Origin of the sequence: Bradyrhizobium sp. 63_E2_N1_3 (assembly GCF_052076005.1) — a bacterium.
GTDB lineage: Bacteria > Pseudomonadota > Alphaproteobacteria > Rhizobiales > Xanthobacteraceae > Bradyrhizobium > Bradyrhizobium barranii.
This window is the reverse complement of record NZ_CP197235.1, coordinates 6219376-6334718: the sequence shown is the minus strand read 5'-3', so window position 1 is coordinate 6334718 and position 115343 is coordinate 6219376. Positions and strand designations below refer to the sequence as shown.

General features: G+C 63.9%; 99 protein-coding genes (2 of these 99 only partly in view). 34 read left to right on the top strand and 65 right to left on the bottom strand.

Annotation, left to right across the window (positions count from 1 at the left end):
• A protein-coding gene (locus AB7531_RS30375; RefSeq protein WP_441280213.1) for a maleylacetate reductase crosses the window boundary here: on the bottom strand, window positions 1–213 show its beginning. It extends 867 nt beyond the left edge of the window; 213 of the gene's 1080 nt are visible here — the first part of the coding sequence; the start codon lies at window positions 211–213; its stop codon lies beyond the left edge, outside the window.
• Window positions 210–533 carry a Dabb family protein gene (locus tag AB7531_RS30370; protein WP_441280212.1) on the bottom strand — a complete coding sequence of 108 codons (324 nt, stop codon included), beginning with the start codon at window positions 531–533 and terminating at the stop codon, window positions 210–212. The genes AB7531_RS30375 and AB7531_RS30370 overlap by 4 nt, the downstream gene beginning before the upstream one ends.
• Window positions 534–641: 108 nt before the next feature.
• Here AB7531_RS30370 and AB7531_RS30365 point away from each other — a divergent pair, with 108 nt between their 5' ends.
• The 5 genes from AB7531_RS30365 to AB7531_RS30345 all read left to right on the top strand — a co-directional run bounded on the left by AB7531_RS30365 (window position 642) and on the right by AB7531_RS30345 (window position 6755).
• Window positions 642–1565 (top strand): LysR family transcriptional regulator, encoded by a 924-nt coding sequence (locus AB7531_RS30365; RefSeq protein ID WP_028147172.1) that lies wholly within the window; start codon window positions 642–644, stop codon window positions 1563–1565.
• Window positions 1566–1578: 13 nt separating this feature from the next.
• A complete protein-coding gene (gene xylB / locus AB7531_RS30360) occupies window positions 1579–3024 on the top strand; it encodes a xylulokinase (RefSeq protein WP_063984389.1) in 1446 nt (481 codons plus the stop codon).
• 130 nt (window positions 3025–3154) lie between these two features.
• Window positions 3155–4678 carry a sugar ABC transporter ATP-binding protein gene (locus tag AB7531_RS30355; protein ID WP_063984388.1) on the top strand — a complete coding sequence of 508 codons (1524 nt, stop codon included), beginning with the start codon at window positions 3155–3157 and terminating at the stop codon, window positions 4676–4678.
• A gap of 13 nt (window positions 4679–4691) precedes the next feature.
• Window positions 4692–5705: an ABC transporter permease subunit gene (locus AB7531_RS30350; RefSeq protein WP_371498212.1), complete on the top strand. Its 1014-nt coding sequence runs from the start codon at window positions 4692–4694 to the stop codon at window positions 5703–5705.
• Between the two features lie 102 nt (window positions 5706–5807).
• Complete coding sequence (locus AB7531_RS30345; protein WP_063984386.1) at window positions 5808–6755, top strand: ABC transporter substrate-binding protein; 948 nt, start codon at window positions 5808–5810, stop codon at window positions 6753–6755.
• 79 nt (window positions 6756–6834) lie between these two features.
• On the opposite strand, the gene AB7531_RS30340 is transcribed toward AB7531_RS30345, so the two are convergent.
• The 3 genes from AB7531_RS30340 to AB7531_RS30330 all read right to left on the bottom strand — a co-directional run bounded on the left by AB7531_RS30340 (window position 6835) and on the right by AB7531_RS30330 (window position 11151).
• Window positions 6835–8370, bottom strand: a complete 1536-nt coding sequence (locus tag AB7531_RS30340) for a glucosamine inositolphosphorylceramide transferase family protein (protein ID WP_063984385.1) — start codon at window positions 8368–8370, stop codon at window positions 6835–6837.
• Window positions 8371–8399: 29 nt separating this feature from the next.
• A complete protein-coding gene (locus AB7531_RS30335; protein WP_063984384.1) occupies window positions 8400–9575 on the bottom strand; it encodes a glycosyltransferase family 4 protein in 1176 nt (391 codons plus the stop codon).
• Window positions 9576–9804: 229 nt separating this feature from the next.
• The gene (locus tag AB7531_RS30330) at window positions 9805–11151 is read right to left on the bottom strand and encodes a lipopolysaccharide biosynthesis protein (protein ID WP_063984383.1); all 1347 of its coding nucleotides are present in this window, start codon (window positions 11149–11151) and stop codon (window positions 9805–9807) included.
• 472 nt (window positions 11152–11623) lie between these two features.
• Here AB7531_RS30330 and AB7531_RS30325 point away from each other — a divergent pair, with 472 nt between their 5' ends.
• A complete protein-coding gene (locus tag AB7531_RS30325) occupies window positions 11624–12847 on the top strand; it encodes an FAD-dependent oxidoreductase (RefSeq protein ID WP_063984382.1) in 1224 nt (407 codons plus the stop codon).
• Between the two features lie 28 nt (window positions 12848–12875).
• Here AB7531_RS30325 and AB7531_RS30320 read toward each other — a convergent pair whose 3' ends face one another.
• The gene (locus AB7531_RS30320; RefSeq protein WP_063984381.1) at window positions 12876–14012 is read right to left on the bottom strand and encodes a GNAT family N-acetyltransferase; all 1137 of its coding nucleotides are present in this window, start codon (window positions 14010–14012) and stop codon (window positions 12876–12878) included.
• Between the two features lie 229 nt (window positions 14013–14241).
• Here AB7531_RS30320 and AB7531_RS30315 point away from each other — a divergent pair, with 229 nt between their 5' ends.
• Together AB7531_RS30315 and AB7531_RS30310 are read left to right on the top strand one after the other, a co-directional pair.
• Window positions 14242–15528 carry an O-antigen ligase family protein gene (locus AB7531_RS30315; RefSeq protein WP_063984380.1) on the top strand — a complete coding sequence of 429 codons (1287 nt, stop codon included), beginning with the start codon at window positions 14242–14244 and terminating at the stop codon, window positions 15526–15528.
• 21 nt (window positions 15529–15549) lie between these two features.
• The gene (locus AB7531_RS30310; protein WP_063984379.1) at window positions 15550–16575 is read left to right on the top strand and encodes a glycoside hydrolase family 5 protein; all 1026 of its coding nucleotides are present in this window, start codon (window positions 15550–15552) and stop codon (window positions 16573–16575) included.
• Window positions 16576–16628: 53 nt separating this feature from the next.
• Here AB7531_RS30310 and AB7531_RS30305 read toward each other — a convergent pair whose 3' ends face one another.
• The 5 genes from AB7531_RS30305 to AB7531_RS30285 are packed head-to-tail and all read right to left on the bottom strand — an operon-like array spanning window position 16629 to window position 22702.
• The gene (locus tag AB7531_RS30305) at window positions 16629–17993 is read right to left on the bottom strand and encodes a four-carbon acid sugar kinase family protein (protein ID WP_245328459.1); all 1365 of its coding nucleotides are present in this window, start codon (window positions 17991–17993) and stop codon (window positions 16629–16631) included.
• Window positions 17990–19198, bottom strand: coding sequence for a ribulose-bisphosphate carboxylase large subunit family protein (locus tag AB7531_RS30300; RefSeq protein WP_063984377.1), 1209 nt, complete (start codon window positions 19196–19198; stop codon window positions 17990–17992). The genes AB7531_RS30305 and AB7531_RS30300 overlap by 4 nt, the downstream gene beginning before the upstream one ends.
• A 12-nt stretch (window positions 19199–19210) precedes the next feature.
• Window positions 19211–19750 (bottom strand): VOC family protein, encoded by a 540-nt coding sequence (locus tag AB7531_RS30295; protein WP_014496479.1) that lies wholly within the window; start codon window positions 19748–19750, stop codon window positions 19211–19213.
• Window positions 19751–19769: 19 nt separating this feature from the next.
• Complete coding sequence (locus AB7531_RS30290) at window positions 19770–21680, bottom strand: TRAP transporter large permease (protein WP_187387761.1); 1911 nt, start codon at window positions 21678–21680, stop codon at window positions 19770–19772.
• Between the two features lie 5 nt (window positions 21681–21685).
• Complete coding sequence (locus AB7531_RS30285) at window positions 21686–22702, bottom strand: TRAP transporter substrate-binding protein (protein WP_063986530.1); 1017 nt, start codon at window positions 22700–22702, stop codon at window positions 21686–21688.
• Between the two features lie 136 nt (window positions 22703–22838).
• On the opposite strand from AB7531_RS30285, the gene AB7531_RS30280 reads away from it, so the two are divergent.
• Complete coding sequence (locus AB7531_RS30280) at window positions 22839–23894, top strand: LacI family DNA-binding transcriptional regulator (RefSeq protein WP_063984376.1); 1056 nt, start codon at window positions 22839–22841, stop codon at window positions 23892–23894.
• Between the two features lie 309 nt (window positions 23895–24203).
• Here AB7531_RS30280 and AB7531_RS30275 read toward each other — a convergent pair whose 3' ends face one another.
• Complete coding sequence (locus AB7531_RS30275) at window positions 24204–24935, bottom strand: DUF3750 domain-containing protein (RefSeq protein ID WP_063984375.1); 732 nt, start codon at window positions 24933–24935, stop codon at window positions 24204–24206.
• Window positions 24936–25056: 121 nt separating this feature from the next.
• On the opposite strand from AB7531_RS30275, the gene AB7531_RS30270 reads away from it, so the two are divergent.
• Together AB7531_RS30270 and AB7531_RS30265 are read left to right on the top strand one after the other, a co-directional pair.
• Window positions 25057–25317: a hypothetical protein gene (locus AB7531_RS30270; protein ID WP_063986529.1), complete on the top strand. Its 261-nt coding sequence runs from the start codon at window positions 25057–25059 to the stop codon at window positions 25315–25317.
• A gap of 372 nt (window positions 25318–25689) precedes the next feature.
• Window positions 25690–28794, top strand: a complete 3105-nt coding sequence (locus tag AB7531_RS30265) for a DEAD/DEAH box helicase (RefSeq protein ID WP_063984373.1) — start codon at window positions 25690–25692, stop codon at window positions 28792–28794.
• A gap of 7 nt (window positions 28795–28801) precedes the next feature.
• Here AB7531_RS30265 and AB7531_RS30260 read toward each other — a convergent pair whose 3' ends face one another.
• The 12 genes from AB7531_RS30260 to AB7531_RS30205 form a co-directional block, all read right to left on the bottom strand.
• The gene (locus AB7531_RS30260; RefSeq protein WP_063984372.1) at window positions 28802–29776 is read right to left on the bottom strand and encodes a tripartite tricarboxylate transporter substrate-binding protein; all 975 of its coding nucleotides are present in this window, start codon (window positions 29774–29776) and stop codon (window positions 28802–28804) included.
• 26 nt (window positions 29777–29802) lie between these two features.
• Window positions 29803–30516 (bottom strand): GntR family transcriptional regulator, encoded by a 714-nt coding sequence (locus AB7531_RS30255; RefSeq protein WP_063984371.1) that lies wholly within the window; start codon window positions 30514–30516, stop codon window positions 29803–29805.
• Window positions 30517–30539: 23 nt separating this feature from the next.
• Complete coding sequence (locus AB7531_RS30250) at window positions 30540–31280, bottom strand: SDR family oxidoreductase (protein ID WP_231144499.1); 741 nt, start codon at window positions 31278–31280, stop codon at window positions 30540–30542.
• Window positions 31281–31299: 19 nt separating this feature from the next.
• Window positions 31300–32070, bottom strand: a complete 771-nt coding sequence (locus tag AB7531_RS30245) for an SDR family oxidoreductase (RefSeq protein WP_063984370.1) — start codon at window positions 32068–32070, stop codon at window positions 31300–31302.
• 15 nt (window positions 32071–32085) lie between these two features.
• Window positions 32086–32466, bottom strand: a complete 381-nt coding sequence (locus tag AB7531_RS30240; protein ID WP_014496467.1) for a carboxymuconolactone decarboxylase family protein — start codon at window positions 32464–32466, stop codon at window positions 32086–32088.
• Between the two features lie 40 nt (window positions 32467–32506).
• Window positions 32507–33742, bottom strand: a complete 1236-nt coding sequence (locus AB7531_RS30235) for an ABC transporter substrate-binding protein (protein ID WP_063984369.1) — start codon at window positions 33740–33742, stop codon at window positions 32507–32509.
• Window positions 33743–33775: 33 nt separating this feature from the next.
• On the bottom strand, window positions 33776–35026 hold the full coding sequence (locus AB7531_RS30230) for an ABC transporter substrate-binding protein (RefSeq protein WP_063984368.1): 1251 nt from the start codon (window positions 35024–35026) through the stop codon (window positions 33776–33778).
• Between the two features lie 33 nt (window positions 35027–35059).
• Complete coding sequence (locus AB7531_RS30225; RefSeq protein ID WP_063984367.1) at window positions 35060–35767, bottom strand: ABC transporter ATP-binding protein; 708 nt, start codon at window positions 35765–35767, stop codon at window positions 35060–35062.
• Entirely contained in the window at window positions 35754–37526 is a 1773-nt protein-coding gene (locus AB7531_RS30220) for a branched-chain amino acid ABC transporter ATP-binding protein/permease (protein ID WP_187387760.1), read from the bottom strand. The genes AB7531_RS30225 and AB7531_RS30220 overlap by 14 nt, the downstream gene beginning before the upstream one ends.
• 2 nt (window positions 37527–37528) lie before the next feature.
• Window positions 37529–38464: a branched-chain amino acid ABC transporter permease gene (locus tag AB7531_RS30215; RefSeq protein WP_063984365.1), complete on the bottom strand. Its 936-nt coding sequence runs from the start codon at window positions 38462–38464 to the stop codon at window positions 37529–37531.
• A 61-nt stretch (window positions 38465–38525) separates the two neighbouring features.
• Window positions 38526–39971 carry an MmgE/PrpD family protein gene (locus AB7531_RS30210; RefSeq protein ID WP_063984364.1) on the bottom strand — a complete coding sequence of 482 codons (1446 nt, stop codon included), beginning with the start codon at window positions 39969–39971 and terminating at the stop codon, window positions 38526–38528.
• 30 nt (window positions 39972–40001) lie between these two features.
• Entirely contained in the window at window positions 40002–40895 is an 894-nt protein-coding gene (locus AB7531_RS30205; RefSeq protein ID WP_063984363.1) for an NAD(P)-dependent oxidoreductase, read from the bottom strand.
• A gap of 250 nt (window positions 40896–41145) precedes the next feature.
• Between AB7531_RS30205 and AB7531_RS30200 the strand changes: the two genes are divergently transcribed.
• The 11 genes from AB7531_RS30200 (at window position 41146) to AB7531_RS30150 (ending at window position 50558) form a co-directional block, all read left to right on the top strand.
• Window positions 41146–42498 carry an MmgE/PrpD family protein gene (locus AB7531_RS30200; protein ID WP_441280211.1) on the top strand — a complete coding sequence of 451 codons (1353 nt, stop codon included), beginning with the start codon at window positions 41146–41148 and terminating at the stop codon, window positions 42496–42498.
• A gap of 28 nt (window positions 42499–42526) precedes the next feature.
• A complete protein-coding gene (locus AB7531_RS30195) occupies window positions 42527–42913 on the top strand; it encodes a carboxymuconolactone decarboxylase family protein (RefSeq protein ID WP_027575101.1) in 387 nt (128 codons plus the stop codon).
• A 21-nt stretch (window positions 42914–42934) separates the two neighbouring features.
• Entirely contained in the window at window positions 42935–43768 is an 834-nt protein-coding gene (locus AB7531_RS30190; protein WP_063984361.1) for an N-acyl homoserine lactonase family protein, read from the top strand.
• Window positions 43769–43858: 90 nt separating this feature from the next.
• The gene (locus tag AB7531_RS30185) at window positions 43859–44566 is read left to right on the top strand and encodes a GntR family transcriptional regulator (RefSeq protein ID WP_231144502.1); all 708 of its coding nucleotides are present in this window, start codon (window positions 43859–43861) and stop codon (window positions 44564–44566) included.
• Between the two features lie 52 nt (window positions 44567–44618).
• Complete coding sequence (locus tag AB7531_RS30180; protein WP_063984359.1) at window positions 44619–45575, top strand: ABC transporter substrate-binding protein; 957 nt, start codon at window positions 44619–44621, stop codon at window positions 45573–45575.
• Between the two features lie 5 nt (window positions 45576–45580).
• Window positions 45581–46336 (top strand): ABC transporter permease, encoded by a 756-nt coding sequence (locus AB7531_RS30175; protein ID WP_063984358.1) that lies wholly within the window; start codon window positions 45581–45583, stop codon window positions 46334–46336.
• A complete protein-coding gene (locus tag AB7531_RS30170) occupies window positions 46315–47121 on the top strand; it encodes an ABC transporter ATP-binding protein (RefSeq protein ID WP_041956016.1) in 807 nt (268 codons plus the stop codon). Before AB7531_RS30175 ends, AB7531_RS30170 begins: the two co-directional genes overlap by 22 nt.
• A 19-nt stretch (window positions 47122–47140) precedes the next feature.
• Complete coding sequence (locus AB7531_RS30165; RefSeq protein ID WP_028155758.1) at window positions 47141–47938, top strand: ABC transporter permease; 798 nt, start codon at window positions 47141–47143, stop codon at window positions 47936–47938.
• A 9-nt stretch (window positions 47939–47947) separates the two neighbouring features.
• A complete protein-coding gene (locus AB7531_RS30160; RefSeq protein WP_063984356.1) occupies window positions 47948–48610 on the top strand; it encodes a polysaccharide deacetylase family protein in 663 nt (220 codons plus the stop codon).
• Window positions 48610–49479 carry a fumarylacetoacetate hydrolase family protein gene (locus AB7531_RS30155; RefSeq protein ID WP_063984355.1) on the top strand — a complete coding sequence of 290 codons (870 nt, stop codon included), beginning with the start codon at window positions 48610–48612 and terminating at the stop codon, window positions 49477–49479. Before AB7531_RS30160 ends, AB7531_RS30155 begins: the two co-directional genes overlap by 1 nt.
• A gap of 35 nt (window positions 49480–49514) precedes the next feature.
• Entirely contained in the window at window positions 49515–50558 is a 1044-nt protein-coding gene (locus tag AB7531_RS30150; RefSeq protein WP_199877108.1) for a 5-methyltetrahydropteroyltriglutamate--homocysteine methyltransferase, read from the top strand.
• A gap of 91 nt (window positions 50559–50649) precedes the next feature.
• On the opposite strand, the gene AB7531_RS30145 is transcribed toward AB7531_RS30150, so the two are convergent.
• Window positions 50650–51657, bottom strand: coding sequence for an alpha/beta fold hydrolase (locus tag AB7531_RS30145; protein ID WP_441280210.1), 1008 nt, complete (start codon window positions 51655–51657; stop codon window positions 50650–50652).
• A gap of 377 nt (window positions 51658–52034) precedes the next feature.
• Between AB7531_RS30145 and AB7531_RS30140 the strand changes: the two genes are divergently transcribed.
• Window positions 52035–52820 carry an alpha/beta hydrolase gene (locus tag AB7531_RS30140; protein ID WP_063986526.1) on the top strand — a complete coding sequence of 262 codons (786 nt, stop codon included), beginning with the start codon at window positions 52035–52037 and terminating at the stop codon, window positions 52818–52820.
• Between the two features lie 165 nt (window positions 52821–52985).
• Here the strand turns inward: AB7531_RS30140 and AB7531_RS30135 are convergent, their stop codons facing one another.
• Entirely contained in the window at window positions 52986–53744 is a 759-nt protein-coding gene (locus AB7531_RS30135; RefSeq protein ID WP_063984354.1) for an SDR family NAD(P)-dependent oxidoreductase, read from the bottom strand.
• A 167-nt stretch (window positions 53745–53911) separates the two neighbouring features.
• On the opposite strand from AB7531_RS30135, the gene AB7531_RS30130 reads away from it, so the two are divergent.
• Genes AB7531_RS30130 through AB7531_RS30105 form a run of 6 tightly spaced genes read left to right on the top strand, consistent with a single transcriptional unit; the run spans window position 53912 to window position 59777 of the window.
• Window positions 53912–55171: an extracellular solute-binding protein gene (locus AB7531_RS30130; protein WP_063984353.1), complete on the top strand. Its 1260-nt coding sequence runs from the start codon at window positions 53912–53914 to the stop codon at window positions 55169–55171.
• Between the two features lie 2 nt (window positions 55172–55173).
• Window positions 55174–56115 carry a carbohydrate ABC transporter permease gene (locus tag AB7531_RS30125; protein ID WP_063984352.1) on the top strand — a complete coding sequence of 314 codons (942 nt, stop codon included), beginning with the start codon at window positions 55174–55176 and terminating at the stop codon, window positions 56113–56115.
• Window positions 56108–56956 (top strand): carbohydrate ABC transporter permease, encoded by an 849-nt coding sequence (locus AB7531_RS30120; protein WP_063984351.1) that lies wholly within the window; start codon window positions 56108–56110, stop codon window positions 56954–56956. Before AB7531_RS30125 ends, AB7531_RS30120 begins: the two co-directional genes overlap by 8 nt.
• 22 nt (window positions 56957–56978) lie before the next feature.
• The gene (locus tag AB7531_RS30115) at window positions 56979–58076 is read left to right on the top strand and encodes a Gfo/Idh/MocA family protein (RefSeq protein WP_063984350.1); all 1098 of its coding nucleotides are present in this window, start codon (window positions 56979–56981) and stop codon (window positions 58074–58076) included.
• Between the two features lie 10 nt (window positions 58077–58086).
• Complete coding sequence (locus AB7531_RS30110; protein WP_014496439.1) at window positions 58087–58731, top strand: ThuA domain-containing protein; 645 nt, start codon at window positions 58087–58089, stop codon at window positions 58729–58731.
• Window positions 58728–59777 carry a LacI family DNA-binding transcriptional regulator gene (locus AB7531_RS30105; RefSeq protein ID WP_063986525.1) on the top strand — a complete coding sequence of 350 codons (1050 nt, stop codon included), beginning with the start codon at window positions 58728–58730 and terminating at the stop codon, window positions 59775–59777. Before AB7531_RS30110 ends, AB7531_RS30105 begins: the two co-directional genes overlap by 4 nt.
• A gap of 71 nt (window positions 59778–59848) precedes the next feature.
• Here the strand turns inward: AB7531_RS30105 and AB7531_RS30100 are convergent, their stop codons facing one another.
• From AB7531_RS30100 to AB7531_RS30005, 20 genes are all read right to left on the bottom strand, one after another.
• Window positions 59849–60475, bottom strand: a complete 627-nt coding sequence (locus AB7531_RS30100) for an FMN-dependent NADH-azoreductase (protein ID WP_063986524.1) — start codon at window positions 60473–60475, stop codon at window positions 59849–59851.
• Between the two features lie 3 nt (window positions 60476–60478).
• Entirely contained in the window at window positions 60479–62053 is a 1575-nt protein-coding gene (locus AB7531_RS30095) for an isochorismatase family protein (protein ID WP_063984349.1), read from the bottom strand.
• A gap of 22 nt (window positions 62054–62075) precedes the next feature.
• A complete protein-coding gene (locus tag AB7531_RS30090) occupies window positions 62076–62924 on the bottom strand; it encodes an N-acyl homoserine lactonase family protein (RefSeq protein WP_028147221.1) in 849 nt (282 codons plus the stop codon).
• Window positions 62925–62954: 30 nt separating this feature from the next.
• Window positions 62955–63839: an amidohydrolase family protein gene (locus AB7531_RS30085; protein ID WP_063984348.1), complete on the bottom strand. Its 885-nt coding sequence runs from the start codon at window positions 63837–63839 to the stop codon at window positions 62955–62957.
• On the bottom strand, window positions 63836–64957 hold the full coding sequence (locus tag AB7531_RS30080; protein ID WP_231144503.1) for a vWA domain-containing protein: 1122 nt from the start codon (window positions 64955–64957) through the stop codon (window positions 63836–63838). Before AB7531_RS30080 ends, AB7531_RS30085 begins: the two co-directional genes overlap by 4 nt.
• Entirely contained in the window at window positions 64954–65835 is an 882-nt protein-coding gene (locus tag AB7531_RS30075) for an AAA family ATPase (protein WP_063984347.1), read from the bottom strand. Before AB7531_RS30075 ends, AB7531_RS30080 begins: the two co-directional genes overlap by 4 nt.
• Before the next feature lie 8 nt (window positions 65836–65843).
• Window positions 65844–66866: a xanthine dehydrogenase family protein molybdopterin-binding subunit gene (locus AB7531_RS30070; protein WP_014496431.1), complete on the bottom strand. Its 1023-nt coding sequence runs from the start codon at window positions 66864–66866 to the stop codon at window positions 65844–65846.
• Window positions 66866–68458 (bottom strand): xanthine dehydrogenase family protein molybdopterin-binding subunit, encoded by a 1593-nt coding sequence (locus AB7531_RS30065; RefSeq protein WP_063984346.1) that lies wholly within the window; start codon window positions 68456–68458, stop codon window positions 66866–66868. The genes AB7531_RS30070 and AB7531_RS30065 overlap by 1 nt, the downstream gene beginning before the upstream one ends.
• 11 nt (window positions 68459–68469) lie before the next feature.
• The gene (locus AB7531_RS30060) at window positions 68470–68946 is read right to left on the bottom strand and encodes a (2Fe-2S)-binding protein (protein ID WP_038941740.1); all 477 of its coding nucleotides are present in this window, start codon (window positions 68944–68946) and stop codon (window positions 68470–68472) included.
• Window positions 68947–68952: 6 nt separating this feature from the next.
• The gene (locus tag AB7531_RS30055) at window positions 68953–69771 is read right to left on the bottom strand and encodes an FAD binding domain-containing protein (RefSeq protein WP_063984345.1); all 819 of its coding nucleotides are present in this window, start codon (window positions 69769–69771) and stop codon (window positions 68953–68955) included.
• A 2-nt stretch (window positions 69772–69773) separates the two neighbouring features.
• Window positions 69774–70217, bottom strand: a complete 444-nt coding sequence (locus AB7531_RS30050) for an SRPBCC family protein (protein ID WP_063986523.1) — start codon at window positions 70215–70217, stop codon at window positions 69774–69776.
• A gap of 5 nt (window positions 70218–70222) precedes the next feature.
• The gene (locus AB7531_RS30045) at window positions 70223–70660 is read right to left on the bottom strand and encodes an SRPBCC family protein (RefSeq protein WP_014496426.1); all 438 of its coding nucleotides are present in this window, start codon (window positions 70658–70660) and stop codon (window positions 70223–70225) included.
• 9 nt (window positions 70661–70669) lie between these two features.
• Complete coding sequence (locus AB7531_RS30040) at window positions 70670–73582, bottom strand: flotillin family protein (RefSeq protein ID WP_063984344.1); 2913 nt, start codon at window positions 73580–73582, stop codon at window positions 70670–70672.
• Between the two features lie 25 nt (window positions 73583–73607).
• The gene (locus AB7531_RS30035) at window positions 73608–74441 is read right to left on the bottom strand and encodes a phosphoenolpyruvate hydrolase family protein (RefSeq protein ID WP_063984343.1); all 834 of its coding nucleotides are present in this window, start codon (window positions 74439–74441) and stop codon (window positions 73608–73610) included.
• A 3-nt stretch (window positions 74442–74444) separates the two neighbouring features.
• The gene (locus AB7531_RS30030) at window positions 74445–76661 is read right to left on the bottom strand and encodes an ABC transporter permease (protein WP_063984342.1); all 2217 of its coding nucleotides are present in this window, start codon (window positions 76659–76661) and stop codon (window positions 74445–74447) included.
• Window positions 76654–77436: an ABC transporter ATP-binding protein gene (locus AB7531_RS30025; RefSeq protein ID WP_028147232.1), complete on the bottom strand. Its 783-nt coding sequence runs from the start codon at window positions 77434–77436 to the stop codon at window positions 76654–76656. Before AB7531_RS30025 ends, AB7531_RS30030 begins: the two co-directional genes overlap by 8 nt.
• Window positions 77429–78538, bottom strand: coding sequence for a branched-chain amino acid ABC transporter permease (locus tag AB7531_RS30020; protein WP_063984341.1), 1110 nt, complete (start codon window positions 78536–78538; stop codon window positions 77429–77431). Before AB7531_RS30020 ends, AB7531_RS30025 begins: the two co-directional genes overlap by 8 nt.
• Window position 78539: 1 nt before the next feature.
• Window positions 78540–79550 (bottom strand): branched-chain amino acid ABC transporter permease, encoded by a 1011-nt coding sequence (locus tag AB7531_RS30015; RefSeq protein WP_063984340.1) that lies wholly within the window; start codon window positions 79548–79550, stop codon window positions 78540–78542.
• A 239-nt stretch (window positions 79551–79789) separates the two neighbouring features.
• Window positions 79790–80617, bottom strand: coding sequence for a helix-turn-helix domain-containing protein (locus AB7531_RS30010; protein ID WP_014496419.1), 828 nt, complete (start codon window positions 80615–80617; stop codon window positions 79790–79792).
• Window positions 80618–80753: 136 nt separating this feature from the next.
• Window positions 80754–82004, bottom strand: coding sequence for an ABC transporter substrate-binding protein (locus AB7531_RS30005; protein ID WP_063984339.1), 1251 nt, complete (start codon window positions 82002–82004; stop codon window positions 80754–80756).
• A gap of 448 nt (window positions 82005–82452) precedes the next feature.
• On the opposite strand from AB7531_RS30005, the gene AB7531_RS30000 reads away from it, so the two are divergent.
• Window positions 82453–84723 (top strand): MHYT domain-containing protein, encoded by a 2271-nt coding sequence (locus tag AB7531_RS30000; RefSeq protein WP_063984338.1) that lies wholly within the window; start codon window positions 82453–82455, stop codon window positions 84721–84723.
• Window positions 84724–84928: 205 nt separating this feature from the next.
• On the opposite strand, the gene AB7531_RS29995 is transcribed toward AB7531_RS30000, so the two are convergent.
• Window positions 84929–85480: a hypothetical protein gene (locus AB7531_RS29995; protein ID WP_063984337.1), complete on the bottom strand. Its 552-nt coding sequence runs from the start codon at window positions 85478–85480 to the stop codon at window positions 84929–84931.
• A 1031-nt stretch (window positions 85481–86511) separates the two neighbouring features.
• On the opposite strand from AB7531_RS29995, the gene AB7531_RS29990 reads away from it, so the two are divergent.
• The 3 genes from AB7531_RS29990 (at window position 86512) to AB7531_RS29980 (ending at window position 91508) form a co-directional block, all read left to right on the top strand.
• Entirely contained in the window at window positions 86512–87921 is a 1410-nt protein-coding gene (locus AB7531_RS29990) for a calcium-binding protein (RefSeq protein WP_187387759.1), read from the top strand.
• A gap of 207 nt (window positions 87922–88128) precedes the next feature.
• The gene (locus tag AB7531_RS29985; protein WP_063984335.1) at window positions 88129–89970 is read left to right on the top strand and encodes a type I secretion system permease/ATPase; all 1842 of its coding nucleotides are present in this window, start codon (window positions 88129–88131) and stop codon (window positions 89968–89970) included.
• Between the two features lie 134 nt (window positions 89971–90104).
• On the top strand, window positions 90105–91508 hold the full coding sequence (locus AB7531_RS29980) for an HlyD family type I secretion periplasmic adaptor subunit (RefSeq protein ID WP_231144505.1): 1404 nt from the start codon (window positions 90105–90107) through the stop codon (window positions 91506–91508).
• A gap of 102 nt (window positions 91509–91610) precedes the next feature.
• Here the strand turns inward: AB7531_RS29980 and AB7531_RS29975 are convergent, their stop codons facing one another.
• The 4 genes from AB7531_RS29975 to AB7531_RS29960 all read right to left on the bottom strand — a co-directional run bounded on the left by AB7531_RS29975 (window position 91611) and on the right by AB7531_RS29960 (window position 96337).
• Window positions 91611–92297, bottom strand: coding sequence for a N5-glutamine methyltransferase family protein (locus tag AB7531_RS29975; protein WP_063984334.1), 687 nt, complete (start codon window positions 92295–92297; stop codon window positions 91611–91613).
• 61 nt (window positions 92298–92358) lie between these two features.
• Window positions 92359–92856, bottom strand: coding sequence for a hypothetical protein (locus AB7531_RS29970; protein ID WP_187387758.1), 498 nt, complete (start codon window positions 92854–92856; stop codon window positions 92359–92361).
• Between the two features lie 119 nt (window positions 92857–92975).
• Window positions 92976–93998 carry a TAXI family TRAP transporter solute-binding subunit gene (locus tag AB7531_RS29965; protein ID WP_063984332.1) on the bottom strand — a complete coding sequence of 341 codons (1023 nt, stop codon included), beginning with the start codon at window positions 93996–93998 and terminating at the stop codon, window positions 92976–92978.
• Between the two features lie 47 nt (window positions 93999–94045).
• The gene (locus tag AB7531_RS29960; RefSeq protein WP_441280209.1) at window positions 94046–96337 is read right to left on the bottom strand and encodes a hypothetical protein; all 2292 of its coding nucleotides are present in this window, start codon (window positions 96335–96337) and stop codon (window positions 94046–94048) included.
• Between the two features lie 213 nt (window positions 96338–96550).
• Between AB7531_RS29960 and AB7531_RS29955 the strand changes: the two genes are divergently transcribed.
• On the top strand, window positions 96551–97087 hold the full coding sequence (locus tag AB7531_RS29955; protein WP_063984330.1) for a DsrE family protein: 537 nt from the start codon (window positions 96551–96553) through the stop codon (window positions 97085–97087).
• A 128-nt stretch (window positions 97088–97215) separates the two neighbouring features.
• Here AB7531_RS29955 and AB7531_RS29950 read toward each other — a convergent pair whose 3' ends face one another.
• The 14 genes from AB7531_RS29950 to asnB (AB7531_RS29885) form a co-directional block, all read right to left on the bottom strand.
• Window positions 97216–99948: a non-ribosomal peptide synthetase gene (locus tag AB7531_RS29950; RefSeq protein WP_063984329.1), complete on the bottom strand. Its 2733-nt coding sequence runs from the start codon at window positions 99946–99948 to the stop codon at window positions 97216–97218.
• A 137-nt stretch (window positions 99949–100085) separates the two neighbouring features.
• A complete protein-coding gene (locus AB7531_RS29945) occupies window positions 100086–101975 on the bottom strand; it encodes a hypothetical protein (RefSeq protein ID WP_063984328.1) in 1890 nt (629 codons plus the stop codon).
• Window positions 101976–101985: 10 nt separating this feature from the next.
• Window positions 101986–103974 carry an asparagine synthase (glutamine-hydrolyzing) gene (gene asnB, locus AB7531_RS29940; protein ID WP_063984327.1) on the bottom strand — a complete coding sequence of 663 codons (1989 nt, stop codon included), beginning with the start codon at window positions 103972–103974 and terminating at the stop codon, window positions 101986–101988.
• 3 nt (window positions 103975–103977) lie between these two features.
• The gene (locus AB7531_RS29935; RefSeq protein ID WP_063984326.1) at window positions 103978–105234 is read right to left on the bottom strand and encodes an O-antigen ligase family protein; all 1257 of its coding nucleotides are present in this window, start codon (window positions 105232–105234) and stop codon (window positions 103978–103980) included.
• Window positions 105231–106418: a glycosyltransferase gene (locus tag AB7531_RS29930; protein WP_063984325.1), complete on the bottom strand. Its 1188-nt coding sequence runs from the start codon at window positions 106416–106418 to the stop codon at window positions 105231–105233. The genes AB7531_RS29935 and AB7531_RS29930 overlap by 4 nt, the downstream gene beginning before the upstream one ends.
• 275 nt (window positions 106419–106693) lie before the next feature.
• Entirely contained in the window at window positions 106694–107356 is a 663-nt protein-coding gene (locus AB7531_RS29925) for a helix-turn-helix transcriptional regulator (protein WP_144030703.1), read from the bottom strand.
• A 288-nt stretch (window positions 107357–107644) separates the two neighbouring features.
• Window positions 107645–108916, bottom strand: coding sequence for a polysaccharide biosynthesis/export family protein (locus tag AB7531_RS29920; RefSeq protein ID WP_063984324.1), 1272 nt, complete (start codon window positions 108914–108916; stop codon window positions 107645–107647).
• 65 nt (window positions 108917–108981) lie between these two features.
• Window positions 108982–110022, bottom strand: coding sequence for an NAD-dependent epimerase/dehydratase family protein (locus AB7531_RS29915; protein WP_063984323.1), 1041 nt, complete (start codon window positions 110020–110022; stop codon window positions 108982–108984).
• A gap of 12 nt (window positions 110023–110034) precedes the next feature.
• Window positions 110035–110772, bottom strand: coding sequence for a sugar transferase (locus AB7531_RS29910; RefSeq protein WP_063984322.1), 738 nt, complete (start codon window positions 110770–110772; stop codon window positions 110035–110037).
• On the bottom strand, window positions 110769–111935 hold the full coding sequence (locus tag AB7531_RS29905; RefSeq protein WP_354130107.1) for a DegT/DnrJ/EryC1/StrS family aminotransferase: 1167 nt from the start codon (window positions 111933–111935) through the stop codon (window positions 110769–110771). The genes AB7531_RS29910 and AB7531_RS29905 overlap by 4 nt, the downstream gene beginning before the upstream one ends.
• Before the next feature lie 18 nt (window positions 111936–111953).
• Entirely contained in the window at window positions 111954–112670 is a 717-nt protein-coding gene (locus tag AB7531_RS29900; RefSeq protein ID WP_063986521.1) for a nucleotidyltransferase family protein, read from the bottom strand.
• Window positions 112671–113011: 341 nt separating this feature from the next.
• On the bottom strand, window positions 113012–113290 hold the full coding sequence (locus AB7531_RS29895; RefSeq protein WP_014496395.1) for an acyl carrier protein: 279 nt from the start codon (window positions 113288–113290) through the stop codon (window positions 113012–113014).
• A 48-nt stretch (window positions 113291–113338) separates the two neighbouring features.
• A complete protein-coding gene (locus AB7531_RS29890) occupies window positions 113339–114901 on the bottom strand; it encodes a class I adenylate-forming enzyme family protein (RefSeq protein WP_063984320.1) in 1563 nt (520 codons plus the stop codon).
• Window positions 114898–115343 carry the final stretch of an asparagine synthase (glutamine-hydrolyzing) gene (asnB, locus tag AB7531_RS29885; RefSeq protein WP_063984319.1) on the bottom strand. 1582 nt of this gene lie beyond the right edge of the window, so 446 of the gene's 2028 nt are visible here — the last part of the coding sequence; the start codon falls outside the window, past its right edge — the gene reads right to left on this strand; its stop codon occupies window positions 114898–114900. The genes AB7531_RS29890 and asnB (AB7531_RS29885) overlap by 4 nt, the downstream gene beginning before the upstream one ends.

The window sequence follows — 115343 nt, the reverse complement described above, 5'->3', positions numbered from 1 at the left end:
CGGCGTATGCATGGTCGCGCCGGGAAAGATGCCGGCAAAAAGCGAACCGAGTGCGGCCCCCAAGCTCTTGCCTTGCGCCTCCTGCTGCGGCGTCGTCAGCACCAGCGCGCGCTTGCCGCCGAGCCGCTCGACCTCGGCTTTGGCCGAGGCCAGCGTTCCGCTGCCGAACACGACGCGGCAGGGCAGATTTTCAAAGGTGAACGAACCGATCATGCGCCGGTCTCTTTGATGGGATAATCGACCTGGAAGCGCCCGATCCGCAAGTCGCCCAGCGCCTCGCGGACGCGCAAATGTTCCGGATGGGTGGCATAGGCGGCGAGTGCGGCATGGTCGGCGAATTCGGAGAAGAGAACGACGTCGCAGGCGTAATCGACCTCACTGACGTCAACGCCGACCTCGATATGGGTGAGGCCCTCAATCCGGCCCCGCAGTCCCTCGAACAGGGTCTTGACCTTGGAACGGGCCGCGGAGCGCTCCGCGGGCGTCTCCCCGCGCAGCCGCCACATCACGATGTGCCTGATCGGGCCCGACATTTCCCTGTTTCCTCGCCTGCTATCTTGCTTGTGTTCTGGCCATTTTGACTTGCGGGATACGGAAATAAAGGTCAATATTTGTAAGTCTCTTTTTCTAAAAGTGGAAAAATGGATCGTCTGCTGCAGTTGGAGGTGTTCTCCAAGACGGCCGAGCTTGGCAGCCTGTCAAAGGCCGCCGAGGCCTTGCGCATGTCGAATGCGGCGGCGAGCCGCCATCTCAGCGCGCTCGAGGAGCGCCTCGCGGTCAGGCTGATCGAGCGCAACACACGCAGGCTGTGGTTGACGGAGGCGGGGCAGGAGCTGCTGGAGCGCTCCAGCCGGGTGCTGAGCGAGCTGGCGGAGGCCGAGGACATCGTCAGCGATCGCGCGCTGTCGCCGCAGGGTACGCTGCGGGTCACGAGCTCGCTGTCCTTTGCGGTGATCTATCTGGCGCCGATGTTGCCGGCCTTCCGCGCGCGCTATCCGAAGCTCAACATGCAGATCACGACCGCCAACCGCTATCCCGATTTCATCGAGGCCGGCATCGACGTGGCGATCCGGACGCGCGAGCAGGAGCCGGATTCGAACATCATCGTCCGCCGCATCGGCCAGATGCGGCGCGTGCTTGCCGCCGCGCCTTCCTATCTCGCAAGCGCCGGCGAGCCGGAGCAGCCCGCCGATCTCGCGCGCCACAACATGCTGGTCTACAATCTCGCGAACGATCCCTATTCGCTGCGCCTGCGCAAAAGCCATGGCGCGCAGACCGTCCGCATCACGCCGACGCTCGACAGCAATGACGGCCAGGTCATTCGCGGCGCGGCGCTGGCAGGGCTCGGCATCCTCATCCAGCCGCTCTACATCGTCCAGAGCGACATCGCGGCGGGCCGTCTCGTCCCGGTCCTGGTGGATTGGGAGCTGCCACTGCTCACCATGAACATCGCATACCAGAATCGCGCCGGGCTGCCCGCCAAGATCAGGGCCTTTTCCGACTTCCTCGTCACCCACATCCGCGAGCATTCGGAGCCGGGCATCTGGATGGACGCGACCAAGTGAGCGGGTAGCAGCCATGTATCTCGGCATCGATCTCGGCACCTCGGCGGTCAAGACCGTTCTCGTCGACGGTGCCCAGCGCGTGATTGCAAGCGAGAGCCGGCCGTTGACGACCGCCTCGCCGCTATCAGGCTATTTCGAGCAGGACCCCGCGCAGTGGATCGATGCAACCTTCGCCACGCTCGATGCCTTGAAGGCGACGCATGCCGGCGAGCTGGCGGCTGTCGAAGGCATCGGACTGTCAGGCCAGATGCATGGCGCCACGCTGCTCGACGCGAGCTCGAGACCGTTGCGGCCCTGCATCCTCTGGAACGACGGACGCTCCGCCGCCGAGTGTCGTGTCCTGGAACGACGCTGGCCCGCCTTGCGCGCGATCTCGGGCAACAAGGCGATGCCGGGATTCACCGCGCCGAAGCTGCTCTGGATCGCGACGCATGAGCCTGACATCTTTGCGGCGACAAAACTCGTGCTGCTGCCAAAGGCCTATCTGCGCCTGGTGCTGAGCGGCGAGGCCATCGAGGACGTCTCGGATGCATCGGGATCACTGTGGCTCGACGCCGCGCGCCGGGACTGGTCGGACGCAGCACTGGCAGCGACCGGCCTGTCGCGCGATCACATGCCGCGACTGGTCGAGGGATGCGCGCCAGCGACCACGCTGCGCGGCGAGCTGGCACGGCGCTGGGGCATGACCGGACAGCCGGTGATCGCGGGCGGTGCCGGCGACAATCCGGCAGGCGCCGTCGGCATCGGCGCGATCCGGCCGGGAACCGCGTTCGTGTCGCTGGGAACCTCGGGTGCCTTGTTGGCACCGACCAGCAGAATCGCCGCCAACCCGGACCGCGCGGTGCACACGTTCTGCCACGCCATCCCCGACATGTGGATTCAGGCCGGCGCGATCCTCTCGGCCGCCTCCTGCCTGGCCTGGATCGCGCGCCTGTTCGGCGCCACCGAGGCCGAGTTGCTGGCGCCGCTTGGATCGCGCCCGCAGGCGCCGTCGCCCGTGAGCTTCCTGCCGTATCTGGCGGGTGAGCGGACACCGCACGACGACCCCGCCGTGCGCGGCATGCTGGATGGTTTGAGCCACGGCACCGATCGCGGGTCGATCGTGCAGGCGGTGCTCGAGGGTGTTGCCTTCGCGCTTGCCGATTGCCGCGACGCGCTCGCGGACGCCGGCATTGCGATGACGGAAGCCGACGCCATTGGCGGTGGTTCACGGTCCGGGTTCTGGCTCTCGGTGCTGGCAAACGTGCTGAATGTTCCGGTCCATCGTTTTGCCGGAGGCGAGACCGGCGCGGCGTTCGGTGCGGCGAGATTGGGGCGGCTTGCTGTCACCGGTGAGGCGATCGCCGCCGTATGCACACGGCCGCGGCGCATCGAGACGTTCGAACCCGACGCAAGACTGGTCGATGCCTATGCCGAGCGGCTTCCCGCGTGGCGTGCACTGTATCGGCCGCGCCACTAGCATCGCCTCGACGTTGCATTCCCGTGTGTTCGGTATTGCTCTGTGCCGCGGCCTTTTGTTTAATGCGTGAACCGCGCTGACAAAATCATTGAGACGCGGGTAGGAAACGCATTGTGCGTCGGGAGGCACGATGAACGATCCGATCCTCGAGATGCGTGGGGTCTCAAAATCCTTCTTTGGCATCAAGGCGCTGCGTTCCGTCGATCTCACCGTCTATGCCGGCGAAATTCATGCCCTGATGGGTGAGAACGGCGCCGGAAAGTCGACGCTGATGAAGATCTTGTCCGGCGCCTACAGGCCCGATCCCGGCGGCGATATCCGGATCGAAGGAAGCCCGGTACGGATCGAAGGTCCGCTCGGCGGCCGCGCGGCGGGCATCTCCATCATCTACCAGGAGCTGTCGTTGGCTCCCAATCTCAGTGTCGCCGAGAATATCTATCTCGGCCGGGAGCTGTCGCGAGCAGGCTTGCTGGCACGCGGCGCCATGCGCGAGGGCGTCGGCCCCATCCTGAAACGGCTGGGCGCGGACTTCCTGCCGTCGACGCTGGTGGCGCACCTCTCCATGGGCCAGCGGCAACTGGTCGAGATCGCGCGTGCGCTGCACGTCAGGTCAAAAATCCTGATCATGGATGAGCCGACCACCGCGCTGTCGGCCGGCGAGAGCGCGCGGCTGTTCGCGCTGATCCGCCAGCTTCGCGCCGAGGGGCTTGCCATCATCTACATCTCGCATCGCATGGACGAGGTCTACGCGCTCGGCGACCGCGTCACTGTGCTGCGCGACGGCCGGCTGGTCGGGGCGCTCGACAAGCAGGACATCCGCGCCGACACCATCGTTCGGCTGATGGTCGGGCGCGACGTCTCCTCGTTCTACAAGAAGGATCATGATCCGGAGGCGGGGCGGGGGCATCCCGTGCTCGCGGCGATCGACATGGCCGATGGCCGGCGCGTCAAGGGGTGCTCGCTGACCGTGCATGCGGGCGAGGTGGTCGGCCTCGCCGGCCTGATCGGCGCGGGTCGCACCGAGCTTGCGCATCTCATCATTGGTGCGGCGCCCAGGACCTCCGGCCGTGTCGAGCTGGAGGGACGCCCGGTCGACATCCGCACGCCGGGTGAGGCGCTCGACATCGGCGTCGCCTATCTGACCGAGGACCGCAAGGCGCTCGGCCTGTTCCTGGACATGTCATGCCTGGACAACATCAACCTCGCGGTGCTCGGCCGGGATGCCCGGATCGGTTACATCCTCGACCGCGACAAGGGCCGTGATCGCGCCAACAGGGCGTTCGCCGCGCTCGGCATTCGCGCCGCCGATATCAACGTCACCGTCGGCGCGCTGTCCGGCGGCAACCAGCAGAAGGTGCTGCTGTCGCGCCTGCTTGCGACCACGCCAAAGGTCCTGATCCTCGATGAGCCGACGCGCGGCGTGGATGTCGGCGCCAAGTCCGAGATCTATTCGATCATCGACAATCTTGCCAAATCCGGCACCGCGATCCTCGTCATCTCGTCCGATCTGCCCGAGATCATCGGCATCTGCGACCGCGTCGTCGTCATGCGGGCGGGGCATATCGCCGGTGAAATCGAGCGTGGCGCGACGTCGCCCCTGAACCAGGAAGACATCATGGCGCTCGCCACGGGGATGGAGCAACTCGATGCATGACGGCTCTCCAAAGATGGACACCGCCGCCGCGGGCCTCGCGGCCGCGCAGGAGACGAAGCGTCAGCGCGTAAGGCTTCTGATCCGCGCCGCCGGCATGCTGCCGGTGCTGCTCATCTTGTGCGGCGGCTTCCATTTTCTGTCGGAGGGCCGCTTCTTCACCGGGCAAAATCTCGGCATCGTGTTGCAGCAGGCCGCAGTGAACACCGTGCTCGCCGCAGGCATGACCTTCGTCATCCTCACCGGCGGCATCGACCTCTCGGTCGGCTCGATCCTGGCGGCGTCCGCGATGGCCGGGTTGACGCTCTCCAAGCTGCCGGAGCTCGGGATGCTGTGGCTGCCGGCCGCGCTGCTCACCGGCCTCGGCTTCGGCGTCATCAACGGCGCGCTCATTGCACTCCTCCGCCTGCCGCCTTTCATCGTCACGCTCGGCTCTCTCACCGCCGTACGCGGCCTGGCGCGACTGCTCGGGGCCGACACCACCGTCTTCAATCCTTCCATTCCGTATGCCTTCATCGGCAACGGCTCGTTGACTCTCATTCCCGGCGTCGCGTCGATCCCGTGGCTCTCGGTGATCGCCTTGCTCGTCATCCTCGTCTCGTGGCTGGTGCTGCGCCGGACCGTCCTCGGCGTGCACATCTATGCGGTGGGCGGCAATGAAAGCGCGGCGCGGCTTGCCGGCATCAAGGTCTGGGCCGTGCTGATCTTCGTCTACGGCATCTCGGGACTCTTCGCCGGGCTCGGCGGCGCCATGCAGGCGGCGCGGCTCTATGCGGCCAACGGTCTCCAGCTCGGTCAGTCCTACGAGCTCGATGCGATCACCGCCGTGATCCTGGGCGGCACCTCGTTCGTCGGCGGCATCGGCTCGATCTGGGGCACGCTGATCGGCGCGCTGATCATCGCCGTCCTGTCGAACGGCCTGATCCTCGTCGGCGTCTCGGACATCTGGCAATATGTGATCAAGGGCCTGGTGATCATCGGCGCCGTGGCGCTGGACCGCTACCGGCTGCAGGGCTCCGCCAGAACCTGAAAGGGTTCGGCGCGCACCTGAGTGCACATGGTGTGATGCGAGGTTCCGTTGCGGCAACTGGTCTGCCGTGCCGGATAAGAATACAGACCAGGGAGGAAGCCAATGTTGAAGACGATCACGCTCGCCGGCGCCGCGATGGCGCTTGCCCTAAGCACCGCGCCATCCTTCGCCAAGGAACTCAAGTCGATCGGCGTCTCGCTGGGTTCGATGGGTAATCCGTTCTTCGTCGCGCTGTCGAAGGGCGCCGAGTTCGAGGCCAGGAAGACCAACCCCAATGTGAAGATCACGACGGTCGGCTTCGAATACGACCTCGGCAAGCAGGTCACCCAGATCGACAATTTCATTGCCGCCGGCGTCGACCTGATCCTGTTGAACCCCGGCGATCCCAAGGCGATCGGGCCGGCGATCAAGAAGGCGCAGGCGGCGGGCATCGTGGTCGTCGCGGTCGACACCGCGGCCGAAGGCGCCGACGCCACCATAACCACGAACAACGTGCAGGCCGGCGAGATCTCATGCCAGTACATCGTCGACAAGCTGGGGGGCAAGGGCGACGTCATCATCGAGAACGGGCCGCAGGTCTCGGCCGTGATCGACCGCGTCGTCGGCTGCAAGAACGTTCTCTCGAAGAATCCCGGGATCAAGGTGTTGTCCAGCGACCAGGACGGCAAAGGCTCGCGTGAAGGCGGTCTCACCATCGCGCAGGGCTATCTGACGCGCTTTTCCAAGATCGACGCCATCTTCGCCATCAACGATCCGCAGGCGATCGGCACCGATCTCGCGGCGCGCCAGCAAAGCCGCAGCGGCATCGTCATCACCGCGGTCGATGGCGCGCCCGACATCGAGGCGGCACTGAAGGATCCGGCGGCGCCGCAGGTCCAGGCTTCCGCTTCGCAGGACCCGTTCTTCATGGCGCGGCGCGCGGTGCAGGTGGGCGTCGGCATTCTCAATGGCCAGAAGCCGGCCTCGACCGTCGAACTCCTGCCCTCGAAGCTCGTGACCCGGGACAACGTCGCCGACTACAAGGGCTGGACCTCGGATCGTTCTCAGTAGGACGCCGCCTCCCGCGGGAGCGGTCGAAACGCGAGATGACGGGCGGCGTTGTGATCCACGCCGTCCGTCGTGCCACGCGCTAACAGGCGGTGTGGGGACTGGTTCGCGGGGACAAGACGAGCGATGGAAATTTGCTTGCGAAGGCCCGGGTCTTGGGTTGAACACGCGATCCGTCGATCACCTCGAGCCGGCCACAGCGGTTCAGCGTGTGCAGCTTTCTGCCGGGCCATGCCGGTCCGGGTCTGAGGGAGTGGCGGACGACCTGCTTGAACGTCGTCGGAGACAGTTCGACCACTTCCGCGAGGCCGAGTGCGGCGCCATATCCGTCGGCGCAATCCTGCACCGGCCGCCACAATTTGCCATCGATGGTGACGAAATTCCCCGCGGGTCGCGTACTTGCGCGATCGATCAGGACCGGGTTGCTGGCATGGGGCAACCAGGGGCCGAGCAGGTGCTCGGCGTGATAGATCGCAAGCGAATCCGAATAGCCGCCGGTTCCGTCTCGCCAGGCTCCGAACAGGTAGTTCAGACCGTTGTGCTGCGTGATGGTCACATCGGCCAGTTCGAGGCCCGAGAGCAGCGTAGCGTGTCGCTCCCATTTGTCCGGAAACCGAATGCATCTGTAGAGCGCGACGTCCCCCTGGAGCGAGCTCTCCGGGATCATCCACAACTCGCCATTGTCCTCGATCAGGAACGGATAGGACAGGTGCCAGGGCTCCTCCAGCACGGGTACGACCTCGCCGACCGGGCCGGCGTCGCCGAACTCGACTGCCGAAATGATGCCTTTTCCAACCCGATGATCGAGATCTTCGAAGTAGACGAATGTTCGTCCCTGCCATGTGATCGGGAAGGGATCGGCGTAGAAATGATTTCCGGGATCGGCGAGGACGTTCCAGCCAGGCCCGGAGAGATCTCCCGTCTGCCAGACACCCGCGCCATCATTGAAGCGCCATCCGACATGCCAATGCGGGGCATAGCAGCAGAGGCGGTAGATCTCCTTGGCGATCGACACGGCGAGGCCGCGCACGACATAGGCCGCCGGCGGCCGGCCGCTGCCGGCTCGGGCCTGGCGTGCCAGCTGAGGCACGATACGCGGCCGTCCCGACAGGATGGCCGCCACCATGGTCAGGGTTCGCGCCATGACCGTTTCGAGCCCACCGCTCAAACCGGCCGCGATCTCTGCGGAGGGATGGCCGCGATCGAGCACCGCACCGTCAACCTCGTTGACGATCTCGATGACGGGCAGGTCGCCGGCGAGAATCGCCGCGAGTGCCGCGTTTTCACCTGCAGTTCCGTTGAACAACGGGCGGAGATACAGCCGGGCCGCACAGTCCGGATCGCGCGCGGCGCTCGTGAAATCGACGATCACATCGGCCGTGCCGGTGCGGGCCTGCGTCTGTTCCGGATCGATCTTCAGCCCGTCGGCGCCGCTGTGCCTGCCTTTACGCAGCACCACGCGCTCGAGCTCGAACAGGGCGTCGAGCCCCGTGGGCCGTGGCTCCGCCGTTGCAGTCAACGCGATTTGAACCGGAACGTCCCGGCCGTCGATCGACAGCGTCTGGCGGTGCATCCACCGCCGCGCATGGTCACGTTCGCAGCGAAACTCGATGATCATGTCGAGCCAACCTATTCCAACGCATCGGCTCAGACGACCCGATTGAGGATTTGAACGTATTCCTCAACCATCGCATCGACCGAATAGCGCAACCTCAGGCCTTTGGCATTCTTTTGCAGTTCGTCGCTCAGTGCTTGGTCGGTCAGAAGTCTGGAGACGGCAGCCGACAGCTTCGCTTGATCTGAAGCATCGACAAAGAGGGCAGTGGGCTTTCCTTCGAAGGACAGCACCTCGCGCAGCACGGGAAGATCGGTGACGACCGAGGGAACGCCGGCGTTGGCGGCCTCGACGGCGGCGAGGCCAAAGGTCTCGGCCTGCGTCGGAAACACGAATATGTCGAGACAGGCGAGAAAATCCGCGATCTGGCGTGGCGCGATTTCGCCGAGCAGATGCAATCGGTCCGAGACGTTCAGCTCGTCCGCAAGCTGCCGCAGTCGCGCTTCGTCGGCACCCTGGCCGGCGAGTGCAAGGTGCCACGACGGTTCATCCGGCAGGAGGCGTATCGCTGCATCGAGCCGCTTGTGCGGATGCAGCCTCGCCGCGCAGCCGAGCAGGACGCGGTCCGGCGGCAGGTTGAATTTCTGTCGTGCGGCGCCCTTCGGCAGGATGAGGGCCTTGTCCTCGAAGCCGTGCGGGACATGCACCATGCGCGACCGGTAGGCCTGCGGGTAGCGCGAATACTCGCGCTCCATATCCTTTGAGTTCAGCGTGATGCGGTCGAAGAAGCCGACGCTGCCCATGACGATGTCGGCCGTGCGGATCGGCCAGCTCATCGACAGCGCGGATGAAACCTGATTGGCGACGACAGGAGCGCGGCTGACGAGGCGCGTCACGCCCGCGCCGATGACGTTGCCGAAATGCTGGAAGGTCAGGACGGCGTCGGGCCGCGTGGCCCTGATATGACCGCCAAGCGTCCACAGCATCCGCAACAGCGCAACCGGATTGCCCGGCCGGCTCGATGCGCAATAGAACGTCTCGGGCGGCTCATCGAACGAATCCGATTTGCGGAAGAAAAACAGGTTGGAGACGCGATGGCCGCGCGCGGAGAGGCCGGCGCCGAGAAGCCTGGAGATCTCCTGCGCGCCCGCGTTTTCGGCCTGGGTCTGTACGAGAAGGACGTGCAGCTTTCGTTCGCTGCCGTTCAGCCGCGCGAGTTCTGTCGCGGTCGTCTCGCCCAATTCCTTGTTCGGCTGGTAGTGGAGCACGGATCCCGACCGCTAAAGAAACGAAATCTTCACCTTCTTAACCCCGTACCTATCATGCAGGCATCGGGCAGACACCGACTAGCAACAAACGGAGTTAATGCGCGAGCCGCCGATTGCCGCGTTCTCGCGGGAATTCTGCCGATTCCCGGATGGTGCGCCGCGAGCGCGTTAACCAACGGGACCTGCACGCGCCGTCGCGGATCAACCAGGCCGATCGTACGGCTGACGCCTATTCGGCGGAGTCGCCGCCGCGAACCGCATAGCGGCCGCGTCGCCACGCCGAGAAGCGCAACAGCACGAGAACCGAAGGATCGACCCCAGTTCGCCGCCGGCACAAGATATTGAGCGCGATGGTCGTGAGCGCCAGCGACACGGTGGCCGCAATCGCCGCGCCAAGCACGCCGAGCCAGGGGATCAGGACGAGGAATCCGACCAGTCTCAATGCGACATTTGCGGCGACGACGGGGACGTAGATGCGTTCATGGCCGGTCAACTGCAGGATCGCCGCCGACGGACCGCCCGCGGCCTGGATGGCCGTTCCGATCGCGAGCACGATCAGCACCGAGTGCTGCTCGGTGAAATGAGGCCCGAACAGGTTGAGGAGATAGGGGCCGCCGATCCAGATCATGGCGAGGCCTGCGACCACGCAAAGTGCGGTCACTTCCGCCATGAGCTGCAGCGTCCGCTCGAATTCCCGGTGATTTTTGCTGAAGTAGAGCGAAGGAAGCCGGCGCGCGCCGAACGAGTACAGCGCGGCGGAAAGCATGGCGAAGATGTTGGCGAGGCGTGACGCCGCGAAGTAGATGCCGGCGGTCGCCGGATCCAGCATCCAGTAGACCAGAATGACGTCGAAATACTGGTTCGCGACTTCAAGGATGGACGCAAGCCAGAAATGCAATGCGCTCGATCGCCAGCGCGTTGCTTCGGAATTCGCTGCTGTGGCGCGCAAATCCGGCAGCGCCCGTACAATCGCAATGATCTGTGCGACGAGGCCCACCGACATCGCAATCGTCATTGCGGCGATCAGCTCGGCGGGATCGAGCTGCCGATGCCCGAACAGCATGGCGAGCAGAAACAGCACGACGAAAACCCGCCAGAAGAACTCGCGGTTGCCTTCGCCCATGATAATGCTGACCAGCGAGCGCGCGATCTGGCTGCCGAGCATCAATCCGGCACTCACGGCGGTGTAGGCCGAGACGGCGAGGATCAGCAGCCACAAATCCCCTCTGAAATGCGCAACCGCCGCAACTGCGGCGATCGCGATCAGCATCGCGACGGCGGAAATCCTGAAGCTGGAGAGCAGGAGGCCCTTGGTGAGGTCGGGCCTGTCGCCGACCTCATACTCGTTCAGGAACCGCACCAGCAATGCTTCCTGACCGACCAGGCCTACGACTGCGGCGATCTGGGCAACCGAAAGCCAGGTCGCAAAGATGCCGAATCCGTCGGGTGTCATCGTTCGCGCGGCCAGCGAGAACAACGCAAACGCGAGCGCGCCGCTGCCAACCTTCAGGAGGATGGTCCCGACGACACCGCGCGTGACGTCACGCCGCAGAAATTGAACAATGGAATCGATCATCGAAGATGCGAAGCGTTCCCCGAAGATGGGCGTTGCAAGGACGGCGAGAGCCTAGCATGCCGGAAAAATGCGAGTGTTAATGCGCGGTCTTCAGGTCCCGCCGTCTGTCGTCGACGAAGGTCGTACGCCGCTGCTTCACTGCGGAACAGCCGCGTCCGTGATGTGCCAGATTGAGCGGGCACCGGCTCGGTCGAAAAGCGGCGCGATGTCGTGCCGGTGCAAGATGCGGGGCGAAGCCGGCCGGCCTGCGGCTGTTCGAGCATTGGAATGGCCTCTCTGGAACGAATTCGGACGCTTTGTCTGACGAGACAGCAGTATTTCGAGGTCGTTCTGAGCAAGGCGCGTGCCGGGACGGATGTGTCCGGCGACCCGTTAACCTCAATCGCCGGAAATGATCGCGTTTGGCTCTGCGATACGACATCAGGCGAGGGAATTGCACATGGAACCACCCTTAACCGTGGAGCCCTAAACCATGACGACGGATAGACCCGTGACCGAGCCGAGCGCTGCAGCTGCGACTGCGGCGATCGTCGCAGACATCGCGATCGTCGGTGGCGGCCTCGCGGGATCGCTCGCCGCGTCCGTGCTTGCGCGGGCGGGGCATCGCGTCGCACTCGTCGACAAGCGCGCGGTGCATCCGGACGAATTCCGGGTCGAGAAGCTCGGTGGCCAGCAGCTCGAGATGTTCCGCAGGCTGGGCTTCCTCCATGCGCTCGAGAACGTCGCCTGCCGGTATGACCGGGTGCTCAATATCCGGGAGGGCAAGGTCGTCGATGTCGGCGTCGGCCAGGCTTACGGGTTTTCCTATGCCGGCCTCGTTGCGATGGCGCGCAGCCAGCTGCCTGATCCGTCCAATCTGATCGTCGACGAAGTCACCGCAATCAGCCCCAGCAATGATGTCCAGCATATCGAGCTTGCGTCCGGACGACGCCTTGAGGCGCGGCTCGTCGTGCTCGCCACAGGCATGGCGGGAGCCCTCGGCTACAAGCTCGGCATCAAGCGGCGCGTGCTGGCCGAGCGCCATTCGGTGTCGTTCGGCTTTTCGATCGCCCGCCGCGATGGCACGCCATTCGATTTCGAGGCGCTGACCTGTTACGGCGAGCGCACCGCTGACGGCATCGACTATCTCAGCCTGTTCCCGGTGCCATCGGGCATGCGGGCCAATCTGTTCATGTTCCGTGACCCGACCGATCCGATCATGCGCGAGCTGCGCCGCCAACCGGAAGCGACCGTCCTGCGGCTGCTGCCGGGACTGCGGCCTTACCTCGGCGACTTCCACGTGACCGACAAGGTGCAGAACTGGGTGATGGATCTGACCGTGGTGGAGGGACACCTTCAGCCCGGAATCGTCCTCATCGGCGATGCGTTCCAGACCAATTGTCCCGCCGCCGGCACGGGCGTCGCCCGCCTCTTGGTGGACGTCGATCGCCTTTGCACGGAGCACGCGCCGCGCTGGCTCGCAAGCGCCGGCATGGGCACGAAGAAGATCTCGCAGTTCTACTCCGATCCCGACAAGCTCGCGGCAGACCAGCGGTCGCTGAAAATGGCGCGCTTCCGTCAGGCCCTGACGTCCCGCAACGATATCGAATGGGATGTGCGGCGGCGGTTGCACTTCCTGCGGCGCAGTCTCACGCATCGTGTCGATCAGATGCATCCGGGCTGGCTCGGACGCGTCCGCGGCGCGCTCCGCGCCTGAGCTCTGCGCCCGCTCGCTTGCGTTTTGGTTAGCGCGTGGGCGTCGGGGTGCGGGCCGGCAGGAGCCTGAAATCCGATAGCCGCTTGGCCGCCAGCTTGAGCCAGGGAGCCTGCCTCAGCGCGAACAGGCTGATGGCGCCCGCGGTGCTGCCGGCCTGCGTGACCATCCACATCGGCGAAGGCTGGCCGCCGAACAATTTCTTGTACGGCTCGTCGCCAATCGTGAAGTCGAGCATCTGATCGCCGCGCTCGATGCAATCCCTCGCCACTTGCTCGAACATCAGAGAGCCCAGGGATTGGCTCTTGTACCCGTCGATATCGAAGGCGCTCATGATGACGAGGAAGCTGCCGCGATGGCGCAGTCCGAGCACGGCGGCGATCACGCCGCCGTCCATCTTCATGGCGTAGAGTCGGACGAACGAGCCGAGACCGCGGGCCGCCACGTCAGAATAGAAGCTGTAATATTCGGGGCGCTGGAGCAGGTCGCCGTCGCCCTGGGCGTGAAAGCGCGGGCCGCGATATTGCTTCATCGCGTCCATCGCCTCGGAGATCGAGGCGCTGTCGTCGCAGCATGAGAAGCTCAATGCTCCCTTCTTCTGGAGCTGGCGATATTTCTTGGCGAGCTCCTTCTGATAGGAGCGATCCAGTGCGCTGGCACGCCATTGCTCGAACGGGGCGACGAGAACGGTCGCGTAGGCGTTCGTCTCCATCGAGACGCGGCGTGGCGCGCCGAGTAAGCTCTCGATCGGAAGCCGTCCGTCGGGCAGCTTGGTCAAGCGGAGCAGATCGAACGGGCGGGCGAGGCGCCTGATCTCTGCGCAGGCCGCTTCATCCTCCAGCAGGCTGGAAAACACCTCGGGACTGCAGACCGGCGCCAGATAGTCGGATACGCGCAGATCGGCGAATTCGATGGTCCGGATCGGGCCGCGGCGGATTCGGAGCAGGGGCAGCACCATCGCCAGCGCCCCCGTCGTACGGCGACGGACCACGACGACCAGCGGCGTCGCGCCTGCATGGGATGCGAGCCTGGCGTAGAGGCTGTCCAGCCAGAGCGGATGCTGAAACGCGGTCGCGGCAGAGCTGTCGAACAGCGCTCCGTATTCCGGAGACAGGAAGTCGAACGTCTGCTCGATGGCGATATCGAATGTATTGCTTGGCTTATTCATGCGTGACCACGGAAACCAGATAACCCGGAGAAGTCGATCGGGCCGGATCCCGCGCTTGTATAGCAGGGTCGTGACGGCCGAGGCACCAGCGGGGTGCGATTTGCATTAACGCATCGAGCAGGGCCGTATCGTTATCAATCCCCGAAGTTTCGAGATTTCGCGGTGTCGGGGCTCGGGAGATCAACCCGCAGTAGTAGATAATTAACCAAGCTTAAGGGAAAGTCACCTCATGGCCATCCTGCAGACCGAGAGAGCCTCCGAGGCACTCACGAGCGCGATCTGGAAGACGCGCAGTGCCGGCGTGGAGAAGATCGCCAGGCTCGTCATCTGCGTCTCGATCACCGTCAATGTCGTCGCGTCGATGGGGACATTCAATACGGCGATACTGCCGGCGGGACTGACTTATCTGCAACAGGCGGTCGCTCTGCTGATGTGGAGCGTCCTGATCTACGCAAGCGCGTTCGTACGCCCGCGCCTGCAGCTGGCGTTCAACCCCGATCTGATCGCGCTCCTCGCATTCTACGCGTTGGCGGTCGTCTCGGTGTTGTGGACCACCCTGAACGCCGCAGCCATCATGAAGAGCGCCGCTCTTGCAATGACGACGTTTGGCGCGTTCTGCATGATCACGCGGATCGATATCGACGATGTCGTGAAGGCGACATCCTCCGGGCTCTTCATATTGGTCGCCGCATCGGCGCTTTGCGCACTCGCCGTGCCCGATATCGGGATAGATCATAGCTGGATGCACAATGGTCAATGGCAGGGCGTCTATGAATCGAAGCAGACGCTCGGCTTTGTCGGTGCGTATCTGATGTTCTTCTCCTGCTACCGGAAGATGACGGGGCAGGGGTGGCTGGCGTTCCTCGTCGCGTTCCTGTTGGCGTCGACCTGCGTCCTCGCGTCGGAATCGCGCGGCGCCGGTGCCGTCGCCCTGGCGGCTTGTGCGCTGCTCGTGACGTCGATGTGGTCGGTCGGCTGCATGAGGCTCTATGCGATCCTGCCGTTCGTCATGTGCGTTATGGCCGGCCTCCTGATCGTCTATTTTTACGCGACGGGATACGACGCCATCCACATTGGCGATGCGACCGTCAATTTCACCGAGCGGACCTTCATCTGGCACTACGCGATAAGCCATTTCGACCATGCGCCGCTGCTCGGCTTCGGAATCAACGGTTTCTGGACGATCCCGTCGATCTACGATTATTTCGAGCAGAACCACGGTTGGGTGCTCGACAACTATCATAGCGGCTATATCGCGATTCTGATGGAAACGGGGTTCCTGGGCTACGTGCTTTTCGCAGCGAGTGTTCTTCTGTTCTCGAACAAGGTTCTCTATTTGATTTCTGCACGATCGATCCACCGGGCGCACTGTGCCCTCATTATCGGGTTTGTCGCCCTCAGCTTTCAGACCAATTTCACCGAGACGACGTTCCTTCGCTCGACCATGTTCACGTCGGTGCTCCTCGTGGCGTTCCTCCTTGCAACGTGCAGGCCGGTGCCGGAGACCGATTTCTAACCCTTACGGAATGGAAGCAGGATGACCGCCCACCGCGCTCGCTGGTCGAGAAGCTTCAATCTTGCCGCAGCGGCTTTCGTCTTCGCATCGCTCTGCTCCGACGCCCATGGCGCCGGGCAGGTCGTGCCTCGCGATGCGGCAAGGTTGGGACGCGGGATCAACATTCTCGGTTACGACGGAATCTGGGAGGGCGGTCAGAACGCGCCGTTCCGTCTGGACAATTTGACGGCGATCAGAAAGGCCGGATTCGCGCACGTCAGGATCAATTTCTTCGGCTTCAAGTTCATGGATCGCGGGAATGTGCTGGATGAGGCCGTGCTGAGAAGGCTTGATGCCGTCATCGAGGAAATCCTCGCCAGGAACCTCGTTCCCATCGTCGACGAGCACGACACGCATGTCTGTCAGCGTGATGTATCCGAATGCGGCGAGAAGCTCAGGGCATTCTGGCGGCAGATCGCGGAGCGCTATGCCGGAAGATATCCCAGGCTCGTCTTCGAGGTCTTGAACGAGCCGGGGGGACAGATGACGTCCGCCAGCTGGAATTCGCTCCTCAACGACTGTATCGGCATCATCCGCCGCACCAACCCCGAGCGGCGGGTCATTGCTGCGGTTCTCAACACGGACGAGATTCCCATCGACGATCTGGCTCTCCCCGCCGACGACAGGAACCTCATCGTCACCTTTCATTATTACGCGCCGATACGCTTCACGCATCAGGGTGCGCCATGGTCCGAGACGTTCGCGCGCATCGGGCCGCTGGATTGGGGCAGTCCGGACGACGAAGCCAAGGCGGCCGCTGATTTCGAGAAGGTCAGCCGGTGGTCGGAGCGAGAGAAGCGCCCGATTTATCTCGGCGAGTTCGGGGTCTACGAACGAGCTCCATCCGAGAGTCTCCAGAGATACCTGTCGTTCGTGGCGCGAAGCGCCGACAGACGTGGCTGGGCATGGGCCTATTGGCAGTTCGACCATGATTTCGCGGCCTTTGACAGCGCCCGTCAGGCCTGGAAGCCCGACATCCTGCGCGCCCTGATCCCGCCGGCCCGTTGAGGCCGCGGTTCACGGCCAGTATCGGCCAGATCACGATCGCCTAGCGGTGACGGCTAACCGCCGTCTCTGGCGCGGCAGAACAGATCGATCCCGCCGACCTGTCCGCCCTTGAGCGCGATCTCGATGTTCGCATGCGCGCGATCCGATGATGCGCGGTTGAGTGGCGCGCCTTCCGCGAGAGGGGCGATCGCGGTCAGCGCATAGATGCCCATCGCCTGCAGCGCATGTCCGGACGTGTCGCCGCCGGCGACCACGGCGCGAGGGAGCCGCGCGGTTTCCAGAATGGAGTCCAGTGCCTGGCCGAGCCCCGCGCCGATGCGCTCGTTCACCCCACTCGCTGTTGCGCCGCTCGCCTCGATGGCCGCGTTGAGCGCACCGATGGCGGGATCGTCGGGCCCACTTGCGGTGATCAGGAGCGCATCGCGCCCCGACGCGAGTGCGGCGAGCGCACGTTCGGCAGCGCGGCCGATCTCCCTGGTCCATTCAACCGCGTCGACGGCGCGGGTCGCATCGAGCCGTTCGATATCGAAGCCATTGTCCGCGGCATGCGCGATCTGCGCGGCGGTGACGGGCGAGCAGGAGCCTGAGACGCAGGCGATGCGCTCGACGCCGGCAAGGCGCAGATCAGGCTTGCTGTCGGCAATCAGGCCCGCCGACCGCCAATAGGCGACCAGGGCCTGCTCGACACCTTGCGAGCCGGCGACAAAGAGCCGTTCGCCGCGATATTCCCAGATCACGCGGCCGGCTTCGATCAGGGATGGCTGATCGAGCACGTCGAGCGAGATGATCTCGGTGCCGGCGGCCCTCGCGCGCATCAGCGCCAGATCCGCGCCGCCATTGGCCATGGTGACGAAGTCGATCAGTCCGATCGATCGCGCCGTCTGTTTTGCAAGATGTCGGCCGAGATCGGACTCGTCCATCGGCGTCACCGGATGACGCGACATGGTCGGGTGCCGGTCGAGACGATGGCCGACGCCATTCACGGCCGCGAACAGATGGCCGAACATCTGATAGCGCCCCATCGCCGGCGATCCCACGAGGAGCGGATGCCAGGCGCCGCCGAGCTGCGGCACGGCGAGATCGATCGCACGCCCGATCGAGCCGATCTGCGGCGAGGAGTCGAAGGTCGAGCACACCTTGTAGTGTGCGATCGGCGCGCCGATACCTGCGAGCACCGCGAAAGCCGGCGGCAGGTTTTGCTCCATCCAGGCCGGATCCTTCGCGCGCGCCGTGCCGGCGATGCCGATGCCGCGGTACTGCCCGATAGAAACGAGACGTTCGGGCGTCGGAGGTTCGAGGAACAGGATTGTCGGCAAGCCTGCGAAGGTGAGGGCCTCCATCGCCGCGGACGAGCCGGTGTAATCGTCGCCGTAGAAGGCAACGAGTGGACCGTCGGGCAGGGTGGATGCGCCGCTCACGGCTGCGGGCTCGCCATCGCGGCGTCCCATGCTGCGCGCAAATCGGCAACGCCGGCGGCCGGTCCAGCGGGATGGGCGAGAATGCCGCCGCCTGCTGCGAAGATCAGATCTGTCGAACCGAGTGCGCGCCAGGTCGGCGCGGCCTGAGCCGGCGTCTGGCCCGAGGAGAACACGGGCATCGCGATGCATGGTTTGTGCGCGAACATCGGCGTCAGCGCCGCCTTTGCGGATGTGACCACGCTGTCATCGGTCTCGCTGAACTTGTTGCCGATGCCGTTGACGTGCATGTGGTCGGCGCCGGCCAGCCGCCAGATCTTGTGCCACGCCGTATAATCCCAGCCGAGCGCGGGATGACGGTTCAGCGCGCCCCAGCCGTTGCGATGCGCATGAACGGGAAGCTGCGTATGGCGGCCGATCTCGACCATGCCGGCGAGCCCGACCGAGTTGATGCTCGCCATCACGCAGGTGCCACCCTCGCTGAGCACCAGATCGTGCCGGCGGCGCATCTGGTCGATCTCGCCGGTCAGGTTGAAGGCGATCATGACCTTCTTGCCGGTTCGATCAGCGTGGTCGTTGACGACGCGCATCACGGCGCGCACGCGCGCGTCGAACGGACAATAGGCGCCGTCCGATTGCAGCTCGTCATCCTTGATGAAGTCGATGCCGGCCTCGCACAGCGTGGCGACGAGAGAGGCCGTCTCGGCCGGACTGAGTCCGATGCTCGGCTTGATGATGGTGCCGATCAGCGGGCGGCCGCTGACACCGGTCAGCTCGCGCGTGCCGGCGACGCCGAACTTCGGTCCGGGATAGGCGGCGGCAAACGCGAGCGGCAGGCGCAGGTCGAGCAGGCGCAGGCCGGTCAGCTGGCGCAACTCCCAGAGATTGCCGGCGATCGCCGTGACCAGATTGGGCAGTGATGCGCCGATATTGTCGAGCGGCCATGACAACGTCACGCGCGCGCGATTCCAGGGGCCATCTGGGTTGATCGGGCGGGCGACCGGGAGCGACGGCGCGGAGATTGCATCAAGCAACTCGATGCTCTCGACGCGGGCGGCCGCACGCGCCTTCAGCTCCGGCGTTTCGCCGGGCACCGCAACGAACGTGCCGCTCGACTGCTCGCCCGCCATGGTTTCCGCGGCAAGACGCGGATCTTCTGGCGTTTCGATCAGATAGTCGGCTTCGATGCGAACGGGATTTTGCGTCACGGGAGCGCAGGTCTAGAGCTTGGTCAGATCGGGGAACGGCCGCACGGGGTCGCGCCCGTCCCAGCCTTTGGCGGCTGCGCGGATGAGATCGAACATCTTGCCCTTGGGTCCCGAGACCTCAGACAGTTCGATCACCGTTCCCGGATGATACTCCGTGTCGAAATAGACGAAACGACCGCGCGCGCCGACTTCGCCGCTCATGACCGGCTTGAAACCCTCGGCTTCGAGACGGGACAGATCGGCGTCGTAGTCTTCGGTCCAATAGGCGACGTGCTGCAGACCCTTATGTCCGGCTTTCAGGAAGTCGGCATACATCGACGGCGCATCGTTGCGGATCTGGATCAGCTCCATCTGCAGCGGACCGGAATTGGCCAGCGCCACCGAATTGTGCGGCTCATAGGCCTTGCCGCGATAGTGGTAGTTCACGATTGGAACCCGCGGATTATAGAACCACGGCCCGATGCCGAGCTCGCGGCTCCAATAATCCATGGCCTTCTCGATGTCGTCAACGACGTAGCCGGCTTGCCGGATCTCACCAAAAAAACGGCTCATTGCATGATTCCCATGATCTTCAGAATTTGAGGAAGCCGATCGACAGCCACGGCACGGCCGCGACGATGGCGAGGCCGATGAAGAGCGCCGCGACATAACCCCAGATGTGCTTGAGGCCTTCGTCCGGCGATATCTTGCTGATCGCGCAGGCGCCGTAATAGCCGACGCCGAACGGCGGCGCGAACAGGCCGATGCCCATCGCGAGGATCACGACCATCGCATAGTGCACTTCGTGCACGCCGGCCTGCTTCGCAATCGGAAACAGCAATGGGCCGAACAGCACGATGGCCGGAATGCCTTCGAGCACGCTGCCGAGCACGACGAAGGCCACAATCGAGATCGCGAGGAAACCGTAGGCGCCGCCGGGGATCGCCGCCATCGCCTTCGCCAGCTGTTGCGAGAAGCCGGATTGCGTCAGTCCCCAGGCCATCGCCGTGGCGCAGCCGATGATGAAGATGATTGCGCCCGTCAGCGAGGCCGTCTCGACCAGCATGGATTTCAGCCGCCGCCAGGGAAACTGGCGGTAGACCACAAGGCCCATCAGCACGGCGTAGGCGATGCCGATGGTCGAGACCTCCGTGGCAGTGGCAACACCTTCGACGACGGCAGTGCGGATCACGAAGGGCAGCAGGATGGCGGGCAGAGCGACCATTGTGAGTTTTGCGATCTCGCGCTTCGAGGCCCGCCGCACATGGCTCAGATCCTCGTTCCGGTAGCGCCGCCACACCACCACGCAGAGCGCGGTGCCCACGACCAGGGCCGGCAGCAGCCCGCCCGTGAACAGCGCCGCGATCGAGACACCGGTCACCGAGCCGATGGTGATCAGCACGATGCTCGGCGGAATGGTTTCGGTCTGCGCGCCGGTGGCCGACAGCAGCGCGACGAGGTCGCCGGGCTTGGCGCCGCGCCGCTGCATCTCCGGCAGCAGCACCGGCGCAATCGCGGCCATGTCGGCGATCTTCGAGCCGGAGATGCCGGAAACCAGATACATGGCCCCGATCAGCACATAGGACAGTCCGCCCCTGACATGTCCGAGCAGGCTTGCCAGAAACTGGATCATGGCCCGCGCCATGCCGGTCATTTCGATCAACGCGCCGAGGAAAATGAAGAGCGGCACCGCGAGCAGGATCAGGTGCGACATGCCCTCATCGAGACGGCCGACCATCACCATCATCGGGACGCTGGTTGTCAGCGCCAGATAACCGAAGGTCGCGAGCGCAAAGGAGAAGGCGATCGGTACGCCGGCGAACACGTTGGCTGCGACCACGCCGACGAAGAAAATGATGAGATTGTAGCGTCCGAGCGGGGCGAGCAGCGGTCCGGCAAGCCAGAATGCGGCAATCAGGACGGCGGCGGTGATGAGGGCCGCGACGATCAACGCGGGGCGGTGATGCGTCGCGAGCCGGATCGCGGCGACGACGGCCATCAGGGTCATCCCGACGGGAATTGCGGCTGCGCGCCAGGCGTTACTGATCTCCAGCGCCGGGGTGACGATGACCTGTTCCTCGCTCGCATAGTCGAAGGCGGGATGCAGGATCAACGCCAGCAGGGCTAGCGGCGCCACCGCAGCGATCGTGTCGAGAAAGGCGCGCGCGCCCGGGCCGACATGGCTGACGAGCCCTGTCATGCGCATGTGCTCGCCCCGGCGCAGCGCGATCACCGCGCCCAGCATCGAGAGCCAGAGAAACAGGATCGAGGCCAGTTCGTCCGACCAGATCAGCGGGCTGTGGAAGGCGTATCGCATGATGACGCCGGCGAGCATGATGCCGATCTCGACCAGCACGACACCGGCCGCGGCGGTCTCGACCACCGCACCGAGCCAGCGGTCGACGGTGCCAAAGGCGCTCGCAAGCTTGCGCGTGCCCGCAGCGGAAGCAGGGTGCGCGGCCGCCGCCAGATAGTCCGTCATCTGATGCTCTGCGATCGTCATCGCGCTCAGGCCAGCTTGCCGACGGCGCCTTCGAGCAGCGCCCAGGCTTCGTCGCCGAAGCGGCCCTTCCATTCGCCGTAGAAGCCGGAGTCGCGCAGTTTTGCGCGGAACGAGTCCGGTGAAGGCGTGGTGAATTTCATCCCATTGCGCTGGAGATCGGCCTGCACGGTCGCATTGAACGTCTTGATGTCCTCGCGCTGCTTCAAGCCGGCATCGTTGATGGCGTTGCTGACGATGGTCCTGAGATCGGCGGGAAGGGCGTTGAAGGCGCGGGCGTTGGCGATGAACCAGAAGCCGTCCCAGATGTGGTTGCTGATCGCGCAGTACTTCTGCACCTCGTAGAGCTTCGCTACCTGGATGATCGGCAGCGGATTTTCCTGCGCGTCGACAATGCGTGTCTGCAGCGACGAATAGACCTCGCTGAATTGCAGGCTGGTCGGCGAGGACGACAGCGCCTTGAACATGGAGATGCCGAGCGGAGACACGGGCACGCGGATCTTGAGGCCGTCCATGTCCTTGGCGCTCTCGATCGGCTTGGCGCCGCTGGTGATCTGGCGGAAGCCGTTGTCCCACATCTTCTCGAAGGTATGGAGGCCGACCTTGGCCATGGCGGCACGGATATGCGCGCCGAGCCCGCCGTCCATCGCTTTCCAGACCTGATCGTAATCGGCAAAGGCAAAGCCGACCGCGTTGATCGCGGCGATCGGCACCAGGGTCGCGACCACGAGCGCGGAGGGCGTGAAGAAGTTCAGCGCGCCGTTGCGCACCTGGGCGAGCATGTCGGTGTCGCCGCCGAGCTGGTTGTTCGGGAAGATGGCGATCTCGACCCGGCCATTGCTCTCCTTGGCGACGCGGTCGGCGGCTTCCTGGGCGCGGATGTTGAGGGGGTGCGTCAGCGGCAGGTTGTTGCCGTATTTCAGCGAGAACTCGGCCGCCCGGGCCGGGCGCGAGAGACCGCCGATCAGGCCCGCGGCGGGGAGGACGGACAGGGCTTGCAGGGCGCGCCGACGGGTCAGGGACATGGGCTTCTCCTCCAACAGCGATTTGATGTTATTTGATGTTTCTGCAACAATATTGATGCGAAAATTGCGACTTTGAGCTAGCATGTCAAACGATAAAGATGATGGTTTTTGAGGTATTCGACGATTGGGCCCCGGAATGAATAAACCAGTGGCTCCTTCGCTGAGCCGCATCGTTGACGTGGCGCGCCGGGCCGGCGTCTCCACGGCGACGGTCGACCGCGTGCTGAATCGTCGGCCCGGTGTGCGGGCGATTACGCAGCAGCGGGTGCTCGCCGCCGCGTCCGAGCTCGACTACATGCCGGCCGAGAACATCCTGGCGGCGATGCGGCCCAAGCCGATGCGGCTGCTGTTCCTGCTGCCGGCCGGCACCAACCGCTTCCTGTCCACGCTCGGGCAGCTGATCGCGCATTCCGACGGCCGGCTCGCGCCCTTCAACGTCCATTGTCAGGTCGACACCATCAAGGGCTTCAATCCCGACCCGCTGGCACGTCAGCTCTGGCGGGCCCGCGACAAGGCCGACGGCATCGCCTTCATGGCGCTCGAGCATCCCGTCGTGAGGGAAGCCGTCGACCGATTAGCGGAGCACGGCGTGCCGACGGTGACGCTGATCTCGGATATCCTGAACGCGCGCCGCGCGGCCTATATCGGACTGGACAATCGCTCGATCGGACGCACTGCCGGCTATCTGATCGCGCGCTTTCTGGGCGAGCGTCCGGCCAAGGTCGCGATGATCGCGGGCAGCCGCAGCTACCGCGCGCACGAAGAACGCGAAATGGGCTTTCTGCACGTCTTCGAAGAACTATTCCCGGCCATCAAGGTCGTGGGCCTGCGCGAAGGCCATGATGACGCCGACCGCAACTATCGCCAGACGCGCATGCTGCTGGGCCAGCATCCGGATCTTGCCGGAATCTACAACATCGGCGGCGCCGCCGATGGTGTCGCTCGCGCCCTGAACGAAATGAACCGGGCGCGTGACGTGGTCTTCATTGGCCATGGTCTGACCTCGGATACGCGTAGCTTTCTGCTCGATGGGACGATGGATGCCGTCATCACTCAAAATCAGCTCAACACGATGATGAGCTGTGTCGGCATCTTCGACAATTTGCGCGCCGGCCGCAGCGCCATGCACGGCATCGAGGCGCCGCGCAGCGAGATCATCTTTCGCGAAAATATTCCGGCGCTTGGGGGCTAGGATCCAGGGAGGCGGCTTGCTGGACCCATGGTCGGCCTGGTCGAGCGCATCCATGGCCTGATTGGCACGATGCAATTTTGCCGGTGTTTTGCCCGACGAGTCAAATGACCGGCGTCTGAAGACATCGGGCTCGTCGAGCACCTCAACGTGCGTTGCAGGAGAGAGGCCTCTCGTTCTGCGCGCGCAAGGCAATTCACCAAGCCTCATCTCGACTTAAGCCGCGCCACCGCGACCAACCGGCCAGGGGCGGTTCTACTGTGCATGGGGTTGTTTTTCAGTTTTTTGTTTGGCGAGGCGTCGGCAGGCGCTCTACAGGCCGGCGGCGACGCCCAGGCGGCCGATGCCGGGGAGCTTGAGCGCCGGCCGCCGGATGTCGATGCCCAGCACCGCGCCGAAGAAATTGATCTCGAACCCTTCGACCCAGCCGACCGTCATGCCGAGGTAACCCGACAGCGAGGCGTAGGCGCCGGTGCGGGAAGGGGTGATGCCGGCCCAGCGTCCGCTGTACGGATAGTCCTTGCCGACCGCGGTGGGTGGAAGGACGGCACGAAGCTCGGGAACGGCGTCCAGCGCCGCCTGCACGAAGGTGTTGGAATTCGGTCCGGGCCAGGCGCTGTAATCGCCGTAGGCGCGGAACTTGTAGGTCTCGACGACGTGGCGGATCTTGGGGATCAGCGCTTCGGCCCGCGCGCCGTCGACCGCCACGACGGTTTCGGGCATGGCGCCGAACCAGCGGCCGTCGGGTGCAAATCCGTTGCTCCGGATCGGGTCGCCCCACGCCGTGTAGTCGTATCGGCTGTAGGTGCTGGCACCTTTCTCCTTGACGACGATCCAGCTGTGGACGGCGAAAATGCTGCGCCACCGCACCGTGCGCGCGGCAAAGACCCGGATCAGCGCGTCCGGATTGGCCGATGCCGGCGGCAACAGGCCGGCGCTCGAGCGATCCGCCGTCTGCCAATTGCCCCGGCCATCGCCGAACAGATAATAGCGTCCGGCCGACAGTCCTATCGGCACGGAGACCAGCAGCAGGAAGAGAATCAAGAGTTTCCTCAAGGGCAGACGGGGGCAGGCGGGACAACACGATTAATATAGTTCGCCCGGCGGGTCGCGCCAGCACGCTTCTGCTCTTGCATTTGGGAGGTGCGCCCCCATGTTCCCGATTATGATGAAACTGTCCCTCATCGAAGACCAAGCCATCCAGGCGCGAATCGCGGGCATCGCGGGCGCCGAGACGTTTGATCGTCTTTTTGCCGGTATCCGATTCGACGAGATCGACGGCAATCTGCTGTTCGCCATTGCCAGGGACGAAGACTGCGCGAGCGAGATCGAGGACGAGTTCTCGCATCACCTCGCCGTGGTCGCGACGCAAATCCTCGGGCAGAGCGTCGACGTGGTCGTGGTGCTGCCGAAGGTCCTGCAATAGGCCTTATTTTGGCGTGCAGGCCGGTCGTCCGGGCTTGCATCCGTGCTTTCCAACGCAATCGTGAAATTGTAATGACGTGCTTGGGCGCTTGGGCCCAGTCCGCGTTGTCGACCGAGCTCTACGGCAGGGCTCGTCGGCGCGCGACTCTATTTCTGAAACAAAGTTGGATACACATTGGCGTCCACCAAAAAAGCCCGGGCCGCGACCGGCGCGAAAAAGACCAAGGCCAAAAGCTCGAAAGGCGAGAGCCCGAAGACCAAGAGCTCGAAGAGCAAGGGTTCAAAGAGCAAGGGTTCGAAGAGCACAGAGAGCAAAGGCTCGAAAGGCAATAGCTCGTCGCGTTCTACGGTCTCGTCCTCATCGCCTCTCGGCATGCTGGCGCTGCATCTGCGCGAGCAATGGGAGAAGTCTGGCCGCGACGGCCTCGTCTTCCTCTGCGACAATGAGAACAGGGCGGAGCGGCTGGGCGGCGTGATCCACGCGCTCGACCCTTCGGTCGAGGTGCTGGTGTTCCCGCGACTGAACAATCTGCCATTCGATGGTCTGGAGCCGTCGCGCGAGATCGCAGGCAGGCGGAGCTCGGTGTTGCGGCGCCTTGCCAAGGCAAGGAAGCCGGTCTTCCTCGTATCGACCGCAGAAGCCATCATGGAGCGGCTGCCGCTGCCGGCGAGCTGGTCAAAGACCAGCCTCAGCCTGAAAGTGGGCGCGGCCTATTCGGAAGCCGAGCTGGAGCGCCGTCTGGAAGCCCTCGGCTACGACCTCGACGAAGAGGCGGAATATCCGGGCGGCGTCCTGTTCCACGGCAAGACGTTCGAGGTGTTTCCCGCGGGCGGACTTGGTCCTTTCAGGATCGAACATTCCGACGGTGTTATCCGTAAGATCGTTGCCGTCGATCCGGTCGAGCATGAGGTCGTCTACGAGACCAGGGAATTGCTGATCGATCCGATGTCCGAACAGATTGCGCTCGGAGGCAAGCGCGGGCAGCGGGCGACGCTGCCGGATTATTGCGCTCGCGCGCGGTGGATCGTGGATGCCGGCGTACCGGGCCACGCCGATATCTGGCTGGGCACCATCGAGGAGGCCGCTGGCCGCAGGGATGCGGAGCGCGAGTATCTCGGACGGGCGGACTGGAAGCGGCTGAAGAAGAGCATCAGCGTGCTTCCGCAAAAATCGGCCTTCACGCCGACGCCCGATTTCTCGAAAGCCTCATCGCCAAGAAAGATCCTCCGCGCATTTATTGACGACATGCAACGCGCCGGGTCGCGGGTGCTGTTCGTCGCGGCCGTCGAGGATGACCTTCGCGCGATGGAGCGGATGAGCGGCATCAAGGCGGAGCGCTGTGCCGATTGGAGCGAGGCGACGGAGGGACGGGAGCGCGAAACGGCGTTCCTGGCCGACTTCGATGCCGGCTTCGTCGGGGCCGGCCGCAAGCCTCTCGTCATCGTCACCGCGTCCGACGTGCTCGGCAGCAGAGCCCATCATCCCCAGCCCATGGCGAGAGCTTGGACGGCCGCGTTCGATCATCCGGACGTCCCGGAGCGCGGCGCGGCGGTGGTCCATTTGCAGCGCGGACTCGCTCTGCTCGACGGCTTGCAGACCCTCGCCATGGGGACGGGATCGCGGCGCGAGATGGTCAGGCTTGCGTTCGCGGGAGACAACGCCGTTCTCGTGCCGCCGGCCGACCTTGCCTTGATCTGGCCGTATGCGGCCGAGCCCGGCAAGCTGGCACGGGACAAGGCGGACGGGAGCACATGGTGGGCGCGGCGGACCGAGGCCGAGGCGGAGATTCAGGTCGCCGCCAAGGCGCTCGCAAAGCACATCAGCCAGCGCCACCGCCGCCGCGCGCCGAAACTGGTCGCGCCCGGGCCGCTCTATGAAAGGTTCGTTGCGCGTTTTCCGTATTTCCCGACCGTCGATCAGGCGAAGGCCATTCAGGACGTGCTCGATGATCTCGCGGCAGGTCATCCCATGGACAGGGTGGTGTGCGGCGACGTCGGATTTGGAAAGACCGAGGTGGCGTTGCGCGCGGCAGCCGCGGTGGCGCTGTCCGGGAAACAGGTGGCGATCGCCGTGCCGACCACGGTCCTGGCGCGGCAGCATGTCGAAACCTTCCGCAAGCGCTTCGGTCCTCTCGGTATCGAAGTCGGAAGCCTGTCGCGGGCGACCTCCGGCCCGGAGACGCGAGGGATCAAAGAGGGCTTGCGAAGCGGCAGGCTGAAAGTCGTTGTCGGCACGCAGGCGCTCTCTGCAAAGGATGTGAAGTTCGCCGATCTTGGCCTCGTCATCATCGACGAAGAGCAGCACTTCGGAGCGGCGGAGAAGGCGAAGCTTTCAGGGCTGGCAAAGAATGCCCATACGCTCTGGATGAGCGCGACGCCCATCCCGCGTACGCTCGCCGCTGGTCTTGCGGGCTTCCGGGATCTCAGCGTGATCGCAACGCCGCCGGTTCACCGGCTTCCGATCGTGACCAAGATCGCTCCGCTTTCGGATGCGGCCATTGCCGGAGCATTGCTACGCGAGCGGCGGCGGCATGGACAGAGTTTTCTGATCTGCCCGCGCATCCAGGATCTGGAGCCGATGCTGGCGCGCGTGCAATCGTTGGCGCCCGACCTCCGCATCGTCTGCCTTCATGGCAAGATGCCCGTCGACGACCTCGACGACCGCATGATGAGTTTCGTCGATGGCGAGGCGGACGTCCTCCTGGCGACCAACATCGTGGAAAGCGGTCTTGATATCCCGCGCGCGAATACCATCGTGGTGTGTTGGCCCGAAAAGTTCGGCCTCGCACAGCTCCATCAGCTCAGGGGGCGGGTGGGACGCGGCGGAACGCGCGCCTTCGCCTATCTGCTGACGGAGTCGACCTCGGAACAGTCCGAGAAGCGCTTGGCCGTCCTCGAGGAGTTCAGCAAGCCCGGCGCCGGCTTTGCCATCAGCGAGCGCGACCTGGACCTCAGGGGCGCCGGCGATCTGTTTTCCGAACAGCAGTCCGGGCACGTGCAGGTGTTCGGGCCGGTGCTCTACAGTCATCTCCTGAAGCTCGCCTCGGAAAGAGTGAACGACTCGGGCGCCTTTCTGTGGGTGCCGGATCTGAATCTGCCTGTCGGCGACATGTTGCCTGAAGGCTATGTGCAATCGGAAGCAATGCGGCTCGAGATCTATGGTCGCGCCGCCAGATGCCGGAGCGACGACGATCTGGAAGACCTGGAGGAGGAGACCTCGCGGCGTTTCGGCAGGCTGCCGCCGGAGGCGCGTGATTTCTTTGCGGCCGCCAGGCTCAGGATCGATTGCAAGCGGCGTGGCATCGTCAGGCTCGATGTCGGGCCCGAGGCCGTCGCCGCGACTTTCCTCCCCGGACGGCTGCGGAAATCCAGAGCGCGATCGCTCCAGCGCGACGGCGATCGCGTCGTCTGCGCCGCCCGCGGGCACGCGGAACCGTTCGGCCGGATCGAGGAATTCCTGGAGCTTCTGGACGAGTGAGGCAGACCTACTGCGGCTCGATTCCGGCTGCCTTGATGATCCGGCCCCATTTGGCGATCTCCGCCTTCAGGAAGGCTTCGAGCGCAGCCGGCGTCGCGCGCTCGGCCTCAACCGGAGCCATGCTGAGCTCGGCAAAGCGGCTGATCAACGCTGGGTCTTTGAGCGCCGTCTGCAGTGCACCGACGAGCTGGTCGATCACGGGCTTGGGCGTGCCGCGCGGCGCGTAGAGGCCATACCAGGTCGTCACATCGAATTCGGGAACGCCGGCCTCGGCCGAGGTCGGTACGCCAGGCAGTGTCGCGACGCGCGTCTTGCTCGTGATCGCGTAGCCCTTGATCGTGTTCGACTGGATATAGGGCGTCGGTCCCGTCGCGGGATCGCAATAGACGTCGATATGGCCGGCGATGACGTCGTTCAGCGCGGGCCCGCCGCCCTTGTAGTAGATTTGCGAGAGTTTCGTATCGGTGGTGCTCATGAACATAAGGCCGCAGAGCTGCGAGGCTGAGCCGAGACCGACATTGCCGAAAGTCATCTTGTCGCCCTCGCTGCGGATGCGCGTGATCATCTCGCCGAGATCCTTGGCCGGGAAATTCGGCCGGGCCACCAGGATCATCGGGACATCAGTGACGAGCCCGATCATAGCGAAGTCGCCGACGGGATCGAACGGCAGTTTTGCGTAAAGCGCGGGCGCAGTGGCCTGGCCGACATGCATCAGGAGCAGCGTGTAGCCGTCAGGCGCGGCCTTGGCGACGCGGTTGGTGCCGAGTGTGCCGCCGGCACCGACGACATTCTCGATGACGATGGACTGCTTCAGCGTCGCGCTCATGGCGTTGCCGAGAATTCGCGCGATGACGTCGCCGGGGCCGCCGGCGGAGAACGGCACGATCATCGTGACCGGGCGGGTGGGGTAGTCGTCTGCGATTGCCGCGCCACAGGGCAAGAGCAGGAGACACAGGATCAGCGATCGTACCAGAGACAACATCGAACACTCCCTGAATTCTTGTTTTTCTAGTCGTCGGAGGACGTCGCCTCCTTGGCGGCGTTTCGTTCAATCATGTCGAGCGCGGCCACCGCAGCCGCATTGATGTGATCGACGCAGCAGCGCTCGGCGAGATCCGGATCGCCGTTCTGGATCGCGCGCCAGATCGCGGTGACCTCGCGCAGGCTCTTGTTGATCCGTTTCGGCTGCGACATCGACGTGATCCGCAACAGTTGGATCCGGTCGTGCAGCGGCTTGAGCATGCGCTCGATGAAGGCGTTGCGGCAGCCGCCGATCAGCGCGGCGTAGAAGTCGGTCTTGGCTTCGAGGCTCCCGACGAGGTCCTGCTTGGCTGCGGCCGCCTTCAGCCGTGCCAGGGCTTCCCCGATCCGTCGAGCCACTTCCGGATCGTGGAGCCTGGCGCATTCGCGGCCGGCGAATCCTTCGAGCACCGCGCGCGCCGCGTACAGCTGCCGGGCTTCTTCGAGGCTGATCGTGGAGACCACGGGGCCGCGGTGCGGGACGATGTTGACGAGGCCGTCGGCTTCGAGGGCACGCAGGGCTTCGCGGATCGAGGGGCGGCTGACGCCCATCATCTCGCAGAGCTCACGCTCGACCAGGCGCTGGCCCGGTTTGAGTGTTCCGGACATGATCGCCTCGCGCAGCTTTTGCGCGACCATCGCCCGGACGGTCGGGACGTCCTCGATGCGGAGTGTCGACTGCAATTCGCTACGTCTTTCCATGTCCGGACCCTGGTTGGGAAAAGTCAGTACCGGTTTACAGGCAGAATCATCATTTCGGCAATTTGAACGTGCGCGGGCTGGTCCAGGGCGAAGACGATCGAACGGGCAATATCGGCAGGCTCGAGCGCCATCCTGAACTGGTCGAAATAGTCCTTTTCCTTCTGCCTGTCGCCACGGTAGCGGGTCAGGATGATGTTGGTCCGGGTCAGGCCTGGCTGGAGCTCGGTGACCCGGATCGCGGTTTCTGCCAGCTCGCCCCGCAGCGTCTCGGTGAACATGTGCACGCCCGCCTTGCTGGTGCTGTAGGCGGCCATATCGGGGACGATCCGGACCGCGTTGATGGAGCTGATGTTGACGACATGGCCGGCGTTGCGCCTGACCATGTCGGGCAGGATCGCGCGGGTGACGCGCATCAGGCCGATCAGATTGGTCTGGATGATGTTGGACCAGTCGTCGGCGGAGCCGGCATCGAACCGCGTCCGCCCGCCGATATCGTGCCCGGCGTTGTTGATGAGGACGTCGACCGGCTTGAACTGCGCGGGAATGGCGTCCGGCAGGCGATCCACGGCCTGCCCATCGCTAACGTCGAGCTGGATCGGAAACACCGCGTTGCCCGCCACGGACGCGAGTTCCTCAAGCGCCTTGGCGTCGCGATCGACCAGCACGACGCGGCGGCCGCTTTCCAGCAAGGCCTTGGTGATGGCGCGTCCCATGCCGCCGGCGGCACCCGTCAGCACGACGCTCTGGCCCGATTGTTCAGTCATCGCAACACTCCCAATGCTTTCATGCAACCGACCAGCCGCCGTCGATCGGCAGGCTGGCGCCGGTGATATCGTTTGCCGCGGGCCCACAGAGAAAGACGACCATGGCGGCGACCGCGTTCATTTCGACGAAGCGCTGCGTTGGCTGGCGCTCACCGAGATATTCCTTGGTCACGTCGTCGACCGGACGGCCGCTGTTCGACGCGATCGTTGCGATCTTGTTCAGGATCGCGGGCGTTGGCAGCGTGCCTGGGCAGAGCGTGTTGCAGGTGATGCCGCTCCGCGCCGTCTCGATCGCCACCGCGCGGGTCATACCGAGGATCGCAGTCTTGGTGGTGACGTAGTCGATGCGATCCTCGACCGCGCGGCTGGAATAGATCGAGCCCATGTTGATGATCCGGCCCCAGCCGCGCTGCTTTATGGCTGGCAGCGCCAGGCGGATCAAATGGAACGGCGCCGACAGGTTGACGGCCAGCGCCTGCTCCCAGCGATCGGGCGGAAACTGCTCGATGGCGGAGAAATGCCTGACCACGGCGTTGTTGACGAGGATGTCGATGGCGCCGCAGCGGTCGAGCAGATCGGCCATCATGGCCTCGATCGCCTCGCGCTGGGCGAGATCGGCGCCGGCCGAGACGACCTCGACGCCGAAGCGGGCGCGGAGGTCATCCGCGGCCTGCTTCGGCGCGACGAGATCATGAAGGACGATATTGGCGCCCGCGCCGGCAAGGCCTTCCGCGACGGCGAGGCCAAGGCCCGCGGTCGCACCGGTCACGAGTGCCCATTTGCCCTTCATCGTCGTCAAGCTCCGTTATTTCTTGTCGAGCTCGGCGAAGACTTCCTTCGCGTTCCGGAACGCATCCACGCCGGCCGGCACGCCGCAATAGATCGCGACCTGCATGAAGACCTCGCGGATCTCCTCCTTGGTGGCGCCGTTGGCGAGCGCACCGCGGACATGGGTTTTCAGCTCGTGTGGGCGGTTGAGCGCGCAGAGCATCGCCAGATTGAGGAAGCTGCGCGTCTTGCGCGTGAGGCCGTCGCGGCCCCAGACGTAGCCCCAGCAATACTCCGTGGTGAGGTCCTGCATCGGACGATTGAACTCGTCCGCGGATGCGATCGCCTTGTCCACGAACTCGTTGCCGAGCACGCTCTTGCGGATTTCGAGCCCGCGGTCGTAGGTCGCCTTGTCCATGTTGTTCTCCGTTTCTCTTTCGGGCGTTGTCAGTTCTCAGTCAGTTTTTGGGCCAGAACGGCTGCGCCAGCGCGAGCTGGGGCGGGAACACCGTCACCGGCACGCCGGATTGCCACTGCACGATGGTCATGCCGGCGCCGACGCGGCGGCCCTTCTCGTCGAACTTGATCTCGCCCAGCGGATAGTATTTCGAGGGGCCGGCATCCATGGTGCGCAGCGCCTCGCCGACGGCAACGCGGTCGGCCTTGCCGGCCTTCTCGAGCGCGTCCTTGATCACCCACATGTCGCCATAGGTGGAGATCGCGTTCTGCGTCATCCACGGCTCCTTGTAGCGGGTCTTCAACTCGGCGATCAGCGCCTCGTGGCCCTTGGCGCCCCAGCTTGCGACGCAGGTCAGCACGCCCTGGAGGAGTTCGGGACTGACGGTTTGCAGCATGTCGGGCTCGGCGATCGCGATGCCGAACGAGATGGTCGGAATCTTGCCCTGGCCGAGGCCGAACTCGTTCATCTTCTCGAGCAGCAGCTTCGCGTCCGAGATCACCGTCGGCAGGAAGAACAGCAGATCGGGTTTCGCCGAGCGGATCTTCTGCACCAGCGACGTCGCATCAGCCAGCGGCGGCGTGAACGTCTCGTCGACGATCAGCTGCAACTGGTTCTCCGCCAGCAGGCCCTCGCGCATCGCCTTTGCGGAAGCGATCGAGGCCCCCGTGTTGTCGGTCAGGATCGCGACCGTCTTCGGCCGCTTGCCTGAGGCCGTCTCCGCCAGCTTGATGATCTGGGGCAACGCCTGCCGTGCCTGCGAGCCTGCGGTGGCCGCGGTCTGGAACACGTATTTGAATCCGCGGTCGGTGATCAGGTCGGAATAGGAGAGGGTGAGGACGGGCAGGCTGGCGCGCTCGGTGACTTCGGTCACCGCGAGCGTGAACGAGGACAGGTATGCGCCGCTGGCAGCAACCAGATCGGTCTCCTGCGCGACCATGCGCTGGGCGGCGTTCTTGGCCTTTTCCGTGGTGTCGCCGGAATCGAGCACGACCAGCTTCAGCTTGGCGCCGCCGAGGGCCTTGATGCCGCCTTGCGCGTTGATGTGGTCGACCGCCATCTCGGCGCCCTCACGCATCACCGTTCCCGGGCGGGCGTAGAGGCCGGAGATCGGCACCAGCAGGCCGACCTTCACCTCTGAAGGTTGCTGCGCCCAGGCGCGGGATGCGATCAGCGTGCCGGACGCGCCGGCCAATAGCGTTCGCCGCGAGATCGTGAACTTGCTTTTTGCAGTCATGACAATTCTCCTCCCTGAAAAATCGCGCGGCGCTTAGGATTTCTTCGGCCAGAACGGCTCTGCTTGCGCGAGATCGGGCGGATAGACGGTGACAGGTACGCCCGATTGCCATTGCACGATGACGACGCCGGCGCCGACGCGGCGGCCCTTCTCGTCGAATTTGAGCTGGCCGCCCGGATAGTATTTCGACGGGCCGGCATCCATGGTGCGGAACGCCTGCGCGACCGAGTTGCGGTCCGCCTTGCCGGCCTTCTCCAGCGCTTCCTTCATCAGCCACATGTCGCCATAGGTCGAGATGACGTTCTGCGTCATCCAGGGCTCCTTGTATTTGGCCTTGAGCTCGGCGATCAGGGCCTCTTGGCCTTTCGAGCCCCAGTTGGCGACGATGGTCATGATGCCCTGCACGGTCTCCGGGCTCACGCTCTGGAGCATGTCCGGCTCGGCGATGGTGATGCTGAAGGACACCGTCGGAATCTTGCCCTGGCCGAGGCCGAACTCGCTGATCTTCTCCAGCCCCAGCTTGGCGTCCGACACTGCATTCGGCATGAACAGGAGCAGATCGGGCTTTGCCGAGCGAACCTTCTGGATCAGCGGCGTGGCATCCGACAGCGGCGGCGTCCAGACTTCCTCGACGACGAGTTGCAGGCCTTCCTGTGTGAGCAGTTTTTCCTTCAGCGCCTTGGCGGTGGCGACTGATGTCGCGGTGTTGTCCATCAACATCGCCACGGTCTTCGGCTTCTTGCCCGACGCATTCTCGGCGAGTTTCATCAGCGTCGGCAGGCCGAGCTCGGACTGGCGGCTCGCGGTCGCGGCGGTCTGGAAGATGTATTTGAAGCCGCGGTCGGTCAGCAGGTCCGAATAGGACAGTGTCAGCACCGGCAGTTCGGCACGCTCGGTCACCTCGGTGACGGCGAGGGTGAAGGATGAGAGATAAGAGCCGGTGGCGGCGACGAGATCGGGTTCCTGCGCCACCATGCGTTGCGCCGCGTTCTTGGCCTTCTCGGTGGTGTCGCCGCAGTCGATCACGACCAGTTTCAGCTTGGCACCGCCGAGCGCCTTGATGCCGCCCTGGGCGTTGATGTGCTCGATGCCCATCTCGGCGCCCATCTTCATGACCTGGCCGGGGCGGGTGTAGATGCCGGACAGCGGCACGATCAGTCCGACCTTGACCTCCGCCGGCGCCTGCGCGCGTGCCACGCCGGCGAGGCCGACGGCGGCAGCGCCCGACAACACGGTCCGGCGCGTCAGTCCTTTTGATATCCTGCCCTTCGATGTCTTGTTCATTTTGTTGTCTCCCTGCTCTTTGTTTTTTGTTCGTCACATGCCGAGATAGGCTTTGCGCACGCGATCATCGGCGCGCAGCGTGTCGTTGTTGCCTTCGAGCACGACGCGTCCGGCTTCGAGGACGTAGCCGTGGTCGGCGGACTCCAGCGCTTCCGCCACGCGCTGCTCGACCAGCAGCATGGTCAGCCCGGACTGACGCCGGATATCGATCAGCCGTTCGAAGATGAAGTCCGCTGTCGACGGCGCGAGACCCATCGAGGGCTCGTCCAGCATCAACAGCTTCGGCGAGGAGGCGAGGCCGCGGCCGATCGCGAGCATCTGCTGCTGGCCGCCGGACATCGTACCCGCGAACTGATTGCGGCGTTCCTTCAGCACCGGCAGCCATTCGAAGATGCGCTCGATATTGGCCTGCCAGTCGCGCCGGCCGCTTTCGGTCATCGCGCCCATTTCGAGGTTCTCCATCACCGTCAGCGACGGGAACACCTGGCGGCCCTCGGGGACGTGGGCGATGCCGAGATGGGCGCGCTGCGGCGGCGGCACGGCAAGAAGGTCGACGCCGTCGAACGTAATTGCCCCGCCGCTCGGCTTCACGATGCCGGAGATCGTCTTGAACAGGGTGGTCTTGCCGGCGCCGTTAGGCCCGACGATCGCAACGAACTGGCCGGCGCCGACATTGATCGACACGTCGTTCAGGACGGGCTTGGCCGAATAGCCCGCGCTCAGTCCCTCAATTCGCAGCATGGCCCACCCACTTCTTGCCGAGATAGGCCTCGATCACCCGGTTGTCGCGCGTCACCACTTCGGGCAGGCCCTCGGTGATGACGGCGCCATGGTCGAGCACGAGGAATCTGTCCACCAGGCGGACCATCGCCTGCATGGTGTGCTCGATGATGGCGATGGTCATGCCGTCGCGTGCGAGCTGCTGGATCACGGCGACGACCTCGTCCGCTTCGCCGTGGCCAAGGCCCGCAAGCGTCTCGTCGAGCAGCAGGATGCGGGGCTGGCCGGCGATCGCGCGGGCGAGCTCCATCAGCCGCAGCTCCTTGGTCGAGAGTTCGCCGGCGACACGGTTGGCTACGGCGGAGAGCCCGACGCGGGCGACTGCGTCGGCGGCGAGCTTGCGTGCCTCCGCATCGGAGCGGGCGCGCACATAGGCCCCCACCACGACATTGTCGAGGATCGACATGCGCAGGAATGGCCGCATCACCTGGAAGGTGCGGCCGATGCCGGCCTCGCAGATCACGTGCGGCCGTTGGCCGGACATGTTGCGGCCGTCGATCAGCACCTCGCCCTCGCTCGGCTTCAGAAAACCGTTGAGGAGGTTGAACAGCGTGGTCTTGCCGGCGCCGTTCGGGCCGATGATGCCGAGGATCTCGTTCTTGTGCAGCTTGAAGCTGACATCCTGAACGGCTTTGAGTCCGCCGAAGGAGCGCGAGAGATTGCGAACCTCGAGCATCACCTCGCCGGTGGCCGCACGCTGCCGCGCGGCAGGCTTCAGCGCCGTGACGTTGGCGACGGCCGTTTCCGGAGTGACGCTAGCCGTGGCCTTGGATGCATTTCGCCTGCGCAGGAGATCGCGCAGTTTCCAGAACAGGCCTTCCGGCGCGAGCAAGATGACACAGACGATCGCCAGGCCGAAGATGACGCCCTGAATGCCGGGGATGCGCGCACCGGCCTCTGCGTGCAGGATCTCGGCGAGTGGGATCAGGATCACGGAGCCGATGACCGGTCCCCAGACCGTACCGACGCCGCCGAACATCGCGACCGTCAACGCCTGCGCCGACACCAGCATGCCGAACACCGATTGCGGGGTCACGACCAGCAGCACCTGCACATAGAATCCGCCGATGGCGGCGGCGATCGCGCCGCTCAACGTGATCGCGCGCAGCTTCCAAGCCAGCGTGTTGATTCCGGCCGCTTCTGCCGCAGCCTCGTTCTGCTTGATCGCGAGCAGCGCCATGCCGAAGCGGGATCGCTCGATCACCTGCGTCAGCACGATGGTGGCAAGCATGATGGCGAGCCCCAGCAGCGTGTAGATGTGAGGGTCGGAGAACTGCATATAGGCGATCGGCGCGTCGCGCTTGATCGGAAGCGTCACCTCCTGGAAGCCGAGCCACTCGAACACGTAGAGAATGGCGAGCGGGTAGGCGAGCATCGCGAGCGCGAAGTAGTGGCCCTGGAGGCGGAAGGTCGGAAATCCGATCAGCAGCCCGGCGATGCCGCCGAGCATGGCGGCGACCGGGATCAGCAGCCAGGGGGAGATGTCGAAATAAATCTGCCCGAGCGCGGTCGCATAGGCGCCGATCCCAAAGAAGGCGGCGTGGCCGAACGAGATCAGCCCGGTGTAGCCGCTCAGCAAATTCCAGGACAGGCCGAACACCGCCCACACCGGCACCAGCGTCAGGATGAGCTGGTAGTAGGAGTTGGTGACGCCGAGTGAGATCCCGGCGTAAGCGAGCGTGAAGAGCAGGGGAGGCAGCAGTGAACGCATCCGGAGCATGGTCACGTCCTCTCGACCATGCGCCCGAAGAAACCTTGCGGACGGAAGAAGATGATGAGGAGGAAGACGGCGAAGATCGCGGCATTCTGCAACTGCGTCGGCAGGATCAGCGTCGACATCTGCTGCACGAGGCCGATCGTCATGCCGCCCCAGAAGGCACCGATGATGCTGCCCATGCCGCCGAGCACGACGCCGGCATACATGACGATCACGTATTCGAGGCCGACGAAGGGGTGGAACGGATAGTTGGTCGCGAGCAGGCCGCCGGCGATCGCGGTGATGCCGCAGCCGAGCGCGAAGGCGGTGCGATGCGCGCGGTCGACGTCGATGCCCATATAGGTCGCGGCGGTCGGATTGTCGGCGGCGGCGCGGAGCGACTTGCCGATCCGGGTCCGCGTGATCAGCAGCGAAAGCAGAATCATGATCGCGAGCGAAACGATCGCGTCGATGCTGCGCGCCTTGTTGAGGAAGATGCTGATGTCCAAGAAGGGAACGAATTCCCAGGCCGAGCTCGACAGCGGCGTGCGGATCGAGGCCAGCACCGATCCGAACACGATGAGGCCGCCGTTCTGCAGGATCAGCGCGATGCCGAGCGTCAGGATCAGCTGGGCGTAATGGCCTTCGCCTTCCAGCGAGGCGGTGCGCGTGCCCGAGACGCGCGAGATCAGGGCCAGATGGACGAAATAACCGAACACGGCGAGTACCGGGCCAGCCAGCAGGATGGCCACGAACGGACCGACCGTATTGCCGAACAGCGCCTGGATGCCGGCGGCGGTGAAGAGATAGAAGGCGGCATACATGCCGAGCATCATGAAATCGCCATGGGCGAAGTTGATGACGCGCATGACGCCGAAGATCAGGCCGAGCCCGACGCACATCAGGCCGTAGACGGCGCCGATCAAAAGGCCCGCTGCGAGCGCTTGAAAGAAGCCTTCCATCAGCCCCGCCTCCGCGCGGCGTGAGCGCCGGCTTGCTGGCGATTGTGCGCCGTCGGCACTGCTAGGCGGGTCTCCCGGTCGACCATATTTCCCCCGTATTGTTTGGCATTTCTTGTGATGCCGATCGTAAAGCCTGTTCTGGCGTGTTCAGACGACACTGCGCTGCGATGTAGCCGGCATTGCCGAGCTGCTCGCAGCCGTCGATGAGTTGTTCGAGCCGGTGCGCGCGGTCCTCGCCGAGGACTCTGGTTGCGGCGGCGCGGAAGCGCGCACGAATATCTGAAGGCGTTGCGGCGATGACGTCGGGCAAAGCGTGCCGGATCGTCCGTCCGCCGCGCAGATGCACGGTCACCTCCGCGCCCTGCTTGCCGGGGAAGGCGGCGGTGAAGCCTGGATCTGCCCCGAGATCGGTGACCGCGACCAGGCGAATGATGTCGGCATCATCGAGTTCGGAATAGTTCTCTTCCTCGATCTCGCCCCGCGTCAGCGTCGCAGCAACGCTGAAGGGAATGCTCATCTTGGCCTGAAGCGCGTTGCGATAGGGCCCCATGGAGTCGCAGCCGGGATAGCGAACGGCGGCATCGGGTGCGCGAATGATGACGCGGTCGATCTCCTCAGTGCTGGCGAGCTCGTGCGAGACGCGAAGCGCTGCTTGGGCCGCGGTCTGCGCGAAATTGCAGGCCGGGACCGGCTTATTGTAGACAGCCATGATCTCGCTCTCGCCATCCGGGAAGAGCGTGATGCTGTCGGGCGCGGCCTGGCGGCGATAGGCGGCGAACAGGCCGGCTTCACCCTCCAGTATGGTTTCCGAGCCGAAAGCGCCGGCTGCCGCAAGACCGATCGCCTTGATGGCGTTGCTGGCCGCAAAGCCCGGATGAAAATACATGTCGGAGCCGCCGGCATGCGGCCACTCGTTCAGCCCGCTGGATGTATTGGCCGCGATCGCGATGGCGCTGGTTGCCTGGTCCTCGGACAGGCCGAGCGCAAAGCTTCCCGCCAGCGCCGCGCCTGGCGGCGCCACGAGCCCCGTCGGGCGATAGAGCCGTGCGAGGTCGGAGGTCAGGAGCGCGCGGCCGATCCGCGCGCCGGTCTCATAGCCGATGATGGCGGCTGAGAGCAGTCTGGCTCCATGCAGCGGCGTCTGCTCCGACAGCGCGAGCAGCGTCGGCCAGATCACGACGCCGTGGTGCGCGACGCTGGCCGCATGCATGTCTTCGCGGACGAGACCATGCCCCATCACGGCGTTGGCAAAGGCGGCATCGGCCGACGAGGAGAGTTGTGACGTCCCGATGATCGTTGCAGTGCCGCCGGCTTGTGCGATCGCAACCGCCTGACGGCTCCAGGGATGCTGGCCCGCCTCGAAGGCGCAGGACAAGAAGTCGAGCAGGCAGAGCTTTGCCTTCGCGACGACCTCCGGCCCGAAAACTCCAAGATCAAGCGCAAGCACGCTCCGCGCCATCTGGCGCGCGAGCGAGACCTTGCCTGATCCGGTCGGGCCGATCGTCATCGCAATCGCTCTCCCTGAAGGCTTGCGTGATCAGCCGCGCATCTCGACCCCGGCCCATTCCTCGAGCACCTTGGCGATCGAGGTGAAGTCGGACGATGCGCCGTATTTGGCATTGGTGATCGCGAGCATCTGCCGCACCACCGCGCCGCAGACCATCGGCACGCCCATGGCCTCGGCCTCGTCGACGCAGAGCCGGACGTCCTTGTAGGAAAGGCCGGTGGTGAAGCCGAAATCGAAGGTGCCGGGCAGCACCGCGCGGGGGAACTTGTCTTCGGAGGCGCTGTTGCGGCCGCTGCTGGCGTTGATGATGTCGATCAGCACCTTTGCGTTGACGCCGCCCTTGACGCCCATCGCGACGGCTTCGGACGTGATGACCAGCGCCGCGGCCGCCATCAGATTGTTGGCGAGCTTGGCCGTCTGCGCCACGCCGGGCTTGTCGCCGGTGTAGAACAGCTTGCCGAAATTCTTCAGGATCGGCTGAACGATTTCGTAGGTCGCCTGCGGGCAGGACACCATCACGGCCAGCGTGCCGTTGACGGCGCCCTTGATGCCGCCGCTCACGGGCGCATCGACCAGCGTCATGCCTTTGGCCTTCAGGCCTTCCGCAACGATCTTTGCCGCGCCGGGACCGGAAGTCGAGAGATCAATGACGATCTTGGCGCGGCTGCCGCTGCTGATGCCATTTTGTCCGAGCGTGACGGCCTTGACGATGTCGGGCGTCGGCAGGCTGGCGAGCACGATATCAGCGCGGGAGGCGACATCGGCCGGCGATTTGCCGAGCTGGGCGCCGCGCTTGACCAGCGGCTGGGTCGCTTCAGTCTGCGTGTCATAGATCACGAGCGAATAGCCCGCGTCGATCAATCGCCCCGCCATGGGGCCGCCCATGCGGCCCGTGCCGATTACGCCGAGAATCTCTCCCGCCATCGTCTACTCCCTGTCGCGCGACCCGTGACGGGCGCGCCTTCTTGATCTCGTTGGTCAAACGCTTTCGCCGGCCGGCCTTCTCGGCCGCCGTCGTCGTGGCAGCGGGATCCCGCGCCAACGGGCCGGATTGTTATGATTGTCAGACAAGCTGTCAAGCATAACATTTGGGGTCGACAGTTTGCCGCGGATCGTCATATGGTCCGGGAAAACGAGGAAGACGCCCCGCGTGCCGCAAGCTTTAATTCCGAGTGTGAGCAAGACGCTCGCCGATTTCGTCGCGTCCTCGTCGTGGGCGGACGTGGAGGCGCAGAGCCCTGAGGCGAAGCGATCGATCCTCAATTTCTTTGCGACCGCGCTCGGCTCCGCACGCGATCCGGTGGTCACGGCCGCGATGCGCACGCTATCGCCGTTCAGCGGCGCCGCGACATCGACAATCATCGGCCATTCGGAGTCCATGGACGCGCTGTGCGCGTCGTTTCTCAATGCCATCTCGGCGAATCTGCTCGACTTCGACGACACGCACCCTGAAACGATCATCCATCCGGCCGCGCCGGTCGCCGCGCCGATATTGGCGCTGGCGGAGACGCGCAAGCTGACGGGGCGCGCGGTGCTGACCGCGTTCATCCTTGGCGTGGACGTGGAGTGCCGCATCGGCAATGCAGTCTCGCCGCGCCATTACGCCCGCGGCTGGCACATCACCTCGACCTGCGGGATTTTTGGCGCTGCGGCGGCGTGCGCGAAGCTGTTGGGACTGCCAGCGGAAGGGATTGCGAACGCGATCGGACTTGCGGCGAGCCAGTCGACCGGCAATGTCGAGAATCTGCCAAGCGCCGCCAAGAACGTCAGCGTCGGCAATGCCGCGCGTAACGGGTTGTTCGCCGCGCTGCTGGCGCAGCAGGGCTATGAGGCTGCGCCGCGCGCCATCGAAGGTCCGCTCGGCTGGGCGCGCACCATGGGGGATGAGCCGGATCTCGCCCGCATGCTCGGTGGCCTCGGAAAGACCTGGGAGATCGCGAAGAACACCTACAAGCCCTATCCCGCCGGCATCGTGTTCCATTCGGTGATCGACGCCTGCCTGCTGTTGCGCGAGCGAATTGGCCGGCGCGTTGACCAGATCGAGTCGGTGACAGTGCGGGGCTCAGCACTGCTGCTCGCGCGCGGTGATCGTCCCGTGAGCAACGAGCGCGATGCGCGCGTCAGCATCCATCATTGCGTGGCTTGCGGACTGTTGCTCGGCGCGGCCGGTGTGGCCGAGTTCGCGCAGGAGACCGTGGTCCGGCCCGATATCGCGCGGCTGCGACAGAAGGTGAGGGCGGAGCTTGATGCGCAGATGCTCGATGGCGCTGCGCGCGTCACCTTGCGCCTGTCGTCTGGTGAAATTCTCACAGAGACCGTGACGTCGCCGCGCGGCAGCCAGGCTGCGCCGCTTTCAGACCGCGAGATCGAAGAGAAGCTGCGCGAGGGCGTACGGACCGGCCGAAGCGACTGGGACTCGGACCGCGTCATCGATGCAGTCTGGCGCCTAGATGCGGCGGACGACGTCGCCGCGCTGCTGCAATCACTGCGGCCGCCATCGGCGTCGCGCCAAACAATTTCCAACTAGAATCTCTCAAGACCGGAAAGGGACGATCATGAGCAAGACCGAACTGTTCGAAAAGGGCCTCAAAGTTCGTAAAGAGGTGCTCGGCGAGGACTACGTCAACAAGTCGATCGCCGGTGCCGACGAGTTCACGCGCACGATGGCGGAGTGGTCGACCGAATTCTGCTGGGGCGCGCTGTGGACGCGGCCCGGCGTCGACCGCCGCACGCGCTCGATCGTCAATCTGGCGATGCTGGGCGCACTGAACCGCCCGCACGAGCTGAAGCTGCACGTCAAGGGCGCCCTGAAGAACGGCCTGACCAAGGAGGAGATCAAGGAGATCCTGCTCCAGGTCGCGGTCTATTGCGGCGTGCCCGCCGGCATCGACGCCTTCCGCAACGCGCGCGAGGCCTTCAACGAGGTCGATGCGGGGTCCTGAGCCCGCTTGATTGGAAGCCCCATGGCCGACCCGGAATACGAGCTCTTCGCCATCCGCTATGCAACGCGGGATGCCCAGCGGAGCGAGCACTTCATCGGCGGAGACCCGCATGACGGGCCGATGCCGATGGACTATTTCATGTGGCTGGCGAGGGGAGGTGGCCGCACCTTCGTCATCGACACCGGGTTCAACGCCGAAATCGCAAAGCAGCGCAGGCGAACATTCCTGCGCTGCCCGGTGGAGACGCTTGCCGCGTTCGATATCGACGTGGCCGACGTCAAGGATGTGATCCTCACGCATCTGCACTACGATCACGCCGGTAATTTCGACCGGTTTCCGAATGCGCGGTTTCATCTTCAGGAGCGCGAGCTCGCATACGCCACCGGGCGCTATATGCAGTATCCGAGGCTGTCGCATTCCTTCGAGGTCGAGGACGTCTGCGGGATCGTGCGGCTGAACTATGCGCGCCGGGTGCTGTTCTACGACGGCGACGCCGAGATCGCGCCCGGACTGACGGTCTACGCGGCCGGCGGGCATTCGGCCGGTCTTCAGTTCGTCCGCGTCAACACGCGCCGCGGGCCGGTCGTGCTCGCCTCCGACGTCAGTCATTTCTACGAGAACATGACGAGCGAGCGTCCGTTCACGACAGCATTTCATGTCGGTGACATGCTGGTGGGATTCGACAAGCTGCGAGCCACAGCACCGGATGCTGACCACATCGTTCCCGGCCACGATCCGCTCGTCATGAAGCTCTACCCGGCGCCAGGCCAGGGTTTGAAGGGCGTCGCGGTTCGTCTCGACGTGGCGCCGTCCAGGGCCGCGCATTCCCAGGACGTTGGGCAAGGCGCGGCGTAACCTAAGCTAGAAAAAATCGATTTTCGATTTTCTGTTGACCCGCGGCCGCCGCCTTGCAATCATCCGACCATGGGTCCGCTTCAGTTCCAGTTGTCCAGAAGCCCCGGGGATGGTCCGCGCAGCCTGACGTCGGCGCTGCACGAACGTCTGCGCGCCGACATCCTGGCGACGCGGCTGCCGCCGGGCCAGAAGCTGCATATCGCCGGGCTCGCCAAACAGTTTTCCGTGAGCCTCGCCGCCGTGCGCGAGGCGCTGTCGCGACTTGTCGCGGACGGGCTCGTGCAGGCGTCAGACCAGCGTGGCTTTCGCGTGAGCCCGGTGTCGCTCGCCGATCTCGCCGACGTGACGCAGACCCGGATCGACATCGAGGGGCTTGCGCTCCGTCGCTCGATCGAGCGGGGCGATGATGCCTGGCTCGCATCGGTGAAATCCGCCTGGGCGGATTTGAAGGCCGTTCCCCATCGCTATCCCGACGATCCGACCGTGCACTACGAGGAGTGGGTGGTCCGTCACCGCATCTTCCATCGCGCGCTGGTCAACGCGTGCGGCTCGCCGTGGCTGCTCGGCTTCCGCGACGTGCTGCACGAGCAGAGCGAGCGTTATCGCCGCCTCTCGATCCGGCGAGAGGCCGGTGGCAAGCCGCGCAACGTCGAAGCCGAACACAAGACGATCGTCGCCGCCGTGATCAGGCGCGATGCGGATGCGGCAGTTCGCGCCTTGTCAAAGCACTTCGGCACCACCAAAGAATTCGTCGAGCTCGCCGCCTCTCGCATTGCGGAGGTGAGCCGTACGACCTGACGATCCGGAAAAATCCGGCACACAAAAAACAGAGACCGGGAGGAAGCCAATAATGAAGATCAATCACGCGCTGATGTCGCTGATCGCCGCCGCAATTCTGGTGGGCCCTGCGAGCGCCGCCGACACCATCCGCGTCGGCCTGCCCACGAAAACCTATTGGCCGACCACGATCGCCGAGACGGCGGTGCGGCAGAAACTGTTCGAGAAGGAAGGCATCCAGGCCGAGTTGACGATCTACCGCAGCGGCGCCGAGACGTTCGAAGGCATGGCTGCGGGCGCGGCCGACATCATTCTCGATCCGCCGTCGCTGGTCTCCGCCGGACGCAAGAAGGGCGTGATGTCGCGGATCGTCGCCAATGCCGCGATGGGCAATTTCGGCTGGCAATTGATGGTCCCGACCAAGTCGACGCTCGACGTCAAGGACCTCAACGGCAAGAAGGTGGCGATCACCGCGGCCGGCTCCGGATCCGACCTGCTCGCGCTGTGGACCATCCAGGACAAGAAGATCGATTTTACGCGCGTTCCCGTCGGCGGCGGTGGCCTGGTGCCGAACCTGCTGGCCGGCAATGTCGAGGCGGCCGTGGTCTATTCGCCGCTGAGCTTCCAGATCTCGAAGTCCGGCGAGGCCAAGACCATCCTCGATTACGCGACCGCGGTCCCGCCGAACCTCACTGCGGGCTGGATCGTGCTCGACAAATTCGCCGAGGCCAAGCCCCAGATGGTGCAGAAGGCGGTGAACGCCCTCTACGGCGCGGTCGCGTTCATGCGGGCCAACCGCGACGTCACGGTCAAGCTGATTGCCGAGCTCTATGAAATGCCGCCGGAGATCGCGGGCCTTGAGTACGACAACACCATTATGAAGCTCGAGACCAGCGGCGACATGGGCGCGGCCAACGTCAATGCGGCCGTGCAGCTGTCGCTCGATCTCGCCAAGCTCGGCGGGCTCAAGGACATCGTGCCGGTCGAGGATGTGATCTCGGCCAAGTTCAAGCCGGTTCCGACCAAGTAGTCACGATGCAAAGCACGTTCGTCATCAACCTTGCGCGGATCGCGATCATCATCGCGGTCCTGGCGCTGTGGGAGGTGCTGTCGCGCACCGGCATCGTCAATCCGCGACTGCTGCCATCGGCGTCCGATACCTTCGTGACGCTCGGCGATCTGCTGCAGCGCGCGGCGGTGCGGAAGGATCTGATGGTGACCGCGACCGAGGTGCTGGCCGCGTTCGCGCTGGCCGTGCCCTTCGGTGCGGTGATCGGCTTCCTGGTCGCGGAGAACCGTTACTTTGCGGACGTGGCCAAGCCGCTTTTGTTCTTCGCCTTCAGCATCCCGAAGTCGATCTTCCTGCCGATGTTCATCCTGGTGTTCGGCGTCGGCTTTGCCCAGAAGGTCGGCTTCGGCTTCTTCTCCACGATCTTCATCGTGATCATGTCGACCACGACGGCGGTGGAATCGGTCAAGGTCGAGCATTTGACGGTGGCGCGCTCCTATGGCGCAACGCCATGGCAGACGGCGTTCCGGGTTTATCTGCCGAGCATGCTGCCGGTCCTGCTGGAGGCGTTGCGGATCTCCATGATCTTCAACCTCACCGGCGTGATTTTGGCGGAGATGTACGCCTCGCGCGACGGCATCGGTCACCAGATCGCGACCTGGGGCGAGAACTTCCAGATGAAGCAGCTCCTCGCCGGCGTCGTGATGGTCGCCGCGATCGCCATGACCTTCAACGAACTTGTCAGATGGATGGAAACGCGATGCAGCCATTGGCGAACGTGACCCCGTTGAAGCCCGCCGCGCGCGCTGGCGCGATCGAGGTCAAGAATGTCGGCCAGGTCTTCAAGACCCGGTCGCAGGACGTCGTCGCGCTGGAGGACGTCTCGCTCGAGGTCAAGCCCGGCCGTTTCGTCGTGCTGGTCGGCCCGAGCGGCTGCGGCAAGTCGACCCTTTTGATGATGATGGCGGGACTGCGCCAGCAGACCTCCGGCACGATCACCATCAGCGGCGCGCCGATCCTGCAGCCAGACCCCGACAGGGTCGGCGTGGTGTTCCAGGAAGCGAGCTTGTTCCCGTGGCTGACCGCGGAGGACAATGTCGAGTTTCCGCTGGCGCTGCGGGGCGTGCCCAAGGCCGAGCGCCGCGCCAAGGCGCAGGATGCGCTCAAGCTGGTCGGCCTCGACGGCTTCGGCAGGCGTCATCCCCACGAACTCTCCGGCGGCATGAAGCAGCGCGTCTCGATCGCGCGCGGGCTGGTGCAGGACCCGCCGGTGCTGCTGATGGACGAGCCGTTCGCCGCCCTCGACGAGCAGACGCGCATGACCATGGGCGACGAGTTGCTGCGGATCTGGGCTGCGACCGGCAAGACGGTCGTTTTCGTCACGCACAGCCTCACCGAGGCCGTCTATCTAGCCGACGAGGTGATCGTGATGTCGGCGCGGCCCGGCCGCATCGTCGACCATCTCCAGGTCCAGCTGCCACGGCCCCGCACCTACGAGATGCTGAGCGGCGACGCCTTTGGTGCGCTGCGCGACCGCATCTGGCGGCACATCCGCAAATCGGCGTGAGGCGGATATGAGCGCCAGAATGAGTGCGAAGACGCTGCGATACCTGATCGTGATCGGCCTGATTGCGCTGTGGGAGTTGCTGCCGCGCACCGGTCTCATTCCCGAGCTGTTCCTGCCGTCACTGTCATCGACGCTGATCGCCGGATGGACCGATGCCGCGGAATACGGTCATGCGCTCGCGGTGACGCTCTATGAGGTCGTGGTCTCCATGGCATTCGCCTGCGGCGGCGGCATCCTGCTCGGCGCGATCGTTGGCAGCCTGCCGCGTCCGCGTGTCCTGATCATGCCGATGGTGTCGAGCCTCTACGCGGTGCCGCTCGTGATCCTTTATCCTGTTTTCACGGTGTGGCTCGGCATCGGCTCGGAGTCCAAGATCGCGTTCGCCTCGATCTATGGCTTCCTGCCGACGATGCTCGCCACCGCCGCCGGCATCCAGACCATCGATCCGCAGCTCCTGCTCGCGGCACGTAGCATGGGCGCCACGTTGAGCCAGCGGCTGATCCGCGTCATCATCCCGGCGGCGATTCCGACGGTGCTGTCGGGCCTGCGTGTCGGCGGTGCGCTGGTCATCGTCGGCGTTGTCGTCTCGGAGATGCTGATCTCATCGGCCGGCATCGGCTATCTGATCTCGCGCTACCGCACAATTCTCGATAGTCCGCACGTATTCGCGGGCGTGCTGCTCGTGCTGTTCCTCGCCATCGCCTTCAACGCTGCGATCCGCTGGATCGAGCGCAAGGCGGCGATCTGGCAGACTGGCACGCGGGCCGGTCAGGCCAACGACGACATCGCGTCGGGCGCGATGCAGCCGGCGACCTGAGGTATTGGCGTGTACGATTTGACCCTGACATTCGACAACGGCCCCGATCCGGATGTGACGCCGCGTGTGCTCGACATTCTCGCCGAGCGCGGCATCAAGACCACCTTCTTCGTCATCGGTGAGAAGCTCGCTGACCCCGCGCGGCGCGGCCTTGCGGTGCGTGCGCACGGGGAGGGGCACTGGATCGGAAATCACACGTTTACGCACACCATTCCGCTCGGTGAGCAGGCGGATCGCGAGACGGCAGAGAACGAAATCGGCCGAACTCAAAGAGCGATCGGCGATCTCGCGCATCCCCAGCGCTGGTTCCGGCCGTTCGGTGGCGGCGGCAATCTCGATGCGCGGCTGTTGAAACCCTCCGTCGTGGACTACCTCACCCGCAACAAGCACAGCTGCGTGCTCTGGAATGCGATCCCGCGCGACTGGGACGACCCTGACGGCTGGACTGAGCGCGCACTCGTCCAGTGCAGCCGGCAGCCCTGGACGCTGATGGTGCTGCACGATCTCCCGACCGGCGCGATGGACCATCTCGAACGTTTCCTTGACGCTGCCGAGGCGGCCGGCGCCCGGTTTCGCCAGGACTTCCCGCCGCAATGCGTTCCGATCCGCAACGGCGCGATCGCGCTTCCAATCAACGACTATGTTTCCTCCATCGAGAGAGTGTTTGACTGATGAAAGTTGCAAGCTTCACGATCGCCGGCACCGCGAGCTATGGCATCGTCACCGACAAGGGCGTCATCGATGCCGGCAAGCGCCTGAAGGCCTATCCGACGCTGAAGGCGCTGCTTGCGAAGGGATCGCTCGACGAGCTCAAGAAACTCGCCGGCGAGAAGCCCGATTACGCGCTGCAGGATGTCGCGCTGCTGCCGACCGTGCCCGATCCCGACAAGATCTTCTGCATCGGCGTCAACTATGCCACGCATCTGGCCGAGAGCGGGCATCCGACGCCAGCGCATCCAATGATCTTCACCCGCTTCGCCAACAGCCAGGTCGGCCATGGCCAGCCGATGATCCGGCCGCTGGAGTCTGAGCGTTTCGATTACGAAGGCGAAATGGCCGTCATCATCGGCAAGGCTGGCCGCCGCATCTCGCGCGAGGCTGCGCTGAACCATGTCGCCGGCTATGCCTGCTACAATGACGGCAGCATCCGTGACTGGCAGCGCCACACCTCGCAATTCGCGCCGGGCAAGAATTTTGCCGGCACCGGCGGCTTCGGGCCCTGGATGGTCACGACCGACGAATTGACCGACGTGACCAAGCAGACGCTGATCACCCGGCTCAACGGTGTCGAGGTGCAGAAGGCCCCGATCTCCGATCTCGTTTTCGACGTGCAGGCCTTGATTGCTTACTGCTCGACGTTCACCGAGCTTGCGCCCGGCGATGTCATCGTCACAGGCACGACCGGCGGCGTCGGCGCCTATCGCACGCCGCCGCTGTGGATGAAGGGCGGCGACGTCGTGGAGATCGAGATCTCCGGCATCGGCATCCTGCGCAACCCCGTCAAGGACGAGGGATCGGCCACGGCGACGCGCGCGGCCTGAGAGCCGCGCTCTATAACAATAAGAAGGAGAATCCCATGCCCATGCCAACGCATATCCTGCCGACCACGGTGGTCGGCAGCTACCCGCAGCCGGAATGGCTGGTGAATCGCGCCATGCTGTCGAAGGTGGTGCCGCGCACGCGGTTGCACGACATGTGGCGGTTGCCGGCAGAGCATCTGGAGGAGGCGCAAGACGATGCGACCATCGTCGCGATCCGCGACATGGAACGCGCCGGCATTGACATCGTGACCGACGGCGAAATCCGCCGCGAGAGCTACTCCAACCGCTTCGCCACCGCGCTCGACGGCATCGACGGGGACAATCCCGCGATGATCGTGGCGCGCACCGGCAACACGCAGACCCCGGTGCCGCGTGTCGTCGGTCCCGTCAAGCGCAAGGGCCCGGTCGAGCTGCACGACATGCAGTTCCTGCGCAAGAACACGGATCGGGCCGCCAAGATCACTTTGCCGGGCCCGTTCACGATGAGCCAGCAGGCCAGGAACGAGTTCTACAAGGACGAGGAAGAGTTGGCGATGGCGCTCGCCGAGGCCGTCAATGCCGAGGCGCTCGATCTGCAGAAGGCAGGCGCGGATGTGATCCAGCTCGACGAGCCCTGGGTGCGCAACAATCCGGATCTTGCCAAGCGCTACGCCGTCAAGGCGATCAACCGTGCATTGCAGGGCATCACGGTGCCGACGGTCGTGCATCTCTGCTTCGGCTATGCCGCGGTCGTGCCGGGCTCGAACAAGCCGGCCGGCTATTCCTTCCTCGCCGAGCTCGACGACACCATTGCCGACCAGATCTCGATCGAGGCCGCGCAGCCGAAGCTCGACCTCGGCGTGCTCAGGGACCTGTCGTCGAAGAAGATCATGCTCGGCGTGCTCGACCTCGCTGATCCCGCGATCGAGAGCGTCGACACCGTGGCCGCCCGTATCCGGAACGGCTTGAAATACGTCTCGCCGGACCGCCTGGTCCCCGCGCCCGATTGCGGCATGAAGTACATGCCGCGCGCAACCGCGTTCGGAAAGCTGAAGGCGATGTGCGATGCGGCGGCCATGGTCCGGCGGGAGATCGGCTAAACAAAGCTAGGCCGGCGAGGATGGTTCGTTCGCCGGCCATCGCCTGGCTATGGCCAGCCTGGTCGAAATCTGCGCGGGCGTCAGCTGCCGTTCAAGCCGACAGGAATTTGGTTAGAAGCTCCGTTGTGTCGGTAGGGTTTTCCTCAGGAAAGAAGTGACCGCCCTTGACGGCCCGACCTTGTACGTTGTCGGCCCACTTCTTCCAAATTCCCAATGCGCCGCCATTCTGCTCGTAGAATGTATCGAGCGGCCCGCCGGAAGCCCAGAGGTGCAGCATAGGGCACTTAATGCGCCTGCCTTCCTTCTGGTCCGCCTTGTCATGCTCGATATCCAGGGTTGCGGCCGCGCGGTACTCTTCGCAGATCGCATGCACCCGAGCCGGATCGCGGTAGGTTTCGATGTATTCCGCTTTCACTTCGGGGCCGAATGAGCCCTGGCCGAAGGGATTGTCGAATACCGCGTCCGGCGCACCGATCAGGTATTTTTCGGGAAGCGGTGCCTTCTGCGAGAGTAGGCTCCATGGCCAGTAGGTCATGGCGAACTTTGCGTCGGCGTGGCCCCAGGCTTCCGAGATCGGCAGCACGTCAAACACTGCGAGACGCTGCGCCTTCTCCGGGTGATCGAGCGCAAGGCGGTAGGAAACGCGACCGCCGCGATCGTGTCCAACCAGATCGAATTTGGAAAAGCCAAGCTTATCCATCACGGTGACGAGCTCATTCGCCATCGCCCGCTTTGTATAGGGATAGTGATCCTCCGCAGAGGCGGGAACGCCGCTGCGGCCATATCCACGAAGATCGACGCAGATGACCGTGCGATTACCGGCGAGATGCGGCGCGACATGACGCCACATCAGGCTGGTTCGCGGAAATCCATGGACCATGAGCAGTGGGGATCCGCTCCCGTAGCGCCTGATGAAAATGGTGTTGTCATCGGTCTTGATCTCCTTTGTCTCGAAGAGATCGGAAGCGTTCGAGGTGGAATTGTTTGGGGATTGGCCGGCCGCGCGTCGCGGTAGAAGCGCCAGTGATAGAGCGGCGCTCGATGCAGCGGTCATCACCTGGACGAAGGTGCGGCGCTCGATCTTTGTCTTTTCTGTCATCCCTGAGGTCCTTCGAGGTTCGCGCGACGCTCCTGGCAAACGCCCCCTCAATGACGACGCGGTGAGACATGTTAGCACCTGCGTGGAAGCGCGCTTTCGCAGGATTAGCGTCACTGAACCGTTCGTGCTGATGATTTCGGTCATCCCGCTGGCGCGATGGGGCAGAGGCGGGGAGCAGTCGGGAAGTGATCGTTGGAATGATCCTCCGCCTGTAACCAATTTGGTCGCGTCGCCGAATAGCGGGAGGTCAGGGTAAGCGGAGGTGCGTCAACGCAAGCCGCCAGAGCAATGGAGGATCCATGTCCGACGAAATCAACCACGATCGCCGGCGTTTCGTTGGTGCTGCGGCAACGACAGTAGCTGCAGCACAATTCGGCGTGATCGCGCCGGCGGTTGCAGATCCCCGAGCGAGCAAGAAGGTCGCCCGCGACGTCAGCAGAAGATCGGAAACCGCGGGGACGGACGCCACCGTCGTTCTCGTCCACGGCGCCTGGGCAGACGGTTCAAGCTGGGCGCACGTCATTACGCTACTGCAGTCCGAGGGACTGAAGACGATGGCGGCGCCGATCCCGCTCACATCGCTATCGGATGATGTTGCGGCGCTTGAGCGAGCGTTGGAGCGGACCGACGGGCCGGTTGTCCTTGTCGCGCATGCCTATGCCGGCGCCGTCATTGGTGCGGTCACGCAGGACAGAGTGCGGTCGCTGGTCTTCATTTCGGCTCTCTCTCCCGACGAAGGCGAAACAGTCGCGCAAATATTCTATCGCGACAAGCCGTCGCCGGAGGCGCCGAAACTCACCCCCGACAGTCATGGTTTCCTCTGGATGCCGAACGACCGATTTGGCGCGGCCTGGTGCCAGCATGCCCGACCTGAGCAGGCTGCGCTCCTTGCTGCGATCCAGCGTCCCATTGCCGTCGCGGCAATCCAGGAAAAGGCTCTGAAAGCTGCATGGAAGGCAAAGCCGTCGTGGTACCTGGTCGCCGAGGAGGATCGAATGATCAATCCGGCGACACAGCTATTCCTGGCACGACGGATGGGTGCGCAGGTTCGCTCCGAGAAAGTCGATCATGCATCGCCGATCACCGCGCCGAAGCTGGTCGCCGGAATGATACGCGAGGCCGTCGCCAACGCAGGTCCGAACGCCACGCAGCAACACGGCTGAACTATCGCTATCGGTGCGATATGGTTGAAAGTGCCATTGGCATCTTTTCCAATAGGCGTCGCGACCTCGGCTTGTGCAAACAACTGGACGGAGTCACCAGCTGAATCTTAGTCAGCGGGGGGACCAGGTTCGAGCTCTGGTCCCGCCCACGACCCACAAAGCATCTCACACCCAGCCGCCATCCACGACGTAGTGCTGAGCGGTGCAGGCGGAGGCCTCGTCGGACGCGAGGAACAGGGTGAATTTCGCGACCTCGTCCGGTACCAGCCGACGCTTCAGGCACTGTCGCTGCTGCAGTTCGATCTCGCCCGCCGGCGTCATCCATTTCTCGAGCTGGCGCTCGGTCATGATCCAGCCCGGCGCGATCGCGTTCACGCGGATGTTGTAGGGACCGTAATCGCGCGCGAGGGAGCGCGTCAGGCCGACCACGCCCGACTTGCTGGCCGTGTACGCGGCCATGCCGCCTTGACCGGCCATCCACGACACCGAGCCGAAATTGATGATGGCGCCGGCATTCGCCGCCTTCATGTCCGGCAGCACGGCTTGGGCGGCGAAGAACTGGTGCTTCAGGTTCACCGCGATGCGGTCGTCCCAGTATTCCGGCGTCATCTCCTCGGTTTTGTGCCGTTCGTCATGTGCGGCATTGTTGACGAGGATATTGATCGCGCCGTGTGCTTTGCGCGCCTCGGCGACGCCGGCGCGCAACGCGGCGATGTCAGTCAGGTCGACGCGCTGGAAATGCGCAGCCAGACCCTGATCCGACAGCTCGCGTGCGAGGCGTTCGCCCTCGTCGGCCTTGATGTCGAAGAACACGACATTGGATTTCTGCTGCGCGAAGCGCCGCACGATCGCAGCCCCAATCCCCGATGCGCCACCGGTGACGAGAACGACCTTGCCGGCAAGGTCGGAATAAACGGCGGCCATGGGCACCTCTCAAGTTGCGTTGCGGGCGGTGCGAGGCGCCGCCCAGTTGTCCCGCCAACCTTAGCCATTCCCCGCGTGAGGTGCATAGATCAGAATTTTAGTTGCGTACCTCAAAAATCGAAGGCAGGATTGCAGCCAAAGAATAAGAGCCGGTTGGGAGGAATGTGATGAGACTGCTCGGGAAGCTGGGACTCGCCGCCGCCGCATGCCTGCTTTGGGCCAACTCCGCCGCGGCCGACACGACGGTCAAGTGGTTGCACATCGAAGCCAATCCGGCCCAGGTGAAGATCTGGGAGGAGGTTGCGCGGGCCTATGAGGCGTCGCATCCCGGCACCAAGATCGAGATGCAGTTCCTCGAGAACGAGGCCTACAAGGCCAAGCTGCCGACCATCCTGCAATCCAAGGACCGGCCGAACATCATCTACAGCTGGGCCGGCGGCGTCCTGAAGACGCAGATCGAGGCTGGCGTCCTCGACGACATCACCGATCAGGTGAAGGGTTACAGCGATAGCCTCACGCCGGCAGCGCTCGCCGCCTTTACAGCCAACGGCCGCGTTTATGGTCTTCCGACCGCGCTGTCGCAGGTTGGCTTCCTCTGCAACAAGGAGCTGATGGCCAAGGCAAAGGTCGATCCTGCGGGGATCAAGAGCTGGGACGATCTGCTTGCCGCGGTGAAGACGTTGAAAGCCGCCGGCGTGACCCCGATCGTGGTCGGCGGGGCCGACAAATGGCCGCTGCACTTCTATTGGACGCATCTGGCGGTGCGCGTCGGCGGCAAGGCGGCGTTCGATGCGGCGTTGAAGGGCGAGAATGGTGGCTTCGCCGGCGAGACCTTCCAGAAATCCGGCGAGCTGTTCAAGCAGCTGGTCGATCTGCAGCCGTTCCAGAACGGTTTCCTCGGCTTCAAGAATCCGCAGGCCGTCGGCTATTTCGGCGATGGCAAGGCGGCGATGACGCTCGCGATCTCGACCGTCTATCATCTGCAGCGTGCGCTTGCCGCCGACAAGGTCGGATTGAGCGAAGACAAGATCTGCTGGTTCGACTTCCCGGTCGTGGCCGGCGGCAAGGGCGCGCCAACCGATACGCTTGGCGGCATCACCGGCTGGCTGATCACCAAGGGCTCGCCGAAGGAGGCCGTCGATTTCCTGAAATACTTCGTCTCCAGGGACGTGCAGACGCGGCTTGCTGCGGGCAACTTCATCATCCCGGTGGTGCAGGGAGCGGATGCCGGTCTCAACAACGCCTTCATGAAGCTGATCGCGGCCAATCTGGCGAAGTCGAACTACCACCAGAACTTCTATGACCAGAGCCTCGGCCCCTCGGTTGGCCGCGTCGTCAACGACGTCACCGCCGAGATCGCCGGCGGCAGCATGAGCCCGCAAGACGCGGCCAAGGCGATCGAGGCGGCGTGGAAGCAGGGTAACTGACGGTGGCACGCCGGGCCGCGAGCGTGTCGGCGATGGACGTTGCCGGTGAGCTGGTCCCGCGGGTCGCCAACCGCGGCCCGAGCTGGGACGGCAGGCTGACGGTCCTGATCCTGTTCCTGCCGCCGGCGCTGCTGTTGTTCACGCTGTTCGTGGTGCTGCCGATCGGCGAGGCGGCCTGGTACTCGGCCTTCAACTGGAACGGGTTCGGCAGGCCGACCAACTGGATCGGCTTCGACAATTACCGTTTCGTGTTGGAGACACGCGCCTTCTGGCTCGCGCTGCGCAACAACGGGCTGATCATCGCTGTTTCGCTCGCCATCCAGCTGCCGCTTGCGCTCACGCTGGCCTTGATGCTCGCCGAACGCTTTCGCGGGGCGGTGGCGCTGCGCATGCTGTTCTTCATGCCTTATATCCTGGCCGAGATCGCGACCGGGCTGATCTTCAGCTTCGTCTACGACGGCGATTACGGCCTTGTCGCCTCGATCTGGCGTACCTTCGGCGCCGAGCCCCCGCATCTGCTGGCCTCGACCGACACGGCCATGCTGGCTGTGCTGATCGTCGTCGTCTGGAAGTACTTCGGTTTCCACATGATGCTGTTCATCGCGGCGCTCCAGGGCCTCGACAAAAGCCTGATCGAGGCCGCGCGCATCGACGGCGCGACGCGTTCGCAAGCCCTACGACATGTGGTCATCCCCTTGCTCTATCCGACGATTCGGCTCTCGGTGTTCTTCGCCATCGTCGGCTCGCTGCAGCTGTTCGACCTCGTTATGCCGCTGACGCGCGGGGGGCCCGCGGACTCCTCGAACACGCTGGTGAGCTTCCTCTACAACAACGGCATCTCCCGCATGCGGGTCGGCTATGGCAGTGCCATCGGCGTCATTCTGTTCACGATCTGCGTGACCTTTGCCTTCACGTACAAGCGATGGTTCATGCGTGATGAGTAGCACCGAGACCAGTCGTACGCCGTTCGATCCTGCCGTGCTGTTCAAGGCGGTGTTCCTCGCCGTCGTTGCCGTCTTCGTGCTGGTGCCGCTGCTCGCGACCTTGCTCGGCGGCTTCAAATCGCTCGGCGAATTGCGCGTCAATCCGTTCGGCCTGCCACGTCACTGGGAGTGGCAGAATTATGCCGACATCCTGTTCTCCGCACGCTACTGGCAGCTTCTGCGCAACTCCCTGATCATCTCGACGCTTACGGTGACCCTGACCCTGATCGTCGCCTCGATGGCGGCGTTCACCTTCGCCCATGTCAGGTTCTACGGCTCATCGATGCTGCTGAGCTACCTGACGCTCGGCCTGCTGTTTCCGGCGGCGACCGCGGTGCTGCCGCTGTTCATCAAGGTGCGCGATCTCGGGCTGCTCGATACCTATTTTGGCGTGGCGCTGCCGCAGGTGGCCTTCGGCCTCGCGATGAGCGTGCTGCTGCTGCGGCGTTTCTTCAAGGACATTCCCTATGAACTGCTCGAGGCCGCGCTGGTCGACGGCTGCAGCTACATCAAATTCTTCCGCTATGTGACGCTGCCGTTGTCGCGACCGATCCTGGCGACCGTCGGGACCATCACTTTCGTCAACAGCTGGAACGCCTATCTGTTGCCGCTGGTGATGCTCAACACCGATGCGCTCTATCCCTGGCCGCTCGGCATCATGGTTTATCAGGGTGAGTATTCGTCCGAATGGAACCTGATCCTGGCCTTCATCACGCTGACCATCCTGCCAACCATCATTCTCTTTCTTCTGGCGCAGAAGCACATCGTCGCCGGCCTCACCGCAGGCGCGGTCAAGGGATGAACGATACCTTACGGAGATCACAATGAGAAAAGTCGGCATCGGAATCATCGGCTGCGGCAATATCAGCACCGCCTATCTGAAGGCGGCCCAGCGCTTTCCGGTCATGGAAATCAAGGCGCTCGCCGATATGAGCAGCGATGCGGCGGAGCGGCAGGGTGCCGCCTTCGGGCTGCCGGCGATGCGGGTCGATCAACTGCTCAAGCGAGAGGATGTCGAGATCGTCATCAATCTCACGGTGCCGCTCGCCCACACCGACGTCAGCCTCGCGGTGCTGAACGCGGGCAAGCACGTTCATTCCGAGAAGCCGCTCGGCATCAACGTTGCGGAAGCCCGCAAGGTGATGGATCTCGCCGCGCAGAAGGACCTTCGCGTCGGCTGCGCGCCCGATACGTTTCTTGGCGGTGGCCACCAGACCGCGCGCAAGCTGATCGACGATGGCGCGATAGGCACGCCGGTCGCGGGCAGCGTCTTCTTCGGGTGCCCTGGCCATGAGCGCTGGCACCCGTCGCCGGGCTTCTATTACCTTCGCGGCGGAGGGCCGATGCTCGACATGGGGCCGTACTACATCACGGATCTCGTGCAGCTGCTTGGCCCGGTCGCAAGCGTGATGGGCTCGACGGCGCGCCCGAAATCCGAACGGCTGGTCACCAGCCAGCCGATGAACGGCACCCTGATTCCGGTCGAGGTTTCGACCCATGTCGCCGGCACGCTCGAATTCGAGAGCGGGGCGGTCGTCTCGATCGCGATGAGCTTCGACGTGCCGAAGCACCGGCACGCGCCGATCGAGATCTATGGCGACAAGGGCAGCATGCTGGTGCCGGACCCGAACCGGTTCGGCGGCGAGGTGCAGGTCGCGAAGACTGGCGGTGAATGGGAGCCGGTGCCGCTGACCCACGGTCATGTCGACGGCGAGTTTCGTTCCATCGGTGTGGCCGACATGGCTTCCGCGATCCTGAACAACCGCCCGCATCGCGCCAGCGGCGCGCTCGCTTTCCATGTGCTCGAGGTGATGGAGGCATTCCAGACCTCCGCCGACGAAGGACGCCGCGTCAAGATCGGGAGCTGCGTCGAGCGGCCGGCGATGCTGCCGGCCGGACGTGAAACCGGACAGATCGACTGAGGGAATGACCATGCGCAAGGCAATGATTGTATGGGGCGGCTGGCCGGGACACGATCCCGATCTCTGTGCCTCGATGATCCGCGGCTGGCTGAAGGCGGAAGGCTTCGAGGTCCGGGTCGAGACCACGACGGCGGCTTTCGCCGATCCTGCGATCCACGATCTGTCGCTGATCATCCCGATCTACACTATGTCGAAGATCGAGAAGGCGGAAGCGCTCAATCTCTGCGCGGCGGTGCGTGGCGGCGTCGGGCTGGCCGGGCATCATGGCGGCATGTGCGATGCGTTCCGCGAGTCCGTCGACTACCAGTTCCTGTGTGGCGGGCAGTGGGTCGCGCATCCCGGCAACATCATCGACTACAAGGTCGACTTGACGAAGCCGGATGACCCCATCATGAAGGGGCTGAAGAGTTTCGAGCATCGTTCCGAGCAGTACTACATGCATGTCGACCCCGCCAACGAGGTGCTGGCGACGACGACCTTCACGGGCGAGCACGCGCCCTGGATCGACGGCGTGGTGATGCCTGTGGTCTGGAAGAAGCGATACGGCGCGGGCAGGGTGTTCTACTCCTCGCTCGGCCACCGCGCTTACGAGCTCGACGTACCGGAGATCCGCACGTTGATGACCCGCGGCATGCTGTGGGCGGCGCGGGAATGACAGCTGGCGCGACCCAGCCGACGGTTCGCGCTACGCTTGAGGACGTCGCACGCGCCGCGGGCGTTTCGCTCGCTACCGTCGACCGAGTCGTCAACCGGCGCGAGGGCGTGCGTGCCAAGACCGTCGCGCGTGTCGAAGCTGCGGTTGCAAAACTCGGCTATCGTGCCGACGTCGCGGCCGCGCGGCTCGCCCGCGGGCAGACGTTCCGCTTCGCCTTCGTGCTGCCGAGCGGCAGCAACAGCTTCATGACCAACCTGGCCGAGCAGGTCCAACGCACCGCGGACTGGCTCGCCGGCCACCGCGGCTTCATCGATATCCTCCATGTCGACGTGTTCGATCCGGATGTGCTCGCTGGTGCGTTGGAAAACCTGTCGCCGGCCTATCAGGGCGTCGCCGTCATCGCGCTCGACCATCCCAGGGTGCGCGCCGCGATCGACGAGCTCGCCGCGCGCGGGGTCGCCGTGGTGACCCTGGTGTCGGACGCGCCGAGCTCGCGGCGGCTGCATTATGTCGGTATCGACAACCCGGCCGCGGGGCGAACTGCGGCAACGCTGATGGGGCGTTTCCTCGCCGGCCGCGAGGGGAAGGTTGCCGTGATCGCGGGATCGTTATCGCTGCGCGATCACACCGAGCGGCAGTTCGGCTTCCACCAGATCCTGTCCAGCGAGTATCCGAACCTGCTCGCGCTGCCGGTGATCGAAGGCCGCGACGACAGCGAGCGCACGCGGGAGCTCACGGCCGCGCTGCTGGCGCGCCACGCCGATCTCCGCGGCATCTACTGCTGTGGCGCCGGGAACCGCGGCATCGCCAATGCGCTGGAGGCCTTGGGCCGCGCGCGCGAAGTGGTCTGGATCACGCACGAGCTGACCCAGTACACGCGGCGTTTCCTGGTCCGCGGCACGCTCGATGCCATCATCAACCAGGATCCCGGTCACGAGGCGCGGTCTGCGGCGCGAGTTCTGCTCGCGCATTGTTCGGGTGAGCCCATCAGCCCCGACCAGGAGCGCATCCGAATCGACATTTTTCTGCGGGACAACCTGCCGTGATTAGCGTTCGCAGGTGATACGCAGCTTGCTTCGATAGATGTCGCGAAGCGACGCAGCGGCCTCAACGGTGCTCAGAAGTTCGCTGCCATTGCTGCGAGGTGCTGATGGGCTCTTTCGCGGGCAGCCTCGATGGGCTGTTGCGGTCCGGTGGTTGGCCCGATCGGCACGAAACGGACATTGCTGATACCGATAAAGCGCAAAATTTCCCGCAGGTAAGGCGTTGCCATGTCGATGCGCCCGCGGTTCATTCCGGTGGCGAAATCGCTGCCACTGGCGAGGATCACCGTGGTCGGCCGGTCCTTCAGCAGCGGGAGATATCCCAGGGAGGGATCGAACCGAAAGGTGAGCCCAGGCTGGACGATGATATCGAACCATTGCTTGAGCTTGTAGGGAATGCTGAAGTTCCACATCGGCGTCGAGATCAGCACCCGATCGGCCAGTGAAAAGCGCAGCGCCATCCGCTCGGCCTCGGCAAAGCTGTCCCGTTGCGCGTCGTTGAAGGGCTGCGCCTTCATGCGCGCATATTTGGCCTCGACGATGGGACCTGCGAATTCCGGCAGCCGCTCGCGCCAGAGATCCACGACGTCGATATCCCAGTCCGGACGGGCCTGCCGAAACCCGTCAAGAAAGACGCGCGCGCCGGCGCTCGACTCGGAGTCGGCGCGGGGCGAGCAGGAGAGGTGCAAAAGCTTTGCCACCACTCATCCCAGCGCTCTGATGACGGCGTCCGCCCGGGTGACGATTGCGACGTTCTGCATGGCAAAATTGATCGAGGCGGAGTGCCAGTCGGCATTCATGGTCGAGCAGCAGTCTTCCGGCACAATCATGAAATAGCCCTTGTCGGCGCCGGTGCGCGCGGTGTGCTCGACCGACATGTTGGTCCATGCGCCGGTATTGATGATCATGTCGCGCCCCGTGGCCTTGAGGATCGTCTCTAGCCGGGTGCCCTCCCAGGCGCTCATCCGCATCTTCTCGACGACGAAATCGCCGGGCCGCGGCTCGAGGCCGGAGACCGGGGCGGCGCCCCAGCTGCCGCGCACCATCGCCTTGCTGTCGACGAGACCCTCGAACAGCGGTGCGTTCAGCGTCACGCCGGGTGCGCCGGGCTCGACCACGAACCAGACATGGATGATGGCGACGCCGCGCGCGCGAGCTGTCTCCGCCAAGCGCCGGACGTTCTCGACCACATGCTGTTGCTTCGCATGACCCGGTGCGCCTGACTCGGCGAATGCGCCGCCATCCATGATGACGTCGTTCTGAAGATCCTGGATGATCATGGCGCAGCGGCTCGGATCGAGCCGCATCTCGCCGTCGGCGAGGATGGGCGCCGCAGCCGCGGGGCCGGCGCTTGCGCCGCCGCTGCCGCGTTTGCCGCTCATATAGGGCTCATGACGCGGCCCGGCCTTGGTCGGGATCGCATAGACCGAATGCGTCGACGTCAGATAGAGCGTGCGGAAATCCGGGCCACCCCAGGCAAGGTTGGCGACGAGCTCAGGCACGCGGACCTTCCCCAGCAACTCGCCGCGCGGCGAATAGACCCAGACACCGCCGGGGGCGGTGACCCAGACATTGCCATGCTGGTCGCACTTCATGCCGTCGGGCAGGCCCGGCTCCAGCTCGGAGCGGATGCCGCTCGCGAACACGCGCGCGTTCGACAGCGAGCCGTCGCCGTTGACGTCGAATACGCGGATCAGCGCCTGCACGGTGTCGTTGACATAGAGCAGTTTCTCGTCGGGCGAGAAGCACAGCCCGTTCGGCTGGTCGAACAAATTGCGGTCCACCACGAGCGTCGGCTCGCCGCCGGGCATGACGCGATAGACGCCCTGGAAGCCGAGCTGGCGCGGCCGCTCGACACCATAGACCGGCATGCGGCCATACCAGGGATCGGAGAAATAGATGGCACCGGAGGAGTGCACGCAGACGTCGTTGGGGCTGTTGAGCTCCTGTCCCTGGAAGTGCGAGGCCAGCACCTCGCGCCGCCCGTCCGGTCGCTCACGGATCAGCGACGAGGTCGCGTGCTCGCAGACGATCAGATTGAGCTCGGCATCGTAGGTCATGCCGTTGCATTTGTTCGACGGGCGCTTGACCTCCGCGACGCCGCGCCGCGCATCCCAGCGCCGCCGCACGTCGCCCGGCATGTCCGAGAACAGGAGATAGTGATCGACCGGATGCCAGATCGGCCCCTCCGTGAAGTCAAAACCCGTTCCGACCTGCGCGACCGGCGCGTAGGGGTCGATCAGGCTCTCGAATTCGGAGCGCAAGGTGACGTGCGTCATCGGTCGATATCCTCAGGTCACGTCAGGCAGGGAACCAGTTGCGCGCAGGCAGCGACTGCACGATCGGGCCGGGGACCTGGTCGTGCAGCCGTCCGACGACCATGCCGCCCTCGATCTTGGCCGGCCTGTCGTGCACCGGCAGCAGATAGCGCGAATTGCTGAGCAGTTTCTTGATCGATGCCTTCTCGGCCCGCTTGCTGGTGCCGTGGTTTCCCGTCGTCCGCGGCTCCCAGTCGTGGATCTCGTTGAATGGCGTGACGATCTGGTCGTTGAAGTCGTAGATCACGTCGCCGCAGATCGTCGCGATGCCGTCGGCAGTCTCGACGATGACGTTCATCGATCCCTCGGTATGTGCATTGGCCGCATCGCAATAGACGCCGGGCATCAGCTCGATAGGACCTGTGATCTCGAGGTCGAGGAAGCGCAGCGCACTCTTGGTGTGCAGTCGGTCGATGAGATGCTTGATGTCGGGCGCCGGATATTGCGGATGCATCAAGCCGGAGACGGAATATTCGAGTTCTTTCCGGTTGAGGACGACGGTCGTATTCATCGGAAACAGATCGTCCTTGCCGGCGTGGTCGATGTGCAGATGGGTGTGGCAGACGAAGCGGACGTCGCCCATGCGCACGCCGTGGCGGGCGAGCTGGTTCTCGATCATGTGCTCATGGTATTGCAGGCCGCGCATCCCGAGCGTTTCCATGATCTGGTTGGAGCGGTAACCGGTATCGACCACGACCGGATATTTGCCGCCGAGGATCAGAAAGCCGAGGGTGAGGACGCGGCGCGTGCGGCCGCAGTCGCGGCCGAGGACCAGAAAGCTCGATTCCAGCTCGATATCGCCATAGTCCAGGATCTTGATCTCCAGCGCCATTCGTTTCCCTCCCTGTTCTGTTCTTGTCTGTCAAAGCCGGTAGACGCGCGTTGCCGTCGTCCCGAAAATTGCGTCCTGCTGCTCGGTCGTCAGCCTCGCGGCTGCGGCACGAAAGGCGTCGACGAGCTCCCGATAGCTGGTCCACAATTTCTCGATCGGAAAATTGGAGCCAAACAGGCAGCGCTCCGCGCCGAAAATCGCGACGGTATCGGTAAGGACGGCCGCGATGTGTGCGGGATCGTTGCGATGGATGAAGGTGCCGAGCCCGGAGAGTTTTGAGACCACGTTCGGACAGACCGCGAGCCGGGCCATCCCGGCGCGCCAGGCGGCCCGGCCCGCCGGCGAGAGGTCTTCCAGCATGCCGGCATGCTGGAGGATGAAGGTCACCCTGGGGCAGGACTCGGCGAGTTGCGCCGCGTCCGGCATCTGCGGCGTGAAGACCTGGAGGTCAAAGCTCCAGCCGTAGTCGGCCAGGCGTGCGATGTTGCGGCGGACCATGGGATGGACGCAGAGATCGGGCTTGGCCGCGAAGCGATAGAGCGGATTGTCGTGCCAGTGCAGCTGCATGCGCACGCCGCGCACGAGCGGGTAGCGCTTCAGGCGATCGAGTTGCGGGCGCACGTCGTCGACGGCGAAATCGGCGTAGGCGACGATGGCATGCGGCCAGCCGTGCTCGTCGGCAGTCTGTTGGACCCAGGCGGCTTCATCCTCGAAACGGTCGTTGGCCCAGTTGGTCTGGACATAGACCGAACGGGTGACGCCGGTGTCCTTGAGGTCGTCGAGATATTCCCGGATCGGATAATCGCGACGGATCGGCTCGTAGGGTCCAAAGATGCGCGGCTGCATTGGGCCGGTCAGCCAGGGCAGGTCGGCCTGCCGCCAGATGTGATGATGGCCGTCGACAATGTCGCTCACGCCGCTCTCCTCCGTCCCAACGTCAGAATGTGCGCGACAATCGACGCGCTTGAACCGCCATCCACGAGATCATCGACGAAGCGCTCTATGGCCACCAGCGCCTCGGTCTGCGGGCGGAAGTCCGGGCCCGTCGCGAGCGGCGTCAGCCAGCTCACGCGCCAGGCGCGCCGCGACAGCTTTGCGACCGCGTCGCGTAACGCATGGACTTCGCCGCGCTCCAGCCCGTCCGACACGACGACGACGGCCGCGCCTCGCGCGTAACCACCGAACCGCGGCACCGCGAGGAAGGCTTGCAGCGCGTCGCCGATGCGGGTGCCGCCATCCCAGTCGCTGACGAGGTGCGCCGCCGCGCTCAGCGCCTGCTCGCGACGCTTGAGGCGCAATGGGCGGGTGACGCGGGTCAGCCGCGTGCCGAAGGTGAAGACCTCGACATTGGGCGCGGCCTGTACCAGCGCATGCGCGAGCTTCATGTTCTCCTCGGTGCGCGTCTTCATCGAGCCGGAGACGTCAATCAGCAGCAGGAGTTTTCGTCGGCGCGGGCGCCGCTTCAGGTGCCCGAGCCGCAGGATCTCGCCGTCGTTCCGGACACACTCGCGCAGGGTTCGGCGAAGGTCGGCAAACGGCCCGCGGCGGGCGCGCATGCGCCGGTGGCCGCGACGCTGCGGCAGGCGCCGGGAGGCCTCGCGCGCCAGGCGGCGGAGCGCGTCGGTGGCGGAGAGCTGGGCGAAGCGGCGCTCCACCAGCGCCTCGGTGCGCGTCGCACTGAGGCCGGATTCGTTGGCTTCGTCGGAAAACAGGGGGTCCTGTTCGCCGCGGCCCTCTTCCTGGAGCCGGACAGTCTCGTCGTCCTCGCCGTCATCGACATGTTCGATGGCTTCGCTGCCGCGGAAGTGCAGGTCGAACAGCCGGTCGAAGGTCGTGCGGCGCTCGGGTGGCGGGGCGAGCGTGGCCAGAGCCGATTGCCTGATGTCGTTGAGGTCGCGCGGCCCGAGCAGCTCGATCGCGGCGAGATAGGAGGTGGTCTGCTCGGGCGCGACGGCAAAGCCGTTGGCGCGCAGCAGCGCGACGAAGGAGACGAAGATGCGGGCGGCGCGCGGAAGCTCCGGCTCGGTGCTCATGCGGTTGCCTCCGCGAGCATGACGTCGAGCCGTGGCGAGATGAAGTGCAGGTCTTCCTCGTCTTTCAGCGCCACGCCGATCGAGCGCCTGAAGGCGTCGGGCCAGCGCGCACCGCCCTTGTGAAGGAGCGTCGCCGCTTCAGCCCAGTCGACGGCTTCCGCGATGCCTGGTGCCTTGCTGAGCGGCTCGCGGCGCAATTTGCCGACGGCCGCGACGACGGCCCGCGCGGTCGCCTCGGCGACGCTGGAGGCCCGCAGCATCACGATACGCGCCTCCCGCTCTTCGGTGGGATAGTCGATCCAGTGGTAGACACAGCGGCGGCGCAAGGCTTCGTGCAGGTCGCGCGTTCGATTCGATGTCAGCACGACGACAGGACGTTCGGCCGCGCGCACTGTGCCGCGTTCGGGGATCGAAATCTGGAAGTCCGAGAGAAATTCGAGCAGGAACGCCTCAAACTCCTGGTCGGCGCGGTCGATTTCATCGATCAGCAGCACGGTGGAGTCGGGCGCGCGAAGCGTCGCCAGCATCGGCCGCTCTATCAGAAACGTCTCGCCATAGATGTCGATGCTCTCGTCGCCAGCCTGGCGGATCGCGAGCATCTGGCGTGGATAGTTCCACTCGTAGAGCGCGGCCGAGGCGTCGATGCCCTCGTAGCATTGCAGGCGAATGAGGCGGCGGCCGAGGACGGCGGCGATGGCCTTCGCGGCCTCGGTCTTGCCGACGCCGGGGGCGCCCTCGAGCAGGAGCGGTTTGCCGAGGGCAAGGCCGAGATAGGCCGCGGTCGCGAGCCCTTCATCGGCGAGGTAATAGGCCGCCCGAAGCGCCTTCTCCAGCGCTTCGGGGCTGTCGATGCCAACGATGTTGCTGCGAACTGCCATGGCCAGTCTCAGCGTCGCGCCTGTGGCCGCGCGCCGCCCTGGGTCTTGATCGCGCGCAGCACCTTTTCCGGCGTAATCGGCAGATCGTCGATGCGGACGCCGACGGCGTTGAAAATCGCATTCGCGACAGCCGGCAGCACAGGATTGGCGCACATTTCGCCCGGTCCCTTGGCGCCGAACGGGCCATCTGGCGCGGGGCGCTCCAGCACGGCGATATCGTGCGGGCAAATGTCGCCCGGGCCGGGCATCAGGTATTCGACGAAGTCGCGGGGGCCGTGAACGGGGTCGGGATAGTGAGGCTCCGTCGTCTCGTACAGCGCGTGGCTGATGCCCATCCACGCGCCGCCCACGAGCTGCTGCTCGACCAGGCGCGGATTGAGCGCGCGGCCGAGCTCATAGGCGGAGTCCATGCGGACCATCGCGACTTCACCGGTCTCGTCGTCGACCTCGACCTCCGCCACGAGACAGGCATGGGCGTAGCAGGTCGCCGGAGACATCTCGCCGGTTTCGGGGTCGACGTTGGACAGGGGCACGAGGAATATGCCGCGGCCGGAGATGGTCTTGCCCTGCTTGAACTGGGCGGCGATGGCGACGTCCTTGGTCGAGATCGAGCGATGCGGCGCACCCTTGACGTGAATGTTACCGCGCCCGTCAGTTTCGAGATCGGCGGCGTTGACCTCGAGCTCCTCGGCGGCCGCCTCCATCATCACACCGCGCGCCTCGCGCGCCGCGGCCATCACCGCATTGCCGACGCGATGGGTGCCGCGCGAGGCGAAGGAGCCCATGCAATGCGGACCGGTGTCGGAATCCGCAGTGTCGACATAGACGTCCTCGACAGGAACGCCCAGCGTCTCCGCGCAAATCTGCCGCGTCACCGACTTCATGCCCTGGCCAAGGTCGATCGACGACAGCGCCACCGTGAACTTGCCGCTCGGGTTGGAATGAACCAACGCCTGGCTGGGATCGCCGCCGAGATTCATGCCGATGGGATAGTTGATCGACGCCATGCCGCGTCCGCGATGCCGGGTCATCAGCGTCTCCTGGTGCCGAACACGGAGGAGAAGCGGGGCGCGCCATGCGAGGGCGCGGCCGGCCGCGGTGGAGGTGGCGACGGCGCGGGGGGCGGCGGCTCGCGCGGTGGTTCGCGGGTGACGGTGGGTGGGAGCCGGTCATAGCTGGTGCGCTGCTGGACTGGCGCGGCCGGCCGGCTGCGCGAATCCGTCGGTGTCGGCGGGATAACGGCACGGCTGCCGCCGCCGTCCTTGCGCGACGACGCTCGCTTGAACTCCTCTCGGATCGGCCATTTCGCCTTCTCGGCGGCGACCTGGACGCATTCGATCAGTGCGGTGTTCTTGGCTTCACGCCGATGCGCCTTCATGTCGCCGTCGCGATAGGCATTGAGGATCCGGAACTCCATCGGGTCCATGCCGACGAGGTTCGCCAGCTTGTCCATCTGGCACTCGATCGCAAAATCCATCGCGGTGACGCCGAAACCGCGCATCGCCGTCGCGGGCGTCCGGTTGGTGAAGACGCAATAGACGTCGCCATAGACATTGGGGATAGTGTATGGCCCGGGCAGATGCGCGGCGCATTTCACGGCGGCGTAGCTGGAAAGCCTCGTATAGGCGCCGCTGTCGAAATAGGCGCGGATTTTTCGCGCGATGACACGGCCATCCCGCATCACGCCGTCCTTGATGTAGATGCGCTCGGCCCCGCGGGGCGGGCCGTACTGCATCTCCTCCTCGCGGCCGAACACATAGCGGACGGGACGCCCGGTCAGCATCGCGCCCAGGATCGCGAGCGGCTCGGTCAGCGTATCCACCTTGCCGCCAAAGCCGCCGCCGACCGTGCCGCCGATGAAGTGAAAGGTGTTGGAAGGCAGGTCCAGGATCTTGGCGCAGGTGTCGACCGAGAAGAACAGCGCCTGCGTCGAGGTGTAGACGACGTAGCGCCCGTTGGTGTCGGGCGCAGCGATCGCGCCATTGGTTTCGGTCGGCGCGTGCTCGATCGGAGACATCTGGTAGCGCTGTTCGAGCACGTGGTCGGCGGTCGCGAGCGCGGCGTCGGCATCGCCGAAGCGCAGCTTCTGGTGATCATGGACGTCGTGATAGATGAAGGCGTTCTTCGGATAGGTCTCGTTGACGACGGGCGCCCCGGCCTTGAGCGCGTCCTCGACGTCGAGCACGACCGGCAGCGGCTCGTAGTCGATCCGCACCTTTGCGATCGCCTCGAACGCCTCGCGCTCGCTGTCCGCGACGATGGCGACGACCGGTTCACCCTTGTAGCGGACCTTGTCCGCCGCCAGCGTAGGCTCGTCGTCCTTGCCAAAGTTGATGAGGCTGAGAAGCGTGTTGAGATTGCGCGGCACGTCGGCGCCGCGGATGATCCGGCGTACGCCGGGCGAGCGTTCGGCTTCCGTGGTGTCGATATGGCGCAACCGCGCGTGCGCCTGCGTCGAGCGGACCACTTTCAGATGCAGCATGCCCTGAAGCTTGTGATCGTTGAAATAGCTCGACGTGCCCGTGACATGGCCGAGCATGTCCTGGCGCTGGGTGCCCTTGCCGATCTCATTGAGATTGTCGTCGCGCTCGTCGGCGAAGATGTCCTTGCGCAGTTCCAGCATGACAAGATCCTTTAGGCACTGGCCCGGCCGCCCGAAGCGGCGAGGATGGCATCGATGATGGGTTCGTAGCCGGTGCAGCGGCAGATGTTGCCGGAGATCGCCTCGACGACCTCAGCGCGGCTAGGCTGCGGATTGCGATCGAGCAGCGCCTTTGCGGCCATCAGCATGCCCGGCGTGCAATAGCCGCATTGGGCGGCGAAATTGTCGGCGAAGGCACGCTGGAGCGGATGCAGGTTCGGGCCCTGCTTGAGGCCGTCGAGCGTCTCGACCGATCGGCCGGCGACGGTTTCCGCCAGCGTCAGGCATGACAGGTGCAACTCGCCGTCGATCAGCACACTGCAGGTGCCACAGCCGCCCTGGCCGCAGCCGAATTTCGGCGTCATATCGCCGATCAGTTCGCGCAGAGCCACCAGCAGATTGGTGCCGCCATCGACGAAGATCGCGACGTCGCGGCCGTTATGACGAAATTGCAGGGCGGTTTTGGCCATGACGAGCTATTCCTGACCCGAGAGGAGACGGCGCAGATGGACGCCGGCGATCTCGCGGCGATACCAGGCGCTGCCGAGCGCATTGTCGAAGGGGGAGGCGCCCTCGGTGACGGCGGACGCCGCCGCTCCGATGGTCGCGGCATCCAGCGAACGACCCTCGAGCACACGCTCGGCGGCGCGTGCCCGAATCTGGGTCGGCGCCATCGAGCCCAGCGCGATCCGTGCCCCGGCGATCCGTCCGCCGCTGATCGGCAGATGGGCTGCGAGCGTAATGACGGAGCCGCCCTTTGGCTTGATACGAGCGACCTTGTGGTAGCGGAAGGCGTCCGCGCTCGCCGGCCGTGCGCAGGACACCGAGAGCACCAGCGTGCCGGCCTGCCGCTCGCGCGACTGCAAGAACTCTTCGATGGCGATGTCGCGCGTGCCAAAGCCGCCCTGCACGGCGACGGTGGCATCGAGCGCAAGCAGCGCCACCGTGAAGTCGCCATAGGGACTTGGCGCGAACAGGTTGCCCCCGACCGTGCCCATGTTGCGCACCGCGGGTCCGCCGATCGAGCGGGCAGGGGCGTGCAGGAAGCCGAGGTCGCGCTCGGCGAGGATTTTTGCGAAGGTGATGCCGGCTCCGAGCGTCACGCGCGGGCCCGACGCGTCGATCCGGGTCAGGGCTTGGTCGCTGGCGCGGATGACGGTCGAGACGGAGACGTCACCCTCGTTCAGCGCCCGCATCACCAGCGTGCCGCCGCCGAGATAGCGTGCGCCGCGATCTGCCGACAGCGCGCCGGCCGCTTCGCTGGTGCTGGCAAAAGTCTTCACTGTCACGGCCATTGCTATGCCGCCTCCTTCAGGTGCCGGCGGATTGCCTCGAAGCCGGCTTGATAGATGTCTTCCGCGACCATGTGGACGATGCGATCGCGGTCCTCCGGCCGGGTGCTGAAGCGCGACTCCCAGTGCCAGAAGGTGCGGTCGCCGTCGGTCACCGGCAGCAGCCGGACGTGCGCCACGTAGTTGAACATCGGCACCGGCGTATCGAGCAGGCAATAGCTGAAGGTCTGCTCGAGATCGGAGAGCGCCAGCAATTGCTCGCGCAGCTCCGATCCGTCCTGCAGCTTGAAGCGCCTGACACAGCCGATCTTGTCAGGAGAGTGCGCGCGCTCGATCGTGGAGGTCGCGACCGCCGGATGCCAGCGATCGTGTCCGTTGAAATCGCGCAGCACGTCCCACACCGCATCGGTCGGTGCATCCAGGATCGTGCTTTTCACGATATGCGGCACGGAGCTCACCCTCCGAACTGGCGCTTGAGGGCGTCGAAGCCGCCCTGGAACACGCCGCCGCCGATATTGCCGACGAGCTCCGCTTCCCGTTCGGGTGCGCAGTCGAACTCGGCGGTCCATTCCATGAAGGTCTGGTCGCCGTCGGTGACCGGCGTCAGCCGTAACGTCGCGACGTAGTTCTCGACGCCCATGGGGGATTCCAGGATCGAATAGGTGCAGAACATGTCGTAGTCGGAAAGGCCGAGCAGCTTCTCGCGGATGCGGTCGCCGTTGCGCAGGCGAAAATCCCTGACACAGCCGATCTTGTCCGAGGGCTCGCCGCCCTCGATGCGGCTTTCCGCGATCGCGGGATGCCAGTTCGGCATGCCGTTGAAGTCGCGCACCCGCGCCCAGACGCGATCATTGCGCGCATTGACGACGGTTGAGACATAGACGCGGGCCATGATGTGACCTCAGCTCTTCTTCCGGGGGCTGCGCTCCGCGGGCGGCTCGCCCTCGGTGGAAGGCGAGGGAGCTGCAGCCGGCTTCTCGCCGCCTCCGCCTCCACCGCCGCCCTTGCGGGCGGACTCCTTGATGCCTTGCATGTCGCGGGCCTCGCGGATCAGGCCCGGCATCTTGGCGAGGCTGCCGCCCTCGACGCCGATATCCGCCAGAAGCGAATCGATGAGCGGCGCCTGCACGCGGTAGCGTAGCGCCGAGTCGATCACCTCGTCGGTGGCGCTGCGGCCGCCATTGCCACCATGGCCGTTGCCGTTGAGGCCGTCGACCTGGAGGATGCGGATGCCCTCGATCTTCTCCATCGGCTTGACGCTCTCGCGCACGATGCCTTCGATGCGGTCGAGCAGCTTTCTGCGGAATAGGGAGTAGCGGGCTTGGTCGGTCAGCACGTTCTCGGCCTCGTTGAGCAGCCGCTGCGCCTCGGCTTCCACGGCCGCGCGAACGCGCTCGGCTTCGGCTGCAATTCGGGTTTCCTCGGCCTGCTTCTCGGCGATCACGATTTCCACGCTCTTGCGACGCCTGGCGATCTCGTTTTCACGTGCGGTGATGACGCGCTCGGTGGCCTCCGTCGCATGTATCCGCGCTTCCTCGGCCGAGGCCCGGGCGGCGGATTCTTCCAGCGACTTCAGGTGGATCGCGATCGCCTTCTCCATCAGAACGGTCTCGACCTCTTTCTCGCGATTGACTTCGAGCTTCCGCAACTCGCGCTCACGGCCGATGCGGGCCTCATCCAGGCCGCGGTCGGAGGCAATGCGGGCGCGCTCGACCTCCTCGCGTGCGGCAATCTCGGCTTCCTGGAGCGACTGGACGCGGGCGACCTCGAGTTGCTCGATCGAGCGGCGGCGTTCGATCCGCGCCGCCTCCAGCGCCTGCTCGCGCGAGACGTCGGTGGTCTCGACGTCCTTGCGTGCGACGATCTCGGCCTGCTTGACCTGGCGGTCGGCGTCGATGCGTTCCGAGCGCTTGGTGGAGAGCGCGATGACGCGGTCTTCGTCCGCGATCTCGATTGCCTTCTTCTGCTCGATATTGAGCACTTCGCGCTTCTTGGACGAATTGATCCGCTCGGACTCCAGCGCGAGATCGACGCCGATGCGCTGGCGCTCGATTACGTCGCGACGCTTGAGGTCGGCTGCCTCGACTGCGGCGGTCCGCTCGATCTCCAGCGCCTTGGTCTCCCTGTCGGCCTGGATCCGCTCGGCCGCGATCGCCTTCTCCTGCGCGATGCGCGCGGCCTCGATCGCTTCGCGGGAGGCGATATCGGCTTCCTCGACGGCGCGGTTGCGGGCGATCTCGAGCGAACGAACTCGTTCCTCCTGGGCGATACGGGTGGCTTCCGTCGCCTCGCGTGCCGCGATTCCCGCGACGTCGAGTGCCTGGTTCCGCTCGATCTCCAATTGCCGCGTATTCTGCTCAGCGGCGATGCGCTCGGCGGCAAGTGTCCGCTCACGGGCGATGCGCGCGGCCTCGACCGCGCGCTGGGCCTCGATCTCGGCTTCCTGGATCGTGCGCACCTGCTGGATCTCAAGCGCGCGGGTGCGCTCGTCTGACGCGATGCGCTCGACATTGACAATCATGGTCTGGGCGATGCGGGCCTTTTCGGTCGCTTCGCGGGCGGCGATCTCGGCTTCGTCCACGGCGCGGGTCCGCTCGATCTCGCGGCGCCGTGTCTCTTCCTCGTTGGCAATACGGGCGTCGGTCACCACCCGGTCCTGCTGGATACGCGCTTTCTCGATCGCCTCGCGGGCGGCGATCTCGGCTTCTTCGATAGTACGCATCCGCTCGATTTCGCGCTGGCGCACCTCGCGCTCAGAGGCGATGCGGCTGGTGTCGATCGAGCGCTGGTTGGCGATCCGGGTCTTCTCGATCTCCTCGCGGGCGAGCAATTCCTTCTCTTCGATGGTGCGGGTGCGCTCGATCTCCCGTTGGCGCGTCTCGCGCTCCGAGGCGATGCGGGCTTCCGCGATCGCCTGGTCGTTGGCGATGCGTGCCTTCTCGATGGTCTCCCGCGCGGAAATCTGCGCCTGCTCGGCCTCGGTCTCGCGCAGGGCCCGCTCACGCGCGACCTCGGTGCGTTGCAGGGCGCGGCGCATCTCGATGTCACGCTCCTGCTCGAGGCGCGCCGTCTCACTTTCGCGCTCGATCTCGAGGGCCTGTCGCTCGGCCTCCAGATTCCGGGAGCGGATCTTGATCATCGAATCCTGCTCGATGTCGTTGCGCAGCTTGCGCTTGGCCTCGATGTCCTCCATCAGGCGTGTCAGACCTTCGGCGTCGAAGCGGTTCGAGGGATTGAAGAATTCGAGATCGGTCTGGTCGAGATCGGTGATCGCGACGGACTCCAGCTCGAGTCCGTTCTGAGCGAGGGCCTCGGCCGCGTTCGCCTTGACGCGGGCCACATACTCGCCGCGTTGCTCGTGCATCTGTTCCAGGGTCATCTCCGAGGCAATCGAACGGATCGCGGAGATGAATTTGCCGGCGAGCAGGGTGTGGAGCTTCTCGGGCTCCATGGTGCGGCGGCCGAGCGTGGCGGCGGCGATGGACACGGCTTCGCGGGTCGCCTGAACGCGGACATAGAAGTCGGCCTCGATGTCGACGCGCATGCGGTCCCGGGTGATCACGGCGTCCTGCCGGGAGCGCACGATGCCCATCGGCTGCACGTTCATGTTGACCGGCGTGTAGTCGTGGATGAAGGGCAGCACGAACGCGCCGCCGTTGATCACGACGCGCTCGCCGAGCAGGCCGGTCCGGACGAATGAGGTCTCCTTGGACGAGCGATGGTAGAGCCAGTTCACGATGTAGACGCCGACCACGATCACCACGATGGCGACGATCAGCCAGAGGATCAATTCACCGACCAGAGTCCCTGACATATTTCCCTCCCTCGACCTTCCGGCGTTATCGCGCGCCGATCGCCTTGAATTTGCGTACCTGATCCGTCAGCGCCCGCTCGACCGGCAGCCGCTCCATCGAGGAGGCGCCGTAAAAGCCGTGGCAGTAGCGGGTGTTCTTCATGATGAAATCGGCGTCGTCCGGATCGGCGATCGGTCCGCCGTGGGCGAGCACCAGAATGTCCGGATTGACGCTGAGCGCGGCGGAGGCCCAGGTGTCGATGCGCGCCGGGCAATCCTTGAGCTTCGGCGCGGTCTGCGCGCCGATGGTGCCCCCGGTCGTCAGGCCGAGGTGACAGACGATGATATCCGCGCCCGCGATCGCCATCGCGGCGGCTTCCTTCTCGGTAAAGACGTAGGGCGTCGTCAGCAGGTCCTTCTCGCGCGCCTTGGCGATCATGTCGATCTCGAGCGCGTAGGACATGCCGGTCTCTTCGAGATTGGCGCGGAACACGCCGTCGATCAGGCCGACGGTCGGAAAGTTCTGCACGCCGGCGAAACCGAGCGCCTTCAACTGGTCCAGGAAAACGTCCATGTCGCGGAACGGATCCGTGCCATTGACTCCAGCGAGCACTGGCGTTTTGGTCACGACGGGCAGCACTTCGCCGGCCATCTCCAGCACGATGGCGTTGGCGTCGCCATAAGCCATCAATCCCGCAAGCGAGCCGCGGCCGGCCATGCGATAGCGGCCGGAATTGTAGATGACGATGAGATCGACGCCACCGGCTTCCTCGCACTTGGCCGACAGGCCGGTGCCGGCGCCGCCGCCGATGATGGGCTCGCCGCGCTTTGCCATGTCGCGGAAGCGTTTCAACAGTTCTGCGCGTTCAAACCGGGCCATCGGTCACCTCGCTAGTCTCCGGCGCGCCCCGGTGCGGCCGAACAAGGTCCGGAACGCGCTGACGATGGTGGAGGCGAACTCGGGATCGTTGATGTTCTTGGGGACGCGGATGAGCTGACGGTTGGCGGTCTGCCGCACGTTCCGCTCCAGCGCACGGAACAGCGCCGCATCGGCATCGGGATCCCAGAATGGCTGTCCTCGCGCGTCGAGCGCGGAGACGCCGCCCTCGGGCAGGAAGAAGCGCACCGGGCCGTCCATCTGGTTGAGCCGATCGGCGATCCAGCGGCCCATGCGTTCGTTTTCCTCGGCCGTGGTCCGCATCAGGGTGACCTGGGGGTTGTGGACGTGGAATTTGCGGCCGCGGTAGCGCTCGGGAATGGTGTCCGGGGCGCCGAAATTCACCATGTCGAGCGCGCCCACCGAGCCGACATAGGGCAGGCGGCTGCGGATGATGGCGCCGAAGCGGTCGTCGGTTGCCGGGAACACGCCACCCATCAGGAGATCGCAGATTTCCGTGGTGGTGAGATCGATGACGCCGGCGATCTGCCCGGAATCGACGAGCTTCTCCATTGAGCGGCCGCCAACGCCGGTGGCGTGGAAGACGAGGCACTCAAAATCCTCGCGCAGGTCGGCCGCGATCTTCTGGACCGCCGGCGTGGTGACGCCGAACATGGTGATGCCGACCGACGGCAATGCGCCGTCGCCGCCATCCTTCTGCGCGTGCTGATCGAGCCGCGCCCTGACCATGCCGGCCAGCGCATGGGCGCCATTGGCGAGCACGGCACGCGAGATCGAGTTGAGGCCCTGCACGTCAGTGACCGAATGCATCATGGTGATGTCGGCCGGGCCGACATAGGGCCCGACGTCGCCGGAGGCGACGGAGGAGATGATCAGCTTGGGCACTCCGACGGGGAGGGTCCGCATCCCCGGCGCGACCAGTGACGCTGCGCCCGAGCCGCCCGCCGAAATCACGCCGGCAATATTGTTCTGGCGTCGCAGCCAGCTGGCGAAGGCCTCGGCCATCGCGGTGACGGCGGCGCCGCGGTCGGGTCCGAACACCGCCGATCCGCCGCGCCCATGGTTCAAGGCGATCTCCTGGGCCGAGACGTCGCTGGTTGCGTGCCGGCCGCTGGTGGAGACATCGACCAGTCGCGTGCGCAGGCCGCTCCCGGCGATGATGTCGCGGATGAAGCGAAGCTCCGTGCCCTTGGTGTCGAGCGTGCCGACGACGAGCACGACCGGGGGTCCCTGCGTTTGCGCCGCGACCGGCTCGCGCCGGCGCCGGGCGGTCTCGTCGAGACGCGCTACCTGTGTCGAGAGCGTGCGGGCGGCGGCCTCGATGCGGGCGATCGGGACCGGCTGCGACCAGCGGGTGGGCGGTGTCGGGTTGGAGATGTAGACACGGATCGGGCCGCCTGGACGGGACGGCTGCGGTGCGGCCTTCGCCCCGGTGCCTGCCGCCGGCATGTCGACGGCGGGCTCGAGCTCGGCGTGGAGGCCGACGCCGAGCAGGCGCTGCTGCAACCCCCGGTCCGCGGCAAGGCGCGCGGAATCGATGATGCGGTTGATGCGGCCGTTGACCATGATCGCGACGTTGCGCGAGACGGCCGTGGCCACACCGATGTTCTGCTCGATCACGAGCACGGACATGTCGCCGTCCTCGCCAAGCCCTACCAGCATCTCCTCGACCTGGGCGACGATGACGGGCGCAAGCCCCTCGGTCGGCTCGTCCATGATCAGGAGCTGCGGATTGGTGAGCAGCGCGCGGGAGATCGCCAGCATCTGCTGCTCGCCGCCGGAGAGTTGGCCGCCGCCATGGTCCTTGCGCTCGGCCAATCGCGGAAAGGTCTCGTAGATGCGCTCGACCGTCCAAGCCCCGCGCCGCAGGCCCGCGGCAAGCTGCAGATGCTCGTCGACGCTGAGCGAGCGCCATAGCCGCCGGCCCTGCGGCACGTAGCCGACGCCGAGCCGGGCTATGTGGGCGGGCGGCCGCCGGGTGATGTCGTCGCCGCGGACGCGGATCGAGCCGCCGCTGACCGGCACCAGCCCCATGATCGCCTTGCACAGCGTGGTCTTGCCCATGCCGTTGCGACCGACCACCGAGAATACGCCGGCTTCGAGCGTCAGGTCCACGCCCTGCAGCGCATGCGAATGCCCGTAGTAGACGTCGAGGCCGCGGACTTCGAGGGCGGCGGCGGCCGAGCGGCGGACCTCATTCATGGCCGCCTCCGAGGTAAAGCTCCTGCACCTCGGGATCGGACTCGATCTCCTGCGGCAGGCCTTCCTTGAAGATGCGCCCGTTGTGCATCATCGTGACGCTCTCGACGACGCGTAGCGCCACGTCCATGTCGTGCTCGATGATGATGTAGCCGATATGCGCCGGCAGCGAGGTCAAGATCTCGACCAGCTCGGCACGCTCGGTCGGAGACAGCCCCGCGGCCGGCTCGTCGAACAACACGAAGCGCGGCGCGCCGGCGAGCGCCAGTGCGATCTCGAGCTGGCGCTGCTGGCCATGCGCAAGCTCCGCGACGCGCTGGTCCTTCACGCCTGTGAGATGGACAGCCTGCACGAGATTATCGGCCGCGCTCATCAGTGCGTCGTTCTGTCCGGGGCGCAGGAACGAGAAGCGGCCGCGCGAGACGCCGCGGCAGGCGAGGTAGACGTTGTCCTGGACGGTGAGACCAGGAAAGAGTGCTGAGATCTGGTAGGTCCGGCGCAGGCCGCGGCGGATGCGCTCGTAGGGCGGGAAGTGGGTGACGTCCTCGCCGAAGAAACGGATGGTGCCGGAGGACGGCGGGAAATCGCCGGTGATGCAGTTGAACAGGGTGGTTTTTCCGGCACCGTTCGAGCCGAGCACCGCGCGCCGCTCGCCGGGGCGCACGGTAATGGTGACGTCGGTGAGCGCAGCCAGCGCGCCGAACAGGCGCGTCACGCCGCGAAGCTCCAGCGCCGCGCCGGCGCCGACGGCTGAGAGGCGTTGCGCTACGCTATCCATGACCGGATCCTTGACCAGATCCTCGGCCGTGACGTTCGCTTGAACGGGCCGCGCCGGATCGCTGGCGCTGTCGCCAGCTCTGCCAGAGCCCGATCACGCCGTCCGAGGACCAGAAGACGATGGCGAGGAAACCGAGGCCGATCAGCAGCCGGAAGCGGTTGCCGTCGAGCCCGAGCTTGACCAGGAAGTCGAGCGCGAAGGTGCGTAACAGCACGAAGATCAGTGCGCCGATGAACGGACCGATGGGACGCGTGATGCCGCCGACCACGGCGATGATGAGGATATCGATGCAGGCGCCGACGCTGACGGATCCCGGCGAGATCTGCCGGTAGTTCCAGACCTGGAGAACGCCGGCCAGCGCCGCGACAAAGGACGCGAAGGCGTAGGCGGCGACGCGGTGCGCATTGACGTTGAAGCCGAGCGCCGCCATGCGGCGGGGATTGTCGCGCACACCCTGCAGCGCCAGGCCGAATGGTGCGCGGGAGATGTATTCAACGACGAAGTAGCACAGCGCAGCGACCGCGAGCACGATGTAATAGAAGGGAATGTCGGCGCGCCAGTTGACGCCCCAGAAATGCGGCGTTGCAACAGTGTTGATGCCGGTATGGCCGTTGAAGATCGCCCAGTTCTGGTTGGTGAAATAATAGAAAGCCGCGCCGATCGCGAGCGTGATCATGATGGTGTAGATGCCCTCGGTGCGCACGGCCAGCGCGCCGCCAAGCGTGCCGAACAGGGTCGCGAGCGCGAGCGCCATCGGGACCGCGAGCCACCACGGCCAACCCAGGCTGATATTGGCGTTGCCGCTGACGCCGAACACCGCGACCATATAGGCGGAGAAGCCCGCGATGGTGAGCTGCATCAGGCTGACCATGCCGCCGTAGCCGGCGAGGAACATCAGGCTCAGCGCCATGATGCCGAGGATCAGCGTGGTCGCAAAGATCTCGATCAGGAAGAAGCCGTTGGCGATCAGCGGCATGATCAGGAGAATGGCCGCGACGATCCAGGCTGCAGGATTGTTGATCTCCGGCCATCCGCGCAAGGTGGGGCGCTGCGCCGCTGCGGCGGGACGAACGGTGACGTGGGCGTCGTGGGCGAGCGACATCTCAGCGCCTCGCCAACAGGCCTTGCGGCCGGACTGCCAGTACCAGCACCATGATCAGGAAGGTCACGACGATGGCGTAGGTCGGGATGTAGACCGAACCGAGCTGTTCGGCGAGGCCGATGATCAGCGCGCCGAGCGCGGCACCGGGGATCGAGCCCATGCCGCCGACGATGACGACGACGAGCGAGGCAAGCAGGAAGCGGATGTCTTCGCCAGGCGAGAGAGACTGGAAGGTGCCGCCGACGACGCCGGCGATGCCGGCAAGCCCGGCACCGAGCGCAAAGACCAGCACGAAGACGAGCTGGATCCGCACTCCGGTCGCGGCCAGGATGTCGCGATCGTCGACACCGGCGCGGATGATCATGCCGATGCGTGTGCGGTTGAGCGCCAGCCACATCGCCAGGCCGATCACGACGGACGCGGCGAAGATCACCAGCCGGACCAGGGGATAGCGGAGATAGACCGGTTCGCCCGAGGATTTCACCGCAGTGACCAGCGGCAGCTCGATCGGGCCGATCAGCCAGTTCGGTGTCTGGATCTGATAGAAGTCGCCGCCGCAAGCCCACAGCATGAGATCGGCGAAAACGATCGAGAGACCGATCGTCACCATGGTCTGCCGCAAGTCCTGGCCCTCCATGCGGCGGAAGACGATGAGCTGAAGCAGGACGCCGACCAGCGCCGTCAGGATGAAGGCGACGATGAAGCTGAGGAGCCAGGAGCCGGTCGAGGCGCTGATGGCGTAGCCGACATAGCCGCCGAACAAATACAGCGAGCCGTGCGCGAGGTTGACGTTGCGCATCAGGCCGAAGATCAGGGTGAAACCGCTGGCGACAAGGAAGTAGAGGCCGCCGAGCGTGATGCCGTTGAACACGGCGTTCAGGAAGACCCGCTTGCGGCCGATCGCCTCTTCAAGTCCGGGCGGCCATACCGCCAAGGTCAGCCACAGTGCAAGCGCGATCGCGATGATCACGATCAGGGCCCAGGCTGGATGACGTTCGACGAAGCGCGTCATGTCAACTGCCTCATCCCCGCCTCGCGCCCCCGCAAACGGGAAGAGGGCGCGATCAGGCCGCTTCGACCTCGCCCTGCCTCATGTTTTGAACGCTGGTCGAACAGCCTTGCGTAGGCTGCGTACCTCGCCATGGACGTGCGTCCTCCCGGACTTGCGATCCTCTTTTCGGGATCGCGTTCCGACCATCTTAGCGAGGGCACAAGGGGAGCGTTTGATCGTCAGTATCTTTTCGCGCGCGGTCAGGCCCGCAAAACCTTGGCGGCGCGGCGGTAATCGGTCGGCGCCATCCCGACATTGGCGGTGAAGAAGCGTGTGAAGCCGCTTTGCGAGGAGAAGCCGAGGTCGAAGCCGATGTCGGCGATCGGTGCTTCGCCGGCGACAAGGGCTTCCAGCGCCTGTTCCATGATCAGGGTGTTGAGGTAGAGATGCGGCGTGACGCCGGTCTGGGTGCGGAATAACCGGTAGAAATGCGGTCGCGACAGGCCGGATTCGCGCGCGATCGTGTCGAGCTCCATTTCGGCGCCCGGACTTTCCGACATCAGCTTGATGCATTTGCGCACGCGGAAGTCGGTGACGGCGCCAGCCGTGCGTGCGTCACGGGCGATCTCGGCCTGCTGCCAACTTTCGTCGTAGCAGATGTCGATCAGCCGCCGCAGCTCGGCATCGAGGCTGGAGAGTGACGGTGCGCCGCACACAAGTGCTGCGGTTCGTCTGATGTGCTTGTCGAGTGCGACCGTGCGCTTGAACTGGGTGCGGCCGAAACGCAGGCGGTCGGCACCGGGCGCGTCGGGCGCGAACCATTCCGGATTGACGTAGAGCACGAAGAAGATCGCGCCACCGTCGAGATCGGACGGCAGGAAATTGTGAGGCTCCCAGGGATTGACCGCAACGATGGAGCTTTCCGTAAGGTCGTAGTGCCCGTTACAGACGTCGATGCATGCGGACAGGCCGCCAACATGGAAGATCAGATGACCTTCGCGATGTGCGTGCACGTTGAAGGGGCGGTTCAACTGATAGACCGTCGCCCGACCGAACCGGCCGTGAAAGACGGCAAGCGCCCGGCTCATGCCTTCCCTCCTGAATGTTCTTGTCTTTTCAGTCAGCGTTCAACAACCGGGGCGAGATTGCAAGAGCGCAAGATATCGCGCCTGCAAATCGCTCCCGGTTGCCGGAGAGCATGCGAAACGAGCGACGGTGAATGCGTCAGTACTTCTTACATTCCGGGACCGTACGGCTCGGCAGTCCGATCTTGGCGAACACCGCCGGATCGTAACCGAGCGTCTGGTTCACGTTCGGGATCACCTTCACGACTTTACTGAACAGCGCACCCTTGCCGTCATCGACGACCTCGGTGACGAAGTTGGTGCCGATCGCCTGGCGGTTGGCGTCAAGCTTGATCTTGCCGTTCGGTGCGTCGATCTCGATCTTGGCCAGCGCCTCCTTGTACTTGGCCTGGTTGTTGGAAAGATCGCCATTGACCTCACGGAGCGCGAGGATCAGCGCCATAGTCGAGCCGTAGTAGTTGGTCGCAAGAAGCGACGGGCTCGGGAAGCGCTTGTTGGGTGGAAACGCGTCCTGATACGCCTTCACGAACTTCTGCCAACCCGGATCCTCCCAGGTGTCGGCCTGGCCGCTCGCCGCGATGGTGCCGACCAGCGCGTTCTTTGCGTTGCCTTTCGAGGACAGGATGGTCTGGTCGATCATGATGGAGCCGCCCATCAGATGCGCTTTGCCGCCGGCCTGCTGGTATTGGTTCAGGAAGTTGACGGCATCCGCACCGCCGAGGCCGAGATAGATCGCATCGACATCGTCGGGCAGCGCCGCGATGACGGAGGCAAAATCCTTGGTGCCGAGCGGCACCCATTGCCGGTTGGTGACCTGGCCGCCGGCGCCGCAGAATTCGAGCACGAGGCCGAATACCTGGGTGTAGATGAAAGAATAGTCCTCGCCGACGGTCGCGATCTTGCGATATTTCTTGGTTTCATAGGCGTATTGGCCGAGGCCCACCTGCCACTGCGCGCCGTCCATGTTGTAGCGGAAGAAGTTCGGAGCGGGATCGACATAGGTGGTTTCTTGCGCGCCGGATGCCGCATTGATGAAGGTCAACTCGGGATGGGTCTTGGCGAAGTTCTTGACCGCAATGCCCTCGTCGCCGGAGAGCGGCGACAACAGGATCTGCACCTTATCCTGCTCGATCAGCTTGCGCACGGCGCGCACCGCGGAATCCGGCGTCGCGTCGGTCGAAGCAACGATGAATTCAAGCTCTTTGTCGCCGACCTTCTTGCCAAGCACATTGAGCGCCGTCTGGTGGCCGCGCATGCCGTCCTCGCCGAGCACCGTGTAGGTGCCTTCCAGCGTTGCGGTGACGCCGACCTTGATCTTTTCCTGGGCGATTGCCGCGCCTGAAAGGAAAAGGCTGCTTAGCGCGATCAGTCCCACACTGCATTTCAACATTTCATTCCTCCCTCTATGGCCAAATTTTTCGCTGAATTGGCGCGGCGCCGTGGCTCCCGAAAGGCGCCCGGCTGTTGAACGAAGGCTAACCGAAGTCGGATGCAGTGCACGTATGGGCGCGTCGTGCGGCTTGACGGGCAGTCTCATTTTGAATGTTGCGGCGCAATTGGCTTCGCGGTGCAATAGGCGGCCGGCTTGCCCAATTTGAAGGGCGGTGCGTGAGGGGCACGATCCTCCGCTTGGTCCGTGCATGGAGCCTGACCCAGCACAGGCCTGGTCCGGTTCAAATCCCCAAGGGAGGTGGGGCGGAAACAGCCCCCTGGCGGCTGGATCCAGCTTGAATTTGCCGACAGGGTGCCACGGATCGCGGCCGGCCGGGCCCCGATCCCGCCGCCGCTATTCGACCTAGGGTGAATTTGCCCCGGATTTCCATTACCATCTGGTGGAAATGAATCACCATACGGCCTCTCACGATCCCGTTCTTGTGGCGCTGTCGATCCTGATCGCCGCGCTCGCCTCCTACACAGCGCTCGACCTCGCGACCCGGATGCGTGCCGCGTCTGGGCGGGCTCGTCCGGCTTGGCTTGCAGCCGCGGCCACCGCTATGGGCGGCGGCATTTGGTCCATGCATTTCGTCGGCATGCTGGCCTTCAGGCTGTCCGGGGTCGAGATCTCCTACGATCCATTCCTCACCTTTCTATCGCTTGTCGTCCCCATTGTTGTCGCGGCCGCGGCCTTTGCCGTGGTCGGAAGACGCCCGCAGGCGCTCCTGGTGTCCGGCCTGGCGATGGGGCTTGGCATATCCGGCATGCACTATACGGGCATGAGCGCGATGAGAATGGCGGCATCCGTCGCGTACGATCCTCGGTGGGTCGTGCTCTCGGTCGTGATCGCGATGTGCGCTTCGGTCGTGGCGCTCTGGCTTGCCTTTCGCAAGACGAACGCGACGCAGCGACTTTTCGCAGGACTTGTCATGGGTCTCGCGATCTCCGGCATGCATTACGCAGCTATGGAAGGTGCCTCGTTCGAGCCTGCGAACACCATGGCGGGACACGCTGGACATTTCGTGGGTCGGGCGCCGCTGGCATTTCTGCTCGCCGGCGCCACCATCTTGATCCTGAGCATTGGGATTGCCGCTGCCGTCTATGATCGGGCCTCGGCGGAGCGCGCCGAACGCGAGGCCAGCGCGCTGAGGCGAAGTGAAGAACGCTTTCGGCTCCTGGTGGAGGGCATCGCCGATCACGCCATGTTCATGATCGAGCCGAATGGGTCCGTCGGAAACTGGAATCTCGGGGCGCGCCGGCTGATGGGTTACGGCGACGACATCGTAGGGACCAGCTACGCGATCCTTCATACCGACGAAGACCGCGCTTCCGGGGCGCCAGCACGTGCTCTCCTGGAGGCGGAGCGGTACGGCAAGTCAGCAGTGGAAGCCTGGCGCGTGCGCCGGGATGGCAGCCGCTTCTGGGCAGAGGCAACCCTGGTCGCGGTACGGAACGAAAGCGGCTTGATCACCGGGTTTGCCAAGATCGTGCGCGACATCAGCGAGAGGAGACGGGCACAGGAAGCGCTGGATCGGGCACGCGAAGCGCTGACGCTGTCGCAGAAAATGGAGACCATCGGTCAACTCACCGGCGGCGTGGCCCACGATTTTAACAACCTGCTCGCCGCCGTTCTCGGCAGCCTCGAGCTCCTGAAAAAACGCCTGCAAACAGACGATCCGAAGATACAGCGTCTCGTGGACAACGCGATGCAAGGCGCGCAGCGGGGCGCACTGCTAACCCAGCGCTTGCTCGCCTTCGCTCGCAAACAGGATCTCAAGCCGGCTGTCGTCGATATCGCCGCACTGGTGCGGGGCATGGCGTCACTGCTGAAATTCGAGGCAGGCGTCCGTATCGACACACTCTTTCCGCTGGACCTGCCAAACGTAAAGATTGACGCCAACCAGCTCGAACTGGCCATCCTCAATCTCGCCGTAAACGCGCGTGATGCGATGCCGGCCGGTGGCCTGATAACCATCTCCGCCAGAGACGAGCAACACGAAGCTGGCGCTCCCCGCTACGTGGCGCTCTCGGTGAGCGACACGGGCTGCGGCATGGACGAGGAAACGCTGAAGCACGCTCAGGAGCCGTTCTTTACGACGAAGGGTATCGGCAAAGGCACCGGGCTCGGACTATCGATGGTTCACGGCCTCGCCGAGCAGTCCGGCGGCAGGCTCGTCCTGAAGAGCCGCCTTGGAGTGGGCACGACGGCCGAGATCTGGCTGCCGGTGGCTGAGGAGGAGGCCGCGGTGCCAGCGCCGCGAGCGGAGTCCCCGGCACCCATGCTTCGGGCCGACCACCGGCTTTCCGTGCTTCTGGTCGACGACGACCCTCTCGTGCTGGAGAATACGGCGGCAATGCTGGAGGATCTCGGGCATGCAGTGGTCGAGGCACGCTCGGGCGAAGAGGCATTGGATCTCCTCCGCCGCACGCAGACCATCGAACTCGTCGTCACCGACTATGCGATGCCGGTCATGACCGGCCTGCAGCTTGCTGAAGCCGTGGTCGTGGAGCGTCCCGGTACGGTCATCCTCCTGAGCACCGGATATGCGGAGCTTCCCATCGACGCGCGTTCCAATCTGCGCCGCCTGTCGAAGCCGTTCGATCAGGCTGCCCTTGAGAAGGCTATCGAGGGAGCGATGCGAGAGCGGGAGAGCGCGAGATCTGTCGTCGCCTGACGGTGTCGGGCTGACGGCCGCCGATCGGTGCCGCCAGCACATTTGCCTCCAGCTCCCCGACCAACCAATATGATTGCGTTGAGCCATTAGATCGTGTTTCGACCGGAGAGAATAACGGCGCCTCAGCGACGAGAGATTGCCGCTGTCCCGGTGAAAGCATGCCGGTGCTTGGCAACCGTGTTGCCGATTCGATAAAGGGCTAAATTCAAGTCAGCGTCGCGCGCGGATTCACAACCGTGTACCCCCTCAAAGAACGCGCGTGTATTCTCGTTGCGCGTCCACCTGAGTTGCCGTCGTACGCCATCCAAACGTCGCCCCCGATGTGCTGCTCGAGGACGAAAACGTGCCCGCGTCTTGCCGCGACCATTCCTGGTGCTGGCGACGTACGCGGAAATCTCAGCCAGTTTGCCGCGAGATTCAATTCCGGAACGATGCGACCAAACAGGCGCAGGGCTGCGGCACAACCGCAGAATGAGGAGGGGCAGCCCGCGGGGCGGCCGCCAACGATCCGAGTGCTGACGGGACTATCAGACGCCGCAATATTTGTATTGGCGACGACGGAGAGTTGTTTGGTTCGGTGTATCTGCAATGAGTCTCGCACCTCTCTTCGCTGGTTCGGGATTTGCGCGTAGTTCGAGAAGTCGCATGGCATGGTGACGTTGCATTCAGAGGCGTGCTGCATGCGATAGGGTCGTGCATCGGAATTGAGCGAGGTGATCACAACGAGGCAGCACGCAGAAATAACTTGCTTGAACATCGCAGGCTCCGGGATTGATGGATCCTGCCCCGAGCAACGAGCAACTAACAAAGATTGGCTGAAATGGGTCAAGAGAGCGGCCCAATGCTGGATCAGGGGCCGGCTATACTTCTGGAGTAACTCAAAACGCGTCGTTGAAGAGCGCCTTCTGCCGCAAGTGGGGCCGTGAACGCTGCGCCCGCTTCACGTGTCGATCATGGCCACGTAGTCCACGTGAAGAGTAATTGGTCCCTTCGATCCGTCCAGAATGACGCGGAGGCTCTTCGGATAGTATCCGGCCCCAACCACGGTCCCGGTCTTTCCAGATAAGCGAGGACCGGCTGCCGGCTTTACCTGAATTCGTGAACCCGGCGGAAACTTGACGTTCGTTTGGGCCGACCCTGACATGACGTCCTCGGCAGCAAATGAGCTGATTCTACTCGAAAAATCGCCAGCGCGCGGCACAGCGAACGGGTGGGACAAATTCGCTTCGCGTGCGCTATCAAAAAGAGCTCTCCAGCCACGGTGCTAAAGAGCGGCAAGGCAACCCAGCGCCTAATACTTCCGCGATTCGCAATTGCCCCCGCAAACGAGCTCGCCTTTGGTGCTAAAATACCGGCTCACAGGAGCGCTGATCCGCTTGGATTTTCTCTCTATTTGCGCCACGCCCTTTACTGAACAACGGAAACGCTTCGATGAGAACATCCGTCATCGGAGGTAATCCACGGACATCAATCCGGTTTGCTGCCCGCTACCGGCATTGAACAATTTCGTCGGCGTTGTGCCAGATTCAACATTGATCTTCTCGGCCTCGATTGGCCGCATATCGTTGAATCGTCTTTCAAAACAAGTTTTCCCGCAGATCCGGCGATCAGCGTTGGCGCGTTGTTGTGCAAACTTTCAGCACAATAATCCCTTGGTTACGCCCAATGGAACGGAGATTCCTGCCTCAAACGTAAACATACGTTCACCTCGGTGGGACGCACGATCGGTTGTCGGGCGCTCAGACCTACAGGTCACTGGGGGCTTTCAACACTGACAGGGGAATATCATTGGCAACATTACACTACGCTGCGGGCGGGGGTCTGGACTCGCAAGGTAACTTCGCACCAGCTGAAGCTGGCTTTAATCTCGCAGATGTCCAGTATGTCGACCAGGTGAATGCACTGCCCGACGGTGTGCAGGGTCTGGTCTGGCTCGATCAGTACCACGGCGTGACTCAGGACTTTATCGACCAGGTGACGCCGTTCCTCAACAATCCGAAAGTGTTCGGCTTCTACCTTGTGGATGAGCCTGATCTGACCGGTCAGTGGGGACCGCAAGCCGACCCCGCGGATCTGAAGGCTGAATCCGACTGGATTCATCAGCACGATCCCGGGGCCAAGACGTTCACCGTCCTGATGAACACTGGATCATCGGACGATCCGAACTACATGAACAGCTACAACCAGGCGAACACCCACATCGACTACTTCGGTCTCGATTGGTATCCGGTGTGGACGGACCGTCCGAACGTCGACCTCAGCACGATCGACAAGTACGTCTCTGCCGCTGAGCAAGCCGGAATCCCGCTCGACTCCATCGTTCCGGTTTATCAGGCGTTCGGCGGTGGCGGCTGGTCCACCGAAACCGGCAGCAAGGTCGCTGTGCCGACTGCCGCGCAAGAGCAGGCAATGATCGATCATTGGGCGGACCTCGTTCCCAATCCGGCCTTTGACTATGCTTACGCGTGGGGATCGCAGAATGGCGACACTGCGCTCGAGAATTTGCCGGCACTGCAGCAGGTGTTCCTTGCGCACAATACGAGCCATGGCACGGGGGGCGCGACCGCTCCGCCTGTTACCGATCCGGTGACCGACACGCCGCCGCCGGTGGACGCTGGCGGTAGCACCGGCACGGACGGCAGCACGCCGCCGGTTGACAACGCTGGCGGTAGCACCGGCACGGACGGCAGCACGCCGCCGGTTGACAACGCTGGCGGTAGCACCGGCACGGGCGGCAACACGCCGCCGGTTGCGGACGGTGGCGGTAGCACCGGCACGGACGGCTCCACGCCGCCGGTTGCCGATGCTGGCGGTAGCACCGGAGGCACCCCTCCCGTCTCGGGCTCGGACGGAACGACTGATCCGTCAACCGGCGGTTCGACGGATACTGGCGGCTGGGGTGGTCATCACCACGGCGGCGGCGGCGGCTGGTGGGGCGGTTCGTCCTGGCAGGCGGGCAACGGCGGTGGCGGGCACAACCACAACGGTGGTGGGCTCGATTTCTCGCAGTGGCTCAATAATGCCAGCACGTCGTCCGCATCCGGAGATCATTCCTGGTGGCGGGGTCACACTGCGACGTCGAACACGACTGCGGATGCCGGTTCGGGGCAGACGGATACGACGGACACGGGCTCGTTCGTAGCGCATCTGGCTGATCTGATGTCTCACCACAACGATCATCACGGGTGGCACTCGTAAGCTCGTAGGTCGTCTACATCGACAAGGACATGCGCGCGGTGCGCTGCGCGCATGTCCACTCTGGGGAGTTCCTCGCGACCACCGGGGCGGTCGAGAGGCGGGGTACCATTCCGCGCACGGCGGAATGTTGAAATGCGGGCGTCTTGACGCTCGATCGCATGCAATTTTTCAACCGTTTACCGCCGCCCGGCCAAGGGCGGCCCGGATATGCACATGCACGCTTCGGCAAAACAGTCTGCGCTCGCGGATGTCTTCCGTCGGATACGTCCCGGCCTGCTCGCGGCGGGTGGACTATCCATCTTCATCAATCTGCTGGTGTTCGTGTCGCCGATCTACACCATGCAGATCTACGATCGGGTGCTCACGAGCCGAAACGGGATGACGCTGCTGCTGCTCTCGCTCATCGCGCTCGTGCTCTTCATCAGCTACGCGACGCTCGAGCATTTTCGCAGCCGGGTTCTCGTGCAGACCGGATTGCGCTTCGACCGGTTCGTCTCGGGCGAGACGTTCGAAACCGCGCTCGGGCAGGCGCTGAGCACGAGCAGCTCGCATCATGTTCAGCTGCTGCGCGATGTCGACACCTTGCGCGAGGTGCTGTCGGGGGGCGTCATCACGTCGCTGATGGATGTGCCGTGGACGCCGATCTTCCTCGCGATGTGTTTCCTGCTCCATCCGCTGATCGGCCTGGTCGCCCTGATCGGCGCGATCATCATCCTGACGCTCGCCTTCCTTAACGAGCGGGTTACGAAGGCGCCGCTGAATGCGGCCGCATCGAAGAACCTTCACGCACTGGACCGGTTGACGTCCTCGCTGCGCAACGCAGAAGCGATCCGCGCGCTTGGAATGGGACCCGCGGTCCGCGCCGCCTGGGCGGTAACTCATGGTCAGGCGTTGCTGGAAAGCGCTACGGCCGGAGAGCGGGGCGGGACCTTGCTCGCCATCTCCAAATTCCTGCGCATGGCGATTCAGGTCGCCATCATGGGAGTGGGCGCGTATCTCGCGATCCAGCAGGAGATTTCCGGGGGCGTTCTGTTCGCGGCTTCGCTGATCATGGGACGCGCGCTCGCGCCCGTCGAGGCTGCAGTGTCGCAATGGAAGGCGCTGGTTGCCGCGCGCACATCATATGCCCGGCTGGATCGCGCGCTTGCGAACCGCGCGACTGAGCGACAGCCGACACGGCTGCCGGCCCTGGTCGGCGAAATCTCCGTCGAGGCGGCGACGGTGCTCGTCCCCGGATCGCAACTGCCGGCCATCGCCGACGTCTCGTTCCGGCTGGCCCCTGGCGAAGTCGTCGCCGTGGTCGGCCAGTCCGGCTCCGGAAAATCGTCGTTGGCGCGGGCCCTGGTCGGCGCCTGGCCGCTGGTGCACGGCTGCGTGCGCATCGACGGCAACGACGTCAGGCATTTCGATCCCAATTTCCTTGGACAGAACCTCGGCTACCTTCCGCAGGACGTCGAACTGTTCGCCGGTACCGTGCGTGACAACATTGCACGTTTCCGCGACGACGCCTCCGACGAGGCGGTCGTCGAGGCAGCGCAGCTGGCGTCGGCGCACATGATGATCCAGCGTCTTCCCAAGGGCTATGACACCGTCATCGGGGATAACGGCGCAGGTCTTTCGGGCGGTCAGCGGCAGCGCATCGGGCTCGCGCGCGCACTGTTCGGCAAGCCGGTGCTGGTGGTGCTCGACGAGCCGAACGCAAATCTCGATGGCGACGGCGATCGCGCGCTCGCCGATGCGATCCAGCGGCTGAGGCAGAGCAAGGTGACCATCGTGATCATCAATCACCGCCCGAACCTGCTCGCTGCGGTCGACAAGATCGTGTTCATGCACGAGGGACGGCTTGGGCAAATCGGCACGCGCGAGGAAATGCTGCCTGCACTGCTCGGCAAGACGGTTGCGCCGATGCGGCGCGACGTGCGCGAGCCCGCCGAACATCATCGCGCCGATCGTCATCACCATGCTGACGGCAACCATCGAACCGATGGCGCTCACCGTCCGGCACAGCTTTCAAATCAAGTGCGTCAGGCGCACGCGACGAGGCAATAATGGATAATCTATTGCGGCGGGGACCGGACGCTCTTCACGACGAACTGGCGGAGCTTTTGAAGCAGTTCAACAAAGCAGATAAAGTGGCGCAGGAGCCGCGACCTCCGAGCAAACTCCTTGCGAAGACGGAGACCATGACAAGGTCGCTGGTCGATCTTGCCAAGCTGGTAGATCTTGCCAAGCTGGTCGATCTTGCCAAGGCGAAACTGCCGACCTTGTGGCCCCGGGGGGCAATGGGCAACGATGAGGATCCGTCGGGCGATTGGCAGACCCCCGCGCGGCGAGGCTTCCTGGTCGTCTTCCTGACCTTCGGCGTATTTGGCGGCTGGACCGCCCTCGCATCGATCGACGGTGCCGTGGTGGCCCCCGGCTCCGTCGTTGTCGAGAGCGACCGTAAGGTGGTGCAGCATCTCGAGGGTGGCATCGTCCAGAACCTGTTGGTCACAGGCGATTCTCATGTCGCGGAAGGTCAGGTCCTGTTGCGGCTCGATCCGACCCAGGAGCGGGCCAAGGAAGAGATCGCACGCTCGGCGGTGTACTCGGCGGTTGCCGAGGAGGCGCGCCTACAGGCGGAATCCGAAGGCAAGGACAGCATCACGTTTCCGACCGAGCTGCTCCAGAAGACGTCCGATCCGAACGCGATACGCGCAATGGGTGATCAGAAGCGGCGCTTCGATGAACGTCGCGCTGCACGAAAGATCGAGATCTCGATCCTCGAGGAACGTATCGCGCAGGCGCAGCGGCAGATCCAGGGGAATACCGCGCAGAACAAGGGCGCGCGCGCGCAGTTCGACAGTGTCAGTCAGGAATACACCAAGCTCAAGCCGCTCGTTGATCAGGGCATCGTACCGTTCGCGCGCGTCGCCACGCTGGAGCGCTCCAGAGCCGATCTCGAGGGCAAGATCGGCGCATATGAAGCGGATATCGCTCGCTATGGCCGCATCATCGACGAGTCGCGGCTCCAGATCGATCAGGTCGGGCAGAAGGTGCTGGAGGAAGCGACCGGGAAGCTCACCGACACGCGCGCCCAGCTTGCTGATGCGCGTGAGAAGCTGCGCGTCGCGGTCGATGTTCTGGCGCGGATGGAAGTACGCGCACCGCGATCGGGGCGGATCGTGAACCTCAAGCTTCACACGATCGGTGCCGTGATCAAGGCGGGCGACGTGCTGATGGAGATCGTGCCGGACAACGACGTTCTCGTGGTGGCCGCAAGGGTGTCGGCACTTGATATCAACCACGTCCAGCTCGGCCTTCCGACCGAGGTGCGGCTTCCCTCGTTCAAGGCGCGCTCCACCCCGATCGCTGTCGGCGAGGTTCTTTCGATCTCGGCCGACGCCACGCGCGACGATGTCACCCATCAGCCCTATTACGAGGTGAAAGTCTCGGTCCAGGTGACGCAATTCCCCGACAAAGTCCGCGAGAAGCTCAAGCCGGGCATGATGGCCGACGTCCTGATCGCAACCGGAGAACGCACAATTCTTGCTTATCTGACCCAGCCGATCACGGACGCGATCCGGCGCGGGATGCGGGAGAGCTGAGAACGTGTAGGCTGTGGCTGGTCGGCCCGTGCGAGGGCCGCTGGGTTCAGGGTGCTACGCTGCAATGCCAACGATCATTGTGGAGGAAGTGCTCGAATCCGGCTATCCCTTCGCGTACGCCATGACGACGCGACCGGCGCCCGCGTAGTCCAAGACCACGCTGACATTCTCGTAAGCGTCGTTGCGTTCGAGCAGGGTTGCCACCTGTCGATCCTGGTCGCGACCCACCTCGAACAACAGCAGTCCTCCCGGCCGCAAGTAGCGAGGTGCGTCTTTTGTAACGCGCATATGGATGCTCAGTCCGTAGGGCCCGGCGGCGAATGCCTCGCGCGGCTCGTTCATGAGTAGAGAGGCGCGATCGCCTTTGAGCCGGGATTCCGAGATATAGGGTGGGTTGCAGACGATCATATCGATGGTTTGCTCGAGTTGCAGGCCTGCGAGAGCTTCGAACAGATCGCCCTGGAGCACGGTGATGCGGGTCTCGGCGCCCTGGCTCGCGGCATTGCGTCGCGCGAGCTCGACACATCCGTCAGTCAGATCGCTCGCCCAGACGCGAGCGTCGGGAATATTGAGCGCGATCGCGCATGCAAGATTGCCGGCGCCGCAGCACATGTCGACGATCCGCGGCGAGGGGAGGTGTGCTCGGCGCAGTGCTTCAACCGCGGTCCTGCCAAGTAACTCCGTCTCCGGCCGAGGCACCAGCGCGCCGGGAGCAACCTGCAGTTCGATTCCCATGAACTGGGTACGTCCTCGCTCGTAAGCCTCGGCTACATTGATCGTCTCGCTCATCGCATTCACACCTCACGCGTGACGTCCTCCCTGTCAGCCGTTCAGCCCGACTTGCGGCTATTCAGCTGGGCGGCCAGGTGCAGACCTTTGCAAATCGCCGGCGAACGGCGTCCAGACCTGTCAGTTCAAATGTTTCCTCGTAGGGCGCAGCCGTTCCAGCATACACTTTCGTCAGAAGCCGGCCCACCCCTGGCATGGAGTTGATGAAGCGAACGGCGTCGCCCGGAAAGGTGAGACTTCGTCCGCCATCAGCAACCCTCCAGCGTTGATCGACAGGCGGTTGATCATTGATCTGGAATACGACCCTTATGTCGGTGCCTGGAGTTTTGGTCCAGGAACTCGCGGCGGAGAGCAAGACCTCGGTCCGATTGGCGCGACAATGAATGGCGAGCGACGAGGGCCCATCCTTCGCGCCGGCTCGCGCGGTGGTCCGGGCGGAGATCTGCGGCTTGTGGTCCACCGGTGATGTCGTTTCGCTCAAGATCCAGTTGGGACTTTGCGGCGGAGCTTGGAAGGACTGCTCAGGTGCTTCCCCAATCTGCTCGTCGACGCAAGTCATGTGCTCCATTCCCTGAAACTGCGTACATGCCCTCGAACGATCTGGCGTGTTGCCGGCTTGCGTGCAGCTTAGATGACCGGTACCCACGAGCAAGACGGCCGCAAGGGTACCGGTTCGCTTCATCGCGATAGTCCGACTGTCGCGCTGGGCGAGCGATCGAGCCATTCCTGCGCCGGACCAAACCGGGCAAGAGTGGGGACGCTGGCGCGGAGATTCACGTCCTTCCATTTTGTATCGAAGCCAGCGGATTGCAGCCGGTCGAGCCGTCCGAACAGGTGGTCAACAAAGCGCACCATGCGCCGATAGCGATCGGTCTGCGGCTGCCAGTTGTAGGCCGCAAGAATCGTCGGGACGGCAATGGTCGCGACCCGCTTGTCCGCCGGCACGAGGTTTGGATAGTCCTTTGAATCGAGGGACGACGGAAGATAATAGTCTTCAAATCTGGGGTCGTATTCGATCGGCAGGAACTTGAAGCCATCATCCCAACGTCCTTTCAAGAAGGCGTCGACCGGCTTTGATGTGATGAAGACGACCGCTGCGATTTCGCCGCTCTTCATCTGCTGCAATGCGACCTGGTGGGGAATGAACATTTTTTCGACGTTCAGTCCCAGCCGACTGAAGATCAGCGGACCAGAATATGCGGCTGCCGTACCCTGGGTGTTGAAATTGACCTTCTTTCCCTTGAGGTCGTCGAGCGACTTGATCTCGGGACGCACGAAGACGTGCAGCTCGGCCGGGAAGAGGTTGAGAACATAGACGATGCGCTTTTCGATCGACGGAACCTGCGCCTTGTACTCGTCAAGGGCATCCATGTTGATGATCGCGGCATCAACGCCCTTGAGATAGAGCAGCGAATTGACGTTCTCGGTCGCGCCGGTCGTCACGATCGGAATGACGTGAAGCTTGTCCTCCTCGTTGGCGACGCGTGCGATCTCTGCGGCGAGCCGAAGCGGTGCGCCCTCGATAAGTCCTCCGGCGAGTCCCACCGTCCATGCATTGATACGTTCCTTTGCGGCCGTATCGGCATTCCGCGGCGCGGTCGGCGCCGGCGGGTCGCGCGGCGAGCGAGATTGGGCATTGGCAGCAAGCTGCAGGCCGACCAGTGCCAATGCGACCGTGAACGCGAGCTTACTCAATGACATGGGGCCTCTCCATTCTCTGGTCTGGCTTCCGAGGCTCGCTCCAGCAGCTATTTGAGCCCCTTGATCCGTCCTTCTGCATCTCGAATGCCGCCGGCCTGGGCTCGTTCATACAGCTCGCGCGCCTTCGCGGAATCGCCGGCGACGCCGCGAGCGTCCCAAGATTGCAGTACGTGAGGATCGTAAGTTTCGGCCAGCATAAAGGCTGCTTGCGCGCTGCCATGTCCAAGCACGTATTCCAGCAAGCCGCGGGCACCGTTGATGTCGGACTGCCGCAACAATGCGCTGGCGCGCGCGAGCAGTCGCTCCTCGTTCGCAAGCGGGCGCGGTACTCCGCTCGCGGCGGCCTGTCGCTCCACCGAGGCCATGGCCTTGGAGTCGGCACCGGGCAGGGCAGCCCCCTTTGTGATCTGCGCGCTCGGTTGCGTCGGGGCGGAGGCAGATGGCGCGGGCGGAGGCGAAGCGGCGGGCCGGAGGCTGCTCTGGCTCGGTGCGCGGCCGGTGGGCTCACGCGATGGCGCCGCCACAACCGCGGAGGCATTCCATGCGGCCAGATGATCCCGGACGGATGCGAACGTTGGGAGCGTTGCCGCGCCGCTGCCCGGTTGTTCCTTTTCGCGCTTGGCTGCGGTCTTTGCGGCGGCCTCGGCGGTTCGTGCAGCCTCCGACGTTTCAGCCCGCGCCAGGTCGCGTTGATCCTTCAGCGACGCCGCCTCGCGCGCGAGAGCGTCCGCGCGACCGCGCTGCTGTTCGACCTCGCGTTTCAGTGCCAGTTTTTGCTCGGCGTCTGCAGCTCGGGCGGCAGCCAACTCGGAGCTCGCGGTTTGCGCTGTACGGAGTTCAGCCTGAAGGGGCTGCAGCTGGCGGTCCGCGCTTTCAGCTCGGTCGCGCTGCTTCTCGACCTCTCGTTTCAGTGCCAGTTTTTGCTCGGCGTCTGCAGCTCGGGCCGCAGCCAACTCAGAGCTCGCGGTTTTCGCTGCGCGGAGTTCAGCCTGAAGGGGCTGCAGCTGGCGGTCCGCGTTCTCAGCTCTGTCCCGCTGCTTCTCGACCTCTCGTTTCAGTGCCAGTTTTTGCTCGGCGTCTGCAGCTCGGGCCGCACCCAACTCAGAGCTCGCGGTTTGCGCTGCACGGAGTTCAGCCTGAAGGGACTGCAGCTGACGGTCCGCGCTCTCAGCTCTGTCCCGCTGCTTCTCGAGCTCGCGTGTCAGCGCCAGCTTTTGATCGACATCTGCAGCGCCGCCCCTCGCGGTCTCGGAGGCCGCGTTCCGAAGGGGGCCGAGTTCGCTGATCAGGGCTTCTGTCTTGTCCTGCTCCTGCTTTAGTTCGCGCTCGAGAGCCTGCCTTTGTGCGGCCTCCGCCGCGGCAGACTTCGTGGCTTCGGATGCTGCGTTGCGCGAGGCCTCAAGCTCCGAGCGAAGCGAGGCAAGCTGGAGGGCAAAGCGTTTGGCCCCATTCCGTCGGTCGACCGGACGCTCCTGCTTCGGTTCGGGTTCGGGCGCCTGCATAGCCTTTGAAGCCGCAACCCTTGCGACGTCGAGCTCCGCCTTCAGGAAGGAGATCTCACGTGACAGATGATCGGTCTTTTCCCGCTCCTGTTCGAGCGCCTGCGTTTGCTGAATACCAATCTCCATGGCGCGGACAGTGTGCGTCTGGGTCTGCCGCGCCGCGTCGAGCTCCACTCGAGCCGCAGCCAATTCGCGCGCAAGCTTGTTCGCTCGTTGCCGCTCCTGATCCAGCAACAGGTTCTGGTTGAGCCGCTCCGTCTCGGAAGCTGCTTGAGCCGCATTTGACACCGGGGGCGGCGTAGACGTCATGTCCTGCGCAGGGGCATCGGCAGCCGCGCGGGGCTGCTCGGTCGCGGTCTTCGCTCCGCGCGGTCCGGTCGCGGCGGGCCTGCTTCCAGCGGGCTGTGTCGCGGCGGGTCGCGCCTCGTCCGCGCGTTGGACGAGCTTCAGCCTTTGTTTAATCCCATCGATCTGCTCTGGTCCGCGCGTACATCTGCACAGATCGAGCATCGCCGGTGTGATGTAGGAGGCACCCCGGTCGCCAACGTCCTGGGATTTGGCATCGGCAGTTCCTGTCAGAACCGGCAGAAAGCAGGTGATCAGAACCACCATGAGCCGGCCGGCTCTGTCGCATGCGCGCGAGCCGTCAGCGATGTCGAACAATCCGAGTTCGCGGAACGCAAATTGCCGGTGCCTGGGCCGGCGCGCAGCTTTGCTCAGCGCGACGGCTGTTCCTTTCGACAAGTCGAATCCGTGTACCCCCATTGCGACGCCCAACTGCTTGGTAGGGACCATGATGCTTGGTAGCTTGGTAGGGATCATCTTGGTAGGGATCATGATGCTTGGTAGCGATCATGGCATGTCGTTTATGACGGCGCTTTCATCGACGCGATGTCGATGTCGCAGTTGCGGTAGCCAAAACGGAGTAGTGCGCCGACAATGGGAATTAAGTAGATCGGGCGGAGCTTTGGCCAAAGCTGCTTGCCCCCACGGTTGCGCTTAAATAGCTTGCGACGTGCACGCTTCGTCACACACGCAGGAAGCACAGTCATGAGCAGATCATTTGCCATTTTTGCCGGCGTGGCGGCTGTCGGACTGGTTCTCATTAGCGGCATCGAAACCCGCGGTTCTGCGCAAACCACCCTCTCCACCAAGAATCCCGGCACTGCCGCCAGGAACGCAAATGCCAAGATGGGTGTTGCGACACCTCGGAAGCAGCCGCCGCATCGACTTGTCATCCATGTCGACGTCAACGATCCGGCCGTCATGAATCTCGCTCTCAACAACGTCAGCAACGTCGTTCAGCACTACGGCGACCTCAGTCAAAAGGTCGAAGTCGAAGTCGTCGCTTACGGGCCAGGACTGCACATGCTGCGAGACGATACCTCGCCCGTGAAGGGGCGCATCAAAATGATGACCGAAACAACGCCCGAGCTTACGTTCTCGGCCTGCGGAAATACACGAGAGAACATGACCAAGAATGAGGGCAAAGAAGTGCCTCTCATCACGCAGGCGAAGGTCACCAAATCCGGGGTTGTTCGCCTGATGGAGCTTCAGGAGCAGGGCTGGAGCTACCTGCGGCCCTGATGATCGTACGCGGCACCCCCAAGCGCGAGACGGCGGGTTCGAGCCAGGTTTGAGCCGAACCCGCGTGATCTCCCCGTGCTGTCCTGTGGTGGGCAGGACCGACCCCTCAAAAAGCATTGTGTTGTGGATCAGGAGCAGGACGCCCCGATCGCGCGCTCGATGACGGGGCGATTGATCGAGAGGTGGGGCTCGACCACCAGATCAAGATGTCCCCCGGCGATCGGAATCACGTCCAGTTCTTCAAACAGGGAGTCCCATCCGAGGCGCGGCGTCACGCCAGGCCGATGGCAGGCAAAGACAGTTCCCTTGATGGCCAGACGAGGCTTGGCATCCTCGACCCAGCGTCCGAACGCGCGCATCCGGAGAATCTCCTCGAGCTCGAGCCTGAGCATGAAGCGCGTGTTTGCCAGGCGGGGCCATGTAATGGTGTCGATGAGCCTGCAGAATCGAGCCTCCTGGCCCAAGCGAGCGGCGAACTTCGCCACCGAGCGACAGAACATGCGGTAGATCGTCACTCGATGGGATCGAATCCGCTGTAGCGTGCGAGAGAGGGCTTCTCGGTGATTTGCTCTGCGAGGGCCGACATTGGTGTCGAGGATGCCCAGGAATTTGACGGCACGACCTTGTTCGATCAACCGGCTTGCGACTTCGAAGGCGACGCCGCCGCCCAGGGAATAGCCGATCATTCGGACGTCGCCGCGTGGTTGGGCTGCATTGATCTGCTCGACGGCCATCGCGGCCATCTCCTGCACGGAATCGCGTCCCGCGAGGCTCCAGCTCAGATCTGGATAGCGAATCGGAATCACCCGCGCCACCTTGCCGAGCTGAGCGCCAAATGCGGCCATGCTCGGGCCATAGCCCATGGAGCCGGGCAGTATGACAAGACCTGGGAGAATCTGGTCGTTGAGACGCTGCCGCACCGGTGGCTCCACCGTCGCGATAGCCCGGATCATGTCTTCGGCGCTCATATCGACCGTGAACGCTTCCATGCTGACTTCGCGGCCGATGAGGTCTTCGATATCCATGACGCAGCGCAGGAGCTTTAGGGAATCGCCGCCGGCCTCATCCCAGCGTCCGGCAGCTTCCGGCACGCCGAGGATACTGGTCCACACCTGCTGCACGATCCTGTTGGCCTCGGCCATTCCTTGCATCGTCGGCACAGGCGCGGGCGAGGTCGTTTTGCTCTCGAGATCGAGCAGTTTCAGCTTGGCGTGATCGATCTTACCTCCTGGAAGGCGCGGCATCTCCTGTATCTCGTGCAGCCTGGTCGGATGCAAAGCCGCAGGAACAGCCTGCCGGATGCTGTTGCGAACGTCGGTCCTGAAGTGCGCTTTTGGCGGATCGGCCGGCGATGCAAACAGGACCAGCTCGTTCGCGTCCGTCACGACGGCGACAGCGTCCTTCACATAGGTGAGCTTGCGCAACGCACTCTCGAGCTCGGCCGGCTCAACGCGCTGGCCATTGATCTTGAGCTGGCGTCCCTTCCGTCCAACGATCCGCATCAGTCCGTGCGTATCCACGATGACGAGGTCGCCGGTCTGATAGATGCGAGACTTTGGGTCATCCGGGGAGGGCGATGCCGGAGAAAGCCGTCCGTCTTCCCAGTATCCGAGCATGACGTACCTGCTCTTGATTACCAGTTCGCCGACTTCACCCTGCTGGGCGGGCTTCCCACTTTCGTCGACCACGGCGTACGATATGCCGGGAAGCAGGTAGCCAACAGGAACGCTGACGCCGTCCTCTCGCCATTGCTTGGGAAGAAACCACTGGGTGCCGGTGGTTTCCGTCGACAGATAGCTGACCTGGATGAAGCAACCCGGTGGTATCGCTCGCCGAACGAGCGCGATATCGGTCCACAGGACCTTCTCCCCGCCGATGCGGATCATGCGAAGCGAGTCGAGATCGCCTGGCCGGCTTGCGTTGATCAGTGCGCGCACCAGGGCTGGTACAACGTATGTAATCGTCACCTGTTGCGTGGTGATCTGGCGAAGAACGCTGCGCAATCCGAGCGCCTCGACGTCGACGATGTGCAGTCTTGCCCCCGTCAACAAAGCCGACAGCATCTCCCGGCAACCAGCGATCGTGGTGGGGCCGCTCAGAGGCATGAAGACGTCTGCTGCACCTATGTGGCAGGCGTCCACATATTGCTGGACGCGCTGGAGCAGGTTGCGTTGGCTGTTCACGACCCCCTTCGGAGCTCCGGTGCTGCCGGAGGTATAGAGCACTACGGCAGGCGCATCGACCGAAACCTTGGGGAGTGTTGAAGTTGCTGCGGAAGGGTCGCTGGCGCCGGCGACGTCGAGCCAGCGCAGGCCGTGCTGTTGGATCCACCCGGCGGAGCTGTCGCCGTCTTGCCCGATCAGCACGGAAATCCGGGCGGCCGCGGCGATAGCCGTGAGCCGCTGAACTGGATCGCGGGGATTGAGTGGGACAAGGACTCGTCCGGCCGCCATGCAGGCCAGCATAGCGATCGGCTGCCAGGCCGAGCTGCGCAATAGCCATCCGACGGCTTCCTGCTCCGGGATCAGCGCGCTGATCGCCTGGGCCAAGGTCAAGACGCGGGACAACAGCTGCGCGTACGTGAAGCTGTGATTGCCGTCGCTGATTGCGACCCTGTCGGCGAACTTCGCCGTCACCGCAATGAGGTGTTCGATGGCGGGAACGCAGGCAAAGCCGGCTTCCAGGGGATCGAATGATCGATCGACCGGACCGTTCAGATCGAGAGGGACTTCCACAGGGCTCAGCCAGCTCAGCGTCGCTGGAGCTTGCTGAACGGTCGAGGGCAGGTGCGCGTCAAGGGCGTCGCATGGATCGCCCGACGGATCGCCAGATATCTGAAGCCGCATCACCGTACCCGTCATTTTGCTGTCCCAACGTATTTAATCAGGCCTGGGCACGCATACTTCAAACGAAGGATGCCGGTTTCGCAGCCACCGTCTGGTCGATCGGCTGGCTGCCATATCGGAAGACCCGGGTGATTAACCCAAGCCGCCTGGGGTCATTGCCGTGGTCTCAGGCCAGATTCAGCGTGGTCGGAAACATTGATTACAGGTTCGATGCTTGTCCACCGTACCGCCGTTGTTTTGAAGCTGCGATAGTAATGCATCAAAGTCGATGTTGATGACGGCTCCAGATCCGAGGGCGCGAGCTCGGACGGTACTCCGTGCGTCAGGACACACCAGAGCTTGACACGAGAATCGAGATCCGACGTCCCGGCAAACCGGGTCAAAGTGCTTCGCACGACGTCGCGGCTCGTGCTTCCGGCGCGGACGGCAAGTAGAACGTGATCCGCCCAGGAGGCGAGGAGGCGCACTTCCGGCGCATCATCCAGCGATGGTGCGTTGATGACGACGAGATCGTAGGTGTTTCTGAAGTGCTCGAACAGCGAGGCGACTTTCGGACCCGCCAACGGCCCCAGGCGACTGCCTTCGGACAATCTTGACGATATGTAGTCGAGTCCAAGCTCCGGGATGTGCTGGACGGCCTTGGCGGCCGCTCCGTCGTGCGCCAACAGCTTGAACAGATCTGCAGCCTCGCCGCCGACGCGCCGGGGCAATTGAGAGAAATCCAGGAACAGAACGCGCTGTCCGAGTTGCGCCGCACAAAAGCCGAAACTCCAGGCGATCGCGCTCTTGCCTTCACCGTGCAAGCTGGATGTCACCAGGATGACATGCGGCGTCTGTGGCGAGACCGGATCGGCGGCCATGAGGGATACGACGGTCGAGCGAACGGCCCTGTTATGCGAGACAGCCGATTGCTCTACGAAGCGCTGCGGCGAGATGCTCAGCTCCGGCGGGATCGAGGGGATCAACCCGACGCACGGGATGTCCAATGCCTCTGCAGCTTCCGCCTCCGTGTGCAGACTTCGATCGAAGTACTTCAGGATGATCGCGACGAGGCATGCCAGGAGAGCGAAGATAATCGTGATCGGTGGAACAAGGAGGAACGGGTTCAACGAGCTCGGAAAGTCGGGTGGCGGGGCGTCCGCGATGACGGTCACGTCTGGCTCGGCGACCACGCCCTTCGTGGTGAGATCCTGTCGCTTTCGTATCAGTGTTTCATATTGCTGCGCCAGCGTGGTGATTTTCCACTCCAGCGCGGCGGCGGCCTGTGCGGCTGCCGGTGATGACGAGGTCTGACCTGAGTGACTGGCGTCCCATTCCGCCTTCGCCGTCGACAATTCGCGCTGAACATTCGCCGATTGTGCTGCGATGGCGTCCAGAGCCTGGAGCTCCACGGCCCGCTTCTGCCGGACTAGCTCGTCAGCGTAGGATCGGGCGACCAGGTTTGCGACGTCTGCGGCCCGTTGTGGATTGGGGTCGCTGGCAATTACGCTGATAACTCTGGACCGGCGCTCCTGGCTGACCTTCAGGCGCCCTTTCAATGCTGCCACCGCCGCGCCGTCGCTCGGTTGGTCTTTCCGGAAGGAGAGGAACCCCTTTATCTTTGACAAGGCAGTGCGGAGCATCGAAGCCGTGCCGTTCTCGTTGGCCGGGTTGTCGAGCATCCTCAGTGCCGGCAGGAGCCGCCGCAGATACGCATCGGATGACATGACCGTTACGTGCGTATCGATCGTCGGGTCGTCCGAACCGCCAGTCGGCGTGGAATTGCCGGGTGCACCGGCATTGTCGGCCGCTCCGCCACTTCGAGCGCTCACGACAAGCTGTGCCGTTGCGAGATAGGTGGGTGACATGAAAATACTACCGAGCACTGCGAGCAGCGCGCCCGCGCCGATCATTTTGACGATGAAGAGCTTGTATCGCCTGATGCTCTCGAAGACATGCTTGAATGCTGCGATGGCGTCATCGGGAGGTGACTCGTCGCCTTTTGACCGGCCCTGGGACAGGACAGTCACCGGCAGAATCCGTTTATTTGTGAACGCTTCCATCGCCTGCTCCTTATTGCGCCGGTTCCATCACGCCTGCTGTTCGCGAAGGCCCGGAGGTAACTGCTGAGTCGAGCCAGGACTGCAGCATCAAGACAGCCCACAGCGGTCGTGAGAAATCGCGGCGACCGCTAAGATGTTGAAGCCAGCACTCCTGCACGCGGGAAACGTCCAGAAGATGCTGGTTGCGAAGGCGCGACTCCGAAAGGAGGTCCGACGCCCACGAACGAAGCGGTCCCTTCAGCCAGGAGCCGATCGGCACGTCAAAGCCCTGTTTCGGTCGCTCGAAGAGGTGGCGCGGCAGGTAACGGCCAAGGACCTGGCGCAGGAGCCATTTTCCCTGGCCATGACGCACCTTCGCCGAATTCGGCAGCGCCCAGCTGAACTCGACAACGCGATGATCCAGAAGCGGGCAGCGAGCCTCCAGGCTCGTGGCCATGCTCGCGCGATCAAGCTTCACGAGAATATCGCTCGGGAGATATCCAAGCATATCCCGAACGATAAAATCAGACAGCAGATCGTTGAGCGGCGGGATCGTGTCCGGCTCCGAGCCTGCCTGGGTCCGCGTCAACTGCAGTTCGGAGAGCCGCGTCGACCGACGGTACATCTCGCCGACGTCGTTGCTGCCGATAAGATCTGCCAGGCGGTTGATCCGGTCGCCGTGTGTCATCCTCTGCAACCAACCTGGAAGACGAAGTGTTTCGACGACGCTTTCGCGCATGCCGCGCCCGAGCAGCGCCACACCGCTCGCGGCCATGGTCCGGATCGATCGGTTGGAGTTCAGCAGAGGCGCTAAACGGGCGGAAAGTACGTGCCTGGAATACCCTCCGAAGCACTCGTCACCTCCGTCGCCCGAAAGCGCAACGGTGACGTCCTGCCGTGCAAGTCGAGATAGAAGCAGTGTCGGGATCTGCGATTCATCGGCAAACGGCTCGTCCCAGATGGTTGGAAGTTCGGGGATGACCGCTCTGGCGTCCGCGGAGGTGAGACGTAGCTCGGTATGGCTGGTGCCGAGGTGCCGCGCCACGGCCGCAGCGTTAGCCGTTTCATCAAAGGCGCGCTCACCGAATCCGATCGTGAAGGTCCGTACCGGGCGCGCCGATTGGGCCTGCATCAGGGCCACGACGGTCGAACTGTCTATTCCGCCCGACAGGAACAGCCCGACCGGAACGTCGGCAACCATTCGGTCGGCGACCGCGGCCTTGAGCAGATCGCAAGCCTGGGAGACGAGTTGCTGGTCATCTGCAGTGGCGAGCGCTGCGCGGCCCGTGTGCGCGACATCGGCCAACGACCACCAGGAGCGCGCGCGTTCTTGTAGAGCTGCGGCATCCCGGCAGACCAAGAGGTCCTCGGCACGGATCGATAGGGCGCCCCCGGGTGGAATCTTGAAGACGCCTCGCCATATGCACTGGTCTTCCGGCAACCATCCGCGCGATAGAAACTCCGCAACCGCGCCCGGGTCGATCTCCTGGTGAAAGTCGGGGAATGCCGCGATGGCCTTCAACTCCGACGCGAACACGACCGCATTTGACGTCCGCGCGACGTAGAGCGGCTTTTTCCCCATTCGATCGCGGGCCAGGTGCAGCGTGCGGTTCCGGCGATCCCACAGGCCGATTGCGAACATACCATTGCAGCGCTGGAGAGCCTTCTCCAGGCCCCATTTCTCGATCAGGGCCAGCAAGACCTCCGTATCACTATTGCCGGTGAAGCGCTTGCCTGCGCCCTCGAGCTCTTGCCGCAATGGCTTGTAGTTGTAGATCTCGCCGTTGAACGTAATGACGAAGCGGCCGTCGCTCGAAAGCATTGGCTGCCGGCCCGCATCGGAGAGATCGATGATGGACAGCCTGCGATGCCCGAACGCAACGCCGGCGTCACGATCGCTCCAGAACCCGTCCGCATCAGGACCGCGGTGGCGCAGGCGAGCCGTCATCGGCCCGATCGCCGCCAGGTCGGCGGATCGAGAAGCATGCGGCGTCTGAAGTATTCCTGTAATTCCACACATTGCTTAACTTCCAACTCGCGCTTGCGCCAATGAGCGCCGATCCGAGCCCAGGATGAGGCCCAGCGTGACGGCAAACCACACGGTCGGGTGCCGCAGAATGAAATGGCTGATGCTGAAGACGGCGAGTGCAAAGATCAGGACAGCCAAGGCGTCGAGCCGTGCGCGAAGCAGGAGCGCAAACGTGCCGACAAGCAGGCTGACAATGGCGATCACGCCAGGCAGTCCACCTTGGGTGAACACGTCCAGGAGGGTGCTGTGAGCTTCCACCGGGAGTGCTACGCCCTTGTCCGTGATTCCGCTTGGCTTCTCCAGATGCGGCCCGGGCCCAAGGCCAAGCGACCCGGACTCCAGTCCGGCATGCAAGGCGTCTTGCCAAAGACTTAGCCGCAGATTGGCGGTTGCCTTCGTTGCCTCACCGCCACGATCCTTCATCATGCCGGCGGCCAGCCCCTCGACATCATTCGCCGTTGCCATCCCGTAGGGGAGCAGTGAGAGCGAAAGGGGAATTATGGCGACAACGACGATCGCTGCAGCTGCGAAACGCAAACTCCATCGATGTTCGGGGGATGTCAGCCAGCTTCGCAAGCGCAGCGCAATGAGCAGCGGTATCGACAGCGACATCGAGATAAGAAAGGTATCGCTCTTCGTCAGCCGGCCGACGACGAATGTTACGATGCAGCTAAACACTGCGACGAACCGGCCAAACCGCTTGGCCGTCAGAGCCATGTGAAGCGAGAGTGGTGTCAAAACCGCACAGTAGATTGCAAGCTGGTTTGGATTCTCCGACCACCCGCGGAACCGGTCCCAATACCATGGATCGACCGACGAGATGCTGAGGTAGCCCCAGCCCAATGCAAGTTGCACCGCCACGGCGACGATCCAGAATCCGATCAGGAACCACAGCGATTGGCGTAGGGTATCCTCGGGTCTCAACGTTGCAGCCACCAGGCACGTGAGGGCCGCCACGAGGAGATATGCGAAGATGTCGTGCACGACGAGCTCTGGGTCGACGATCTCCGGGCGCAGCAATGCAAGGAAGCCCCCGAAACTCTGAATCAAGACAAAGCAGCCCCAGAATACAACGAGCCAGAGCAGAGCTTGGGGGTTGTAAATTCTTGAACCCACCAAGAGATGCAGGGATGCGAGACCGAGCCAGAGGACGAGGCAGGCTTCCCCGATGCCCAGGGGGAAGCTGGGAAGACGCAGCTGCGAGGCTGTCCCAAGCACGAGGCCAAGCGCAAGAAGGGCACTGCCGATCATTGTATTTCACTGCTGCTGTGCGCCGCCGGCCGCCAGCCACTGGAATAGCTGCGGGGAAGCAGCTGCGTGTAAAGCTCGGCATAGCGATCGGCGACGACGTTGAGGTCGAACTCCTTGCGCACCACGTTGATCGAGCGTTGACCCATCGTCTTTGCACGCGCGGAATCCTGAAGAAGGTCGAGAATTGAGGCCGCGAGCGCGCGCGGGTCGCGCGGCGCTACAAGTTTACCGTTCCAGTCCTCGCGGACCACGTCATCGCACCCCGGCATGCGGGAGGCGACGATTGGTACGCCAGCCAATCCGGCTTCCAAAAGAACACGGGGAATGCCTTCGCGATATTCAGTCGGAAAGGCAAAGAGGTCGGCGATTCCCAGAAGCGCGGGAATATCCGATCTGGCGCCGGTCGCAATCACATATGGTGCGTGCGCCTCGATCAGCTCCTGACCTACCGCGAATGGACCCTCGCTTTCGCGCGGACCGACGAGCAGAAAGCGGACATTCGGGCGGACCTCATGCACGAGCTTTGCCGCTTCGAGGAGCGTTGTGATTCCTTTTTGGACAGTTAATCGGCTTACTGTCAGGACAATCTCGGCATCGCCGAGCCCGAGTTCGGCGCGCAGCGCGGCAGGCGAGGCCGTTCGCGCTTGCGCCGCTTCGAAAGCGCCGACATCGATCCCCGAGCTTCCGATGATAACAGATGAGCTCTTTCCAAGCAGGCGGTGTCGTTTAAAGAAGCTGCTGTCGGCCTTGTTCTGGAAAACCGTCGCCGCGGTCCAGCAAGCAGCCAGGCGTTGCATCGCCAGATAGACGGGGCGGAAGGCCAAGGCTCTCAGTTCTGTCGATGAGAATACCCATCCCATTCCGTTGATCGTGCGCACAACCGGTACGGAGCCGCGAAGCGCCAGCGGCGCAAACAGATTGGGCTTGGTATCAAACGTCTGGATCACGTCGGGCCGAGCGCTCTTCACGAGCCGCGTCAGTTGACCCATGGCCGCGCGATCGGCAAAGCCGACGCCAAATCTGTCGAACTGATATTGATGATACGGGATTCCGGTCTTCGCGAATGCAGATGCTGCACCAGTGCCGGCCGCGCTCACGCGCAGGCCGCGGTTCTGCAGAGCCGCCAGGAACGGGATACGCAAAGCGTGATCCTCGCCTCCTACGCAAAGCAAGTGCAGCGCCATGTTGGTTCCTTCTAGCCCTTTGAGCAATCCCGCCAAGATGTTAATCTTTGCGGAGGCCCCCGGTTTTCCCGGCGAAAGTTTGACAGGATCAGGTTAGGACGTGGCCGCGGCCTGTCTTCATTCATTCGCATGACAGCGGAAGTGAGCGGTTGGCGGACGTGCTCGAACAGGGCTGAAAAGACGACGCGGCGCGAGTGCATGTTTGCTGAACGCGCCGCGAAGCACGTCGATCTCCGACCAGTCGAGACAACGCGACACCGTATTCCGCGTCCACGCTAGGGCAGGACGGCGAGGCGGCCCAGTAACGCGATCAGGTCTGCTTGCCGGCGTGTCTGTGTTTTGACAAACAGGGAAGCCAACTGGGAGCGTACTGTCGTTCGACTCAATCGTCGCGAACGAGCAATGTCGATCAGGTTGTTGCCTCGCGCCAACTCGAGAGCAAGCTGGGTTTCGGCAGCGGTGAATCCAAACAATCGCTGCAGCGTCCGCGGCGAAGGCTCCGGATGCGCGTCGAGATCCAGCAGGATCAATGCGATGGTCTCGTCGGACCACGCATTCGCGACCTGGTTGATCAGCGCGGTAAATCCTTCCTTGGTGGATGTTGCCAACCAGGAAGTCGAGCCTGCCGGAAACTGTGCGCCGGCGCGGTGGACCAGTTGCTTGACGGCGCCATAGAGCGTTTCGTGGCTCGCATCCACGCGCGCTTCGCGTTCCAATATTGCACGGCCGGCCGGACTGAGCTCGATAACCTTGCCGCGTCTGAGCAAGACCTGTCCGCAGCCGATCCGCGCGAGCACCCCGCGCAAGCCGTCCTGCTTGGGGTTCTGGGCGTCAGAGTGAGCAGATGAAACGGGACTGGAAATATTGAATATCGATTCAGAAGAATGACGCTGTAGAGCAATGGTAGACCTTGGCAATGCTTGGCTTAAGTTCAACATTTTATTCCCCCGGCCGCGCTGACCCGATGGAGTGAACGTGCCACAAAGATTCCCAACTTCTGCCACGCCTGGCAACGTTGAATGGGGGGTAACCCCGCGGCCGTCGGAGGGGGTGAAAGTTGCCGATCTTCCGGGCATCGACCCGGTTGTGATCAACGAAGAGGTAGCAACGCGGGTTGAAGGGGTAGCAAGGCGGGTTTAAGCCTCGCGGGAGCAGCCATGGGGGTATGCGGAAGCTACTCCTGAAGGAGCGCCCTGCTTACTTTAAGGGAGTACCTCTGTTCGTGCTCAGTTCGAGAAGGCCGGCGCAGGGCGCAATGTGACTTCGATCACATCGCCGGGCTCCACGTCGAAGTCGACGGATGCGGTTATCCTGTCCCACTGCTGACCGAGCCGCCGCACGACGATCACGTCGGGATTGAGCTCACCTGAATTGACGGGGATGGCACCCGAGCCGCCGATGGGCTGCAGTTTCTGGCTGAGCGCCTGCATTCTCACGCGCAAGTCCGCCAATCGAACGTTCGAGTCTTTCTGCTCCCTGAGCAGATTGATCGTGCGCTGGCTGGTCACACGTCCCGCTTGCCGCAGGAAGTCCTCACGCTGGCGCTGGAGCCGCATGAGTTCGACGCTCGTCTGCAGGCGTCGGGTCGACGACAGCAACAGGGCACGCCGGCTTTCGCTGACACGAGGACTTGCAAGCAATCCGGAGCCGAACGCCTTCATGACCCGTTCGAGCTCCTCTTCGTCGGCCTGCACGCCCTTCTCTTCACCTTCCTGTTGCTTCTTGAGCGTAGCGAACTGCGCGTCCGTCTGCTTTACGGCGTCGTCCAGGAAGCGTTGTTCCGTGCGGTAGTCGCTTTGTGAGGTCTTCAGGGAGTCCTTCTCGGCTTGAACGACCGAACCGATCACACCCGCGGGCAGCGAAATGTCGCTTGGAGGTGTGGCGTCGAACGTGTCGCGGCCATCAAGCTCCGCGCCGGTTCGGACGATATGGAAGTATTCCTTGGTGTATTCGGTGGCGAGAGACTGGTAGTCCCGCACAAGATCCGCAGGGTCGGTGGCGCCGGGCTGCATGCCACGCGACCGCAACAGGCTGAAGCCGCCGGCCACTGCCACGGCCTGGCGCACGGTCATTGAAGCCCGATACGTCTGCTGTCCGGGCGTGAGCACATCGCCGGAAACATAGACCGGCCGATATTCCACGACGCTTGCTATGACGTCGCCGGGCTTGACCACGAATGCCTGGTCGCGTCCGTCGGTCAGGCGTTGACGCAGTATCCGTGCCTGCAGCAGCGTCTCGATGCGGTTCTGCATCTGCGCCGGGGTCAGGCCGGCAACTTCAACCGTCCCTCCGCCCGGAAGCGGGATGGTGCCGTCGATCTGGATCTGCGTGCGGTTGCGTTGATCGGGGAGGCCACCGATCGAAATCTCGATGGTATCACCCGGTCCCAGCTTGTACGGCGCGGCAAGGGATAGCCCGCTTGTCGCGAAAAACAGAACTGCCGCGCATGAGCCCAGCAGGAGGGTGGAAGAGGGTCTGCCTTGCTTCTTGCACTTCATGGACGAACTCCCGATGTAACCGAGCCTTCGCCGCTCGCGATTTAGGGACGCCGATATCGGATCCTTCAGCCGGCTCTCTTCAAATCCGGGATGAGGGCGGTCGGAAGGAAGATCTCGTAGTTTCCGAAGAAGTGCCTCTGCTCCTCGACGTGGTCGAACAGGCCCTGGCTCAAGGCAGCGAGGATTTCGCTGATCCCTTGCTGAACGCTGATCTCGGGCGTGAAATTCAATACCCGACGGATCTTGTCGAAGTTCACGCGGTAATTCCGGGGATCGGCGCCGCGCTCCTGATAGGTCACCTTCGATCGCGGAATGTGCCGCATGATCTCCTCAACGACCATCAGCTTGGTGAAGTTGTTTTCCTCGCAGCCCACATTGAAGACTTCGAAGGCGACCTTGCTGGTGGGCGCGCGGAGCACTTCCTCGATCGCGCGGGCAAAATCACGAACATGGCAGTAAGGACGCCAGGTGTTGGGATCGAATACCAGCAGTTCTTTTCCCAGGTGCAGTTCACGCACAAATTCGTTCACCGTGAGATCGAAGCGCATTCGCGAGGAAAGACCAAAGGCCGTCGCAAAGCGGAGAACCGTTGGATGGAATCCAGCCTTTCCCTTGAGACCGAGGATCTTCTGCTCCATCTCCACCTTGTGCTTGGCGTAAAGGGAGAGTGGTGCGAGCGGGTAATTCTCGTCGACGGCCGTGTCTACTTCCACTAGCCCATAGTTCGAGCAGGTGGACACGAAGATCAGCCGATCGACCGGATGGTGTTGCATCGCGTCGATGAAGGACGCGACGCCATTGCGATTGATGGCGTGACTTTCATCGGGGTACTTGCTCGTGATCGGATCGCCGACGAGCCCGGCGAGGATAACGACGTCATCCACACCCTTCAATGCTTGATTGGCGAAACGGGGATCGCGAATATCGCCTTGCATGAACTCGTATTGCGGAACGCTCAGATAAGGCCAGGCACAGCTCTCGTTCTTGTAGATGAGCTGATCCAGGCAACGGACGTGCCAACCCTTTCTCAGAAGATGGCCCGTGATCACTGAGCCCACGTAACCAGCACCACCTACCAGAAGCACAGTTCGCTTTTCAGTCGCCATTTGATCACCCGTCTACTTTTGAAATAAGTTCGCACCGACAGATCCGCCAGTTGGCGCTATGCCGCTCTGGCTCTCCGGTCGGGGTCTTCGCATGCGGTTGAGAAGCGGCTCCCCCACGGCGATCCAGCCGGCCTGAACGATCCACCGGAGATCGGACGTGACGGTTCGATTGGAATAATATGCCAGGTCGATCTTCGCCTTGGCGGGAAACAGAACCTCCCGATAGAAATCCGCCACATTGCCGTCCGGCGGGAACAGCTCATTTTCATGCCGGAAGAGAACCTGGCACGGCCCGACGAGGCCTGGCCGGTGTTCCAGGATCTTTTCGAATCCGTTCCTGAAACAGTCGGCAAATACGAGCGTCTCGGGTCGCGGGCCGACGAAAGACATGTCACCCCGCAGGATGTTCCAGAGCTGCGGTAGCTCATCCAGCTTGAATGCAGCCAGCAGCCCGCCGATCGTCGTCATGCGGTTGTCGTTCACCATCGTGAGCGGACTTCCGCGATCGTCGCAATCGGCTCTGAACTTCCGGAACTTGTACATGCGGAACGGCGCCCCGTTCAGCCCGAGACGGAGTTGCGAATACAGTATCGGTCGCCCGCCTTCGATCCAGACTGCAAGCGCAATGACCAACAGGATCGGCAGCGAGACGAATATGGCCGTCCCGGCACCGAGGACATCGATGACGCGCCGCAAACGCACGGCCGGAGCTGCCGGCCCAGCGCATCCCGCATTGACCGTTTCGCTCATGCCTGTTCGACCTCCGCGGGACAGGTTGCCCGAAGTCCATCCGCGAGGCTGTCTGCCACGTGATCGACGTCGGCGGGAGTCATCGCGGGATGGAGCGGCAAGGTGAGCTCACGTCCGCAAAAATCCTCAGTGTTGGGGAGGCTGATGCCCGGATACTGGTCCTGGTAGAACGTCAACCGATGCACCGGCGGATAGTGAATGGTCGTCTGAACGCCGCGCTTGCTGAGCTGCTCGATCAGGGGCTGCCGCGCGCTTGCCGCGGGGAGAAGAACCGGCATGAGATGGTGGGCCGATACCCACGACGCGTTGAATGGCACCAGGACCGAAGGGCAACGCTCGGCGAGCCGCCGCCGATAGTGCAGCGACAGATGCCGCCTGGCGTCGTTCCAACCTGCCAATTTACGCAGCTGCACCAGGCCGACCGCGGCGCGCAACTCGTCCATGCGGTAGTTGAATCCAAGAAGCGTCACGTCGTATTCGGGGCTGCGGCTGACGAGGCGCTGGCGCGTGTTGGTGGTCATGCCATGCGACCTGGCGCGCTTGATCATGTCGTTCAATATCCGGTGACGCGTTATGATTGCGCCGCCTTCAGCAGTCGTCATGTTCTTGTTGCCGTAGAAGGAGAACGCGGCTGCATCGCCAAACGTGCCGACCCCCTTGACGCCGGGTGCATGCGCGGCGTCCTCGATCAGGAGCAGACCCTTGCTGCGAGCGAAGGCCTGCCACTCGTCTCGATCAGCGAGGTAGCCCCCAAAATGCATGAGGATCACCGCTTTCGTCCGCGAAGTGCACTTGCGGAGCGCATCGGCCGCGGACATCAGGGGAACTGCCCCGGATTGGACATCGACGAACACGGGCCGTGCTCCGACGTAGAGCACGGCATTGGCCGTGGCAACGAACGTGAGAGATGGAACGAGGACTTCGTCGCCGGGGCCGACTCCGAGCGCATGCAGGATGAGGTGAAGTGCGGCCGTGCATGATCCGACTGCAATCGAGTCCTCGGCGCCATGCATGCGTGCAAACGTCTGCTCGAACTCCCGTACGCGGTCCCCCATGGTGATCCAGCCGCTATCGATCGCGGCAACAAGAGCTTCCTTTTCGTCAATTCCCAGGGCCGGTTCTGATACCAACAGCATGTGTTCCTCTTCCCGTTCATTCCCCATGCGAAGGGTGACGCTGCGTCACGCAGCCGCAGTTGCGAATGCAGTCGATTGCTCGTCCCACGCAATGTCCTGGGCTTTCAGGAAGTCCTCGACCCGGCCAATGTCGAGCCACAGGCCAGTATGCTTGAAGACGTTGACGCGGGCTTCTTCCTCGAGCATCTGGAACATCAGGTCGTCGAATCCGAAGGGGACGCCCGATGGAATGCGCTCGAGGACGACCGGATTCATGCAGTAGATTCCCATGCTGACGAGGTTCGTCAGCTCCGGCTTCTCGCGAAATCCGGTCACGCGTCCATCGATTTCATCAATCACACCGAAGTCCATCTTCGTGCTCCGAACGGAGGTTCCGATGGTGATGTTGGCGTCGGATTTTCGGTGATTGTGGATCAGCTGGTTCAGGTTCAGGTCTGTCAGGACGTCACCGTTGAGGACCAGGAACGGCTCGTTGAGCTGTTCTCGCAGCAATGACAGCGGGCCGATCGTGCCGAGCGGCTCGAGCTCCTGCGTATACGTGATCTGCATGTTCCACTGGCTGCCGTCACCACAGACGCTGCGGATCAGATGGCCCAGATAACCGGTGGTGACGAAGACCTCTCCGATCCCGTTCCGTCTCAACCATTTGAGAACGAGCTCGAGGACGGGACGGGCGCCGATTGGCATGAGGGGTTTTGGCAAAATGGACGTATGTGGACGAAGTCGAGTTCCTCTGCCGCCGCACTGAACTACCGCTTTCATCTGAACCTCCATGTACTCAAAAAAATACGCTTCAAAAAAAACGAGATATGCTTCTCAAGGAAAAAGGTAGGAGCAAACCATGCCTGCGTCTTCGTTCGTTTGCATGAGAGCGTTGGAATCGGACGGCGGAGGAATGCCGGCGGGTTGTCCACGCAGTCGTGCAGCCGAGGCGTACCTCTCCGGAAGACACGGGATCCGCCTTGGCCAAGGGGCTAATGCGGAAGGGTTCGCGAAGGGCGAAAAAACGCCGCACTCGGCGGCCGGGTGAACCCCCGGGGCGCCAAGCCGCGATCGAGTCACAGGACAGCTCGTTTCCTCTGCTTGCCGAACGCGCCGGTCCGTCAGGTATCGGCGGCCAAGTTAACCTTGCTGGCGATGTAACGTGCCATGCCCCGAATTGAATCGAGATTCTCGGGCAGGATCTCATTGTCGTCGACGGCGATGCCGAAAGTCGTCTCGATGAACCCGACCACCTCGAGCACTCCAGTCGAATCGATGATCCCCTGGTCGAGCAGGGAAGCGTCGTCGTTCAGCGCCGCGATGTCGCTGATGTAGAAATTCGATGTCAGAAAAGCGCGGATCTGCTCCTTGCAGCGGTCGGGTGCCAAGACCAGTGTCATTGCGTTGGTGCTCCATGAAAGCGGGTGCGTCGATTGGTCGTCCACAAGCTATCCCGTGATGAGCTCTCTCTTGTTGATCTTGCCCGTATCCGTGCGGGCCAGTTCCGGCACGATAACGACGTACTTGGGGACCATGAAGCTCTCGAGGCGCTTGTGACATTCGCGCTGGATCTGCTTGGCGTCGATCGGCCGCACCTGGTCGATGACCACGAATGCCTTGATCGCGTGGCCGAGCAGATCATCGGGAACGCCGACGACTGCCGCTTCCCTTATGCCGGGAATGTCCAGCAAAGCGCTCTCCACCTCCTTGGGCGCGACCTTCTCGCCGCGTGATTTGATGACCTCGTCGCTCCGGCTGACGAAGTACAGATATCCGTCGGCGTCCATCTGACAGTAGTCGCCGGTGTAAAGCACCTGCTCGCCGGGAAGCGGTCCGGGCTTGAGTTTCTTCGCAGTAGCTTCGGGCTTTCGCCAATAGCCCTTCATGACGGTCGCACCGCGGATCACCAGCTGTCCGGCGATGCCGGCGCCGACCCGTTGATCACGCTCGTCGACGATCCACATTTCGGTATTCGGGATGGCAATTCCTACGCTCGACGGCTTCCGATCGAGATCCTCCGGCGGCAGGTAGGTGCAGCGTTTGCATTCGGTAAGACCGTACATGGAGTAGATGCGGGCGCCGGGGAACGTGTGTCTCAGCTGCCCCAGGTGCCGGACCGGCAGTGCGGCACCGGTGCTCGTCACGTAGCGAATGCTGGATAGATCGTAACTCTTCAACGACTCAAGCTGCAGCAGAGTCGAGAACATCGTCGGCACGCCGGGAAAACCCGTCACTCTCTCTTCTGCAATACGCCGAAGCGTCTCGGCGGGGAAAGCAAACGAGCGTTCGAGAACAAGGCGTGCTCCGGCGCGTACGGCCATGATCATCTGATACAGGCCGTAGTCGAAGGCGAGTGGCAGAGCGTTGAGGATGACCTCATCGTCACGGACGTCGAGATACGACGAAACCGACGTACACGCCGTCATCATGTTCCGGTGCGTCAGCATCACCCCTTTGGGCTCGCCGGTCGAGCCCGAGGTGTAGACAATGGCGGCGAGATCGATATCGATGCAGCGGCGCGCGGGTGCTGCGTCGTGCTCGGTGGCCGTTACAGTGTTCCATCGCACGGCATGCGGCAGCGCGTTCAAATCGGCGTCGTCGATAGGGCCGGACACGATTACGCGGCGCAAGGACGGGCAATGTCGTGCAGGTTCGCGGAACGTTGCGTAAAGGCGCGTTTGCGTAATGAGCGCAGTCGGCTGGCAGTCGTTGAGGAGATAGCCGAGCTTGTCGGGTTTCGTGAGAGGATTGATGAGGCATACGATCGCGTTGGCCTTGAGGACGGCCCAGAAACTGACGGCTGCCTCGACGGTGTTGTCGGCAAAGATCATCACACGATCGCCGCGCTCGACGCCGGCCTCGACCAGGTGGTGCGCGACCGCATTCGACCACGCCTCGAGCTGGTCGTAGGTGACCCGATGACCGTCGCAGACGAGCGCGACCTTCGCGCCGTCTTGATGGGCCGCGTGGATCAGGTAATCGTGCAGGAGCGGCACAGGATCGTTGATCATGCGTAAACTCCCGGTACGTCCTGGTGGTCGACGTCCACGCTGAGCTCGAGACGGTGCGGTGCTTCCTGCCGGTCCGCGACGAACTGCTGGAACAGGAGCTGAGTGGACAGGACGCCGACGAGCGCCATGTTGTCGAAATTGGACAGGTCGCCATCGCCGGCGTGCGCATGGGCTTGGCATTTGGTGCGCAGCCGCTCGACCGCCACCGGGTCGAAGATGTTGGCGGCGCGGACGCTTGCACTTGAAAGAGCTTCGTCGACATAAGGGGGGGCATCCCTGTCGACGAAGCAGAGCGCATTGGGGGTCCGGTAGGGCTGCTTCTTGCGTGTGACGATCTCTGGTGGAACCTGCGACTGTGTTACACGCTTAAGGACGTGCTTCTCGTCGAGGATGCGAAGTTTGCAGGCGTCGGGAAGGGAGTTCGCGAGCTCGACGACGTCGT

Bases quoted from the DNA above. Each gene is read 5' to 3' on its own strand.
- AB7531_RS30370 (WP_441280212.1), bottom strand. From the start codon at position 533: ATGTCGGGCCCGATCAGGCACATCGTGATGTGGCGGCTGCGCGGGGAG.
- AB7531_RS30365 (WP_028147172.1), top strand. From the start codon at position 642: ATGGATCGTCTGCTGCAGTTGGAGGTGTTCTCCAAGACGGCCGAGCTT.
- xylB (WP_063984389.1), top strand. From the start codon at position 1,579: ATGTATCTCGGCATCGATCTCGGCACCTCGGCGGTCAAGACCGTTCTC.
- AB7531_RS30355 (WP_063984388.1), top strand. From the start codon at position 3,155: ATGAACGATCCGATCCTCGAGATGCGTGGGGTCTCAAAATCCTTCTTT.
- AB7531_RS30350 (WP_371498212.1), top strand. From the start codon at position 4,692: ATGGACACCGCCGCCGCGGGCCTCGCGGCCGCGCAGGAGACGAAGCGT.
- AB7531_RS30345 (WP_063984386.1), top strand. From the start codon at position 5,808: ATGTTGAAGACGATCACGCTCGCCGGCGCCGCGATGGCGCTTGCCCTA.
- AB7531_RS30340 (WP_063984385.1), bottom strand. From the start codon at position 8,370: ATGATCATCGAGTTTCGCTGCGAACGTGACCATGCGCGGCGGTGGATG.
- AB7531_RS30330 (WP_063984383.1), bottom strand. From the start codon at position 11,151: ATGATCGATTCCATTGTTCAATTTCTGCGGCGTGACGTCACGCGCGGT.
- AB7531_RS30325 (WP_063984382.1), top strand. From the start codon at position 11,624: ATGACGACGGATAGACCCGTGACCGAGCCGAGCGCTGCAGCTGCGACT.
- AB7531_RS30320 (WP_063984381.1), bottom strand. From the start codon at position 14,012: ATGAATAAGCCAAGCAATACATTCGATATCGCCATCGAGCAGACGTTC.
- AB7531_RS30315 (WP_063984380.1), top strand. From the start codon at position 14,242: ATGGCCATCCTGCAGACCGAGAGAGCCTCCGAGGCACTCACGAGCGCG.
- AB7531_RS30310 (WP_063984379.1), top strand. From the start codon at position 15,550: ATGACCGCCCACCGCGCTCGCTGGTCGAGAAGCTTCAATCTTGCCGCA.
- AB7531_RS30295 (WP_014496479.1), bottom strand. From the start codon at position 19,750: ATGAGCCGTTTTTTTGGTGAGATCCGGCAAGCCGGCTACGTCGTTGAC.
- AB7531_RS30290 (WP_187387761.1), bottom strand. From the start codon at position 21,680: ATGACGATCGCAGAGCATCAGATGACGGACTATCTGGCGGCGGCCGCG.
- AB7531_RS30285 (WP_063986530.1), bottom strand. From the start codon at position 22,702: ATGTCCCTGACCCGTCGGCGCGCCCTGCAAGCCCTGTCCGTCCTCCCC.
- AB7531_RS30280 (WP_063984376.1), top strand. From the start codon at position 22,839: ATGAATAAACCAGTGGCTCCTTCGCTGAGCCGCATCGTTGACGTGGCG.
- AB7531_RS30270 (WP_063986529.1), top strand. From the start codon at position 25,057: ATGATGAAACTGTCCCTCATCGAAGACCAAGCCATCCAGGCGCGAATC.
- AB7531_RS30265 (WP_063984373.1), top strand. From the start codon at position 25,690: ATGCTGGCGCTGCATCTGCGCGAGCAATGGGAGAAGTCTGGCCGCGAC.
- AB7531_RS30260 (WP_063984372.1), bottom strand. From the start codon at position 29,776: ATGTTGTCTCTGGTACGATCGCTGATCCTGTGTCTCCTGCTCTTGCCC.
- AB7531_RS30255 (WP_063984371.1), bottom strand. From the start codon at position 30,516: ATGGAAAGACGTAGCGAATTGCAGTCGACACTCCGCATCGAGGACGTC.
- AB7531_RS30250 (WP_231144499.1), bottom strand. From the start codon at position 31,280: ATGACTGAACAATCGGGCCAGAGCGTCGTGCTGACGGGTGCCGCCGGC.
- AB7531_RS30245 (WP_063984370.1), bottom strand. From the start codon at position 32,070: ATGAAGGGCAAATGGGCACTCGTGACCGGTGCGACCGCGGGCCTTGGC.
- AB7531_RS30240 (WP_014496467.1), bottom strand. From the start codon at position 32,466: ATGGACAAGGCGACCTACGACCGCGGGCTCGAAATCCGCAAGAGCGTG.
- AB7531_RS30235 (WP_063984369.1), bottom strand. From the start codon at position 33,742: ATGACTGCAAAAAGCAAGTTCACGATCTCGCGGCGAACGCTATTGGCC.
- AB7531_RS30230 (WP_063984368.1), bottom strand. From the start codon at position 35,026: ATGAACAAGACATCGAAGGGCAGGATATCAAAAGGACTGACGCGCCGG.
- AB7531_RS30225 (WP_063984367.1), bottom strand. From the start codon at position 35,767: ATGCTGCGAATTGAGGGACTGAGCGCGGGCTATTCGGCCAAGCCCGTC.
- AB7531_RS30220 (WP_187387760.1), bottom strand. From the start codon at position 37,526: ATGCTCCGGATGCGTTCACTGCTGCCTCCCCTGCTCTTCACGCTCGCT.
- AB7531_RS30215 (WP_063984365.1), bottom strand. From the start codon at position 38,464: ATGGAAGGCTTCTTTCAAGCGCTCGCAGCGGGCCTTTTGATCGGCGCC.
- AB7531_RS30210 (WP_063984364.1), bottom strand. From the start codon at position 39,971: ATGACGATCGGCCCGACCGGATCAGGCAAGGTCTCGCTCGCGCGCCAG.
- AB7531_RS30205 (WP_063984363.1), bottom strand. From the start codon at position 40,895: ATGGCGGGAGAGATTCTCGGCGTAATCGGCACGGGCCGCATGGGCGGC.
- AB7531_RS30195 (WP_027575101.1), top strand. From the start codon at position 42,527: ATGAGCAAGACCGAACTGTTCGAAAAGGGCCTCAAAGTTCGTAAAGAG.
- AB7531_RS30190 (WP_063984361.1), top strand. From the start codon at position 42,935: ATGGCCGACCCGGAATACGAGCTCTTCGCCATCCGCTATGCAACGCGG.
- AB7531_RS30180 (WP_063984359.1), top strand. From the start codon at position 44,619: ATGAAGATCAATCACGCGCTGATGTCGCTGATCGCCGCCGCAATTCTG.
- AB7531_RS30175 (WP_063984358.1), top strand. From the start codon at position 45,581: ATGCAAAGCACGTTCGTCATCAACCTTGCGCGGATCGCGATCATCATC.
- AB7531_RS30170 (WP_041956016.1), top strand. From the start codon at position 46,315: ATGCAGCCATTGGCGAACGTGACCCCGTTGAAGCCCGCCGCGCGCGCT.
- AB7531_RS30165 (WP_028155758.1), top strand. From the start codon at position 47,141: ATGAGTGCGAAGACGCTGCGATACCTGATCGTGATCGGCCTGATTGCG.
- AB7531_RS30155 (WP_063984355.1), top strand. From the start codon at position 48,610: ATGAAAGTTGCAAGCTTCACGATCGCCGGCACCGCGAGCTATGGCATC.
- AB7531_RS30150 (WP_199877108.1), top strand. From the start codon at position 49,515: ATGCCCATGCCAACGCATATCCTGCCGACCACGGTGGTCGGCAGCTAC.
- AB7531_RS30145 (WP_441280210.1), bottom strand. From the start codon at position 51,657: ATGACAGAAAAGACAAAGATCGAGCGCCGCACCTTCGTCCAGGTGATG.
- AB7531_RS30135 (WP_063984354.1), bottom strand. From the start codon at position 53,744: ATGGCCGCCGTTTATTCCGACCTTGCCGGCAAGGTCGTTCTCGTCACC.
- AB7531_RS30130 (WP_063984353.1), top strand. From the start codon at position 53,912: ATGAGACTGCTCGGGAAGCTGGGACTCGCCGCCGCCGCATGCCTGCTT.
- AB7531_RS30120 (WP_063984351.1), top strand. From the start codon at position 56,108: ATGAGTAGCACCGAGACCAGTCGTACGCCGTTCGATCCTGCCGTGCTG.
- AB7531_RS30115 (WP_063984350.1), top strand. From the start codon at position 56,979: ATGAGAAAAGTCGGCATCGGAATCATCGGCTGCGGCAATATCAGCACC.
- AB7531_RS30110 (WP_014496439.1), top strand. From the start codon at position 58,087: ATGCGCAAGGCAATGATTGTATGGGGCGGCTGGCCGGGACACGATCCC.
- AB7531_RS30105 (WP_063986525.1), top strand. From the start codon at position 58,728: ATGACAGCTGGCGCGACCCAGCCGACGGTTCGCGCTACGCTTGAGGAC.
- AB7531_RS30095 (WP_063984349.1), bottom strand. From the start codon at position 62,053: ATGACGCACGTCACCTTGCGCTCCGAATTCGAGAGCCTGATCGACCCC.
- AB7531_RS30090 (WP_028147221.1), bottom strand. From the start codon at position 62,924: ATGGCGCTGGAGATCAAGATCCTGGACTATGGCGATATCGAGCTGGAA.
- AB7531_RS30080 (WP_231144503.1), bottom strand. From the start codon at position 64,957: ATGAGCACCGAGCCGGAGCTTCCGCGCGCCGCCCGCATCTTCGTCTCC.
- AB7531_RS30075 (WP_063984347.1), bottom strand. From the start codon at position 65,835: ATGGCAGTTCGCAGCAACATCGTTGGCATCGACAGCCCCGAAGCGCTG.
- AB7531_RS30070 (WP_014496431.1), bottom strand. From the start codon at position 66,866: ATGACCCGGCATCGCGGACGCGGCATGGCGTCGATCAACTATCCCATC.
- AB7531_RS30065 (WP_063984346.1), bottom strand. From the start codon at position 68,458: ATGCTGGAACTGCGCAAGGACATCTTCGCCGACGAGCGCGACGACAAT.
- AB7531_RS30060 (WP_038941740.1), bottom strand. From the start codon at position 68,946: ATGGCCAAAACCGCCCTGCAATTTCGTCATAACGGCCGCGACGTCGCG.
- AB7531_RS30055 (WP_063984345.1), bottom strand. From the start codon at position 69,771: ATGGCCGTGACAGTGAAGACTTTTGCCAGCACCAGCGAAGCGGCCGGC.
- AB7531_RS30045 (WP_014496426.1), bottom strand. From the start codon at position 70,660: ATGGCCCGCGTCTATGTCTCAACCGTCGTCAATGCGCGCAATGATCGC.
- AB7531_RS30040 (WP_063984344.1), bottom strand. From the start codon at position 73,582: ATGTCAGGGACTCTGGTCGGTGAATTGATCCTCTGGCTGATCGTCGCC.
- AB7531_RS30035 (WP_063984343.1), bottom strand. From the start codon at position 74,441: ATGGCCCGGTTTGAACGCGCAGAACTGTTGAAACGCTTCCGCGACATG.
- AB7531_RS30030 (WP_063984342.1), bottom strand. From the start codon at position 76,661: ATGAATGAGGTCCGCCGCTCGGCCGCCGCCGCCCTCGAAGTCCGCGGC.
- AB7531_RS30025 (WP_028147232.1), bottom strand. From the start codon at position 77,436: ATGGATAGCGTAGCGCAACGCCTCTCAGCCGTCGGCGCCGGCGCGGCG.
- AB7531_RS30020 (WP_063984341.1), bottom strand. From the start codon at position 78,538: ATGTCGCTCGCCCACGACGCCCACGTCACCGTTCGTCCCGCCGCAGCG.
- AB7531_RS30015 (WP_063984340.1), bottom strand. From the start codon at position 79,550: ATGACGCGCTTCGTCGAACGTCATCCAGCCTGGGCCCTGATCGTGATC.
- AB7531_RS30010 (WP_014496419.1), bottom strand. From the start codon at position 80,617: ATGAGCCGGGCGCTTGCCGTCTTTCACGGCCGGTTCGGTCGGGCGACG.
- AB7531_RS30005 (WP_063984339.1), bottom strand. From the start codon at position 82,004: ATGTTGAAATGCAGTGTGGGACTGATCGCGCTAAGCAGCCTTTTCCTT.
- AB7531_RS30000 (WP_063984338.1), top strand. From the start codon at position 82,453: ATGAATCACCATACGGCCTCTCACGATCCCGTTCTTGTGGCGCTGTCG.
- AB7531_RS29995 (WP_063984337.1), bottom strand. From the start codon at position 85,480: ATGTTCAAGCAAGTTATTTCTGCGTGCTGCCTCGTTGTGATCACCTCG.
- AB7531_RS29985 (WP_063984335.1), top strand. From the start codon at position 88,129: ATGCACATGCACGCTTCGGCAAAACAGTCTGCGCTCGCGGATGTCTTC.
- AB7531_RS29980 (WP_231144505.1), top strand. From the start codon at position 90,105: ATGACAAGGTCGCTGGTCGATCTTGCCAAGCTGGTAGATCTTGCCAAG.
- AB7531_RS29975 (WP_063984334.1), bottom strand. From the start codon at position 92,297: ATGAGCGAGACGATCAATGTAGCCGAGGCTTACGAGCGAGGACGTACC.
- AB7531_RS29970 (WP_187387758.1), bottom strand. From the start codon at position 92,856: ATGACTTGCGTCGACGAGCAGATTGGGGAAGCACCTGAGCAGTCCTTC.
- AB7531_RS29965 (WP_063984332.1), bottom strand. From the start codon at position 93,998: ATGTCATTGAGTAAGCTCGCGTTCACGGTCGCATTGGCACTGGTCGGC.
- AB7531_RS29960 (WP_441280209.1), bottom strand. From the start codon at position 96,337: ATGATCCCTACCAAGATGATCCCTACCAAGCTACCAAGCATCATGGTC.
- AB7531_RS29955 (WP_063984330.1), top strand. From the start codon at position 96,551: ATGAGCAGATCATTTGCCATTTTTGCCGGCGTGGCGGCTGTCGGACTG.
- AB7531_RS29950 (WP_063984329.1), bottom strand. From the start codon at position 99,948: ATGACGGGTACGGTGATGCGGCTTCAGATATCTGGCGATCCGTCGGGC.
- AB7531_RS29945 (WP_063984328.1), bottom strand. From the start codon at position 101,975: ATGGAAGCGTTCACAAATAAACGGATTCTGCCGGTGACTGTCCTGTCC.
- asnB (WP_063984327.1), bottom strand. From the start codon at position 103,974: ATGTGTGGAATTACAGGAATACTTCAGACGCCGCATGCTTCTCGATCC.
- AB7531_RS29935 (WP_063984326.1), bottom strand. From the start codon at position 105,234: ATGATCGGCAGTGCCCTTCTTGCGCTTGGCCTCGTGCTTGGGACAGCC.
- AB7531_RS29930 (WP_063984325.1), bottom strand. From the start codon at position 106,418: ATGGCGCTGCACTTGCTTTGCGTAGGAGGCGAGGATCACGCTTTGCGT.
- AB7531_RS29925 (WP_144030703.1), bottom strand. From the start codon at position 107,356: ATGTTGAACTTAAGCCAAGCATTGCCAAGGTCTACCATTGCTCTACAG.
- AB7531_RS29920 (WP_063984324.1), bottom strand. From the start codon at position 108,916: ATGAAGTGCAAGAAGCAAGGCAGACCCTCTTCCACCCTCCTGCTGGGC.
- AB7531_RS29915 (WP_063984323.1), bottom strand. From the start codon at position 110,022: ATGGCGACTGAAAAGCGAACTGTGCTTCTGGTAGGTGGTGCTGGTTAC.
- AB7531_RS29910 (WP_063984322.1), bottom strand. From the start codon at position 110,772: ATGAGCGAAACGGTCAATGCGGGATGCGCTGGGCCGGCAGCTCCGGCC.
- AB7531_RS29905 (WP_354130107.1), bottom strand. From the start codon at position 111,935: ATGGGGAATGAACGGGAAGAGGAACACATGCTGTTGGTATCAGAACCG.
- AB7531_RS29900 (WP_063986521.1), bottom strand. From the start codon at position 112,670: ATGAAAGCGGTAGTTCAGTGCGGCGGCAGAGGAACTCGACTTCGTCCA.
- AB7531_RS29895 (WP_014496395.1), bottom strand. From the start codon at position 113,290: ATGACACTGGTCTTGGCACCCGACCGCTGCAAGGAGCAGATCCGCGCT.
- AB7531_RS29890 (WP_063984320.1), bottom strand. From the start codon at position 114,901: ATGATCAACGATCCTGTGCCGCTCCTGCACGATTACCTGATCCACGCG.